At 70.1% G+C, this 112357-nt stretch carries 102 protein-coding genes and 1 pseudogene (1 of these 103 cut by a window edge); 67 read left to right on the forward strand and 36 right to left on the reverse strand.

From position 1 onward, the window contains the following. The first annotated feature begins 43 nt into the window (after positions 1 to 43). The 14 genes and pseudogenes from RSP_RS19815 (at position 44) to RSP_RS19880 (ending at position 16588) form a co-directional block, all read left to right on the forward strand. A pseudogene (locus RSP_RS19815) lies at positions 44 to 1421 on the forward strand (ISNCY family transposase). 311 nt (positions 1422 to 1732) lie between these two features. After that, positions 1733 to 2095: a bactofilin family protein gene (locus RSP_RS19820; protein WP_002725005.1), complete on the forward strand. Its 363-nt coding sequence runs from the start codon at positions 1733 to 1735 to the stop codon at positions 2093 to 2095. Between the two features lie 563 nt (positions 2096 to 2658). Beyond that, a complete protein-coding gene (locus RSP_RS19825) occupies positions 2659 to 3468 on the forward strand; it encodes a DeoR/GlpR family DNA-binding transcription regulator (protein ID WP_023003416.1) in 810 nt (269 codons plus the stop codon). A gap of 173 nt (positions 3469 to 3641) precedes the next feature. Beyond that, positions 3642 to 4931, forward strand: a complete 1290-nt coding sequence (locus RSP_RS19830; RefSeq protein WP_011331252.1) for an ABC transporter substrate-binding protein — start codon at positions 3642 to 3644, stop codon at positions 4929 to 4931. A 144-nt stretch (positions 4932 to 5075) separates the two neighbouring features. Further along, the gene (locus RSP_RS19835) at positions 5076 to 5912 is read left to right on the forward strand and encodes a carbohydrate ABC transporter permease (protein ID WP_009565823.1); all 837 of its coding nucleotides are present in this window, start codon (positions 5076 to 5078) and stop codon (positions 5910 to 5912) included. Then, the gene (locus RSP_RS19840) at positions 5912 to 6724 is read left to right on the forward strand and encodes a carbohydrate ABC transporter permease (protein ID WP_009565824.1); all 813 of its coding nucleotides are present in this window, start codon (positions 5912 to 5914) and stop codon (positions 6722 to 6724) included. Before RSP_RS19835 ends, RSP_RS19840 begins: the two co-directional genes overlap by 1 nt. Before the next feature lie 32 nt (positions 6725 to 6756). Then, positions 6757 to 7815, forward strand: a complete 1059-nt coding sequence (locus tag RSP_RS19845; protein WP_011331253.1) for an ABC transporter ATP-binding protein — start codon at positions 6757 to 6759, stop codon at positions 7813 to 7815. 27 nt (positions 7816 to 7842) lie between these two features. After that, positions 7843 to 8856: a zinc-dependent alcohol dehydrogenase family protein gene (locus RSP_RS19850; RefSeq protein ID WP_011331254.1), complete on the forward strand. Its 1014-nt coding sequence runs from the start codon at positions 7843 to 7845 to the stop codon at positions 8854 to 8856. A gap of 78 nt (positions 8857 to 8934) precedes the next feature. Then, positions 8935 to 10380 carry an NAD-dependent succinate-semialdehyde dehydrogenase gene (locus tag RSP_RS19855; RefSeq protein WP_011331255.1) on the forward strand — a complete coding sequence of 482 codons (1446 nt, stop codon included), beginning with the start codon at positions 8935 to 8937 and terminating at the stop codon, positions 10378 to 10380. Then, complete coding sequence (locus RSP_RS19860) at positions 10377 to 11432, forward strand: tartrate dehydrogenase (protein ID WP_011331256.1); 1056 nt, start codon at positions 10377 to 10379, stop codon at positions 11430 to 11432. The genes RSP_RS19855 and RSP_RS19860 overlap by 4 nt, the downstream gene beginning before the upstream one ends. 29 nt (positions 11433 to 11461) lie before the next feature. Beyond that, the gene (locus tag RSP_RS19865; RefSeq protein ID WP_002724996.1) at positions 11462 to 12331 is read left to right on the forward strand and encodes an aldolase; all 870 of its coding nucleotides are present in this window, start codon (positions 11462 to 11464) and stop codon (positions 12329 to 12331) included. A gap of 25 nt (positions 12332 to 12356) precedes the next feature. After that, positions 12357 to 13256: a sugar kinase gene (locus RSP_RS19870; protein ID WP_011331257.1), complete on the forward strand. Its 900-nt coding sequence runs from the start codon at positions 12357 to 12359 to the stop codon at positions 13254 to 13256. Positions 13257 to 13572: 316 nt separating this feature from the next. After that, on the forward strand, positions 13573 to 14637 hold the full coding sequence (locus RSP_RS19875) for an acyltransferase family protein (RefSeq protein WP_011331258.1): 1065 nt from the start codon (positions 13573 to 13575) through the stop codon (positions 14635 to 14637). A 16-nt stretch (positions 14638 to 14653) separates the two neighbouring features. After that, positions 14654 to 16588, forward strand: a complete 1935-nt coding sequence (locus RSP_RS19880) for a right-handed parallel beta-helix repeat-containing protein (protein ID WP_011331259.1) — start codon at positions 14654 to 14656, stop codon at positions 16586 to 16588. Positions 16589 to 16620: 32 nt separating this feature from the next. On the opposite strand, the gene RSP_RS19885 is transcribed toward RSP_RS19880, so the two are convergent. After that, positions 16621 to 17685 (reverse strand): AbrB family transcriptional regulator, encoded by a 1065-nt coding sequence (locus RSP_RS19885; protein ID WP_011331260.1) that lies wholly within the window; start codon positions 17683 to 17685, stop codon positions 16621 to 16623. 287 nt (positions 17686 to 17972) lie between these two features. Further along, a complete protein-coding gene (locus RSP_RS19890) occupies positions 17973 to 19178 on the reverse strand; it encodes an MFS transporter (RefSeq protein WP_011331261.1) in 1206 nt (401 codons plus the stop codon). Between the two features lie 440 nt (positions 19179 to 19618). On the opposite strand from RSP_RS19890, the gene RSP_RS19895 reads away from it, so the two are divergent. The 7 genes from RSP_RS19895 (at position 19619) to RSP_RS19925 (ending at position 28645) form a co-directional block, all read left to right on the forward strand. After that, complete coding sequence (locus tag RSP_RS19895; protein ID WP_017140459.1) at positions 19619 to 20317, forward strand: seryl-tRNA synthetase; 699 nt, start codon at positions 19619 to 19621, stop codon at positions 20315 to 20317. Positions 20318 to 20486: 169 nt separating this feature from the next. After that, complete coding sequence (repA, locus tag RSP_RS19900; protein WP_011331263.1) at positions 20487 to 21665, forward strand: plasmid partitioning protein RepA; 1179 nt, start codon at positions 20487 to 20489, stop codon at positions 21663 to 21665. After that, complete coding sequence (gene repB, locus RSP_RS19905; RefSeq protein ID WP_011331264.1) at positions 21662 to 22612, forward strand: plasmid partitioning protein RepB; 951 nt, start codon at positions 21662 to 21664, stop codon at positions 22610 to 22612. The genes repA and repB overlap by 4 nt, the downstream gene beginning before the upstream one ends. Positions 22613 to 22786: 174 nt before the next feature. Further along, complete coding sequence (gene repC / locus RSP_RS19910) at positions 22787 to 24070, forward strand: plasmid replication protein RepC (protein ID WP_023003418.1); 1284 nt, start codon at positions 22787 to 22789, stop codon at positions 24068 to 24070. 1679 nt (positions 24071 to 25749) lie between these two features. Further along, positions 25750 to 25962, forward strand: coding sequence for a lyase family protein (locus RSP_RS19915; RefSeq protein WP_017140458.1), 213 nt, complete (start codon positions 25750 to 25752; stop codon positions 25960 to 25962). Between the two features lie 336 nt (positions 25963 to 26298). Next, complete coding sequence (locus tag RSP_RS19920) at positions 26299 to 27303, forward strand: LysR family transcriptional regulator (RefSeq protein ID WP_011331266.1); 1005 nt, start codon at positions 26299 to 26301, stop codon at positions 27301 to 27303. A gap of 406 nt (positions 27304 to 27709) precedes the next feature. Then, complete coding sequence (locus tag RSP_RS19925; protein ID WP_011331267.1) at positions 27710 to 28645, forward strand: GGDEF domain-containing protein; 936 nt, start codon at positions 27710 to 27712, stop codon at positions 28643 to 28645. An 85-nt stretch (positions 28646 to 28730) separates the two neighbouring features. On the opposite strand, the gene pdxR is transcribed toward RSP_RS19925, so the two are convergent. Beyond that, positions 28731 to 30200 (reverse strand): MocR-like pyridoxine biosynthesis transcription factor PdxR, encoded by a 1470-nt coding sequence (gene pdxR, locus RSP_RS19930; protein ID WP_011331268.1) that lies wholly within the window; start codon positions 30198 to 30200, stop codon positions 28731 to 28733. A gap of 109 nt (positions 30201 to 30309) precedes the next feature. On the opposite strand from pdxR, the gene RSP_RS19935 reads away from it, so the two are divergent. The 12 genes from RSP_RS19935 to RSP_RS19990 all read left to right on the forward strand — a co-directional run bounded on the left by RSP_RS19935 (position 30310) and on the right by RSP_RS19990 (position 43509). After that, on the forward strand, positions 30310 to 31311 hold the full coding sequence (locus RSP_RS19935) for a TRAP transporter substrate-binding protein (RefSeq protein ID WP_009565859.1): 1002 nt from the start codon (positions 30310 to 30312) through the stop codon (positions 31309 to 31311). Positions 31312 to 31363: 52 nt separating this feature from the next. Further along, positions 31364 to 31924, forward strand: a complete 561-nt coding sequence (locus tag RSP_RS19940) for a TRAP transporter small permease (RefSeq protein ID WP_002724859.1) — start codon at positions 31364 to 31366, stop codon at positions 31922 to 31924. Then, the gene (locus RSP_RS19945) at positions 31924 to 33264 is read left to right on the forward strand and encodes a TRAP transporter large permease (protein ID WP_011331270.1); all 1341 of its coding nucleotides are present in this window, start codon (positions 31924 to 31926) and stop codon (positions 33262 to 33264) included. The genes RSP_RS19940 and RSP_RS19945 overlap by 1 nt, the downstream gene beginning before the upstream one ends. A gap of 17 nt (positions 33265 to 33281) precedes the next feature. Next, positions 33282 to 33677, forward strand: coding sequence for a nuclear transport factor 2 family protein (locus RSP_RS19950; protein WP_011331271.1), 396 nt, complete (start codon positions 33282 to 33284; stop codon positions 33675 to 33677). 6 nt (positions 33678 to 33683) lie between these two features. Continuing rightward, positions 33684 to 35072 (forward strand): NAD(P)/FAD-dependent oxidoreductase, encoded by a 1389-nt coding sequence (locus RSP_RS19955; protein ID WP_011331272.1) that lies wholly within the window; start codon positions 33684 to 33686, stop codon positions 35070 to 35072. 12 nt (positions 35073 to 35084) lie between these two features. Beyond that, positions 35085 to 36866: a sulfoacetaldehyde acetyltransferase gene (gene xsc, locus RSP_RS19960; protein ID WP_011331273.1), complete on the forward strand. Its 1782-nt coding sequence runs from the start codon at positions 35085 to 35087 to the stop codon at positions 36864 to 36866. 279 nt (positions 36867 to 37145) lie between these two features. After that, complete coding sequence (locus tag RSP_RS19965) at positions 37146 to 38165, forward strand: YeiH family protein (protein ID WP_011331274.1); 1020 nt, start codon at positions 37146 to 37148, stop codon at positions 38163 to 38165. 9 nt (positions 38166 to 38174) lie between these two features. After that, on the forward strand, positions 38175 to 39173 hold the full coding sequence (gene pta / locus RSP_RS19970) for a phosphate acetyltransferase (RefSeq protein WP_011331275.1): 999 nt from the start codon (positions 38175 to 38177) through the stop codon (positions 39171 to 39173). 102 nt (positions 39174 to 39275) lie between these two features. Continuing rightward, positions 39276 to 40829, forward strand: a complete 1554-nt coding sequence (locus tag RSP_RS19975) for a trimethylamine methyltransferase family protein (RefSeq protein ID WP_011331276.1) — start codon at positions 39276 to 39278, stop codon at positions 40827 to 40829. A gap of 54 nt (positions 40830 to 40883) precedes the next feature. Beyond that, positions 40884 to 41990 carry a mandelate racemase/muconate lactonizing enzyme family protein gene (locus RSP_RS19980; protein WP_011331277.1) on the forward strand — a complete coding sequence of 369 codons (1107 nt, stop codon included), beginning with the start codon at positions 40884 to 40886 and terminating at the stop codon, positions 41988 to 41990. Positions 41991 to 41998: 8 nt separating this feature from the next. Next, the gene (locus RSP_RS19985) at positions 41999 to 42733 is read left to right on the forward strand and encodes an SDR family NAD(P)-dependent oxidoreductase (protein ID WP_011331278.1); all 735 of its coding nucleotides are present in this window, start codon (positions 41999 to 42001) and stop codon (positions 42731 to 42733) included. Further along, complete coding sequence (locus tag RSP_RS19990; protein ID WP_011331279.1) at positions 42730 to 43509, forward strand: SDR family NAD(P)-dependent oxidoreductase; 780 nt, start codon at positions 42730 to 42732, stop codon at positions 43507 to 43509. Before RSP_RS19985 ends, RSP_RS19990 begins: the two co-directional genes overlap by 4 nt. Here RSP_RS19990 and RSP_RS19995 read toward each other — a convergent pair. The 4 genes from RSP_RS19995 to RSP_RS20010 are packed head-to-tail and all read right to left on the reverse strand — an operon-like array spanning position 43470 to position 47929. Further along, complete coding sequence (locus RSP_RS19995) at positions 43470 to 44810, reverse strand: NAD(P)/FAD-dependent oxidoreductase (protein WP_011331280.1); 1341 nt, start codon at positions 44808 to 44810, stop codon at positions 43470 to 43472. The two genes, RSP_RS19990 and RSP_RS19995, sit on opposite strands and share 40 nt — an antisense overlap. Next, positions 44807 to 46303, reverse strand: coding sequence for an aldehyde dehydrogenase (locus tag RSP_RS20000; RefSeq protein WP_011331281.1), 1497 nt, complete (start codon positions 46301 to 46303; stop codon positions 44807 to 44809). The genes RSP_RS19995 and RSP_RS20000 overlap by 4 nt, the downstream gene beginning before the upstream one ends. Before the next feature lies 1 nt (position 46304). Next, complete coding sequence (locus RSP_RS20005; protein WP_011331282.1) at positions 46305 to 47210, reverse strand: dihydrodipicolinate synthase family protein; 906 nt, start codon at positions 47208 to 47210, stop codon at positions 46305 to 46307. A gap of 17 nt (positions 47211 to 47227) precedes the next feature. After that, positions 47228 to 47929, reverse strand: coding sequence for a GntR family transcriptional regulator (locus RSP_RS20010; protein ID WP_017140454.1), 702 nt, complete (start codon positions 47927 to 47929; stop codon positions 47228 to 47230). 150 nt (positions 47930 to 48079) lie between these two features. Here RSP_RS20010 and RSP_RS20015 point away from each other — a divergent pair, with 150 nt between their 5' ends. From RSP_RS20015 to RSP_RS20035, 5 genes are all read left to right on the forward strand, one after another. Further along, entirely contained in the window at positions 48080 to 49168 is a 1089-nt protein-coding gene (locus RSP_RS20015) for a quaternary amine ABC transporter ATP-binding protein (protein WP_011331284.1), read from the forward strand. Continuing rightward, a complete protein-coding gene (locus tag RSP_RS20020) occupies positions 49168 to 50109 on the forward strand; it encodes an ABC transporter permease (RefSeq protein WP_011331285.1) in 942 nt (313 codons plus the stop codon). The genes RSP_RS20015 and RSP_RS20020 overlap by 1 nt, the downstream gene beginning before the upstream one ends. 35 nt (positions 50110 to 50144) lie before the next feature. Next, entirely contained in the window at positions 50145 to 51131 is a 987-nt protein-coding gene (gene proX / locus RSP_RS20025; protein ID WP_011331286.1) for a glycine betaine/L-proline ABC transporter substrate-binding protein ProX, read from the forward strand. Positions 51132 to 51180: 49 nt separating this feature from the next. Further along, positions 51181 to 52131 carry a GlxA family transcriptional regulator gene (locus RSP_RS20030; RefSeq protein WP_011331287.1) on the forward strand — a complete coding sequence of 317 codons (951 nt, stop codon included), beginning with the start codon at positions 51181 to 51183 and terminating at the stop codon, positions 52129 to 52131. Positions 52132 to 52323: 192 nt separating this feature from the next. Beyond that, positions 52324 to 52887 carry a Tll0287-like domain-containing protein gene (locus RSP_RS20035; RefSeq protein WP_011331288.1) on the forward strand — a complete coding sequence of 188 codons (564 nt, stop codon included), beginning with the start codon at positions 52324 to 52326 and terminating at the stop codon, positions 52885 to 52887. Between the two features lie 190 nt (positions 52888 to 53077). Here RSP_RS20035 and RSP_RS20040 read toward each other — a convergent pair whose 3' ends face one another. Then, the gene (locus tag RSP_RS20040; RefSeq protein ID WP_011331289.1) at positions 53078 to 53413 is read right to left on the reverse strand and encodes a hypothetical protein; all 336 of its coding nucleotides are present in this window, start codon (positions 53411 to 53413) and stop codon (positions 53078 to 53080) included. Between the two features lie 87 nt (positions 53414 to 53500). Continuing rightward, a complete protein-coding gene (locus tag RSP_RS20045) occupies positions 53501 to 56839 on the reverse strand; it encodes a M10 family metallopeptidase C-terminal domain-containing protein (protein ID WP_011331290.1) in 3339 nt (1112 codons plus the stop codon). Between the two features lie 416 nt (positions 56840 to 57255). On the opposite strand from RSP_RS20045, the gene RSP_RS20050 reads away from it, so the two are divergent. Then, positions 57256 to 57738, forward strand: a complete 483-nt coding sequence (locus RSP_RS20050) for a DUF421 domain-containing protein (RefSeq protein ID WP_017140452.1) — start codon at positions 57256 to 57258, stop codon at positions 57736 to 57738. Positions 57739 to 57878: 140 nt separating this feature from the next. Next, positions 57879 to 58898 carry a nucleotidyltransferase family protein gene (locus tag RSP_RS20055; protein WP_011331292.1) on the forward strand — a complete coding sequence of 340 codons (1020 nt, stop codon included), beginning with the start codon at positions 57879 to 57881 and terminating at the stop codon, positions 58896 to 58898. A 231-nt stretch (positions 58899 to 59129) separates the two neighbouring features. On the opposite strand, the gene RSP_RS20060 is transcribed toward RSP_RS20055, so the two are convergent. The 3 genes from RSP_RS20060 to RSP_RS20070 all read right to left on the reverse strand — a co-directional run bounded on the left by RSP_RS20060 (position 59130) and on the right by RSP_RS20070 (position 62156). Further along, the gene (locus RSP_RS20060; RefSeq protein WP_011331293.1) at positions 59130 to 60320 is read right to left on the reverse strand and encodes an extracellular catalytic domain type 1 short-chain-length polyhydroxyalkanoate depolymerase; all 1191 of its coding nucleotides are present in this window, start codon (positions 60318 to 60320) and stop codon (positions 59130 to 59132) included. Positions 60321 to 60353: 33 nt separating this feature from the next. After that, positions 60354 to 60761, reverse strand: coding sequence for a CopG family transcriptional regulator (locus RSP_RS20065; protein WP_011331294.1), 408 nt, complete (start codon positions 60759 to 60761; stop codon positions 60354 to 60356). A gap of 396 nt (positions 60762 to 61157) precedes the next feature. After that, on the reverse strand, positions 61158 to 62156 hold the full coding sequence (locus RSP_RS20070) for an NAD-dependent epimerase/dehydratase family protein (protein WP_011331295.1): 999 nt from the start codon (positions 62154 to 62156) through the stop codon (positions 61158 to 61160). Positions 62157 to 62337: 181 nt separating this feature from the next. On the opposite strand from RSP_RS20070, the gene RSP_RS20075 reads away from it, so the two are divergent. The 7 genes from RSP_RS20075 to RSP_RS20105 all read left to right on the forward strand — a co-directional run bounded on the left by RSP_RS20075 (position 62338) and on the right by RSP_RS20105 (position 71738). Next, the gene (locus tag RSP_RS20075) at positions 62338 to 62826 is read left to right on the forward strand and encodes a hypothetical protein (RefSeq protein ID WP_017140451.1); all 489 of its coding nucleotides are present in this window, start codon (positions 62338 to 62340) and stop codon (positions 62824 to 62826) included. Further along, positions 62823 to 65288 carry a rhamnan synthesis F family protein gene (locus RSP_RS20080; RefSeq protein WP_017140450.1) on the forward strand — a complete coding sequence of 822 codons (2466 nt, stop codon included), beginning with the start codon at positions 62823 to 62825 and terminating at the stop codon, positions 65286 to 65288. The genes RSP_RS20075 and RSP_RS20080 overlap by 4 nt, the downstream gene beginning before the upstream one ends. Before the next feature lie 5 nt (positions 65289 to 65293). Next, positions 65294 to 66295: a sulfotransferase family protein gene (locus tag RSP_RS20085; protein ID WP_011331298.1), complete on the forward strand. Its 1002-nt coding sequence runs from the start codon at positions 65294 to 65296 to the stop codon at positions 66293 to 66295. A 270-nt stretch (positions 66296 to 66565) separates the two neighbouring features. Then, entirely contained in the window at positions 66566 to 68032 is a 1467-nt protein-coding gene (locus RSP_RS20090; protein WP_011331299.1) for a sulfotransferase family protein, read from the forward strand. Positions 68033 to 68311: 279 nt separating this feature from the next. After that, entirely contained in the window at positions 68312 to 70024 is a 1713-nt protein-coding gene (gene kaiC / locus RSP_RS20095) for a circadian clock protein KaiC (RefSeq protein WP_011331300.1), read from the forward strand. Positions 70025 to 70026: 2 nt separating this feature from the next. After that, entirely contained in the window at positions 70027 to 70296 is a 270-nt protein-coding gene (locus RSP_RS20100) for a circadian clock KaiB family protein (protein WP_002725098.1), read from the forward strand. 5 nt (positions 70297 to 70301) lie between these two features. Further along, the gene (locus tag RSP_RS20105) at positions 70302 to 71738 is read left to right on the forward strand and encodes a sensor histidine kinase (protein ID WP_011331301.1); all 1437 of its coding nucleotides are present in this window, start codon (positions 70302 to 70304) and stop codon (positions 71736 to 71738) included. 7 nt (positions 71739 to 71745) lie between these two features. Here RSP_RS20105 and RSP_RS20110 read toward each other — a convergent pair whose 3' ends face one another. From RSP_RS20110 to RSP_RS20125, 4 genes are all read right to left on the reverse strand, one after another. Further along, positions 71746 to 72012, reverse strand: coding sequence for a hypothetical protein (locus RSP_RS20110; RefSeq protein WP_009564096.1), 267 nt, complete (start codon positions 72010 to 72012; stop codon positions 71746 to 71748). A gap of 47 nt (positions 72013 to 72059) precedes the next feature. Next, entirely contained in the window at positions 72060 to 72509 is a 450-nt protein-coding gene (locus RSP_RS20115) for a universal stress protein (protein ID WP_002725092.1), read from the reverse strand. A gap of 240 nt (positions 72510 to 72749) precedes the next feature. Continuing rightward, positions 72750 to 73811, reverse strand: coding sequence for a hybrid-cluster NAD(P)-dependent oxidoreductase (locus tag RSP_RS20120; RefSeq protein WP_011331302.1), 1062 nt, complete (start codon positions 73809 to 73811; stop codon positions 72750 to 72752). A gap of 3 nt (positions 73812 to 73814) precedes the next feature. After that, positions 73815 to 75047 (reverse strand): aromatic ring-hydroxylating oxygenase subunit alpha, encoded by a 1233-nt coding sequence (locus RSP_RS20125; RefSeq protein ID WP_011331303.1) that lies wholly within the window; start codon positions 75045 to 75047, stop codon positions 73815 to 73817. 166 nt (positions 75048 to 75213) lie between these two features. On the opposite strand from RSP_RS20125, the gene RSP_RS20130 reads away from it, so the two are divergent. Further along, positions 75214 to 76137: a LysR substrate-binding domain-containing protein gene (locus RSP_RS20130; RefSeq protein WP_011331304.1), complete on the forward strand. Its 924-nt coding sequence runs from the start codon at positions 75214 to 75216 to the stop codon at positions 76135 to 76137. A 65-nt stretch (positions 76138 to 76202) separates the two neighbouring features. Beyond that, positions 76203 to 76379 carry a hypothetical protein gene (locus tag RSP_RS22300; RefSeq protein WP_017140448.1) on the forward strand — a complete coding sequence of 59 codons (177 nt, stop codon included), beginning with the start codon at positions 76203 to 76205 and terminating at the stop codon, positions 76377 to 76379. A 37-nt stretch (positions 76380 to 76416) separates the two neighbouring features. Here the strand turns inward: RSP_RS22300 and RSP_RS20135 are convergent, their stop codons facing one another. Beyond that, on the reverse strand, positions 76417 to 76713 hold the full coding sequence (locus RSP_RS20135) for a PepSY domain-containing protein (RefSeq protein WP_011331305.1): 297 nt from the start codon (positions 76711 to 76713) through the stop codon (positions 76417 to 76419). 135 nt (positions 76714 to 76848) lie between these two features. Here RSP_RS20135 and RSP_RS20140 point away from each other — a divergent pair, with 135 nt between their 5' ends. From RSP_RS20140 to RSP_RS20150, 3 genes are all read left to right on the forward strand, one after another. Continuing rightward, positions 76849 to 77508, forward strand: a complete 660-nt coding sequence (locus tag RSP_RS20140; RefSeq protein WP_011331306.1) for a response regulator transcription factor — start codon at positions 76849 to 76851, stop codon at positions 77506 to 77508. Further along, positions 77505 to 78827: a sensor histidine kinase gene (locus tag RSP_RS20145; RefSeq protein WP_017140446.1), complete on the forward strand. Its 1323-nt coding sequence runs from the start codon at positions 77505 to 77507 to the stop codon at positions 78825 to 78827. Before RSP_RS20140 ends, RSP_RS20145 begins: the two co-directional genes overlap by 4 nt. Before the next feature lie 174 nt (positions 78828 to 79001). Beyond that, the gene (locus tag RSP_RS20150) at positions 79002 to 81368 is read left to right on the forward strand and encodes a transketolase (protein ID WP_002725056.1); all 2367 of its coding nucleotides are present in this window, start codon (positions 79002 to 79004) and stop codon (positions 81366 to 81368) included. Positions 81369 to 81382: 14 nt separating this feature from the next. Here the strand turns inward: RSP_RS20150 and RSP_RS20155 are convergent, their stop codons facing one another. The 3 genes from RSP_RS20155 to RSP_RS20165 are packed head-to-tail and all read right to left on the reverse strand — an operon-like array spanning position 81383 to position 83402. Further along, positions 81383 to 81847 (reverse strand): Lrp/AsnC family transcriptional regulator, encoded by a 465-nt coding sequence (locus tag RSP_RS20155; RefSeq protein ID WP_002725054.1) that lies wholly within the window; start codon positions 81845 to 81847, stop codon positions 81383 to 81385. Positions 81848 to 81860: 13 nt separating this feature from the next. Then, positions 81861 to 82652 (reverse strand): SDR family oxidoreductase, encoded by a 792-nt coding sequence (locus RSP_RS20160; RefSeq protein ID WP_009564075.1) that lies wholly within the window; start codon positions 82650 to 82652, stop codon positions 81861 to 81863. A gap of 3 nt (positions 82653 to 82655) precedes the next feature. Next, positions 82656 to 83402 carry a GntR family transcriptional regulator gene (locus RSP_RS20165; protein ID WP_002725050.1) on the reverse strand — a complete coding sequence of 249 codons (747 nt, stop codon included), beginning with the start codon at positions 83400 to 83402 and terminating at the stop codon, positions 82656 to 82658. A gap of 172 nt (positions 83403 to 83574) precedes the next feature. On the opposite strand from RSP_RS20165, the gene RSP_RS20170 reads away from it, so the two are divergent. The 9 genes from RSP_RS20170 to RSP_RS20210 all read left to right on the forward strand — a co-directional run bounded on the left by RSP_RS20170 (position 83575) and on the right by RSP_RS20210 (position 91721). Further along, positions 83575 to 84510 (forward strand): 3-hydroxyacyl-CoA dehydrogenase, encoded by a 936-nt coding sequence (locus tag RSP_RS20170; RefSeq protein WP_011331308.1) that lies wholly within the window; start codon positions 83575 to 83577, stop codon positions 84508 to 84510. A 9-nt stretch (positions 84511 to 84519) separates the two neighbouring features. Next, on the forward strand, positions 84520 to 85452 hold the full coding sequence (locus tag RSP_RS20175; RefSeq protein WP_011331309.1) for a BKACE family enzyme: 933 nt from the start codon (positions 84520 to 84522) through the stop codon (positions 85450 to 85452). A 62-nt stretch (positions 85453 to 85514) separates the two neighbouring features. Beyond that, complete coding sequence (locus RSP_RS20180) at positions 85515 to 86768, forward strand: ABC transporter substrate-binding protein (protein WP_011331310.1); 1254 nt, start codon at positions 85515 to 85517, stop codon at positions 86766 to 86768. Continuing rightward, positions 86765 to 87646, forward strand: coding sequence for a branched-chain amino acid ABC transporter permease (locus tag RSP_RS20185; RefSeq protein WP_002725043.1), 882 nt, complete (start codon positions 86765 to 86767; stop codon positions 87644 to 87646). The genes RSP_RS20180 and RSP_RS20185 overlap by 4 nt, the downstream gene beginning before the upstream one ends. Further along, complete coding sequence (locus RSP_RS20190; protein ID WP_009564065.1) at positions 87646 to 88659, forward strand: branched-chain amino acid ABC transporter permease; 1014 nt, start codon at positions 87646 to 87648, stop codon at positions 88657 to 88659. The genes RSP_RS20185 and RSP_RS20190 overlap by 1 nt, the downstream gene beginning before the upstream one ends. Continuing rightward, entirely contained in the window at positions 88656 to 89438 is a 783-nt protein-coding gene (locus RSP_RS20195) for an ABC transporter ATP-binding protein (protein WP_011331311.1), read from the forward strand. Before RSP_RS20190 ends, RSP_RS20195 begins: the two co-directional genes overlap by 4 nt. Further along, complete coding sequence (locus RSP_RS20200; RefSeq protein ID WP_011331312.1) at positions 89425 to 90132, forward strand: ABC transporter ATP-binding protein; 708 nt, start codon at positions 89425 to 89427, stop codon at positions 90130 to 90132. The genes RSP_RS20195 and RSP_RS20200 overlap by 14 nt, the downstream gene beginning before the upstream one ends. A 22-nt stretch (positions 90133 to 90154) precedes the next feature. Continuing rightward, the gene (locus tag RSP_RS20205; RefSeq protein WP_009564059.1) at positions 90155 to 90910 is read left to right on the forward strand and encodes an SDR family NAD(P)-dependent oxidoreductase; all 756 of its coding nucleotides are present in this window, start codon (positions 90155 to 90157) and stop codon (positions 90908 to 90910) included. Positions 90911 to 90920: 10 nt separating this feature from the next. Continuing rightward, a complete protein-coding gene (locus RSP_RS20210; protein ID WP_011331313.1) occupies positions 90921 to 91721 on the forward strand; it encodes an alpha/beta fold hydrolase in 801 nt (266 codons plus the stop codon). Between the two features lie 49 nt (positions 91722 to 91770). Here the strand turns inward: RSP_RS20210 and RSP_RS20215 are convergent, their stop codons facing one another. Next, entirely contained in the window at positions 91771 to 92514 is a 744-nt protein-coding gene (locus tag RSP_RS20215; RefSeq protein ID WP_011331314.1) for an SDR family NAD(P)-dependent oxidoreductase, read from the reverse strand. Between the two features lie 111 nt (positions 92515 to 92625). On the opposite strand from RSP_RS20215, the gene RSP_RS20220 reads away from it, so the two are divergent. The 4 genes from RSP_RS20220 (at position 92626) to RSP_RS20235 (ending at position 96160) form a co-directional block, all read left to right on the forward strand. Further along, positions 92626 to 93528 (forward strand): LysR substrate-binding domain-containing protein, encoded by a 903-nt coding sequence (locus RSP_RS20220; RefSeq protein ID WP_017140445.1) that lies wholly within the window; start codon positions 92626 to 92628, stop codon positions 93526 to 93528. A gap of 140 nt (positions 93529 to 93668) precedes the next feature. Continuing rightward, on the forward strand, positions 93669 to 94862 hold the full coding sequence (locus RSP_RS20225; protein WP_002725028.1) for an acyl-CoA dehydrogenase family protein: 1194 nt from the start codon (positions 93669 to 93671) through the stop codon (positions 94860 to 94862). Beyond that, positions 94859 to 95623 carry a glucose 1-dehydrogenase gene (locus tag RSP_RS20230; RefSeq protein ID WP_011331316.1) on the forward strand — a complete coding sequence of 255 codons (765 nt, stop codon included), beginning with the start codon at positions 94859 to 94861 and terminating at the stop codon, positions 95621 to 95623. The genes RSP_RS20225 and RSP_RS20230 overlap by 4 nt, the downstream gene beginning before the upstream one ends. 9 nt (positions 95624 to 95632) lie before the next feature. Then, positions 95633 to 96160, forward strand: a complete 528-nt coding sequence (locus RSP_RS20235) for a flavin reductase family protein (RefSeq protein ID WP_011331317.1) — start codon at positions 95633 to 95635, stop codon at positions 96158 to 96160. A 159-nt stretch (positions 96161 to 96319) separates the two neighbouring features. Here RSP_RS20235 and RSP_RS20240 read toward each other — a convergent pair whose 3' ends face one another. The 7 genes from RSP_RS20240 to RSP_RS20270 all read right to left on the reverse strand — a co-directional run bounded on the left by RSP_RS20240 (position 96320) and on the right by RSP_RS20270 (position 102280). Further along, on the reverse strand, positions 96320 to 97333 hold the full coding sequence (locus tag RSP_RS20240) for an SIS domain-containing protein (protein ID WP_011331318.1): 1014 nt from the start codon (positions 97331 to 97333) through the stop codon (positions 96320 to 96322). 92 nt (positions 97334 to 97425) lie between these two features. Beyond that, positions 97426 to 98925, reverse strand: coding sequence for an argininosuccinate lyase (gene argH / locus RSP_RS20245; protein ID WP_011331319.1), 1500 nt, complete (start codon positions 98923 to 98925; stop codon positions 97426 to 97428). Continuing rightward, on the reverse strand, positions 98922 to 99152 hold the full coding sequence (locus RSP_RS20250; protein ID WP_011331320.1) for a hypothetical protein: 231 nt from the start codon (positions 99150 to 99152) through the stop codon (positions 98922 to 98924). The genes argH and RSP_RS20250 overlap by 4 nt, the downstream gene beginning before the upstream one ends. Positions 99153 to 99154: 2 nt before the next feature. Continuing rightward, a complete protein-coding gene (locus RSP_RS20255; RefSeq protein ID WP_011331321.1) occupies positions 99155 to 99886 on the reverse strand; it encodes an amino acid ABC transporter permease in 732 nt (243 codons plus the stop codon). A gap of 4 nt (positions 99887 to 99890) precedes the next feature. After that, positions 99891 to 100559, reverse strand: a complete 669-nt coding sequence (locus tag RSP_RS20260; protein WP_002725021.1) for an amino acid ABC transporter permease — start codon at positions 100557 to 100559, stop codon at positions 99891 to 99893. 60 nt (positions 100560 to 100619) lie between these two features. Next, entirely contained in the window at positions 100620 to 101462 is an 843-nt protein-coding gene (locus RSP_RS20265) for a transporter substrate-binding domain-containing protein (RefSeq protein ID WP_002725020.1), read from the reverse strand. Positions 101463 to 101527: 65 nt separating this feature from the next. After that, positions 101528 to 102280 carry an amino acid ABC transporter ATP-binding protein gene (locus RSP_RS20270; RefSeq protein ID WP_002725019.1) on the reverse strand — a complete coding sequence of 251 codons (753 nt, stop codon included), beginning with the start codon at positions 102278 to 102280 and terminating at the stop codon, positions 101528 to 101530. Positions 102281 to 102498: 218 nt separating this feature from the next. Between RSP_RS20270 and RSP_RS20275 the strand changes: the two genes are divergently transcribed. Both RSP_RS20275 and RSP_RS20280 read left to right on the forward strand, forming a co-directional pair. Next, complete coding sequence (locus RSP_RS20275; protein ID WP_011331322.1) at positions 102499 to 103497, forward strand: asparaginase; 999 nt, start codon at positions 102499 to 102501, stop codon at positions 103495 to 103497. Between the two features lie 21 nt (positions 103498 to 103518). Next, positions 103519 to 104244, forward strand: a complete 726-nt coding sequence (locus RSP_RS20280) for a GntR family transcriptional regulator (protein ID WP_011331323.1) — start codon at positions 103519 to 103521, stop codon at positions 104242 to 104244. On the opposite strand, the gene RSP_RS20285 is transcribed toward RSP_RS20280, so the two are convergent. The 8 genes in view from RSP_RS20285 to RSP_RS20320 are tightly spaced (at most 58 nt apart) and all read right to left on the reverse strand, a layout consistent with a single transcriptional unit that may run on beyond the window. Further along, positions 104225 to 105346, reverse strand: a complete 1122-nt coding sequence (locus RSP_RS20285) for an ABC transporter ATP-binding protein (RefSeq protein ID WP_011331324.1) — start codon at positions 105344 to 105346, stop codon at positions 104225 to 104227. The genes RSP_RS20280 and RSP_RS20285 overlap by 20 nt on opposite strands. 58 nt (positions 105347 to 105404) lie before the next feature. Beyond that, on the reverse strand, positions 105405 to 106817 hold the full coding sequence (locus tag RSP_RS20290; protein WP_011331325.1) for an NAD(P)/FAD-dependent oxidoreductase: 1413 nt from the start codon (positions 106815 to 106817) through the stop codon (positions 105405 to 105407). Position 106818: 1 nt separating this feature from the next. Next, the gene (locus RSP_RS20295; RefSeq protein ID WP_011331326.1) at positions 106819 to 107676 is read right to left on the reverse strand and encodes a fructoselysine 6-kinase; all 858 of its coding nucleotides are present in this window, start codon (positions 107674 to 107676) and stop codon (positions 106819 to 106821) included. Further along, entirely contained in the window at positions 107673 to 108530 is an 858-nt protein-coding gene (locus tag RSP_RS20300; RefSeq protein WP_011331327.1) for a sugar phosphate isomerase/epimerase family protein, read from the reverse strand. Before RSP_RS20300 ends, RSP_RS20295 begins: the two co-directional genes overlap by 4 nt. After that, a complete protein-coding gene (locus tag RSP_RS20305) occupies positions 108527 to 109372 on the reverse strand; it encodes a carbohydrate ABC transporter permease (RefSeq protein WP_011331328.1) in 846 nt (281 codons plus the stop codon). Before RSP_RS20305 ends, RSP_RS20300 begins: the two co-directional genes overlap by 4 nt. Then, a complete protein-coding gene (locus RSP_RS20310; protein WP_011331329.1) occupies positions 109369 to 110334 on the reverse strand; it encodes a carbohydrate ABC transporter permease in 966 nt (321 codons plus the stop codon). The genes RSP_RS20305 and RSP_RS20310 overlap by 4 nt, the downstream gene beginning before the upstream one ends. Further along, entirely contained in the window at positions 110334 to 111644 is a 1311-nt protein-coding gene (locus RSP_RS20315; protein WP_011331330.1) for an ABC transporter substrate-binding protein, read from the reverse strand. Before RSP_RS20315 ends, RSP_RS20310 begins: the two co-directional genes overlap by 1 nt. Before the next feature lie 45 nt (positions 111645 to 111689). After that, positions 111690 to 112357 carry the 3' portion of a hypothetical protein gene (locus RSP_RS20320; RefSeq protein WP_011331331.1) on the reverse strand. 271 nt of this gene lie beyond the right edge of the window, so 668 of the gene's 939 nt are visible here — the last part of the coding sequence; the start codon falls outside the window, past its right edge — the gene reads right to left on this strand; it ends in the stop codon at positions 111690 to 111692.

Raw genomic sequence — 112357 nt, forward strand, 5'->3', positions numbered from 1 at the left:
GAACTGTCGCCTCTTCCTGTCGGGACAATGGAGGATCGGCGGCATGGGATGGGTGCTGATGAGCGAGCGCGAACTGAACCGCATCGAGATCCTGTCGAAGGTGCTCGATCGGAGGATGACGACGACGGAAGCCTCGGTTCTGCTGGCGATCGGCCCGCGTCAGGTGCAGCGTCTGCTGCGACGGTTGCGCGAGGACGGCGCGGCGGCAACGCGGCACGGGTTGCGCGGGCGACCGTCGAACCACCGCCTCTCGCCGGGATTGCGGGACCTTGCGCTGGCCCTCGTGCGGGAGACCTACGTCGATTTCGGCCCCACGCTCGCGGCCGAGAAGCTGGCCGAGCGCGACGGCCTGCATGTGTCGCGGGAGACGCTGCGGAAGTGGATGGTCGAGGATGGGCTCTGGCTGTCGCGTCCTCAGCGCCGGAGGTTTCACCAGCCGCGGCTGCGGCGCGAGCACCTGGGCGAACTGGTTCAGATAGACGGGTCCGATCATCATTGGTTCGAGGATCGCGCACCAGCCTGCACGCTGCTCGTCTTCATCGACGACGCGACGAGCCGGCTGATGGAGATGCGCTTCGTGCCCTCCGAGAGCACCTTTCGCGCTAATTCGCGGCGCTGGATTGCTACTGGACGCGGGACGGCAGGGCAAGGGTTTCTACTCCGACAAGCATTCGGTCTTCCGCGTGGCGAGGCAGGACGCGCGGACCGGCCATGGCATGACGCAGTTCGGCCGGGCGCTGGCCGAGTTGAACATCGAGATCCTCTGCGCCAACTCCTCGCAGGCCAAGGGCCGGGTCGAGCGGGCGAACCGCACCTTGCAGGACCGGCTGGTCAAGGAGATGCGGCTTGCAGGCATCAGCGACATGGAGGCCGGGAACGCCTTCCTGCCCGGCTTCATCGAGCGGCACAACGCGCAGTTCGCCAGGGTGCCTGCCCGGCCGGACGACCGGCACCGGCCGCTGAACCTGCCCCCGGACCGGCTGGCCGACATCCTGTGCTGGCGCGACCAGCGCTACGTCGGGAACCAGCTCACCTTCACCTACGAGCACCGGCGGATCCTGCTGGAGGAAAGCGACCTCACGCGCGGCATCGTGGGGAAATACGTCGACACCTACGCCTTCCCGGACGGACGTTTTGAAGCTCGATGGAAAGGCATCTCGCTCCCCTACCGCAGCTTCGATCCCGAGCAGCAGCATGTCACCCACGCGGCCATCACCGCGAACAAGCGGCTCAGCGACGTCCTGGCGCTGGCGAGGAGCCTGCAGGAAAGCCAACCCCCGCGCGTGAGCCGCGTCGGCCGGCAGCGCACAGTCTACGAGCCGACGGGTCGGCGGAACGACGGCTGGAATTCGAAACTGGCCCGCCGCGCCAGGCAGCGGGCGGACGGGACGGCGAAGCCTCCCGACATCGCGGCGGAATGACCGTGCGGACCCGGAGCGTTCCGCCCCCGCCGGCCCCGTCCCTACGGCCCTTCCTGACGAGAGCGGGCCGGGGCCGGCTCAGCCCTGCGACACCGGGACGACATTTCTACTTTGCACGCCAGGCGACACTTTAACTTGGTGACAACAGTCGGAGCCCGTGCCTTCGGGTCCGGCCGGCGGCCCCGCTCCCGCCCCGAACGCGGCGGCCGTCCGCGCTTCTTCGCCGATGGCGCGAAGGCGGATTGCCCTCGCCGCCCGCATCTGGTCCAGTCGCGGCCAAGCGCAGCAACGGCAGAAGAAGCAGATCCGGCATGAAGACTCCGAACGGCCAAACCGCCTCCTGGCCCGCGCCTGCGGCGCCCGACATGCGCCGCAGCGTGGTGGCGCCCGATCTCGTCGTCGAGGGCGAGATGTCCTCGGCCGGGCCGGTCGACGTGCAGGGAACCGTCGTGGGCGGCGTGGAGGCGCCCGAAGTGGTGGTCGCGGAGGCGGGCCGCATCGAGGGCTCGGTCACCGCCCACGATCTCGCCGTTCTGGGCCGCATCTCCGGCTCGGTCTCGGCGCGGCAGGTGAGGCTCGGGCCGAGCGCCGTCGTTCAGGCCCATGTCCTGCACGAGCGCATCGCCATCGAGGCCGGTGCCGAACTGGACGGCCGGCTCCAGCGCAAGGCCTGATCCGTCTCACCTGATCCTTCGCAAGGATCCCGGCATTCGGGAATACCTCCCCCATGCGGCCGAAGGTCCCGTCAGGGGCCTCCCTCCCACGCGCAGCCTCTTCCAGCGGATCGGGAGTCCCCGATACGAGCACCGCCGCCACGCACGTCGGTGTCTCTCCCAAGCCCGGATGCCCCGCACCGGCTCGGCGCGCGCCCGTCATGATCCAGCCGCCCGATCTGCCGCGTCCCCTCCTCTCGTGATGAGGAGGCCCACCGGCACTCCGGTCACGTTTTCAGCCAAAGCCAAGCTGCCCGATGTGCCGCCCTCTCCTCCCTTGAGCCTTGAGGAGAAGGCCAACCGTCGACCCGGCCACGTTCCTGCCAGTGCCAAGCTGACCTGTTCGCCGCCCGCTCCTCCCGCGAGGAGAAGGCCCACCGGCGCCCCCGAGCCGCACCGCCGCCCCGCGAGACATCTTGCCCAAGGCAGCGGATCGTCCTTCGCAGGACCTGCGTCCTTGAAAGCCGCGCTCAGATCGACGAAAGTTCTTCCAGAAACGAAACCAAATGATCGGATGTCTGCCCATGATGCGGAGTCTTGAACGGCACGCCGTCATCCTCGGGCTCCTGCGCCAGCAGGAGCATGTCACCATCGAGGCCATGGCCGCGGCCTGCGACGCGTCGCTCCAGACCATCCGGCGCGACCTCAACCAGCTCGGCGAGGACGGGCGGGTGGTGCGCTATCACGGTGGGGCGCGGCTCGCCGACCATGCCCGCAGCGCCACCTACGAGGTGCGGAGCGCGAGCCATGTGCGCGAGAAGGTGGCGGCGGGCCAGCTGCTCGCCCGCTTCATCCCCGACGGCGCCACGCTCTTCATCGCCGGCGGCTCCACCCTCGCGCTTGCCGCGCAGGAGCTCCGCGCCTGCGAGGGGCTGACGATCGTCACGAACAACCTCCATGCCGCCGTAACCCTTTATGACAAGACGGGTTTCGACGTCTGCGTCCTGGGCGGCACCATGCGGCCCGCCAGCGGATCGATGATCGGCGAAGAGGCGGTGCGCATGATCGAGCGCTATTCGCTCGACTTCGCGGTGATCGGCACCTGCGGGATCTCGCCCGACGGCGCCCTTCTGGAATATGACCAGAGCCTCGTGCCGCCCCTCCTCGCCATGATCTCGAACGCACGCCGCACGGTGCTGGTGGCCGACGGATCGAAGTTCGGCGCCAAGGGAATCGTGCGCGCCGCCCCCCTCTCGGCGGTGAACCATTTCGTGACCGACCGCGCCCCCGAAGGCCGCGCCGCCGACCTGCTCGCCCGCACCGGGGTGAAGGTGCATCACCCCGCCAATCCCAACCTGAGCTCGCAGGACGCGGCGGCAGATGGCCGTGAATGACCAGAATAGTCCAGAACCGAAGAAAATATCTGACTCATATTGACAATAATTCACAACAACGATCATATCGGCCCATCCGGTCCCCGTAGCGCGAGGAGGCGCGACCGGATCCAGCGGCCCGTGGAGCGGGCCGGCCATCGGCCCGGTCAGGACCGGGTCCTCAGGGAGGGAACATGAGACAGTTCATCATCGGCGCCGCCGTGGCGCTCGTTGCCGTGCCGGCCGCAGCGCAGGAGTTCGACTGGCGCAAGCACGAGGGCGAGACGATCAACGTCATGCTGAACAACCTCGCCTGGACGCAGCTGATGCGCGACCGGATCGAGGCCTTCACCGAGGCCACCGGCATCAGGGTGCGCGCCGAGACCTTCAGCGAAGAGCAGTACCGCACCCGCCTGACCACGCTTCTTCAGGGCGGCTCGAGCGAGCTCGACGTCTTCATGACCCTGCCCTCGCGCGAGGCGCCGCTCTTCGCCTCGAACGGCTGGTATGCCGATCTCGCGCCGCTCCTGAAGGGCGAGGCGACCGATCCGGCCTACGATTACGACGATTTCAGCGCGGCCCTGCGCCAGAGCGGCGTGGTGGGCGAGACCATCACCAGCGTGCCGATCAACGTCGAGGGCCCGCTCTTCTACTGGCGCCGCGACATCTTCGAGAAATGCAACGTCGAGAAGCCCGAATATCTCGAGGATCTGCCCGCCGCGGCCGAGAAGATCCGCGCCTGCGACAGCGCGATCACGCCCTGGGCCGCCCGCGGCCTGCGCGGCACCGTGGGCTACCCGCTCGGCGCCTTCGTCTACAACATGGGCGGCGACTTCATGGATGCGGACGGCAAGGCCTCGCTCTGCCTGCCGGGCACGATCAAGGGCCTCGACCTCTACGGCTCGATGCTGCGCGACTACGGCCCGCCGGGCGCCACCAACCACACCTTCACGCAGGTGATGGACCTGCTGGGTCAGGGCCGCGTCGCCATGACCAACGAATCCTCGAACGAATTCTCGACCCTGATGAAGCATGAGGGCCGGGCCGAGGACATCGGCGTGGATGTGCTGCCCGGCGGGCGCGAGTCCGGCACCTCGAAACCCGTGGTCATCAACTGGAGCCTCGCCGTCTCGGGCCTCTCCGAGAACAAGGAAGCCGCCTGGTATTTCGTCCAGTGGGCCACCGGCGCCGAGAACCAGGAGGCGCTCGCCACGCAGGGCATCGCCCCCTCGCGCGTCTCGGTCTTCAACGGCGAAGGCTTCCGCAACTGGGCCAGCGAAAGCCGCCCGCGCGGCGAATGGCTCGAGGCGCTGCTCGAGATCTCGCAGACCGGCTCCTCGCTCTACCAGACCCCCTCGCTGACCCGGACGCCCGAGGCGCGCGAGATCCTGTCGAACGTGGTGCAGCAGATCGTGCTGGGCCAGACCGACGCCGAAACCGCCGCCTGCGCCGTGACCGACGAGGTCCAGGCCCTGCAGAACTGATCGCGGCGGGCCTTCGGGCCCGCAGCCCCCGGACCTTCGGGTCCGGGTCCCTTCTCTGCCGCAGGCCCGTGCCGGCCGCAGCCCTCCCCTCCCGTTTCAGCCAGGAGAGCCCCATGCCCCCCCCGGTCCCCCGGCCAGCAGGCCATGTCGGCCCGCTGGATGATCCTGCCCGCCGTCGTCATGACGCTGGCCATGGTCATCTTCCCCTTGGGCTTCGCCATCTATCTGAGCCTCGGCGGCAACGGCACGCTGCCGGCCCTGGGCCTCGGCCATTACAGCCGCCTCGTGGCCGACCCCGCCTTCTGGAGCGCGCTGCGCGTGACGCTCGTGCTCTTCGTGGTGGCGCTCGTGCTGCAGCTGGTGCTGGGCACCGCGCTCGCGCTGGCGCTCAACCGCTACAATGTGGTGCGCGGGCTGGTGCGGACGGCGATCCTGTCGCCCTTCATGCTGCCCCCCGTCGTGGTGGGCATGATCGCCATCGTCGTGCTCGATCCGGGCCTCGGCGCCGCCAACTGGATCCTCGAGAGCCTGGGCCTGCCGCATTTCCTCTGGCTCGCCTCGCCGCGCTGGTCGCTGCTGGTGGTGGCGCTGATCGACACCTGGCAATGGACGCCCTTCGTGGCCCTGATCGTGCTGGGCGGCCTGCAGGCCCTGCCCGCCCGGGTCTACGAGGCGGCCGAGATCGACGGCGCCAGAGGCTGGAGCCTCTTCTGGCACGTCACGCTGCCGCTCCTCGGGCCGACGCTCCTGACCGCCGCCGTGCTGCGCTCGGTCGATCTGCTGCGCTTCTTCGACATCATCTACATCACCACGCAAGGGGGGCCCGGCAACGCGACCACGACCCTCAACATCCAGGCCTACAAGCTGGGCTTCGACTTCATGGATGTGGGCTACGCCTCGTCGGTGATGATCGTGCTCGCCCTCATCGTCCTCGGCTCGGTGGTCTTCTTCGCCAGCCTGCGCAAGAAGGTGTCCTGGTAATGTCCGACACGCCCCGCTCCCGCTGGTCCACCCCCGTCTTCACGATCGGCGCGCTGCTGTTCATGTCGCCGATCCTCTGGATGGCGCTCTCGAGCCTGAAGAGCCCGCAGGAGGTGACCGCCTATCCGCCGAAGCTCCTCTTCACCCCCACGGCCGGCAACTATGCCGAGCTGTTCGGGCGGACGGACTTCCTGCACAACACCTTCAATTCCTTCGTGGTGGCCGGCGCCTCGACCCTCCTCGGGCTCGTCATCGCGATCCCTGCGGCCTTCGCGATCTCGTGGCACCGGATGGTCTGGCCCGCGACGGTCAGCCTCTTCGCCCGGATGGCGCCCGGCACGCTGTTCCTGCTGCCCTGGTTCATCATGTTCTCGAAGCTCGGCATGGCGGGCGGCTACACCGCGCTCATCCTCGCCCATGCGGTCATCACCATGCCGCTCGCGCTCTGGATCCTGCTGCCCTATCTCGACGCCACCCCGCGCGAGATCGTGGAAAGCGGCCAGATCGACGGCTGCCGCAGCGGCACGATCCTGATCCGCCTCGTGCTGCCGATGATCTATCCCGGCATCGTGGTGGCGACGATCATGAGCTTCGTCTTCTCCTGGAACTACTTCCTGTTCGCTCTGGCGCTCTCGGGCTTCGACACCAAGACCGCCATCGTCGCCTCCTTCAACTTCATCGGCGAGGGCACGACCAACTGGGGCGCGCTCATGGCCGCGGCCACCGTCATCGCGCTTCCGCCGCTGGTCCTGACCTTCACCGTGCAGCGCTGGCTCGTCTCGGGCCTCTCCTTCGGCGCCGTCAAGGGCTGACCGGCCCCGCCCCCCACGCAAGGTTTCCTGATATGAGCACCGTCCACGTCCGCAACGTCAAAAAGAGCTACTCCGACCTGACCGTGATCGAGGATCTGTCCTTCGACATCCACGACGGCGAGTTCATGGTCTTCGTCGGCCCCTCCGGCTGCGGCAAGTCCACCCTCCTGCGCATGATCGCCGGGCTCGAATCCTTTCAGGGCGGCGAGGTGGCCATCGGCGCGCGCGTCGTGAACGGCGTGCCCGCGCGCGACCGCAACATCGCCATGGTGTTTCAGGATTACGCGCTCTATCCGCACATGACGATCCGGGACAACATGTCCTTCGGCCTCAAGATGCGGAAGACGCCCAAGGCCGAGATCGAGCGGCGGGTGGCGGCGGCGGCCGAGATCCTCCAGATCGGCCACCTGCTCGACCGCAAGCCCCGCGCGCTTTCGGGCGGCCAGCGCCAGCGCGTGGCCATGGGCCGCGCCATCGTGCGCGAGCCCGACGTGTTCCTGTTCGACGAGCCGCTCTCGAACCTCGATGCCAAGCTCCGCGTCGAGGTCCGCACCGAGATCAAGCGGCTTCATGCCCGCCTCGGCGCCACGATGATCTATGTGACCCACGATCAGGTCGAGGCCATGACCATGGCCGACCGGATCGTGGTGCTGAAGGGCGGCGCGGTCGAGCAGATCGGCACCCCGCAGGAGCTCTATCGCGAGCCGCGCACCCGGTTCGTCGCGGGCTTCATCGGCTCGCCGGGGATGAACTTCGCCCCCGCCCGGATCGAGGGCGACGTGGCCACGCTCGTGACCGGCGACCGGGTGGCCGTGCGCCGCGTCACCCCCGGCACGGGCGCGGTGCAGGGCGAGATCGGCATCCGCCCCGAACATGTGCAGCTGGCCGACCCGCACGGCCCGGGCGTCGAGACACTGGTCGATGTGGTCGAACCGCTCGGCGCCGACACGCTGGTCGCGGTCCGGCTCGACGAGGCGCAGCTCATGGTGCGCCTGCCCGGCGAGATCATCCCCGCCGAGGGCGACCGCCTGCGGCTTTCCTTCACCCCCGGCGCGACGATGGCCTTCGACGCGCAGGGACTGCGGATCTGATCCGCGCCGGACGACAGAGGTAGACCCATGAAGGCAGCGATTTTCGACGGCAGCCCGACGCTCCGGCTGACCGACCTTCCGATTCAGGAACCCGGCCCCGACGAGGTGCTGATCCGCATCGATTCCGCCACGATCTGCGGCACCGATCAGCATATCCTCGAGGGCAAGTTCTGGGCGAAGCCCCCGGTGGTGCTGGGCCATGAATTCGCGGGCTACGTCGAGCGCGTGGGCGAGCGGGTGCAGAACTGCAGGCCGGGCGATCTCGTCTCGGTCGAGCCGCATGTCTATTGCGGCTGCTGCAAGCCCTGCCGGCTCGGCAAGCCGCATCTCTGCCTCGACCGTCTGGCTTGGGGGATCAACCTCAACGGCGGGTTCGAGCAATATGCCACCGTGCGGATGGACACCGTCTATCAGGTGCCGGAAGGCATCGGCCCCGAAGAGGCGGCTCTGGGCGAGATCACCGGCTGCTGCATGCACGGGATCGACCGCGTGGGGGTCGAGCTCGGCGATCTCGTCGTGATCCTCGGCGGCGGCGCGGCGGGCCTGATCCTCGCCCGGCTGGCCGAGCTGCGCGGGGCCGCGCGCATCGTCATCTCCGAGCCGAACGCCGCCCGGCGCGAGCAGATCCGCGCCTTCGGCTACCCGGACGTGGTCGACCCGCTGAACGAGGATCTGGCCGCCCGCATCGGCGCCCTGACCGACGGGCTCGGCGCCGACGTGGTGATCGAGGCCGCGGGCCGCGCCGAGACGGCCGCGCAGGCGGTGGAGCTCGTCTGCCACGGCGGGCGCGTCCTCTTCTTCGGCGTGGCCGCCCCCGGCACCATGGCCGCCATCGAGCCGAACCGGATCTTCGCGCGCGAGATCACGGTCGTGGGCTCGATCCGCAACCCCTATACCCACCACCGCGTGATGGAGATCCTGCCCCGGCTCCGGCTGAAGGACATCGTCACCCACCGCTTCCCGCTGGAGAATATCGCCGAGGCCTTCGACGCCGCCCACCGCGGCGAGGGCCTCAAGATCTGCATCAAGCCGAACGGCTGACCCACCCCACCCCGGCCGTGCGCCCCCCCGCGGACCCTCTTCCGCGGCCGGCGGAGCCATGCCCCTGAAGGAAAGACCATGACCGATTTCAGACGCGAGAAGATCCTCGTCGGCGGCGACTGGATCCAGGCCGACGCGGGCGGCCGGATCGAGGTGACGAACCCGGCCACCGGCGCCGTGATCGGCACCGTCCCCGATGCGGGCGCGGCCGAGACGGCGCGCGCGGTGGCCGCCGCCGAAGCGGCCTTCGGGCCGTGGCGCGCCCTTACCGCGGCCGAGCGCGCGACCCATCTGCGGAGGCTCGCTCAGGCGATCCTCGATCACCGCGAGGCGCTGGCCGAGCTTCTGACCGAGGAACAGGGCAAGCCCCTGGCCGAAGCCCGCGGCGAGGTCGGCATGAGCGCAGCCTACATCCAGTGGTTCGCCGAAGAGGCCCGCCGCGTCTATGGCGAGGTGATCCCCTCGCCCTGGCCCGACCGGCGGCTCCTCGTCACCCGGCAGCCGGTGGGCGTGGTGGCGGCGATCACGCCCTGGAACTTCCCCTCCTCGATGCTCGCCCGCAAGATCGGCCCCGCGCTGGCCGCGGGCTGCACCGTCGTGGCCAAGCCCGCCAGCCAGACGCCCTTCTCGGGCCTGGCCTGGGGGGTGCTGGGCGAGATGGCGGGCCTGCCCGCGGGCGTGCTGAACATCGTCACGGGCTCGGCCCGCGCCATCGGGGGCGAGCTCACCGCCAACCCATCGGTGCGCAAGATCACCTTCACCGGCTCCACCCCCGTGGGCAAGGTGCTGCTCGCGCAGGCCGCGGGCACGGTGAAGAAGATGTCGATGGAGCTCGGCGGCAACGCGCCGTTCCTCGTCTTCGACGATGCCGATCTCGACCGCGCCGTCGAGGGCGCCATCGCGGCCAAGTTCCGCAACGCGGGCCAGACCTGCGTCTGCACCAACCGCTTCTACGCGCAGGCCGGCATCCACGATGAGTTCGTGAAGCGGCTGGCCGCGGCCACCGCCGCGCTGAAGGTGGGCCCGGGCGCACAGGACGGATCCGAGATCGGCCCGCTGATCGACGCGGCCGCGGTGGCCAAGACCGAGGAGATGGTGGCCGACGCCACCGCCAAAGGCGGGCGCATCGTCACCGGCGGGCGGCGGCACACGGCCGGCGCGGGCTTCTACGAGCCCACCGTCATCGCCGACGCGACCGACGCCATGACCTTCGCCCGCGAGGAGATCTTCGGCCCCGTGGCCCCGGTCTTCCGCTTCGAGACCGAGGAGGAAGCGATCCGGCGCGCCAACGCCACCGAGTACGGCCTCGCCTGCTACTTCTACACAAGCGATCTCGGCCGCGCCTTCCGCGTCTCCGAGGCGCTCGATTACGGCATCGTCGGCGTGAACGAGGGGCTGGTCACCACCGAGGTCGCCCCCTTCGGCGGGGTGAAGGAGTCGGGCTTCGGCTCCGAAGGCTCGCACCACGGGATGCAGGATTACCTGACGCTGAAATATACCGCGATGGGAGGGCTCGGCCGATGACCCGCCGCCACGCCGTAGCCCTCATCCCCGGCGACGGGATCGGCCCCGAGGTGATCGACGCGAGCCTCGAGGTGCTGGAGAAGGTGGCGCGCCTCCACGGCTTCGCGCTCGACATGACCCGCTTCGACTGGTCCTGCGACCGCTACCTCGCCACCGGCCGCATGATGCCCGAGGACGGGATCGACCAGCTCCGCCCCCATGCGGCGATCCTTCTCGGCGCCGTGGGCTGGCCCGCGCGCGTGCCGGATGCGGTCTCGCTGCACGGGCTTCTGCTGCCGATCCGCAAATCCTTCGACCAGTTCGCCAACATGCGCCCGCACAGGCTTTTGCCCGGCGCCACCGGGCCGCTGAAGTCCGAGGCCTTCGACATCCTCTGCATCCGCGAGAACACCGAGGGCGAATATTCCGGCGCGGGCGGGCGGATCCATGTCGGCACCCCGGCCGAGGTGGCGGTCGAGACCTCGATCTTCACCCGCCGCGGCGTCGAGCGCATCCTGCGCTTCGGTTTCGAACAGGCGCGGCGGCGCTCGGGGCGGCTCGCCTCGGTCACCAAGTCGAACGCGCAGAAATATTCCATGGTCTTCTGGGACGAGGTGACGGAAGAGGTCGCGGCCGATTATCCCGACGTGACCGTCTCCCGCTACCATATCGACGCCATCGCGGCGCGGATGGTGATGGCGCCCGAGACGCTCGACGTGGTGGTGGCCTCGAACCTTTTCGGCGACATCCTGACCGACCTCGGCGCGGCCATTCAGGGCGGCCTCGGCTTCGCGCCCTCGGCCAACATCAACCCCGACCGCAGCCAGCCCTCGATGTTCGAGCCGGTCCACGGCTCGGCCCCCGACATCGCGGGGCGCGGCATCGCGAACCCGGTGGCCACGCTCTGGTCCGCGGCCCTCATGCTCGACCATCTGGGCGAGGAGGCGGCCGGCCGGTCGCTTCTCGCCGCGCTCTCGGCCGTCACCGCCGAGGGCCGCCTCCGCACACCCGATCAGGGCGGCCGGGCCTGCACGACCGATGTCGCGCGCGCCGTGGCCGACCGCCTGTCCTGACCCCCCTTCCCCTCGAAAGGATTTCTCCCATGGCCTCCACCCCGGATCTCTCGGCCCTCCAGCGTCCCTCGGGCGCCTTCGCCATGCTCGCCATCGACCAGCGCGAGTCGATGCGCGCCATGTTCGCCGACACTCAGGCCGAGCCGGTCAGCGACCGCCAGCTCGTCGATTTCAAGCTCGAGGCGCTGCGCCACCTGACGCCCCACGCCTCGGCGGTGCTGATCGACCGGCCCTTCGGCTGGCAGCCCGCGCTCGAGGCGGGCGTCGTGGCGCAGGGCTGCGGCCTCATCGCCGCCGCCGACGAATTCCACGCCAGCGCCGACGAGATCGTGGCCGATGCGGGGCTCGACGATCTGGTGGTGCCCGAGGCGGTGAAGGCGCAGGGCGCGCAGGCGCTGAAGCTGCTCGTGGTCTGGCGCCCGGACGGCAACCCCGAAAAGCGGATCGCGCTGGTCGACGAATTCGTGGCCCGCTGCCGCCGCGCCGGGCTCATCTCGCTGATCGAGCCCGTGTCGCGCAAGCCGCTCGACGGGCGGCCGCACGATCTGCACGACGGCATCCTCGCCGCCGCGCGCGAGCTCGGCAACCGCGGCCAGGACATCTACAAGGCCGAAGTGCCGCTCCATGCCGCGGGCGACGAGGCCGAGGTGCGCCGCCGCTGCGCCGAACTCACGGAAGCCATCGCCTCGCCGTGGGTGGTGCTCTCCTCGGGCGTGGCGCCGGACCGGTTCCCGACCGCGGTGGAATGGGCCTGCCGCGAGGGCGCGCAGGGCTTCCTCGCCGGACGCGCGGTCTGGAAAGAGACCATCGGCGCCCCCGACATGGCCGAGGCGCTGCGCACCACCGCGGTGGACCGGCTGAAGCGGCTGTGCGAGACGGTGGACCGGGCGGTCGGCTGACGGCCCGCGGCGGAAGGAGAGCGCGATGAACGTTCGGGTGGCCTGCGTCGGCGGGGCGGTGCTGGATCGGGTCTACGAGGTCGCGGCGCTGCCCGGCACCGACGGCAAGTCCCGCGCCTCCTCCTACCGCGAGTTCGGCGGCGGGATGGCGGGCAATGCCGCGGTGGCGATCGCCCGTCTGGGCGGGCAGGCCCGCTGGTGGGGCCGCGTGGGCGACGATGCCATCGGCGCGGGCGTGCTGGCGGGGCTCGCGGCCGAGGGCGTGGCCACCGCCGAGGCGCGCGTGGTGGAGGGGGCGGTCTCGTCCCACTCGCTCGTCCTCTCGGATGCCGAGGGGCGGCGCGCCATCGTACTCTACCGCTCGGACGGGCTCGACCCCGATGCCTCGTGGCTGCCGCTCGCGGCGGTGGGCGGGCTCGATGCGGTCCTGGCCGACAACCGCTGGATCGACGGGGCGGTGGCCGCCCTCACCGCCGCGCGCGCGGCGGGCCTGCCGGCGGTGCTCGATGCCGATGCGGGCGCCGACCCCCGCAGCCGCGAGGCGGTGCAGGCGGCCTCGCATGCGATCTTCTCCGAGCCGGGGCTGGCCGAGATCTACGGCACCTCCGACCCCGACGAGGGCCTCCGCCACGCCGCGGCCGACGCGCCCTTCGTGGCGGTGACGCTGGGCGAGGCGGGCCTGCGCTGGCGCGACGCCCGAGGCGGCCTCGCCTCGCTGCCCGCCTTCCCCGTCCGGGCGGTCGAGACGGTGGGCGCAGGCGACGTCTTCCACGGCGCCTTCGCCCTCGCGCTGGCCGAGGGCCAGCCGCCCGAGGACGCGCTCCGCTTCGCCGCCGCCACTGCCGCGCTGAAATGCCGGGGCTCGGGCGGCCGCGCGAGCTATCCCGGCCGCACCGCCGTCGAGGACCTGCTGCGGCAGGGCTGACGGCGCCCCTTCACATCAGAAAGAGAAATACCCTTCAGCCGGGGGGAGCATCGGCCTGCCCCTTTCCTCCGAAAGCAGAGGCAGGGGGAAGGGGCTTCGGCCCAATGCCCGCCCTGGCCGCCCATTCACCGAGCGATGTCGCCCCTTTCAGCCGAAAGCTCGGCGAATTGCGGAGGGCAGGCCGGGCTTTTGCCGGTTCGATTTCAATCCCCACGCTGCTAGGCTCTGCCGCGGACAGGGCGCCTGCGCAAAATGGCCGCGTCATCGCGCCTTTTGCGGCCCGTCCGGTTCAGTTCATAGTATCGGGATTGGTTCAATGCCTCCTTCTCGCGAGGTCCAATGGCACAGGCAGCGGCATTCGCAGCGTCTGGAAGCGCTTCAGGCCTGCCGGATGATTGCAGCGGTCGCCGTCGTGCTGTTTCACGCGAACAATTTCGTCCTGCCGATGCGGCTCTACGAGGGCGAAACCCTCTGGCGCGGTTTCGGCATGGGCTATGCCGGCGTCGAATTCTTCTTCGTCCTTTCGGGCTTCATCATCGCCCATATCCATGCCGCCGATATAGGGCGGCCGGAACGGGCAGGCCGCTTCCTGCAAAAGCGATTCCTGCGGATCTATCCGCCCTACTGGATCGTGCTGAGCGCGCTCGTGCTGATCTATGTCGCGCTCGAGGGAATCGTCTCACCCTCGCGTCTGGCTCCCGCGGCGCTTCTGCGCGATTATCTGCTGATCCCCGCGCCGCAGAGGCCGCTCCTGTCGGTCGCCTGGACGCTGAAACACGAGATCCTGTTCTATCTCCTGTTCGTCCTCTTCATCCTCAGGCGCGAGATAGGCGTCGTCGTCTGCGCGCTCTGGCTCGCGGGCACGCTCTCCCAGATCCCCGCAGCGTCCGAGACGCCGCTCTTCGCCACCCTCTTCTCGCCCTACAACATTCTCTTCGGGATGGGCGTGGCGGTCGCGCGCCTTCACCGCCACCTGCCCGAAAGCCTCGTCTGGCCGCTCCTGACGGCGGGCGGCGCGGGCTTCCTTCTGGTCGGGCTGAGCGAGCAGTTCCTCGTCGCCTGGCCGCTGCCTCTCCGCTGCCTCGCCTATGGCCTCGCCGCCGCCGCGGTGATCGCGGCGCTGGCCCGGGCACAGACGGGGGCGCCCGGCTGGTGCGTGTTTCTGGGCGATGCCTCCTATGCCATCTACCTGATCCACCTGCCCGTGATGAACATGGTAGCGGTGCCGCTCGCCCGGACGGGCCTGCAGGAGGTCCTGCCTCCCGCGGTCCTGTTCGTCTTCCTCGTGGGCCTGTCGATCCTCGCGGGCGCGCTCTTCCACCGGGGCGTCGAGCGCGGGTTGCTCGCCGCGCTCCGGCCCCGGCGGCGGGCCACGCTCTGACGGCGCGGGGGGCCTGATGCGCGCCGCCCTCCTGCCGCTCCTCTGCGCCCTCTGCGGCGCGGCCACCGCCGGGGACTGCCCGGCCCCGCCCGACACCGCCGCAGCCCTGCAGGGCTGCGAGGTGATCTATCTCGCCCCCGACGGGCGCGACGACTGGAGCGGCCGCCGCGCCGCGCCCCTGCCCGACGGCAGCGACGGGCCGATGGCGAGCCTTGAGGCCGCACGCGACGCGGCCCGCGCGCGCGGCGGGCCCGCCACCCTCGCGCTGCGCGGCGGCGACTACCGCCTCCTCGATCCGGTCGCCTTCGACGCGCGCGACAGCGGCCTCCGCATCGTGGCGGTTCCGGGCGAGCGGCCGGTGCTGCACGGCGGCCCCGCGCTGGAAGACTGGCAGGAGGAGCCGGGCGGCCTCTGGTCGGCATACTTCGATCCCGCCCGCGCCGCCCTCGGCCTTTTCCTCGACGGGACGCGCCAGATCCCCGCGCGCTTCCCGAACCTGCCGCCCGACGCCACCCCCCGCGACGGCTGGCTCTTCGCCGACCGCCCCCTGCCCGAGATGGAGCCGAACCACCAGATCCGCATCCGCCCGGCCGACCTGCCCGCCTTCGCCCGTCCCGAGGGCCTCTCGGTCCACATCGTCGGCGGCTTCGTGCCGGGGATGCAGTGGGGCAGCGACATCCTCCCCGTCCTGTCGGTCGATCCCGGCACCCGGATCGTCGGCACCGGCGGCACCGGCTATTTCTTCACCGGCGAGGGCAGCCGCTATTTCCTCGAAGGCCGGCGCGAGTTTCTCGATGCGCCGGGCGAATGGTGGCAGGACGCGGCCGCAGGGCGCCTCCTCTACCGCCCTCCCGTCGCGGATCCGTCCCGCCACAGGCTCGGCGCGGCCACCCTCGCCACCTTCCTCGAGATCTCGGGCGCAGAGGATCTGCAGGTCACGGGCCTCGAATTCCGCGACGCGGCGATCCTCGGCACGGGCAAGTTCGGCACCGACATGCGCAGCTACGGCGCGATCCGGCTCACCCACGCCGACCGCGCCCGGATCGACGGCAACCGGTTCGAGAATGTGGGCGTGGCGATCCATGTCACCGAAAGCCGCGACGTCCTCCTCTCGGGCAATGACATCGCCCATGCGGCCGGCAACGGCATCTATGTCGGCACCAGCTGGGGCTCGTTCGGCCGCTCGGACGGGGTGAGGATCGCCGGCAACCGCATCCGCGACGTGGGCGAGGTCTTCTTCGAAAGCGCCGGCATCTGGCTGCAGGCCAGCGACGGATTCCGCATCGAGGGCAACCTGATCGCCGGCGCCGCGCAGTTCGGCATCAGCGCGGGCTCGCTCTGGGGGGCCGAGGACGCGAGCCACGACGGGCTCATCCACGGCAACATCCTGCGCGACAGCAACCGGCAGACCGCCGACGGCGGCGCGATCAAGCTGATGGGCGCGCAGATGGACCGCCAGCGGATCGCCGTCGAGGGCAATCTCGTCACCGGCACCGACGCGCTGACGAACCGCCCGGACGGCAGCTTCTGGCCGCCGCGCCACGAGGATCCGGCGGACTGGCCCGGCCCGATCAGCTGGGCCATCTATCTCGACGAGCGGGCGAGCGGCAACCGCATCGCGGGCAACCTGCTGATCGGCAACGTCACCGGCATCGGCATCAACGGCGGCTGGGCGAACGAGGTGCGCGGCAACGTGATCCGCGACGGCACGGCCAGCGCCTTCCGCATCGACGACGCGACCGGCCGGTCCTGGCACCCCGACTGGGCGGCACCGAACCGGATCGAGGAGAATACGGTGGTGACCGACCGCCCCGGGACGCCGATGGCCCATGTCCATGCGCCCGCGCATGGCGCGGCCTTCGTGGAAATCGGCCCGAACCGCCTCCTCGCCGAGCCCGCGCCGCCCCTGCCCCCGGGCCTCGCAGATCCCGGCGACTGCCCGCCCGGCTGAGGCCTCCGCGCCTCCCCGGAAACGACCCCGCCCTAGTCCGCCGGAGGGCGCGGCCGCAGCAGCCGCAGGAACAGCATCGCGGCCATCGGCCCCAGCAGCGCCACGGCAAAGAGCCGGATCGTCTGCAGCGTCATCACGAAGGCCACGTCCGCCTCGGCCCCGATGGCGATGATCGCGATGGAATCGATGCTGCCCGGCACGGTCGCGAGCAGCGCGCTTAAGGGATCCACATCCGCGATCCACGACAGAAGCAGCCCCGAGCCCGCGCAGAAGAGGATGAGGAGAAGGCTCGCCGCCACCAGCGCCGGCAGGGCGCGCAGGCCCGTGCGCATCAGCTCGGGCGTGAAGCGCAGCCCGATCTGCAGCCCGAGCCACAGGAAGGCCGCCGCCACCAGCCAGCCCGGCATGGCGATATTCACCCCCGCCACGCTCAGCCCCGCGGCGAGCGTCAGCGGCACCAGCGAGGCGCCCGCCGGAAGCGCGGGCAGCCAGCGCGCCGCGGCGACGCCGAGGGCCGCGATCCCCCCGGCCCTCAGGGTCGAGAGAAGACCCGGCGCGGCGGTCCCGCTCAGCGGATGGGCGCCCGTCCCCGCCAGCAGCATCGCCACCCCCACCATCGACGAGATCACCATCATCAGCCGCAGGATCTGGATGAAGGCCACCATCCGGCTGTCGAGCCCGCGCTCGTGCGAGATGGCGATGACGGTGCCGGCCATGCCGGGCAGGAAGCCCCAGATCGCCACCTCGCGGTCGATGCCGGTCCAGGCCGCGGCGATGAGCCCGGTGGCGCAGGCGGCAAGGAAGGTCAGCACGACGAAGATGCCCAGAACCGGCCCGAGCTCGACCGCGCGGGCGAGGATGCCCGGATCGATGTGCAGCGCGATCAGGCAGCCCGCGATGCCCTGCGCCGCCTGATAGGCGGGCCGCGGCATCCGCACCTGCGCGCCCCGCAGGCCGAAGATCGCGCCGAGGATCAGCGGCCCCACCATCAGCCCCGCCGGCAGGCCCAGAGCCTGCAGCCCCTGCCCCGCCGCGAGGCCCCCCACGGCGAGAACCGCCCATTGCAGCCAGGCCGGCCAGGCGGCGATCCGCTTCATGCTCTCTGTCTCATGTCCCGTTCCCGCAGGCGCGCCCGACGGCCTCCTCTTAAGCCGTGCCCCCGGCAGAGGAAAGGCGAAGCCGCCTCTGCCGGCCGTTCTCAGCGCAGGTTGCGGCAGCCGCCGCGCGACATCCGCGTGGGCAACGCGGGGAAGGACGATCCCGCAGGGGTCGCCCGCGCGGGCCACGGGGCGATGATCGAGACCCGCGCGCAGGCGACAGGAGCAGAGCACCGCGGCCGCGCCCCAACCCGCGGGAGCCGGAGGACGGCTGAAAGAGGGGGCGGTCAGCCCCCCTGATGCGGCTCGAGACGGGGCAGGAACCAGGCCAGAAGCCCGATCAGCGGCAGGAAGGCGCAGATCCGGTAGACGGTCTCGACGCCGTAGCTTTCCGCGAGCACCCCGAGGAGCGCGGCCGCGATCCCGCCCAGACCGAAGTTCAGCCCGTAGAACAGCCCGCCGATCAGCCCGATCCGGTTCGGCAGCAGGTCCATCGCATAGATCAGGATCGAGGCGAAGGCGCTCGCCATGATGAGGTTGATCGCCACCGTCAGCACGCCCGTCCAGAACAGGTCCGCATAGGGCAGCATCAGCGTGAGCGGCAGCGGCCCCAGCACCGAGATCCAGATCACCCGCTGCCGGCCGATCCGGTCGCCCACGATGCCGCCGATCAGCACGCCCACCGCGGCTGCCACGAGGAACAGGAACAGCATCACCTGCGCCGAGGGGATCGACAGGCCGAACCGCTCCATCAGATAGAAGGTGTAGAACGACCGGAAGCTCTCGCCGTAGGCGTTCTTGGCGAACATGAGCAGCGTCAGCACCACGAGGCCCACAGCGATGGTGGCGGGCGCATGGCGCGGTGCCGCGCCCCCCTGCCCCGCCTTGGCCCGGCGCGCGGCGAATTCCGCGCTGATCGCGCGCTGGCGGCTGCCGATCCACGACAGGAGCAGCATGGCCAGCAGGGCGATGACGGCAAAGCCCGCGAGGCTCGGCTGGCCGCACGGCACGATGATGAGCGCGGCCGCGATCGGCCCGAGCGCGCCGCCCGCCTGCCCGCCCACCTGAAAGATCCCCTGCGCGAGGCCCTGCCGCCCGCCCGCCGCATAGCGGGCCATGCGCGTGGCCTCGGGGTGGAAGATCGACGAGCCGATCCCGATCAGCGCGACCGAGACGAGGATGGTCCCGTAGCTCTGGGCATAGGCGAGGCTCACCAGCCCCGAGAGCGTGAACATCATCCCCACCACCGGCGAGTAGGGCATGGGCCTGCGGTCGGTCAGCGTTCCCACCACCGGCTGCAGAAGCGAGCCTGCGATCTGGAAGGTCATGGTGATCATGCCGATCTGCACGAAGTCGAGCCCGGCGGACTCCTTCAGGATCGGATAGGCGGCGGGGATCAGCGACTGCATCAGGTCGTTGAGCAGATGGGTCAGCCCCAGAACCACCAGCACGGCGAGGTGGGTTCCGGAACGGGTCACGGTCGCGGTTGTCATGTCGGTAACTTCGGCTTTGGATGGGCCCCCGTGGGGCAACCGGCCCAGTTGCACATAGACGCCCGCCCGTCGCAAGAGCGCAGGCCCCCCGCCCGCGCCTTTCTCCGCAGGCCTGTCCCCGCGGCAACACCGAAATAAAAGCGTTTTTCATCCGTTTCTTGCCGGGCATCCCACGCGTGAACGGGCCGATGGCCCGGGCCCGCTCCTCCTGCAGGCCGTCTTCCACCTCATCCGCGCGGGGGCCGGAAAAGCTGCCCTGACCATGGCAGGTCGGCGATGCCACCCCTCCTCCGGGCGCCTTCGGGCCGGAACGCAGAGCCCCCCTCTCCCGCCGCTCCGCAGTCGGGCAGCCCCGCTGCCGGATGCGCGCCTGCGGCACTGCGCCCATGGTCCTTTGCCCCGCCGCCGCTAGCTTGGCAGTCAGCAACGACGAGAGACCGATGACCCGCCTCCTGCCCCTCCTCACCCTTCTGGCCGCTCTGGCCTTCGCCGCCTCGCCGCTCACCACGCAGGGCTTCAACGGCTTCACCGCCGACCAATTCCCGATCCCGCAGGTCGATCCGCCGGTGCAGCCCGCGGGCTACGCCTTCGCAATCTGGGGCGTGATCTATCTCTGGCTGATCCTCGGCGCGGGCTTCGGCCTCTGGAAGCGCGCCCGCGACCCGGACTGGCAGCGGATGCGGCCGCCGCTGCTGGCGAGCCTCGCCATCGGCGCGGCCTGGATCCCGGTCGCCAATGCCGCCCCCGTCGCCGCCACCGCCATGATCTGGGCCATGCTCGCCGGCGCCGTGGCCGCGCTTGTCCGCAGCGGTCCCCGCGATCCCTGGTGGCAGCGCGCGCCCGTGGCCCTCTATGCAGGCTGGCTCACCGCCGCGGCCTCTGTGGCGCTGGGGCTGGTCGCGGCCGGACACGGCCTCCTGTCCGCAGAGGCGGCAGCGCTTGCGGCCCTCGCCCTCGCGCTGGCCTGTGCCCTCGCCGTGATCCTCCGCGGACCCCGCGCCCCCGCCTACGGCACCGCCGTGGCCTGGGCGCTCGGCGGCGTGGTCGTCTCGAACCTCGCGCCGCTCAACCTGCCCGTCCTCACCCTCGCCGGAGCGGGCCTCCTCCTCACAGGCGTCCTCACGCTCCGCCGCAGCTGACAGGGGTGCCCGACGCCCGGGCACCACCCCCCGCACCGCCTTGTGGCACCCCTTCCCCGCACCACAAGATACGGAAGATTCTCCTTGCCCGAATCCCGGATCTCGCGCATTCATTTACGCCAAGAGGCGAAGATAACAGAAAATGCCGTAACAAACGGCGGAGAGCGGGATGCAAGTGAAGGAACGGATCGACCGCCTTGTGGGCGATCATGCGGCGCGCCTGTCGGAGCGGCTGATGGCCCACCGGGCGCAGCTCTTCCCCCCGAACGCCCGCAAGGAGCTCCGGCGCTTCACCTCGGGCGAGGTGGCGGCCCTGCTCGGCGTCAAGGATGCCTATCTGCGCAAGCTCAGCCTCGAGGGCCGCGGCCCGCAGCCCGAAACGGGGCCCGGCGGACGCCGCCTCTACCGCTCCGACGACATCATGGAGCTGCGCACGCTGCTCGAGAAGCGCGCCAAGGCGCCCGGCACCTACCTGCCGGGCCGGCGCGAGGGCGACCATCTTCAGGTCATCACCGTGATCAATTTCAAGGGCGGCTCGGGCAAGACCACGACCGCCGCCCACCTCGCGCAGAAACTGGCGCTCGACGGCTACCGGGTGCTGGCCATCGATCTCGATCCCCAGGCCTCGCTGTCGGCACTGCACGGATTCCAGCCGGAATTCGACCTGCTCGATGGCGGCACCCTCTACGATGCCATCCGCTACGAAGATCCGCTGCCGCTCTCGTCGGTGGTGCAGAAAACATATTTCACCGGGCTCGACATCGTGCCGGGAAATCTCGAACTGATGGAATTCGAGCATGACACGCCCCGCGCCCTCTCCGTGCGCGGCGGCAACCTTTTCTTCACCAGGATTTCGGATGCCTTGGCGGAGATCGAATCCGACTACGACCTTGTGGTGATCGACTGCCCGCCGCAGCTGGGGTTCCTCACCATGTCCGCCCTCTCCGCGGCGACGGCCGTGCTCGTCACCGTCCACCCCCAGATGCTCGATGTCATGTCCATGTGCCAGTTCCTGCTCATGACCTCCAACCTGCTCGGCGTGGTCGCCGACGCGGGCGGCGACATGAGCTACGACTGGATGCGTTATCTCGTTACCCGCTACGAGCCGGGCGACGGGCCGCAGAACCAGATGGTGAGCTTCATGCGCTCGCTGTTCGGCGACCATGTGCTGAACCATCCGGTGCTGAAATCGACCGGCATCTCGGACGCGGGCCTGACCAAGCAGACGCTCTACGAGGTGGAGAAAAGCGATTTCACCCGCTCGACCTACGAACGCGCGATGGAGAGCCTGAACGCGGTGAACAAGGAGATCGAGGGGCTGATCCAGACCGCCTGGGGGCGCACATGAGCCGCAAGAACATCCTTCAGGGCCTGATGGCCGGCACCCCCTCCCCTGCCCCGGCGGCCGCCGAGCGTCCGCGGGCCACCAAGGGGGCCATCGGCGCCGTCTCGCGCTCCATCGCCGATCTGAAGGCGCGCGCGGTGATCGAGGTCGATCCGTTCCTGATCGACGCGGGCGGCCTGCAGGACCGGCTCGAGAGCGACGCGGCCGAGGATGCCGAGCTTGCCCGCTCCATCGCCACCTACGGCCAGCAGGTTCCGGTGCTGGTGCGGCCGCATCCCACCGATGAAAATCGTTTTCAGATTGTCTATGGCCGCCGCCGCGTGCTGGCACTGCGCGATCTCGGCCAGCCGGTCAAGGCGCTGGTGCGCGATCTCGACGACCGCGAGGCGGTGCTGGCTCAGGGTCAGGAAAACACCGCCCGGCGCGATCTCTCCTTCATCGAGAAGGTGAATTTCGCCCGCCAGATGGCGGATGCGGGCTATGACCGCAAGGCGATCTGCGACGCCCTGTCGGTCGACAAGACCTTGATTTCGCGTATGGTTTCGGTTTCCGAACGGGTGCCCGTCGCCCTGATCGAGGCGATCGGCGCGGCCTCCGGCATCGGGCGCGACCGCTGGCTGGCCTTGGCCGAGCTGATGGAGAAGACCGACGACGATCTCGATACGCTGATCTCCACCATGTCGCTCACCGCCGAGGGACAGGGGTCGGACCAGAGGTTCGAGGCGCTCTTTTCCTATCTGTCGGGCCAGAGGCGGCGCGAGCCCCCTGCCCCGCTGCGCACCGAGCCGATCACGGGCCACGACGGCCGCCCCTTGGGCGACGTGAGCCGCGGTGCGGCCTCGGTCGTGCTGCGGCTGCGCCGAAGCCATGCGAAAGGGTTCGAGGAGTGGTTGCTCCAGAACCTGCCCGATCTTCACCGTTCCTGGCAAAGCGATCGGAACGGGAAGTAACGACGCCCCGCAACCCACAGAGAAAGGAGCACGACCGGCAGAACGAAAAAGCCCCCCAGGACATGACATCCCGAGAGGCCCATTCTTGATCTAGCACCTCGAGAATAGCTGCGGGACTGCACGGCTGTCAACACCTCCCGGGTGGCCGGATCTCTTTTGCTGCGTGACATCGCCATGCACCACATTTCCCTGACGCCCTTCGGGCGCCAGCCGGTGACGGCTGGGATCCTCGCGAGCCAGCGGCTCGCCGAGGCGCGGTCCCCCCTGCCCGAGATCGACAAATGGGCGCTGTTTGCCGACCTCCGCACCGCGCGCGCTCGCTTCGGCGTCTCGGACCGGGATCTGGCCGTCCTCTATGCGCTGCTGAGCTTCCTGCCCGGCCGGGTTCTGACCGACGCGGCGCCGCTCGTGGTTTTTCCGTCGAATGCGACGCTTTCGGACCGGGCGCATGGCATGGCCGAGAGCACGCTGCGCCGTCATCTCGCGGCGCTGGTCGAGGCAGGGCTCGTGGCGCGGCGCGACAGTGCGAACGGCAAGCGCTACGCCCACCGCAACCGCGCGGGCGAGCTGGTGACGGCCTATGGCTTCGACCTGCGCCCCCTGCTCGTCCGGGCGGCGGAGATCGCCGAGACGGCGGCGGCTCTCGAGGCTGAAGCCGAAGCGATGGCGCGGGCCCGGACGGCCTTGGTGCTGAAGCTCCGGGATGCGACCAAGCTCGCCGCCTACGCCGATCCGGAGGGCCGCGCTGCGGGGATCGAGCCGCGGCTGATGCCGATCCGGCGTGCCCTGCGCCGGCGACTGACGCTGGCCGATCTGGCCGAGATGGCGCGGACGCTCGACCTGGTGCTCGGGGACATCCGGAGGACGCTGGCCCTTCGCGCAGCGGAAATGGACGGCACAGTCGGCCGGATCGAGCGGCACCATACAGAATCAAAGACAGAATCTTCTGATCTTGAAGGCGGGCATGCCTGTGGAAAGACCAGCGGCGAGGCTGAGAAAGATTGCCGAAACATCGGCGGTGAGAGCCCGGACGAAAAGGCTAACAGACCCTCACCCAACCGGGCGGAACCTGACGAAGCGCGCCCCGAGGAACTCGCCTCGCTGGAGATTAACGACAATCAGCGGCCTGCCCCGACACTTCCGCTGGGACTTGTCCTGAAAGCCTGCCCGGATCTGGAACCCTATGCGCCCGAGATCCGCAACTGGCGCGACCTGACCGCCGCTGCGAGCCGGCTGCGGGGCATGATGGGCATCACACCCTCCGCCTGGGAAGAGGCAAAGGCGGAAATGGGCGCCGAGACGGCGTCCGTTGCGCTCGCCGCCATCCTGCAGCGCTTCGCCTCGATCCGGAATCCGGGCGGCTATCTCCGGGCCCTCACCCGTCGTGCCAGCGAGGGTGCCTTCTCGCCCACGCCGATGATCATGGCGCTGCTCGCCGAGACACGTGAGGCCGCTTGAGACGCACCTGAGGGAGTGTGTCCGGTCCGAACGATTGCCGGGTGCGAGCGGTGGAAATGCGCAGCTATGGACAGAGAGCTGTGCTTCTGCCCGTAAGGTGAGAGGAGGAGCTTGCTTCTTTGTGTTTGGGTGGCGAGACGGTTTGTGAGCGGCTCGACGGCACCGACGCCGTGGACGTTGAAAGTTGACAGCTGTCAACTCGCAGGGCGGGTTCACAGCGACCTGCGTGGGGGACGACGATTTCGGCCGGATGCCTTCGGCATGGGACGGACCATTTCTCGAGTGTGAAGTGTGCGGGCGCCCATTGGCGGACCCTCGGCGACCGACGGGCGGGTGAAAAGTTGACAGCTGTCAACTTTCGAAACGGTATCCTCGCACCGAGACCTCCAGGTCACGCGGTCGCCCCGCAGCACCCGTAAAATGCGGAAAATTGACTTGAATTGGGACGCTGCTTGAGCGCAGCAGAGTCTCGATGCGCCGAAGGTGAAGTTTCTGCTGCCCGCTCGATCGCGACGAAGGCGCCTCAAGGCTGGCCGAAAGACAGGCGCATCAGGCGGACAAAGGGTAAGAGACCTCGTGATCCGCCGCCGACTCTGCCGCGATGCGCGCGTCGTCGGGTCTCATTCTTCTTTCGGCAACAGCCGGTCTGGCATGCGTCTGGCAGACGGCGCGCCGTGGAGGAACCGCAATGGCAGAGCCGCGCGACCCGGATTGCACGCTCGGACAGGTCTGGCGGGCGTGTCGACAGAGCGTGGAATTGAAGCCCACAAGTTCTTCGGGAGAGGGCGGTGTCCGATGGTCTGAAGGCGAAGAGAGACAGATGGCGCGGGCGTGTCGGGCGGGTGCGGTCTGATAAACGCGCGGCAGGCGGGAGCAGGCAACGAGGCTAAGGGTGCGACTGCGAGAGCTCCCGGCGCTACAAGGTCCGCACGGGTCAGAGTCCGAAATGGATCACGGGGGAGCGGACGGTCGACAGCGCGGCGAAGAGGAGGCTGCCGCGAGGTGCGTCGGTCGCCGGTTGCAGAAGCCAGCGCGCACGGCACTCCGGCTTGGCCGGGGCTTTGCGGCAAGGCCGGACCGGCTTCCGGGGGCAATGCCTGTGGCCTCCGTAAAGGAGCGGGAGCCGGGTTGCCGGCACCGGCGCACAGGGAGTGCGGCTTGCATCGCCATGTTGCGGCGAACAGAGGCAGGTCGGCACTGGCGGCGGAATCCTCCGGTCACTGCGGAGCAGCGCAGACTCGGCCGACGGGGCCGGCGGACAGACGCCCATCCCGCAGTGTTGTGCGTGGGAGCGGAGGCGAGCTGGCGCTGCGGGGCAGGGTCCTCGGGCGACGCAGCGCCAGCATGCTCACGCCGCGTGGCGGGGCGTGCCCCTGTCACGCGGCTCCGCCCGCAGGCTTCGGTGAGGCGCGGCCGGAGCGTTTCAGGGACATGCTGTCTTCGAACCGGTCGCCGGGTGCTGGCGGACGCCGATGGAAACGGGGCGGGCGACGGAGAGGTGGCGGCGCACGATCTCGCGTGCGGGCGCGCCGGCTTCCGCTGAGGTGACGCGGGCGACCGGGGACGTGGGCGGCGGCTCTCGACCGGACTGTCGGCGGGGGCGAACCTCGCGCTCGGGGCGCTCGATGCCGAGCGGGCGGGGCAGGGTCCTCGACGCCTGCGCGCGACTGGGGGCAGGGGTGACAGACGGTCATTTCCCGCTGGCGGTCCGGCAGACCGACAGCGGCATCCAGACCGACATGAATGCGAAGGAGGTGCTGGCCCATGCGGCCGACATGGCGGCGGGGCAGGGGCCGGGGACGCGCGCGCCGGTCCATCCGAACGATCGCGTCAACCGCAGCCCGTCCTCGAACGGCCGTCTCCCGACCGTGATGCAGATGGGTCGTGGATGAGGCGCGCGGATCGCGGCCGCGCCCGAGGAGCGGGCGGGCCTTCGGAGGCATCCCCCGGCTCGGGCGGGCTCATCCAGACGAGAGGGCGCCGGTGTCGCTGTCGCAGAGGGTCGCGGCCGCGGCGGCAGGGTGTTGGAGGTATTTCGGCGGGGCCGATCCTTTGCGGGGGGATCGGGGAACCTGTTGGTGGGAGCGGTCGGTAAGGAGGGGCGCACGGCGGTAGTTAATTAAAACATTCATTCGTTTCGTATCGAGTTGACTCATTAGTGAAGTCACGCGCAGATGGTGCCGTTGCGCGGGCCGGGCGAGGCGGCTCGGCGCCTGAGGGAGGACAGCATGACAAGATCCAGCACCGGCGCTGCGGCGATCCCATCCGCAGCGCCGCCTGCCTCCGCTGGCGCGAGATCGGCTGAGGCGGCTCCGGCGCGGGGCCGCGGGGGGCTCGCCTATGCCGAGATGAACCCGCGGCAGCTGTGGCATTTCGAGACGCTGGCGCAGATGGGCTCGGGGACGGCGGCCGCGCGCTATCTCGGCATCTCGCCCTCGGCGCTGGCCCAGAGCATCGCGCGGCTCGAAGGCGAGCTCGGGCTCGATGTCTTCGACCGCAGCACGCGGCCCGCGCGGCTGACCGAGGCGGGGCAGCTGTTGCTGGACTATGTGGCGCGTTTCGCGGCCGAGACCGAGGCGCTGCGGGAGCGGTTCGCGCAGGAGCGCGGCGAGCAGAGCGGCATCCTGCGGATCGGCTGCGGGCCGCGCTGGATGGTCGACATCATCCCGCGCGCGGTCGAGGCCTTCCTGCGGCTCTATCCCGCGATGCGGGTCGCCATCGTGGCCGACCAGATGACGCGGCTCGCCCAGCGGCTCGAGGACCGGCAGATCGCGCTGATGTTCGGCACGATCGACATGGTGCGCCACTACACGCACCACGAGGTGATCGAGATGAAGGCGGACCGCTTCACCATCGTGGCGCGCTCGTCGCATCCGCTGCACGGGAAGGGCGCCCTGTCGCTGGCCGAGCTCGCGCGGGAGCGGTGGATCTTCAGCGATCCCTCCTCCTCCTCGTCGGTGGCGCTGCGCGAACTGCTGCGGCGCACGGGTCTCGCGCCCATCGTGCCGACGGTCGAGCTGTCGGACACGCTGGCGGTGGCGGCGATGCTGCGGCGGACGGATCTTCTGGCCATCGTCAGCGCCTCGACGGTGCGCACCCTCGACGAGATCGAGGCGCTGCCCATCGACTTCCAGCTGCCCGAGAGCCGCTCGGGCGTGATCCGGCTGCGCGACCGCAGCCTGAGCGCGGCCGAAAGCGCCTTCATCGACGAGGTTCAGCGCACGTTCCTGTGATCGAGCTGCCGATGCGGTGAGGGCCGCAGCGGGATCCGCCGCGCCGCGGAGGCGATGACGCGCGGGCCCTCCGGGGAGCGCATCGGCGCGCGCGCGGGGCCGCCGGCCGCCTGCGCCGGGCGGAAATCGGCCCGGATCGCGCCTGTCGCCGGGCCCGGGGTCGATCGCGGCCGATCCTGCGGCATCGGCGAGGCGGCCGGGACCGGGGCGGCGCATCTTCTTCTTCCTCTTCTTCTGGCGAAAGCCGCATCTTTTGGGGTGGGGCCAGCCGTGCTACTGCGGCGACGGCCTTCGGATCCGGCGCGGTCGCGCCGGAGGGGGCCGGCGACCCGGCGCGGCAGGTCTGGGACGATCCGGGGCCGTGCGGCCCGAGGGCCGCCCGCGGAGGATCGAGGGGAAGAGGCGGATGAGCGAGGCTATACGAAGGGCGGAGGCCATCGACTTCGGACCCGACGCGCAGGATCTGCTCTGGCTGTCGCAGGATCCGGTCGCGGTCTTCGATGCCGAAGACCGGCTCCGCGCCGCCAATCCGGCCTATTGCGCGACCTTCGGCTGCGATCCGGCCGAGGCGCCCTCGTGGCGCCAGATCATGCGGCGCAATCACGCGATGCGGCAGGGCGCGCTGATCGTCACCGAGGATTTCGAGGGCTGGCTTGCGGCGGCGGCCGCGAGTCGCGGCCGGGTGCCCTTCCGCGCCTACGAGGCCGCGCTCCACGACGGGCGCTGGATCTGGATCACCGAGACCACGGCGCCCGACGGGCGGATGCTCGTCCATGCGACCGATGTGACGCGGCTGCGCTCGGAGAGCCTTGCGCTGCGCAGCGAGCGGGATGCGGCGCAGCGGGCCTCCTGGACCGATCCGCTGACCGGGGTGCCGAACCGGCGCTTCGTGATGGATCATCTGGAACGCTGGCTGGATCAGCAGCCCCGCCACGGCACCTTCGGCACCCATGCGCTGGCGGTGATGGACCTCGACCGGTTCAAGCAGGTGAACGACCTCTATGGCCATACGGCGGGCGATGCGGTGCTGGTCTCCTTCTGCCGCATCACGACGGACAGCATCCGCTCCGTCGACCTGTTCGGCCGGTTCGGCGGCGAGGAATTCGTGCTGTTCATGCCGAACTGTCCGCTGGAGACCGCGCAGGCGCGGCTCGAGCGGCTGCAGGAGGCGCTGGCTGTGGCGGTGGTCTCGCCCGATCTGCCCGCGCTGCGCTGCACCTTCTCGGCCGGGCTCGTCGCGATGCGGCGCGACAAGGACGTGCATCACGCGATCCGCCGCGCCGACCGGCTGCTCTACCGCGCCAAGGCCGACGGACGGGCCTGCGTGCGGGCGGAGATATGAGGCAGGGGAGCGCCCGGAGGCGGGCCGTCCCGGGGGGCGGGGCCGGGTGGACGACGCGCGGTGCCTGCGGCCGGAGCGCGGCGGATCAGGCGCGCTCGCGGGCGGCGCGGTCGATCAGGGCGATCCCCTCGGGGATCCGTTCGGCCGAGATCGTGGCATAGCCCAGCCGGAAGACCGGGCAGCGCGCGGGGGGTGTCTCGAAGAAGACCGAGCCCGGCTCGATCAGCACGCTGTCGGCATGGAGCCGCGCGGCCAGCGCCTCGCTGTCGGTGCCCTCGGCGCTGACCCAGACGCTGGAGCCGCCCTGCACCGCCGCCCCCTCGATCCTGAGGCTCGAGGCCGCCAGCGCCTCCTCGAGCACGCGGCGGCGGGCCTTCAGCGTCTGGCGCAGCCGCACGATATGGGCGTCGTAATGGCCGAGCGCGAGGAAATAGGCGGTGATGCGCTGCAGATGGCTCGGCGGATGGCGCAGGATCATGGCGCGCAGCGCCCGCGCCCGGGCGATGAAGGGGGCAGGGGCCACCATGTAGCCGATGCGCAGGCCCGGAAAGAGCGATTTCGAGAAGCTGCCGATGTAGATCACCCGCCCCGATCCGTCGAGCGACTTCAACGCCGGGGCGGGCGGCGCGAGATAGGACATCTCGAAATCGTAATCGTCCTCGATGATGAGCGCGTCGAGCTCTTCCGCGCGGCGCAGAAGCTCCTGCCGGCGGGCCAGCGGCATGGTGGCGCCGGTGGGGATGTGATGGCTCGGCGTGGCGATCACGAGGCGCGTGGCCTCGGGCAGCCGCGCCGGATCGAGGCCCATCGCATCGACCGGCAGGAAGTGGATCGGGCTGCTGGCGCGGCGCAGCGTCTCGGCGAAGTCGGGATAGCCCGGCTCTTCGGTCACGGCGAGCCGGTCGATCCGGGCCAGCAGCTCGACCGCCAGATAGAGCGCGTTCTGCGCGCCGAGCGTGACCAGCACCTCGTCGGGCTCGGCCTGAAAGCCGCGGCGGGGCAGGGTGTTCGAGCAGATGTAATCGACGAGCAGCGGATCGTCGGCGCCGTAGCGGTCGGCCGCGAGATCCGAGAAGTCGCGCGTGCCGAGCGCGCGGCGCGCGCAGTCGCGCCAGGCGTGATGGTCGAAGAGGGCGGGATCGACCTGCCCGAAGATGAACGGATAGCGGAAGGCGCGCCAGTTCGAGGGCTTGCGGATCACGCGGCGCGGCTGGTCGTGCTCGGCCCACCAGTCCTCCCAGCGCACGAGGCCTGCCCGCGTGCGGGCGCCCGCCACCGGCTCCATCCGGCGATGCGGCACGGTGGCCGCGACCGCGATGCCGGAGCGGGGCAGGGCCTCGAGATAGCCCTGGCTGATGAGATCCTGATAGACGAGCGTCACCGTCATCCGCGACACGCCCAGACCTTGGGCGAGGCGGCGGCTCGAGGGCAGGCGCGCGCCGGGGCGGGCGCGGGATTCGAGGATGGCGCGCACCACCGCCGCCGCGAGACGCCCCTGCAGCGTCGGCGCATCGTCGCGCAGGAAGATCGCCTCGATCGGGATCCGGCTCTGCATCTGGACCTACATTCGCTCTGAACTGGACATATCCGAGCGGGATCGCTGCGGCAATATGTCGTCATGGATTCGCCACAAGAGCGAGCCGCCAACAGAGAGAGAGACCGAGATGACCCAAGCGCAGACATTCCTCGCCGGAACCGCCCTGGCCCTGCTGGCCGCCCTGCCGGCCTGGGCCGAAGAGTTCCGCATCGCCGTGGGCGATGGCGCGGGCGGCACGCAGGAGGCGCTCGGCAAGGCCTTCGTCGCGGCGCTCGAGAAGGAGTCGGGCGGCGAGATGACGGGCAAGCTGTTCCTGAACGGCCAGCTCGGCGACGAGCAGGACACGGTGACGGCCGCGGCTACCGGCACGCTCGACTTCTCGATCCTCGCGATCAACAACATCACGCCCTTCTCGCCCTCGGTGGGCACGCTGACGCTGCCCTATGTCATCCTGAGCCAGGAGGATGCCGAGACGGTCACGCAGGGCGAGGTCGGCCGGCAGATGATCGAGAAGACGGTCGAGGATGCGGGCGTGCGCATCATCGGCTGGGGCTATTCGGGCTTCCGGGTGCTGACCAATTCGAAGAAGCCCGTGGCCTCGGTCGAGGACATGCAGGGGCTGATCGTGCGCGTGCCCAAGAACGAGATCATGATCGAGACCTACAAGAGCTGGGGCATCAACCCCACGCCGATGGCTTGGGGCGAGACCTTCGCGGCGCTTCAGCAGAAGGTCGTGGACGGGCAGGACAATCCCTACATGACCGTCTATGCGATGAAGTTCGACGAGGTGCAGAAATATGTCACCGAGCTGCGCTACATCTTCTCGATCGAGCCGCTGATCGTGAGCGAGGCCCTGTTCGAGGGGCTGAGCGAGGAGAAGCAGGCGCAGATCCTCGCCGCGGGCGAGGCGGCGACGCAGGCCTCCTCGGCCTTCCTGCGCGAGCAGGAGAGCCGGATCCGCGACGAGCTGGTGGCGCGCGGCATGGAGATCACGCCGCCCGCGGACGGCGAGAAGGGCTTCATCGAGCTGGCGACCGCGCAGGTCTGGCCCAAGTTCGCCGACCAGATCGGCGGCATCGAGGTGCTGAACGGCGTCTTGACCTCGCTCGGCCGGCCCACCGTCCAGTAACCGCCCGTCCCGTCCCGCGACGCATCTTCCAGCCCTCTGTCGGAGGTCTTCCATGCCTGCTGTCTGGTCGTTCCTGGACAGGTTCGAAAGCCATGTCTGCCGGGTGATCCTCGCCCTTTTCGTCACGCTGCTCTTCGTGCAGATCGTCGCCCGGCAGGCCTTCGGCTTCTCGATCACCTGGATCGAGGAACTGTCGGTCATCCTGTTCGTGTGGTTCGCCTATTTCGGGGCCGCCTATGCGGCCCGGATCGCGGCCCACAACCGGGTGTCGTTCCATCTGAACGCGCTGCCCCGCGCCAAGGCGCGCCTCGTCGAGGCGGTGGGCGACCTGTTCTGGATCGGCTTCAACCTCGTCTTCATCTGGCAGTCGGTCCAGTTCATCGACCGGCTGAAGCCCTTCGTGAAGGCGCAGACGCTGGGCTGGCAGATGCGCTACGTCTATCTCGTGCTGCCCATCGCCTTCGCGCTGATGACGCTGCGCATCCTGCAGGTCAATTACATGAAGCTCGTGCAGGGCGTCGATCCGCGCGACCCCGACCGCGCCGAGGTCGAGGACATGATGGAACTGGCCGAGGACGAGATCCGCCACTTCGACGCGCGGGGTCGCAAGTGATGGACGGCCTTTTGATCGAAATCCTGTTCGGGGCCTTCTTCGCCCTCATGCTTCTCGGCGCGCCGATCACCGTGGCGCTCGGCGTCTCGGCGCTGGCCGCCATGGTCTATCTGGGCGACAACCCGATCAAGATGGTGCAGATGGCCTGGTCCTCGGTGGGGTCCTTCCCGCTGATGGCGCTGCCCTCCTTCATCCTCGCCGGCGCGCTGATGGAGGCCGCGGGCCTGTCGCGGCGGCTCATTGCGGTGGCCGAAAGCCTCGCCGGTCCCTTCACGGGGGGCCTGTCGGCCGCGACGATCATGGCCTGCCTCTTCTTCGGCGCGATCTCGGGCTCGGGTCCGGCCACCACGGCGGCGGTGGGGATGCTGATGATCCCGGCCATGTCGCGGCAGGGCTACGGGCCGGGCTATGCGGCCTCGGTCACGGCGGCGGCGGGCGGGCTCGGGATCATCATCCCGCCCTCGATCCCGATGGTGATCTTCGGCATCTCGGCCATGGGGCTCGCCCCGCCGCCCGAGGCCATCGCGGCGCACGGTCCCTTCCAGTCGGTCTCGATCTCGAAGCTCTTCATCGCGGGCTTCGTGCCGGGGGTCATCATGGCGGGCGGGCTCCTTGTGATGAACTACATCCGCTGCCGGATGCGGGGTTTCCGCGGCTCGGCCGCGCCGCTCTCGGCCCGCAACGTGGCCCGCGCCTGCTATCAGGGCTTCTGGGCGCTGCTCGCCCCGGTCGTGATCCTCGGCGGCATCTATTCGGGCTTCTTCACCCCCACCGAGGCCGCCATCGTCGCGATCTTCTACACGCTCTTCGTCGGGATCTTCATCTACCGCGAGCTGGATCTGGCCGAGGTCATCAAGGCGCTCGACACGACCACCTGGCTGGCGGGGCGGGTGCTGCTCGTGCTCTTCGCGGCCACGATCTTCGGCCGGGTGCTGGTCGAGAACAACATTCCGGGCATCATCGCGGGCGGCGTTCTGGGGCTTACCACCAACATCCATGCGATCTGGGCCATGGTGATCGGGATGCTGCTCATCGTCGGCATGTTCATGGAGACGCTGGCCGCCATCATGATCCTCGTGCCGGTGATGCTGCCCGTGGCCTACATGGTGGGCATCGACCCGATCCACTTCGGGATCGTGATGATCTGCACGCTCTCTGTCGGCTTCCAGACCCCGCCGCTCGGCGAGAACCTCTTCATCGCCTCGGGCATCTCGGGCGTCTCGATCGAGCGGATCAGCCTGCGCGCGCTGCCCTTCGCGGCCGCGTCGGTCACCGCAATCTTCATCATCGCCAGCTTCCCCGAGCTTGCCCTCTGGCTGCCCCGGGCGATGGGCTACTAGTTCCAAGGAGACGTTCCATGTCGACCCCTCTCACCGCCAGCGATCTGGCGGCCCTCTTCGACGCCTTCAACCGCCACGACATCGACGCCGTCATGGCCCCCTTCGCCGAGGATTGCGTGTTCTACACGGTGGCGGGCGAGGCCGAGCACGGCACCCGGATCGAGGGCCGCGAGGCCATCGCCCGCGCCTTCACCGGGGTCTGGACCGCGATGCCGGACGTGCAATGGGCCGACCACAGCCACTTCCTGTCCGAGGACGGCACCCGCGGCGTGAGCCAGTGGACCTTCCGCGCCACCAACCCCGACGGCACGCGGATCGAGGTGCAGGGCGCGGACCTGTTCCGCATCGCGGACGGCCGGATCGTCGAGAAGCAGGCGCTCCGCAAGCAGCGCCCGTCGATCCCCGCCCGGTGATCCGCCATGAACGCCCTCGACAGACACCGGCCGGTGCCGTTCGATCCCCTCTACGATCCGATGACGGCGCGCAGCCTCGGGCCCGGCAGCGCCTATGCGCCGACCTACTGGATCGGCACGGCGGGGCCCGCCCCCGCCGATGACGGTCCCGTGACGCGGGACATGGATGTGGATGTGGCGGTGATCGGCTCGGGCTACACCGGCCTTTCGACCGCGCTCCATCTGGCGCGAGAGCACGGGATCCGCGCCACGGTGCTCGAGGCCAACGGCGTGGCCTACGGCTGCTCGACCCGCAACGGCGGTCAGGCCCAGATCAGTGCGGGCCGGCTGAAGCGCAGCCAGTGGATCGAGCGTTGGGGCCTCGATGTGGCGCGCGGGATGCATGGCGAGATGGTCGAGGCCTTCGCCCTGTTCCGCGGCCTGCTGCGCGATCCCGCCATCGACTGCGAGCCGCAGGACGGCGGCCATTACTACATCGCCCACAAGGCGGGCGTGCTGCCCGCGCTGGAGAAGGAGGCGGCGCTTCTGCGCGAGCGGTTCGGCTATGACGCACGGATGCTCTCGCGCGAGGAGCTGTTCCGCACCGCAGTGCGCGATGCCGAGGCGCATGGCGCGCTGTGGGAGGCCGACGGAGTGGCGATCCACGCGGCGAAGCTCGCCTTCGGCTACCTCCGCGCCGCGCGCGGGCTGGGCGCCACGGTCCATCCCGACAGCCCGGTGCAGGGCTGGGAGCTGAAGGGGGGCGTGCATCACCTGCGCACGCCCGGCGGCACGGTGCGCGCCCGGCGCGTGGCGGTGGCCACGGCGGCCTATGCTACGCGGTCGCTGCACGGGCGGCTGCGCGACCGGCTGATGCCGATCCTGTCGAACAGCGTGGTCACGCGGGTTCTGACCCCGGCCGAACTCGAGGCCGTGGGCATCCGCACCGGCTCGCCCCTGACCGACACCCGCACGCTGCGCCACTATTACCGGCTGCTGCCCGACAACCGGCTTCAGATCGGCTCGCGGGCGGCGATCACCGGGCGCGATGCGGCCAACCCTGCGCATCTCGATGCGCTGCGCGCCGCGATCGGCCGCAAGTTCCCGACGCTGCGCGGCGTCGAGCTCGACTACAGCTGGTGGGGCTGGGTCGATGTGAGCCACGACATGATGCCCCGCATCACCGCCGTGCCGGACGTGCCGGGCATGTTCTACGCGCTCGGCTACGGCGGCAACGGCGTGATGTATTCCGCCATGGCCGGGCGGAGGCTCGCACAGCTGGTGGCTGGCGAGGCCGTGCCGCGCCTGCCGATCTTTCAGACCGAACTGCCCCACGAGGGCTGGAAGACGCCGTTCCGGCGTCTCGGCCAGTGGGGTCTCTATCACCTCTATCACTATCGCGACGAGCGCGGATAAGGAGCCAACGCCATGAGAATGACCACCGAAGAGGCCTTCGTGAAGGTCCTGCAGATGCACGGCATCGAACATGCGTTCGGGATCATCGGCTCGGCCATGATGCCGGTGTCGGATCTGTTCCCGAAGGCCGGGATCACCTTCTGGGATTGCGCCCACGAGACGAACGCGGGCCTGATGGCCGATGGCTTCACCCGCTCGACGGGCAAGATGTCGATGGCCATCGCCCAGAACGGCCCCGGCGTCACCGGCTTCGTGACGCCGGTCAAGACCGCCTACTGGAACCATACGCCGCTTCTGCTGGTGACGCCGCAGGCGGCCAACAAGACCATCGGGCAGGGCGGCTTCCAGGAGATGGAGCAGATGCGGCTCTTTGCCGATTGCGTCTGCTATCAGGAGGAGGTGCGCGACGCCTCGCGCATCCCCGAGGTGCTGAACCGGGTGATCCTGCAGGCCTGGCGCAACAGCGCGCCGGCGCAGATCAACATTCCCCGGGACATGTGGACCCAGGTCATCGATGTCGAGCTGCCGCAGATCGTGGCCTTCGAGCGGCCCGCGGGCGGCGAGGAGGCGGTGGCCGAGGCGGCGCGGCTTCTGTCGGGGGCGCGCTTCCCGGTGATCCTCTCCGGGGCGGGCGTGGTGCTCTCGGGCGCGATCCCGGATCTCGCGCGGCTGGCCGAGCGGCTCGACGCGCCGGTGGCCTCGAACTACCAGCACAACGACAGCTTCCCCGGCAGCCATCCGCTCGCCGTGGGCCCTCTGGGCTACAACGGCTCGAAGGCCGCGATGGAGCTGATCGCCCGCGCCGACGTGGTGCTGGCGCTCGGCACGCGGCTCAATCCCTTCTCGACGCTGCCGGGCTACGGCATCGACTACTGGCCGCGCGAGGCCAGGATCATTCAGGTCGACATCAATGCCGACCGGATCGGGCTGACGAAGAAGGTCACCGTGGGCATTCAGGGCGATGCGGCCAAGGTGGCGCGCGCGATCCTGGCCCAGCTGGGCGAGGGCGCGGGCGATGCGGGCCGCGAGGAGCGGCGGCATCTCGTGGCGCAGACCAAGTCGCGGTGGGCGCAGGAGCTGTCGAGCCTCGACCATGAAGAGGACGATCCGGGCACCGAATGGAACGCGGGCGCGCGCACGCGCGATGCCGATCTGATGAGCCCGCGGCAGGCCTGGCGCGCGATCATGCAGGCGGTGCCGGCCGAGGCCATCGTCTCGTCCGACATCGGCAACAACTGCGCCATCGGCAACGCCTATCCGAGCTTCGAGGCCGGGCGGAAATATCTGGCGCCGGGTCTCTTCGGCCCTTGCGGTTACGGCTTCCCGGCGATCCTCGGCGCCAAGATCGGCAATCCCGACACGCCGGTGATCGGCTTTGCGGGCGACGGCGCCTTCGGCATCTCGATGAACGAGATGACCGCCTGCGGCCGCGAGGACTGGCCCGCCATCACCATGGTGATCTTCCGCAACTACCAGTGGGGCGCGGAAAAGCGCAACACGACGCTGTGGTACGACAACAACTTCGTGGGCACCGAGCTCGACCGCGACACGAGCTATGCGGCCATCGCCCGGGCCTGCGGCGCGCATGGGGTGCAGGTGCGCAGCCAGTCCGAACTGACGGCGGCCTTGCACGAGGCGGTCGAGCGGCAGATGAAGGCGCGAGAGACCACCTTCATCGAGGTGCTGCTCAATCAGGAGCTGGGCGAGCCCTTCCGCCGCGACGCGATGAAGAAGCCGGTGGTGGTGGCGGGGATCGACCCGGCCGACATGCGCCCGCAGAAGGGCGCGGCCTGAGCTCTTGCCGGGGGCCGGCCCGGTCCGGCCCCTCTGCGACCCGCCCGACTGTCCGGCGCTGCCTGCCGGGCGGGCTTCTCCGGGCCTTCCGGCCTGCTGTTCCGGGGCGGGGCCGTCGCTCGATTGTCCGGCACTGCCTGCCGGGCAGGCTTCCTCGGGCCCCTGCGGCCTGCTCTTCCTGGCCTCGCCCGCCCGGGCGCGGCCGTTGCCCGCCTGTCCGGCTGCCGCCGGGCAGGCTTCTCCGGCCCCTGCCTTCGGGGCCCGCCTATCTGGAATGACATGATGACCCTGACCCTTGGCGCGGCGCGCCGGACGATTGCCGAAGCCTTTCCGGGCGTCGCCGTCTCGGCGCTGGTGGCGGCGACGGCGCAGTTCCTGTCGGAACATTACGGGGCGCCCGCGATGCTCATGGCGCTGCTTCTGGGCCTCGCGCTGAACTTCCTGTCCGAGGAGGGCACCCGCACCGCCCCGGGCGTGGCCTTCACCGCCCGCACCGTGCTGCGCCTCGGCGTGGCGCTTCTGGGGGCGCGGATCTCGGTCGAGATGCTGGCGGGCCTCGGGCCTGCGGCCATCGGGCTCGTGGTGGCGGGCGTGGTGCTGACCATCGGTTTCGGCCTCGCCGCCGCCCGGCTCGTGGGGCGCGACTGGAGCTTCGCGCTGCTCACCGGCGGGTCGGTCGCGATCTGCGGCGCCTCGGCGGCCATGGCAATCGCGGCGGTGCTGCCGCGCCATGCCCGCTCCGAGCGCGATCTGGCCTTCACGGTGCTGTCGGTCACGGTGCTCTCCACGGTGGCGATGGTGCTCTATCCGATGCTGTCGGGCCTCTTCGGCTTCACCCCGCGCGACAGCGGCGTCTTCCTCGGCGGCACGATCCACGATGTGGCGCAGGTGGTGGGGGCGGGCTTCTCCATCGGCCCCGAGACCGGCGAGACGGCGACGCTCGTCAAGCTCATCCGCGTGTCGATGCTGGCCCCCGTCGTGCTCTGCTTCTCGCTCGTGATCCGCGCCCGGGGGCTGGCCGAGCGCGAGGGCGGCAAGCGCCCGCCGCTGCTGCCCGGGTTCGTGCTGGGCTTTCTCGTGCTGGCGGCGCTGAATTCCGCCGGCCTCGTGCCGCCGGTTCTGGCCGACTGGGCGGGCGTGCTGAGCCGCTGGGCGCTGCTCATCGCCATCGCCGCGGTGGGCATCAAGACCTCGCTCGCGCGGATGCTCGACGTGGGCGGCGTGGCCATCGGCCTGATCGTGGCCGAAACGATCTTCCTCGGCGTCTTCGTCGTCGCCGGCCTGCATTTCCTGAGCTGAGGTTCCCCCATGAAGCCGCTCGAGCGCATCCTTGCCACGGCCCGCGCCCACCCGCGCCATATCCTGCTGCCCGAGGGTGAGGATCCGCGCGTGGCCCAAGCCGCGCGGCGCCTGACCGAGGAGGGGCTCGCGCGCGTGAGCCTGATGAACGGGCCCGAGATCGCGGGCGTGACCCGGATCTGCCCGGCCGAGGCGTCGGATCTGCCCGAGCTCGCCGACCGCTGGCACCTGATGCGGGCGGCCAAGGGCATGACCGGCGCGCAGGCGCTGATCGAGATGCGCGACCCGATCCGACAGGCCGCGATGCGGGTGCGGATGGGGCTGGCCGACGGGACGGTGGCGGGGGCTGTCGCCACCACCGCCGACACGGTGCGGGCCGCGCTGCAGATCATCGGCCGGGCCGAGGGCGCGCCGCTCGTCTCGAGCTTCTTTCTCATGCTCGCCTGCGAGGGCGGGGCGCCGATCCGGGGCGGGATGATCTTCGCCGACTGCGGGCTGGTGGTCGATCCCGACGCAGAAGGGCTCGCCGCCATCGCCCGCGCCTCGGCCGAGAGCTCCCGGACGCTTCTGGGCGAGGAGCCGCGGGTGGCGCTTCTGTCCTTCTCGACCGCCGGGTCGGCCGATCATCCGAGCCTCGGCAAGATCCGCGAGGCTTTGCGCCTGATCCGCGCGACCGATCCGACGCTGGAGGTGGATGGCGAGATCCAGTTCGACGCGGCGCTGGACGAGGCGATCCGCGCGCGGAAGGCGCCGGGCAGCCGGCTGACGGGGCGGCCCAACGTCTTCATCTTCCCCGATCTCGCCTCGGGCAACATCGGCTACAAGATCGCGCAGCGTCTGGGCGGGCTCGGCGCCGTGGGCCCGATCCTGCAGGGGCTCGCGCGGCCGGCGAACGACCTGTCGCGCGGCTGCACGGTCGAGGACATCGTCCATGCCGCGGCCATCACCGCGGTGCAGGCGGCCCCGGACCCCGCCGCCGCGCCCGAGGGGCTGGCCGCGGCGCGCTAGGCAGGCCGCGTCGTTTTTGATGCGGATCGCTTCGAATCCTCGACTGTGAGGAGGGGCGTTTCGCCTCCTACTCGGCGGGTGGCCGAGGGATGGAGGCGGGGCATGGGCGATCTTCCGGTGAGACAGGCGCGGGCCGGAGGGCGGGGCGCGCGCCGGGCGCTGCGGGCGGCGCCCGATCTGGCGATGCTGCCCGCGCTGAAGCGCGGCCTGCCCGACTGCGCGCCGATGTCGCCCGAGGAGGTCGAGCGCCTCGACGCGGCCTCGATGGCGATCCTCGAAGAGGTGGGCGTCGTCTTCCGCGATCCCATAGCCCTGGCCGACTGGAAGCGCGCGGGCGCCGACGTGCGGGGCGAGCGGGTGCATCTCGACCGCGGCCTCGTGCGGGCGCTGATCGCCACCATCCCCTCGGGCTGGACCTACCGGGCCCGGAACCCGGAGCGGAGCCTGCCTTTCGGCGGCCGGCACTCGATCTTCGTGCCGATGACCGGCGCGCCCTTCCTGCGCGATCTGGAGGACGTGCGCCGCTGGCCTACGCTCGCCGACCTCAACATGTTCCACAAGCTCGCGCACATGTCGCCCGCGCTGCATTCGACCGCGCACCATATCGTCGAGCCGATGGACAGGAAGGTGAGCCACCGCCACCTGCACATCACCTATTCCTCGATGAAATATTCGGACAAGACCTTCATGGGCATGACCACCAGCGGCAGGAATGCCGAGGATGTCCTGCAGATGTGCGAGATCCTGTTCGGGCGCGACGCGATGGAGGAGACGCCCGTCACCACCGGCAACTGCAACGGCAACTCGCCGCTCGTGTGGGACGAGACCATGCTGTCGGCGATGCGCGCCTTCTGCCGCCGGAACCAGCCGGTGCTCTGCTCGCCCTTCGTGCTGGGCGGGGCGAACACGCCCGCGTCCGTCGCGCCCGCCGTGGCGCAGCTCAATGCCGAGGCTCTGTCGGCGCTCGCCTATACGCAGGTGATCCGCAGGGGCTGCCCCGCGATCTACGGCCATTATCTCTCGACCGTCTCGATGAAATCCGGCGCGCCGATGGCGGGGACGCCCGAGATCAGCCTCATGAATTTCATGATCGGCCAGATGGCGCGCTTCTACGACGTGCCGTGGCGGACCTCGAACCTCTTGGGCGGAGCCAAGACCTTCGACGCGCAGGCGGGCTACGAGAGCGCCATGACGATGAATGCGGTTCTCCATGCGGGTGCCAACTACATCTGGCATTCGGCGGGCTGGAACGAGGCGGGGATGCATTGCTCGGTGGCGAAATTCGTGGTGGATGCCGAGATGTGCGCCATGGGCTACCGCATGGCCGAAGGGATCCGCTGGGACGATTTCGAGGCGGGCCTCGCCGCGGTGCGCGACGTGGGGCCGGGCGGGCATTACCTCGGCCACCCGCACACGCTGGAGAATTTCGAGCGCGCCTTCTTCCTGCCCAAGCTCTTCGACAACAGCTCGATCGAGCAATGGCAGGCCGAGGGCGCGGTCGAGATCACCGAGCGGGCGCTGGCCCATGCGCACAAGCTGCTCGCGGACTACGAGGAGCCGAAGCTCGATCCCGGCATCGACGAGGCGCTGCGGGATTACATCGCGCGGCGCGAGGCGGAGATCCCCGCCGAGGATGCGCTGAACACCGAATACTGATCTCCCCCCTGGCCGCCGATCCGGCGGCCCTTTTTCCTTCGCGAGACGCTCTCCATGAAGATCACCGAACTGCATCTCTACGCCCACCCGCTGCCGGTGCGCGACGGCCCCTACCGCATGGCCAGCACCGAGGTCTGGTCGCTCGACACGACGCTGGTGAAGCTCGTGACGGACAGCGGCCTGATCGGTTGGGGCGAGACCTGCCCCGTGGGGCCGGTCTACCAGCCGCAGCATGCGGCGGGCGCCCGGGCCGCGCTGGCCGAGATGGCGCCGGGCCTGATCGGGGCCGATCCGCTGCAGCCCCTGCGGCTGCAACGGCGGATGGACGGGCTCCTGAACGGGCACCGCTATGCCAAAGCCGCCATCGACATCGCGGCGCACGACCTGATGGGCAAGGCCTGGGGCGTGCGGGTGGCCGATCTTCTGGGCGGCGCGGTGACCGAGCGGGTGCCCTCCTACTATGCCTCGGGCGTGGGCGAGCCCGACGAGATCGCCCGCATCGCGGCCGAGCGCGCGGACGAGGGCTATCCGCGGATGCAGGTCAAGATCGGCGGCCGCCCGGTCGAGATCGATATCGAGACGATCCGCAAGGTCTGGGAACGGGTGGGCACCCGGATGCGGCTGGCAGTGGACGGCAACCGCGGCCTCACCACGCGCGATGCGCTGCGCCTGAGCCGCGAGTGCCCGGAGATCCCCTTCATCCTCGAGCAGCCCTGCAACAGCATCGAGGAGATCGCCGCGATCCGCGGCCAGCTGCATCACGCGGTCTATCTCGACGAGACGGCCGAGGATGTGGCGACCGTGCTGCGCGCGGTGGGGCAGGGGGTCTGCGACGGCTTCGGCATGAAGGTCACGCGGATCGGCGGCCTCCGCCCGATGGCGGTCTTCCGCGACATCTGCGAGGTCCGCTCGATGCCCCACACCTGCGACGACGCCTGGGGCGGCGACATCATCGCGGCCGCCTGCACCCATATCGGCGCCACCGTCCAGCCGCGGCTGATGGAGGGGGTCTGGCTGGCCCAGCCCTATATCGAGGGCCATTTCGACCCCGAGAACGGCCTGCGGATCGAGGGCGGCCACATCCGCCTGCCCGAGGGGCCGGGCCTCGGGATCGTGCCGGACGAGAGCCTCTTCGGCGCGCCGGTCGCGTCTTTCGGGTAGGGGGAGCGATGCAGGGGTTCGAGGGGAAGGTGGCGCTGGTGACCGGTGCCGCGGGTGGTATCGGCGGCGCGGTGGTGACGGCGCTCCGTGCCGCGGGTGCGCGCGTGGCGGTGGCCGACCGCGCGGTGGCGGGGATCGCGGCCGATCTGCATCTGCCGGGCGACCTGCGCGAGGCGGCTTACGCGGACGGGCTGCCGGGCGCGGTGGCGGCGGGGCTGGGCCGGCTCGACATCGTGGTGAACAATGCGGGCGTCATCTCCCGCGGCAGGATCACCGAGACGACGGATGCCGACTGGTCGCTCTCGCTCGGCGTCAATGTCGAGGCCCCGTTCCGCATCTGCCGCGCGGCGATCCCGCTGATGGCGGCGGCGGGCGGCGGCGCCATCGTCAATGTGGCCTCCTGCTGGGGGCTGCGGCCGGGGCCGGGCCATGCGCTCTACTGCCTGACGAAGGCCGCGCTCGCCTCGCTCACGCAATGCATGGGGATGGACCATGCGCCTCAGGGCATCCGCATCAACGCGGTCTGCCCGAACGAGGTGAACACGCCGATGCTGCGCACGGGCTTCGCGAAGCGCGGCTTCGACCCGGATCGGGCGGTGGCGGAGCTGGGCCGCACCGTGCCTCTGGGCCGCATCGCCGAGCCCGAGGACATTGCCGATGTGGTGCTGTTCCTCGCCTCGGATGCCGCGCGCTACCTCTGCGGCTCTCTCGTCGAGGTCAATGGCGGGAAGGCCGTCGCATGAGCCGGTTCGAGGGGCGGGTCGCGCTCGTCACCGGCGGGGGCCGCGGCATCGGGCAGGCCATCGCCCGGCGCCTCGCCTCGGACGGGGCGCGGGTCTTCACGGCGCAGCGCGGCGCGGACGCCGGGTTCGAGGCCATCGCGGCCGACTTCGCCGATGCGGACGCGCCCGCCCGCGCTGTGGCCGAGGCGGTGGATCGGGCGGGGCGGCTCGACGTCTTGGTGAACAATGCGGGCGTGATGCAGGAGGCGCGGGTCGAGGAGATGGCGCTGGCCGACTGGGAGCGCACGATCCGCGTGAACCTGACCGCGCCGTTCCTTGCGATCCGGGCGGCGCTGCCGCATCTGCGGGCCGTGCGGGGCGCCATCGTCAATGTGGGCTCCATCGAGGGGCTGGGGGCGAACCCGCGCCATGCCGCCTATTGCGCCTCGAAGGCGGGGCTGCACGGGCTGACGCGGGCGGTGGCCGTCGATCATGGCGCGGAGGGCATCCGCTGCAACGCGGTCGCGCCGGGCTGGATCGAGACGGAGCTGAACGAGGCCTTCGTGGAAGCGATGCCCGACCCCGAGGCCTTCCGGCGCGGGATCGGCCGCATCCATCCCGTGGGCCGCACGGGCCAGCCCGAGGAGGTCGCGGCGCTGGTGGCCTGGCTCGCCTCGGACGAGGCGGCCTTCGTGACCGGGCAGGTCTGGACCGTCGACGGAGGGCGGATGGCGCAGCTGAGCCTGCCGCATGAGGACTACTCGGCCGCAGCGCGCCATTCCTTCCAGCGCAGATAGGCCGAGGCCCCGAGGGTTGCCAGCGGCTCGGGCGGCAGGGGCGTGGGATCCGCCTCGGCGACGAAATGGCGCGTGACCGCGCTCTCGACGCCCGAGGCGAGTTCCGCCGCGCCGATCCCCGTCAGGGTGCCGCGCGTGGTGCCGAGGCCGTTCTGCACGCAGGCCGCAAAGAGCCCGGGCTCGAGCTCGCGCATCAGGGCCACGCCGTTGCGGCTGAGGCAGAGGTGGCCCGCCCAGCTGAACTCCATCCGCACGGACCCGAGGGCCGGGAAACGTTCGGCGAACTTGCAGCGGTGGACGGCGGCGGTGCGGCGGAGCGCGGCCTCGCTCGCCTCCATGCCGGGCTCGAAGCTGGCGCAGGTGCGCGTGACGATGCGGTTGCCGCCCTGCGGCCCGTCGATCCGGCGCATGGTGGTGCCCATCGGGTCCGAGGGCGTGATCCCCCAGCGCGGCGCACCGCCCAGCGTGCGCAGCGCCTCGGGGCCGAGATCCGCCGTCATCGAGGCATAGAGGAAGAGATGCATGAGCCGGCCGCGGGCGAAGCCGAAGCTCTCGATCTGGCCGTTGTTGGCGAGGATCACCTTGCCCGCGGCGATCCGGCCGTGCGGCGTGACAAGCTGCCAGCCCGCGCCCTGCCGCGCGAGCCGGAGGACGGGGCTCGTCTCGGCGATGCGCACGCCCGCGGCCCTGAGGCCCTCGGCCAGCGCGCGGATGTAACCCGCGGGCTGCAGCATCACCGTGCCCGGCGTGAAGAGCCCCGACAGGTAGTGGCGCGAGCCGGTGAGCTCGGCCATGGCCTGCGCGTCGAGCCGCTCGCTCGGCTCGCCCAGCGTGGCCAGATGGCGGGCATAGGCCGCGTTCAGCCGGTCGGCCGCGGGGCTTGCCGCGCCATTGACCTTGCCCGCGGGGTCGAAGAAGGCGGCCGGGATGGCATGCTCCTCGACCGCCTGCCGCGCGAAGGCGATGGCCTGCCGGTTCAGCCCGATCATGGCCGCGTCGCTGCCGTGGCCGGTATAGTCGTCGGAGGCGATGTCGTGCGGCAGGTCGATCATGAAGCCCGAGTTGCGCCCCGAGGCCCCCTCGGCGATGCGGCCGGCCTCGAGCACCACGACCCGGGCGCGGGGATCGAGCTGCAGGAGCCGCCGCGCGGCCGAGAGCCCGGCAAAGCCCGCCCCCACCACCGCCACGTCCGCGGTGGCGTCGCCCTCGAGCGGCTGCGGTGCGGGCTGGCCGGGCAGGATGGCGGACCAGGCCGCCGGGCCGCGGTGGACCGGGGTCCGCCGCGCCTCGAAGCTGGTCATGACACGGCCTCGGCCGCGTCGTCGGCCAGATCGATCCAGATGGTCTTCAGCTGGGTATATTGATCGTGGGCGTGGATGCCGTTGTCGCGCCCGCCGAAGCCCGACTGGCGGAAGCCGCCGAAGGGGGTGGTGATGTCGCCCTCGCCGAAGCTGTTCACCGTCACCGTGCCCGCCCGGAGCGCCCGCGCGCCGCGCAGGGCCTTCTTCACGTTCGCGGTGAAGATCGAGGCCGCGAGCCCGTAGGGCGTGTCGTTGGCCAGCGCGATGGCCTCGTCGAAGCTCTCGACCGTCAGGACCGAGAGCACCGGGCCGAAGATCTCCTCGCGCGCGGGCGCGGCCTCGCGGTCGGTGATCTCGAGGATCGTGGGCTCGACGAAGGCGCCATGGGCCTTGCCCCCCAGCAGCACCGTCGGCCCCTCGGCGAGATAGGAGCGGACCTTGTCCAGATGCGCGGGCGAGACCAGCGCCCCCACCCGGTTCGCGGGGTCGAGCGGATCGCCCATCGGCCATTCGCGGGCATGGGCGAGGATCCGCGCGATCAGCGCCTCCTTCACCCCGCTCTGCACGATCAGCCGCGAGGCGGCCGAGCAGTTCTCGCCCATGTTCCAGAAGGCGCCGGTCACGACATGCGCGGCCACCCGGTCGAGGTTCTCGGCATCGTCGAGCACCACCGCCGGATTCTTGCCGCCCATCTCGAGCGTGACCTCCTTGAGGTTCGACTCGGCGGCATAGCGCAGGAAGCGCCGGCCCGTTTCGGTCGAGCCGGTGAAGGAGACGGCGTCGATGTCCATGTGCCGGCCGATGGGCTCGCCCACTTCGGGGCCGTGGCCGGGCAGGACGTTGAAGACGCCCGGCGGCACGCCCGCCTCCGTCGCCAGCTCGGCCACCCGGAGCGCGGTGAGCGGCGTCTCCTCGGCCGGCTTCACGATCACCGAGCAGCCCGCGGCCAGCGCCGGGCCGATCTTCCAGGCGAGCATCAGCAGCGGGAAGTTCCACGGCAGCACGAGGCCCACCACCCCCACCGGCTCGCGCAGCACGAGGGCCAGATGGTCGTCCGAGGCGGGTGCGGTCTGGTCGTAGATCTTGTCGATCAGCTCGGCATGCCAGGTGAGACAGTGGATCGTCTCGGGCAGGTCCACCGTCTCGCAGTCGTAGATGGTCTTGCCGCTGTCGAGGCTCTCCATCACCGCAAGCTCGCGGGCATGGCGCTTGAGGAGCTTGGCCAGGCGGATCAGCACCTCCTTGCGCGCGCGGGGCGGCAGCCGCGACCAGCGGCCGTCCTCGAAGGCGTCGCGGGCCTTCTGCACGGCCAGATCGACGTCGGCCGGGCCGCAGGCCGCGACCTCGGCCAGCAGCTGCCCGGTGGCGGGGTTGCGCGTCTCGAAGGTGGCGCCCGACTGCGCGGGCCGGAAGCGGCCGTCGATGAAGGCGCCGGTGGGCAGCGTGAGGCCCGCCGCGATGGCCTTGTAATCCTCGGTGGTCAGAAGGGTCATCTCAGGCCTCCGCGGCGATCTGGGCAATGGTCCGTTTCAGCACGCGCACGACCTGCTCCAGCTCGCGCTTGTCCTCCTTGGTCAGGGGCTTCAGCGGCGGGCGCGGGGGGCCTGCGCGCAGGCCCGCCATCTCGCAGCCGTGCTTGATGCACTGCACGAACTTGCCGCCCTGCTCGAGCACCCGCATCAGCGGCAGCAGCGCCGACATGATCCGGCGGCCCTTGGCGAAATCGCCCTCGACGGCGCAGGCCTGCCAGAGCGCCAGATGCTCGGCGGGCAGGAAGTTCGAGCCGCCGCAGACCCACGAGCGCGCGCCCCAGGCGAAGAATTCGAGCGCCTGATCGTCCATGCCGCAGGACATCTGGATGTGGGGATAATCGCGCGCCAGAAGATGGACGCGGTTGATGTCTCCCGAGCTCTCCTTGATGGCGCAGAAGTTGCGCGACCGGCCGACGCGGTCGAGGAATTCCGCACCCATCGTCACGCCCATGCGCCCGGGGTAGTTGTAGAGCATCACCGGCAGATCGGCCGCGCGGTCGATGGCCAGCGCGTTCAGCGCATTCTCGCGCTCGGTCGGCACCGCATAGGGGGGCGAGCCCACGAGGATCGCCGCCGCGCCGATCTTTGCCGCATGTTCGGCCATGCGCAGGGAATCCTCGAGCCGGATCGCCACCGTGCCCACGATCAGCGGCACGCGGTCGCCGATCACCTCGCGGGCGAGGCTGGCCATTCCGGCGCGCTCCTCCATCGACTGGGCGTAATATTCGCCCGTCGATCCGCCATTGATGAGGCCGTGGACGCCTGCGGCGATCAGTTGCTCGATCGCCGCGGCGAAGGCGTCGCGGTCGATGGCGCCATCCTCGCGGTGCGGCGTGATGACGGGCGTGTAGATTCCCTCGAACTTCATGAAGCTCCTCTGGATCCTCAGGCCCCCGGCGCGCGGCCGAGCGGGCGCCGGATGCTCTCCGGTGTGACGAAACTCTCGATCTGGGCCCGCGACAGCTCCCAGTGGGCGACGGCGAGGTCGGCCGCGCCGTCGGCGTCGCCGGCCTCGATCCGCTCGATGAAGAGGTCGTGCTGGTCGGCCGCCACCGACTGGACGTCGGTCATGCCGGGGAAGCGCGGGCTGTAGAAGGTCATGCCGATCCGCGTGTGGTCGATCAGCAGCCGCCGGAGGCTCGGCGTCAGATATTCGTTGTCCGCCATCTCGCCGATGATCGAATGGAAGCGCTCGTTCATCAGCGCCCGGTCGGCGGGATTGCCGCGGCGGATCGCATCGCGGAAGGCGGCCTGCGTCTCCTTCAGCAGCGCGATCTGGTCGGGCCGGGCGTTCTCGGCGGCGAGGCGCGAGACGGCGGCATAGATCATCGGCGCGGCGAGGAAGAAATTGCGCATGGTCTTGTAGGTCATGGGCGCCACCTGCGCGCCCCGGTTCTCGTGCAGCACGAGATATCCCTCGCCCGCCATCTGGCGCAGGATCTCGCGCAGCGGCGGGCGCGAGATGCCGTAGCTCTCGGCCAGATCCGTCTCGTCGAGATAGCTTCCCGGCTCGAGCGCCTGGGTCAGGATGCGCTGGCGCAGATCCTCGATGCAGAGCGTCTTGCGGCTTTTCGTCGGGCTGTCCACGGCTGTCTCCTGCTGGGTCCGAGGCCGCTTCCTACTGCGAACTCCGTCCACCGCCCATCCCTCTCGGAATACAATGTGTCTACAGTATCGAAATACATGTTGTCTACATAGAAATTTTCTGTTTGTAGTTTCAGGACAGGGGGAGTCCGCATGACCAAATCCGCAAGAGAGGACGTCATCCGCTGCGAGGGGATCTGGAAGATCTTCGGCCGCAGGTCGCGTCAGGCGATGGAGGCCGTCCGCAGCGGGGGCCTGTCGAAGACCGAGATCCGGGAACGGTTCGACTGCGTGGTGGGGGTGCAGGACGCCTCCTTCAGCGTGAAGCGCGGCGAGATCTTCTGCATCATGGGCCTGTCCGGCTCGGGCAAGTCGACGCTGATCCGGCACATCAACCGGCTGATCGAGCCCACTTCCGGCTCGGTCTTCATCGAGGGGCAGAACGTCAATGCGATGAACGCCCGCGACCTGCGCGCGCTGCGGGCCCAGCGGATCGGCATGGTGTTCCAGAGCATGGCGTTGATGCCGCACCGGACGGTGCGCGACAATGTCGTCTTCTCGCTCGAGGTGCGGGGCCGGCCCGAGGAGGAGCGCGCACGGGTTGCGGCGCAGGCCATCGAGGCGGTGGACCTGACGGGATGGGAAACGAAATATCCCGACGAGCTGTCGGGGGGAATGCAGCAGCGCGTGGGCTTGGCCCGTGCCATCGCTGCCGACCCGACCATCCTGCTGATGGACGAGCCCTTCTCGGCGCTCGACCCGCTGATCCGCAAGCAGCTTCAGACCACCTTCATGGCCCTCTCGGCCGAGCTGCACAAGACCACGGTCTTCATCACCCACGACCTCGACGAGGCCATCCGCATCGGTGACCGGATCGCGATCATGAAGGACGGGGTGCTGGTGCAGATCGGCACGCCCGAAGAGATCGTGACCGAGCCGGCCGACGAGTATGTGGCCGATTTCGTGGCCGGGATCTCGAAGCTCGACCTCGTGTCGGCGGCGCGCATCATGCAGCCCTTCGAGCAGTATCGCCGGACGCGGCCCACGGACGGGATCGAGGCCTGGCCGGTGGCGCGCCCCGACGACAAGCTGAACCGGCTCGTCGATCTGGCGGTCGGCACCGATCATCCGATCCTCATCAAGGATGCGGACGCCGTGGTGGGTGTCGTGGGAAAGCGTGCGCTCCTGCGCGGCATCCAGGGCCGCGAGGACGCGGCCGCTTGCCAGGCGGAGGCCGTCTGATGGCCGAGGAGCGCACCTTCAGCCTGCTCGATCCGTTCCGCAGCATCGATCTCGACATCGACGGGCGCACCGACGGCATCAAGCAATGGGCCATCGCCAACCGCACGGCGCTGCAGCCGATCAAGTCCTTCTTCGACGGGCTGATCGGCTGGATCGAGAACCTGATGCAGTCGATCCCGCCCACCGTCATGCTGCTGCTGATCGTGCTGGTGGCCTGGCAGGCGGCGGGGGGACGGGTGGCCCTCGTCGTGGCCGCGGCGCTGGTGGCGCTGGGGCTTCTGTCGCCCGACGCCTGGTCGCTCGCCATGACCACGCTCGCCATCGTCAATGCGGCCGTGGCGCTCTGCGTCATCATCGGCCTGCCGCTCGGCGTGCTCGCGGGCAAGAGCGACCGGTTCGAGGCGGCGGTCCGGCCGTTCCTCGACACGATGCAGACCATCCCGGCCTTCGTCTATCTGGTGCCCGTGGTGATGCTGCTCGGGATCGGCAATGTCTCGGGCGTGATCGTCACCATCATCTTCGCGCTGCCGCCCTTGGTGCGCCTCACCTCGCTCGGCATCCGCAGCGTGAATCCCGGCGTCGTCGAGGCCGCGCGCGCCTTCGGCGCCACGCCGCGCCAGATCCTGTTCAAGGTCGAGCTGCCGCTCGCCACGCCCACGATCCTCGCGGGGCTGAACCAGACGATCATGCTGTCGCTGTCCATGGTGGTGATCGCCTCGATGATCTCGGTCAAGGGCCTCGGAAACGAGGTGCTGCGCGCCATGGGCCGGCTCGATGCGGGCAAGGCCATCGTGGGCGGTCTCGGCATCGTCATCCTCGCCATCGTTCTCGACCGCGTGACGCAGGGTCTCGGCCGCTCGGGCCGCGCCCGCAACCACCGCCACTGGTGGCAGGAGGGGCCGGTGGGCCTCGTCATGCGCCTGTTTCACAAGAGCGTCTGAAGGCGCCGTTCCAGCCAGCCCAACAAGGAGACACCATGAAACCGTTCAAGATTGCCCTGTCCCTGATGCTGTCGGTCGCGGCCACCCCGCTTCTGGCGAACGACACCCCGGGCGAGGGCGTGACCGTCCGCCCGATCATGGCCACGCAGATCGAGGAGTTCTTCCAGCACCGCATCCTGTTCCGGGCGCTGGAGGATCTGGGCTATTCCATCGCCGAGCCGCAGGAGGTGGAATATCAGACCCTGCACATGGCGCTCGGCGCGGGCGACGGCGACTTCAGTGCCGTGAACTGGCGCTCGCTGCACGAGACCTTCTATCAGGAGGCTGGCGGCGACGAGGTGCTGGCCAAGGTGGGCACCCTGATCGAGGGCGCGCTGCAGGGCTATCTCGTCGACAAGAAGACCTACGACGCGGGCATCACCGACATCGGCCAGCTGAAGGACGCCGAGGTGGCGAAGAAGTTCGACGCCGACGGCGACGGCAAGGCCGACCTCGCCGGCTGCGTCCCCGGCTGGGGCTGCGAGCGGGTGATCGAGCATCAGCTCGACGAATACGGTCTGCGCGACACCGTCACCCACAATCAGGGCGCCTATCAGGCGATGATCGCCGATGTGATGGCGCGCTACCAGAACGGCGAGTCGGTGCTCTACTACACCTGGACGCCCTACTGGGTGTCGGGGGCGCTGGTGCCCGGCACGGATGTCGAATGGCTGAGCGTGCCCCACACCTCGCTGCCGGACGGGGCGACCGGCGAAACCACCTTTAACGGCAAGAACCTCGGCTTTGCGGTGGATTCGATCGGCGTCGTGGCGCGGAAGGACTTCCTTCAGGCCAATCCCGCCGCGGAAAAGCTCTTCGAGGTCGCCAAGATCGACATCAAGGACATCTCGACCGAGAACAAGCAGATCACCGACGGCGAGGCCAATTCGTCGGACATCGACCGGCATGTCGATGCCTGGATCGCCGCGCATCGGGACGAGTACGACGGCTGGCTGGCCGAGGCGCGCAAGGCGGCCGAGTGATCCTTCCGGGTGCCCGCTTCCGGGCACCCGTCCTCGCCGGTGAACCGCCATGTCCGGGACCTCCCCTTTCGTCTTCCTTCTCGTCGAGAACTTTTCCCATATCGCCTTCTCCTGCGCGCTCGAGCCCCTGCGCATCGCCAACCTGCTGGCGGGGCGCGAGCTCTACCGCTGGTCTCTGGCCAGCGAGGACGGCGCCACCGCCACCTGCTCGAACCGCTGCGTGACGCTCGTCCACCGCGGGCTCGAGCCGCTCGCGCGCGGCGACCGGCTGTTCCTGATCTCGGGCCTCCGCGTCCAGCATCACACGACGCCGGCCGTGCTCTCCTTCCTGCGGCGCGAGCGGGCAGCGGGCACGCCCATCGGCGCTATCTGTTCGGGCGCCTATGTGCTCGCGCGGGCCGGGTTCCTCACCGGGGTGCGGACCGCGGTCCACTGGGAGTTTCACGATCTCTTCGCCGAGGACTTCCCCGAGGTGGCCCTCGTGCGCAACGTCTTCGTGCCCGACGAGCGGTTCGTGACCGCCTCGGGGGGGACGGCCGCGGCCGATCTCATGCTGCATCTGATCGCGCGCGAGCACGGTCGGGATCTGTCCACGGCGGTGGCCGACCAGATGGTCTACACGGCGGTGCGCGAGGGCACGGCCGCGCAGCGGGTGTCGCTCCAGTCGCGCCACGGGATGCGGAACGCGCATCTTTCGCGGGCCATCGCGCTGATGGAAGCCCATGTCGAGGAGCCGCTCAGCCCCTTCGCCCTCGCCGACCGCCTCGGCATCTCGACCCGCCAGCTCGAGCGGCTGTTCGGCAGGTTCCTCAACACATCGCCCAAGCGCTACATGATGGAGGTGCGGCTGACGCGGGCGCGCCACCTGATCGTGCAGACCGAGCAGTCGATCTCCGAGATCGCGATGGCCTGCGGCTTCACCTCCACCTCGCATTTCTCGAAGGTGTTTCGCAGCCGCTACGGGGTCGCGCCGGTCGCGCACCGCACGACCCTTGGCTAGGCGGGCGCCCTTCCTCTGCATGACAGGCCTTGACCCGCCTGCGGGCGCGCAAGGCCCGATCCTTTCCTCAAGCCCGTGTGACCAGATCACCGTTCCGCCGGGCCCGTCGCGCTATGGCGGGGCGGGGGCCTCGCCCCGTCCCCACCCGCAGCGCGCCCGAGGCACCGGCGGCTGCCAGAGACGGAGGATGCGATGGATGCGATGAGAAGGGCCCTTGCCGGCTGCGTGCTGGCCCTGTGCCTCGGGACGACCGGCGCCGAGGCCGCCGATCCCGCCGCCCTGGCCGAGGCGCGCGGGGCGACCCTGCGCCTGCAGCAGGAGCTTCAGGGCGCGCTCAAGGCTGCCATGGCGGAGGGCGGCCCCGCCGGTGCCGTCGAGGCCTGCCATCTTCAGGCGCTGCCACTGACCGAGAGCCTGTCCGAGGAGCTGGGCGCCGAGATCGGACGCACCGCGCTCCGGCTGCGCAATCCCGCCAATGCGCCGGACGCGTGGGAGGCGGCACAATTGCACCGGTTCGAGGAACGGCTCGCGGCGGGAGAGCCCGCGGCGGATCTCGAGGCGATGGCGGAGGGTCCGGGCGGGCTGCGCTACATGAAGGCCATCCCGATGCAGGAGGCCTGCGCCGCCTGTCACGGCCCCGACGTGGCGCCGGGGCTCCGCGCGAAGATCGAGGCGCTCTACCCGCAGGACCGCGCCACGGGCTTTTCTCCCGGCACCCTGCGCGGCGCCTTCACCCTCACGCTCCACCGGCCCTGAGGAGCTCCGGACGAAGGCGAACGGGCCCGCGAAACTCCCCGCGACCCTGCCTCCGGGCCCGCGCAAAAGCCTCTTTCACTCTGCGCAAATATCCTCGGGGGTGCGGGGGCAGACAGCCCCCGCCGACGCCGGCCCCTGCGCGGCGGAGCGGGGCTCGCGCCGGGCCAGCTCCCCGGGACCCTGCACCCGCTCAGTAGAGCGCGGTATAGAGCGTGATGCGGAGCGGCGTGCCGGGCTCCAGCCGGGCGCTGCCGCGGGCGAGGAGCCAGCCGTCGGCCCGCAGCAGGCGGGCCTCGACCTCGGTGCCTGCGGCGGCCTCGGGGAGGGCGAAGGCCATGGTCCGGGCCGACCCGTCGCTCTCGAGGCGCAGGGGGTCGGCCCCGCCCGCGGAAATCTCGATCACGCCCTTCGGCAGCGCCGTCCCGCCCTCATGGTCGAGCGTGCCGGAGAGGCCGCCCGCCTGGGCGGTGCCCGCGGCGAAGGCGGCGGCGAGAAGAAGGCTGCGGGGCTTGCCCGGAAGGGTCATGCGAAGGTCCTGAGCCGGAGGGGGGCCGCGGCGCCGGCCGGGGGAGGCAGGCCGGGGCGCGATGGGACGCGCGCCCCGGCCCCCGTCTTACACGAGGTAGAAGTCGTCCGCCGTGAGCGAGAGCCCCGCGCTCACCTGCGCAAAGCGCACCGCGGCCGTCTCGCCCGATCCGTCGGCGTCGTAGGACAGGAAGCCGCTGTCGGTGTCGTAGAGGATCCGGTCGGACGCATCCTGCGCGGCGCCCGAGGGGCTGCGGTGGAAGGCGCCGAACGAGAGGGTGCCCGCGCCGCCCGCTTCGGCGAAGATCGCGCGGTCGAGCAGGATGAGATCCTCGCCCACCTCGAAATCGAGGATCCGGTCGACATTGCCCGCGCCGAGCGCGGTCGAGAAGCGGAAGCTGTCCTCGCCCGCGCCGCCGAGAAGCACATCGGCCGCGAGCCCGCCGTCGAGCAGGTCGCCGCCCGCGCCGCCGACCAGCCGGTCGCGCCCCGCCTCGCCGGGCCGGACCGGCTCGGGCGGGAATTCCACCGACACGTTCAGCTTGTAGTCGGACCCTTCCGGAACCGCGTCGCTCCAGCCGTCGCCGGGCGCATCCTCGGACCAGCTGCCTTCCACGATATAGTAGGTGCCGGTTTCCTCGACGGTGAAGACGGTGCTGGAATCGCGGCTGCTGGTCGAGCCCGGATCCCCGCCGCCGTCGTCGTTCTCGGCCACGATGCGGCCCTCGCTGTCGAGCACGCGCACCCAGCTGTCATGGACATTGGGATCGGCGATCCCGTCGATATCCACCGTCACCACCGTGCCCGCGGCGAGATCGAGGCTGTAATAGCCCCCCTGGCCGTTGCCGGTCGCCGTGACCGTCGTGTGCAGCACGCTGGTCGAGTCGAAGATGTCGGGATCCTCGGTCAGCGAGAAGTTCTCCGACAGGTCGAAGGCCGTCTCGATCGAGTTGTTGGCGGCCTCCGGCCCGAGGGTGGCATAGCCCGTGCCCAGCCCCGGCCGCGGCACCGGCGTGCCCTCGGGGGCGAAATCGCCGAGCAGGACGTCGTCGCCGCCCCGCCCGAAGAGCGTGTCGTTGCCGCCCTGACCGGTCAGCACGTTGGCCGCCGTGTCGCCGATCATCACGTCGGCGTGGCCCGAGCCCGCGAGATTCTCGATCGAGCGGTAGCTGTCGCCGTCCGACGAGCCCAGCGTCAGCGACAGGGCCACGCCGCGCGCCGCGGTGCTGTAGTCGGCCGTGTCGCGGCCTGCGCCGCCGTTCAGCCGGTCGGCGCCGCCGCCGCCGGTCAGGATGTCGTCGCCCCGTCCGCCGGAGAGGACGTTCGACTTCCCGTCGCCGATCAGCCGGTCGTCGTGGAACGAGCCCACCACATTCTCGAACCCTGCGAGAATGTCGTGGCGGATCACCGAGCCGCGGCCCACGATCTGCACCGGCCCGTCGGCGTCGCCGCCGCGTGCGGTGCCCTGCGACAGATCGACCGTCACCGCGGCCGAGCTTCCGGCATAGACCACCGTGTCGATGCCCGCGCCGCCGTTCATGTAATCCTGACCCGCGCCGCCGATGATCGTGTCGTTGCCGCCCTCGCCATAGAGGATGTCGCCGTCCGCTCCGCCGTCGAGGATGTCGTCGCCGCCGCGGCCGTTGAAATAGTCGCCGCCGCCCCGGCCCCAGAAGTGGTTGGCGTCCGACGTGCCGATGAAGCGGTCGATCCGGTCGTCCGAGCCGATCAGATTCTCGATGCTGTAGAAGGTATCGCCCGAGGCGGTGCCGCCGCTCGCCACGTTGGTCTCGAGATTGACCAGAAGCTGGAACGGGCTTTCCATCCCGTAATCGACGGTGTCGATGCCCGCACCGCCGCGGAACACGTCGACGCCGTCCTGACCGCGCAAGAGGTCGTTGCCCGCGCCGCCGTCGAGCGTGTCGTCGCCCGCACCGCCCATGATCGTGTCGTTGCCGGCCCCGCCATAGAGCGCGTCGTTGCCGTCGTCGCTTTCGGTCTGGTCCTCGAGGTCCGCGATGGCGATCGTGTTGTTGATGTCGCGGCTGGCGAGGCTGTCGCGCCCGCCGATCAGCAGGTCGTCGCCGGCGAGGCCGAAGATCGTGTTGCCGCCCGCGCCGCCGTTCAGCGTGTCCGTGCCCTCGGTGCCCATGAGGATGCTGCCGAGCGTGCCGCCCGCGCCCGCGACCGGGGCTGGCGTCCCCTCGTCGGGAGCGGGGGCCGAGCCGCCGGCGTAGATGATCGTCTCGACATTGGCGACCTCGCCCAGATCGAGCCCCTCGGTCAGCACGATGATCGTGTCGTTCCCGCCGTCGGCGAATTCGCGCACGATATCGTCGGCGGAATCGACGAAATAGGTGTCGTCGCCGCCGAAGCCCGCCATCCGGTCGCCGCCGCCGCGCCCGTCGAGCACGTTGTCGCCGTCATTGCCGATGAGCGTATCGGCGAAGCGGCTGCCGATGCCCGCCTCGATGTAATAGTCGCTGGCGTCCTCGTTGTGGCCCGCGAAGATCGAGACGTTGTTGCTGTGGCCGTTCACGCTCGAGAACCGGCCTGCGCGCAGATCGAGGATCGTGCCCGCCGTCGAGCCCGAGAAGTCGATCGTGTCCATGCCGCCGGTGTCGTGGATCACGAAGCCGATGTCGTGCTGCAGCCCCTCGGACATCAGCTCGTAGCCGAAGACGCTGCTGTTGAAGCCGTAGATGTCGTCGCCCGTGTTGAGGTCGATGGTCTGGTAGGTCCGCACCCCGTCCTCGTCCACCGTCGAGAAGAAGCGGCGGATCACGGCCTCGATATCGGCCATGAGCGGCGTGGTGGCGGACCAGCGGCTCGTCTCGCCCACGTCGATGCCGTCGAAATAGGACATGACGCTGTATTGCTGCCGGTCGTAGGTCCAGGTCGCGTTGTTCAGATAGTTGATCTGCACGCCGCCGGGACCGCTGTAATTGTAGAGGCCGGGGTGGTTCAGGCCGAATTCATGGCCGAATTCATGGACGAACGAGTCGAACACATAGCCGCCGAGAGCGGTCTTGTCGGGCTCGGTGTCGTGAAAGCGCTGGCCGATGCTGACATAGCGGTTGCTCGAGAAGGCGCTGCCGTCGCTCGGTTCGCCGATCTCGGGGCTCACCACCTCCATCCAGTCCGTCGCGCGGTCGAAGGGCGCGTCGTCCACGATCTCGAACTGGAGCGGCGTGACCGTGGCCCAGGTCTGCAGCGCGCCGATGGCGGCCGCCTTGTAATCCGGGTGGTCGTTCAGGCCGGTCACGTTGATCCGGAGCGGCTCGGCCGCGATGGCCGGGGTGAGGCTGCGGTTCAGCGCCCCCAGATAATCGAGGAAGGCATCGTAGTCCTCGCTCTTGCCATAAGGATTATCGGGCGTCTGATCGTTCACCCACCATGTGTCCGCGACTTGTCTGGCAGACGGCATCTTCGGCTCTCCCTGACTGAAGGCTGGCTAGGCCCATGCTTCGGTGCTGCCGAACAGCGTTGCCCCGTTCCTGTTCCCGTTCAAGGAAAGTCAAACCGGCGTGATCTTGCCTATGGGTTGAAAAACCGCCCCGTGACGTGCCCGGAATTTCATGAAGAATGAAAGCTCAAGCCCTGAGTGCTTCCCCGCCGGCGAGCTTCATCAGCAGCAGGATGACGTTGCGTAGCCACGGTTTCCCGCTTTCGTCTCACGCTGGCGCGACGGCGGGACGGCGGGTCTTCCGGCCGCGGACGCGCCGGTTCGGGCCGCCGACCAGACGGACCCTCCGCCGCTTCGACTGTATGGGCCGCAGCGTCGGAACAGAGGCGGCGGGGCAGGGTTGCCCGGGCACGACGCCGCATTCGAAAGGAGGACCGATGAGCGACCCCCTGATCTTCGACAGCTGGACCGGCCTCGGGCGGATCCTGCTGGCCGGCACCCTCGCCTACGGCGCGTTGGTGGCGATGCTGCGCGTCTCGGGCAAGCGCACGCTGAGCAAGATGAACGCCTTCGACCTGATCGTGACCGTGGCCCTCGGCTCGACGCTGGCCACCGTGATCCTGAACCGGAGCGTGCCGCTGGCCGAGGGCGTGCTGGCGCTGGCCCTGCTGATCTGCCTGCAATATGCGATCACCTGGACATCGGTGCGCTGGCCTCTGGCCGAGAGCATCGTCAAGAGCGAGCCCACGCTGCTCCTGCACGAAGGCTGCTTCCTCGACGATGCCATGCGCCGTCAGCGCGTCACGCAGGCCGAGATCCTCGCGGCCCTGCGCGAGAGCGGCCTCGACAGCCCCGGCGCCGCCCGCTCCGTGGTGCTCGAGACGGACGGCAGCCTCTCGGTCGTGTCGCGCACGGACTGACGCGGCGTGGAGGCGGGCTCTGGGCCGTGTCCGCCGTGTGCATCAAGAAAATTCCCGCTGCACACTTGCTCGATGTGCAGCGGAAAGATATTTGATGCACACACTGGCCCTGAGGCGCAGACGGTCGGAGGAGACCCGCCATGACGATCCGCTCGCATTCCCGCGCCGCGCAGGTCGCCTATCAGGACCTGCTCCGGCTTCATCTCGACGAGAGCGCCTCGGCGCTGATCGGCAGCATCGAGCAGCGCACCCGCAACGGGCGGATCTATCTCTACGACAAGTTCCGCATCGGCACCGAGATGAAGAGCCGCTACCTCGGCGAGGGCACGCCCGAGCTTGTCGCGCGGCTCGAGCGGGCGGCGGCGCTGAAGGCCGGGGCCGAGGAGCGCCGGGCGACCATGGCGCGCTTGGCCCGGGTGCTGCGCGCGGAGGGCTTCACCGGCACCGACCGCGAGACGGGCTCGCTGCTTCTGGCCTTCGCGCGGGCGGGCGTGTTCCGGCTGGGCGGGACGCTGGTGGGCACGGCCGCCTATGCGCTCTATCAGGGCGAGCTCGGCGTGCGGTTCGATGCCGAGGAACTGGCCCAGACCGGGGACATCGACTTCGCGAGTTTCGAGCGGCTGTCGGTCGCGCTCGGCGACCGCGTCGAGGAGGAGCCGGGCGACATCCTGCAGGCGCTGAAGTTCGATCCGGTGCCGGGGTTGGCCGACCGGCAGGTCTGGAAATGGCGCCAGAGCCGCGGGCAGGCGATGGTCGAGTTCCTGACGCCCGCCTTCGGCGACGAACGGGTGAAGCCGCTGCCCGCGCTCGGCATCAGTGCGCAGGCGCTGAACTATCTCAACTTCCTGATCGCGGAGCCCATTCCCGCCGTGGCGCTCTACCGCTCCGGCGTGCTGGTGCAGATCCCGCGGCCCGAGCGGTTCGCGATCCACAAGCTGATCGTGGCCGACCGCCGCCGCGACGGCCCGGACCGGGCCAAGGCGCGGAAGGATCGCGGGCAGGCGGCCTTCCTGACCGAGCTGCTGGCCGCCGACCGGCCCGACGATCTGGCCGACGCCTACCGCGACGCCCTCGGACGCGGCCCGCGCTGGCGCCAGCGGATCGAGGCGAGCCTTTCGCGGATGCCCGCCACGGCGGAGATCCTGCGCGACCTCGGCTGAGAGAGACCGCTCCCGCGCCGGGCCTATGCCTGCCGCGGGGTCTCGTGCGGGAGGAGGGGGCCTTGGCGCGGGACGCCGCCGCTGCCGGCAGGCGAGGCGGCACCCCGCGGAGAGGCGGAGGTCCTTGCCGATCCCGCCGGGGCAGGGAGGCGGCTGGCGGCGGGCAAGAGGGCATCCCCCCGGGAGAGGCGGATGCCCTGCCGATCCGGGCAGGGCGCCGCCCCGGGTCCGCTAGGCCCCGGCGAGGAAGAAGCGCACCATCTCGGCCGAGGCATCGGGACCGGCCGGATCGGTGTAGGAGCCGGCGGCCCGTCCGCCCGACCAGGCATGGCCCGATCCCTCGATGCGCCAGAGTTCGGCCAGTGCGGTTCCGTCGGCAGCCGCATGGGTCTCGCGTCGCCATGTCCGCCCGCCGGGGCTGCGCCCCTGCTCGGTGCGCGCCGCCGACTGCCGCCCGCCGACCGCCGCGTCGATCAGCCGCTGCGCATTGTCGGGATGCACCGTGGCATCCGCCGTGCCGTGGAAGACGATGGTGCGCGGCGCCCCGCCTGCCGCGGGCCGTGCCGCCTGCCCGTCGCCCCGCATGGCCGCGAAGGCCGAGATGACATCGTGCGCCGCCCGGTGCGGCAGGCCGGAATGGACCCCCACGGCCGAGAAGAGCTCGGGGTGCGTGGCCCCGAGCGTCGCGGCCATCGCCCCGCCCGCCGAGAGGCCCGCGACGAAGATCCGCCCCGCATCCACGTCATGCCGGGCGGCCACCGCCCGCACGAGGTCGGCCAGAAGCGCGGGCTCGCCGCGGTGGGCCTCCTGATCGCCGGGCCGGAACCAGTTCCAGCAGCCCTGCGCATTGTGGCTGCGGTCCTGATGCGGATAGAGGACGATCAGCCCGTGCCGCTCGGCCGCCGCGTTCATCCCGGTGCCTGCCGCGAAATCCTCGGGCGTCTGGGTGCAGCCGTGCAGCATCAGGACGAGCCCCGGCCGACCCTCCGGCTGCGCCGCGGGTATATAGAGCCGGTAGTCGCGGGCACCGGCGGTGCCTGCGTGATGGAGCCGCTCGAACCGGGCGCCCGTGGGAAGGGCAGGCTCGGCCCCCCGTCCGGCGTCGGCGGACGCGAGGCCCGTGGGGCGCAGCCGGCGGAGGGCATCGACCGCGGCCCCCATCCGGCGACGCGGGGGGGCGGCGGAGGCCTCCGGCGCGGCCTGCGCCCGCGGTGCGCGGCCGCCGAGCACTTCGGCCTCCTCGATCCCGTCGAAGGAGGCTGCGGGCGCCGGCCGCGTGGCCTCCTGCGCTGCGGGTTCGCCGCTCGCCCCGGTCTCGCGGCCCCGCAGCAGATCCTGGATCGCCCGCGTGGCCCCCGCCGGATCGCCGGCGCGCACCTGATCGAGCGCCCGGCCCATGGCCGTCGCAAACTCCGTCTTCATCTCGGTCTTCCTTGCCAGAGGGGCGCTGTGCGCCTAGCGGATGCGGTCCCGGAGGGCCGCCTTGATCTCGGCGGACGCCTGAAGCGCCCCGAGCACGGTGAGAGAGCCGATGGTGGCGCGCGCCAGATCGGCAGAGACGTCCGACGCGATCCGGGCCAGTCCCACGACGCGCACATGCAGCAGCTCACCCGCCGCCTGTGCGGCCTCGAGCTCGGCCCGGCCGATGTCGCGCAGGCCGAGCTCGAGCGTGTGGCGCTCGATCGAGCGCGTCACGGCGTCGGCCTCGGTTCCCAGCTGGTTGCGGATGGCGGTGCGGATGAAGTCGCTCCGGTTGGCGTAGAAGCCTTCCTGCACCAGAAGGTCGATCCGCCCGAGGTCCACCGGCCCGAGGTTGATCGTGATCTTCTCGCTGTCGCTGGTCTTCGGAGCCGGGGGCTGCATCGTGTGTCTCCATCCGTGTGGATGGTATATGGATGTTGAAGCGGCCGATGCAAGGGGCGACGAGCGCGCCCGCGCCTGACGTCGCGGCGCCCTCGGCGGGCGGTGCCACCCTGGCCGCAAGGGCCGGACGACGTCCACGGGCAGTCCCGAGGACCGTGGTCAGTTATGCGGGCACGGAGCGGGAGAGGGATCGAAGGCCGGGCGCGCCGGGGCGTCAGAAGAGCGCGCCGGATCGGGCAGCTTCGGAGGGGGCCGCGCCGGAGGACGGGGGGCCGGGGTCGTCACAGGAGCGCACTGGATCAGACAGCTCGTGCGGAGGCAACGTCGGACGGGCAGGCCACGGGAGGCGCAGGAAGAGAACGGCAGACGCCGGAGGGACGTTCTCCGTCCGAAGCGTCAGAAGCGCGCGCTGCGGCGCGAGCGGGCGAGCTTCGCGCGGGGTGGGGGGGCTTCGGCGGCGGTTTCATGGGCGAGGGTCGTGCAGACCCAGCGCCAGGTCTCGGCCAGCCCCTCCTCGAGGCCGATGCGCGGGGCCCAGTCGAAGGCTGCGCGCGCGCGGGAGATGTCGAGCACCACACGGGGCACGTCGTAGCCGCGGCCGGGCTGGCGGAGCGCGCGGACGGGCGGGCCGCCCGAAGCCTGGACGGTGCGGTCGATCCCGGCCACGATCTCGGCCACCGAGGTGCCGGTGCCGCTGCCCGCGTTGAAGAAGCCGCAGGTGTCCGAGCGCAGGGTCGCAACGCAGAGCGCCGCCAGATCGCGGACATGGATGAAGTCGCGCGTCACCTGCCCGTCGCCCCAGATCTCGACCGGCTCGCCGCGCGCGGCGCGCCACAGGTGGGTGCCGATGATCCCCTGCACGCCGGTGTGGCCCTGTCGCGGCCCGTAGGGGTTCGAGGCGCGCAGCACCACGGGCGCCAGCCCGTAGAGCGCCTGCTCCATGCGGATGTAGCTCTCGATCGCGACCTTCACGATGCCGTAGGATCCGATGGGGCGCAGCGGATGCTCCTCGGGCACCGGATCGGCCTGCGGCACGCCATAGACCGTGCCGCCGGACGAGAGGAACACGAGCCGCCGCTTGCCCGTCGCGCGCATCACGTCGAGAAGCCGCACCGTCGCCAGAAGATTGGCTTCGATGTCGAGCCCCGGGTTGAGGTTCGCGGTCGCGGGCACCGTCGCGCTCGCCAGATGGAGCACCGCCTCGACGTCGTGCAGCGCCCGGAACACCAGAGCCGGGTCGCTGTAGTCGCCCATGACATAATCGACGCCGGCAAGCGGCGGACGGAAGGCCTCGGGCCGTCGGCCGAAGACCCGCACCCGACAGCCCTCCTGCAACAGAAGGTCGACGACATGTGACCCGATAAAACCGCAGCCGCCTATTACCAGAACTTTCATCACATGTTCCTCGCCAAGCCCTGCGCGGCTTAAACTACTTCCGATTGTATTGAGTCAGATCCGATGTCAAGCCTCATTGTTCCTCAAGGCGAGAAAGACACAGCCTGAGGTAGAAATTGCTGTGGACGCGGCAGACGATGATCGCTATCAACCACCGGCATGGACCTGCCGTTGTGAGATCATGCTGGCTGTGACGAGCAATGCCTTTCTGGGCGATTCGAATAAAGATTTCCTTGCCAACTGGCAGGAAACCTTCGTTCTCTTTGCCCTTCCGGGCAGCGGTCTCGGCCTGAAGGGGCTTCTCGAGCGCAACCGGAGCGCGATCCTCATCGAACATCTGCGGCCGCCCTCGGGCCCGTTCGCCCTGCTCGCGGACCTGCCGAAGTGGCTGGGCCACCATCTCCTCGATCCGACGCGGCCGCTCCTGTTCCTCGACCGGGCGTTCGAGACGGGCGAGCTGACCGAGGAAGAGCGCGCGGGCCGGGCCAGTCCCCGCGGGCTGCGGGCCGAGCTCGACGAGGCGGGGCGGCTGCGGCTGCTGCGGCTGGGCGGCATGATCGCCACGAGCCCGGTGCTGCCGCCCTTCCTGCGCATCCTCGCCCGGCAGGAGGTGGCGGTGGCCACGGCGCTCGACCTTCTGCGCACGGCCTTCCCGGACAGCGGCACATGAGCGACCTCGACGACCTCTGGCGCAGCCTCGCACCCGGGCAGGTGCTTGCCGAAAGGCCGGATTTCCGCCGCCCGCCGGTCGGAGAAGCCAGCGTCTACGACGAGCTGAAGGCGCAGATTTCCGGGCTCGACAAGGTGCTGGAGGACCTGACGACCCTGCCCGCCCTGTCGGAGGCCATTGCCCTCGGCGAACCCGACGCCTGCCATCTGGCCTGCGAACTGATCCGTCTGGGCGATCCGGTCGACCGGGCCGTGTCGGATTTCTCGCACGAGGCCTACCGGGCCTGGTATCCCGACATCGCGAAGGCGAAGATCGATCCCTTCCTCCACTATCTCGAACACGGCTGGAAGGAGGGGCGGCGCACGCTGGCGAGTCTGCGCGACAAGCACCACGCCGGGCGGCGGACCTACAACCCAAACGTGCAGACCTGCCTCATCGCCGTGCACGAGCTGTCGCGGACCGGCGCCCCTGTGGTGGGGCTCGATCTGGCGCGCGAGGCGGCCGAGACTTGCAATGTGGTTGTCGTCGCAGTGCGGGGCGGCGCCCTGCTGGAGGATTTTATCGATCATGTCTGCGATCTTGTGATTTCGGAAAATCCTTTTGGGGATATTCTTTTTCTCTCTCAAGAAAGTTTCACCAGGATAGATTTCGCGATCCTCAATTCGGTGGAGGCCGTTCCGCTCGTTCGCTATGCCGTCGCGCGGGACATTCCCTTCGCGACCTATATTCACGAATATACCGATTACACCTATCCGAATTACAAGGTGACATTGACCTCGCTCTTTTCCGATCTGCTGATCTTTTCCTCGGATCACGTCCGGCAAAGCTGGACCGGTTGGCTACGCGACGTGGAGTGCGACATCGACCGCGACACGCGGATCCTGCCGCAGCGCCCGGTCCGGATGGGAGGCTGCACCGAGGACCGCATCCGCGAGGCGCGGGAGCGGATCTCGGCGCTGATCGGGCGCGACTGCGCGCATGTGCGCCTCGTCTGCGGCGCGGGGCATCTCCAGTGGCGCAAGGGCCCCGACATCTTCGCCATGGCGGCCCAGATCTGCGCGGCGCGCGATCCCGACACGCTGTTCCTCTGGATCGGCGACGGGCTCAATCCCGAGGACATGGAGTTCGGGGTATGGATGAGCTACCACCTGCGCCAGATCGGCGCGGGGCGGCCCGAGGGCAATCTCTTCCTGCTGCCGGCGGGGCCGGCCTATCCGGATGTGCTCGCGGCCGCGGATGCGATGTTCGTCTCGTCGCGGCTCGATCCGCTGCCGAACGTCGTGTTCGACGCGCTGGCGGCCGGGTGCCGGATCGTGCTCTTCGAGGGGGCGAGCGGCTTCGGCGATGCGGTCTACCGCCGATCGGGCCGGATCCGCACCGTCGAATATGGCAATCCCGCCGCCGCGGCCGAGGCGCTGCTCGACCTGCCGCGGAAGACCCCCGGGCCCGCGCGCGAGGCTGCGCCCGAGGCGGACGGGCTCTTCGCCCGCATCCGCCGCGCGCTCCTCGACCGGCTCGCCACGCAGCGCTACTTCGTGCGCGGCGCGAGCGAGATCGACGCGCCGATGCTCTTCCACGAGCCGGAGCAGGCCGAGTTCCGCATCCTCGAGCGCGAGAAGATGATGCGCTACGGCCGCCGCCGCATGTGGCGCGATCTGGCCGAGGTCGAGGAGAGGCTGGCGGACGCCGACAACTGGGTCCACCGCAAGCTGCGGATCGCCCCCTACGGCACCGCAGAAGCCACGGAGCTGCCGCGCTTTTCGCTGCATGTCCATGCCTTCTACACCGACGATCTGGCGCAGGACGTGCGCCGGCACGCGGCCTACCGCTGTGCCAGCCGGATCGTCGTCACCACCGACAGCGACCGGAAGGCGGACGAGATCCGCACGCTGATGGCGGCGGTGGGGCTTGCGCCCGAGGTGCTGGTCCGGCCCAACCGCGGGCGCGACATCCTGCCCTTCCTGCAGCTCTTCCTGCCCGGGGGCGCGGCGGGCGAGGACGAGATCTGGTGCCACCTGCATCAGAAGAAGTCGCTCGCCACCACGGACAGCGGCGACATCTGGCGCGCCTTCCTCCTGCGCATCCTCCTCGGGGATGAGGCGTCCCTGTCGGATGCGGCGACGAATCTGCGCAACCCAGGCGTGGGCCTCGTGGCGCCGTTCGATCCCTATTTCATCCCGTGGGACGCCTCGCGCGCGCTGCTGCCGCGGGTCGCGCCGCGCCTGCCGGGCCCGCTGCCCGACAATCCGCTGCTCTTCCCGGTGGGCAACATGTTCTTTGTCCGCAGCGCGGTGGTGCGGGCGATGAACGACCTGTTCGGCGCGGGCTACCCCTGGCCCAACGAACCCATTCCCAACGACGGGACCGAGTTTCATCTGATCGAGCGGCTCTGGCCCGCGCTGGCCGCGCAGTGCGGCCTGTCCTCGGTCTTCGTGCACAAGCTGGATCAGCAGAGGGTTTAGGGCGCATGGAAGTCATTCTGCACATCGGCATGGGCAAGACGGGGACCTCCTCGATCCAGACGGCGCTGGAGCAGAACGCGGACGCGCTGCGCAGGCAGGGCGTCGACTATCTCGGCATGTGGTTCGACATGCTCGATCCCGCCTTCCACGGCCTCTCCGGGCAGCCCGCCTTCTTCCGCTCGGAGCCGCCGGAGATGCAGGCCCATGCCCGCCGCTTCGCGGACGTGCTGGCCGAGCGGGAGCGCGCCGCGGGCTGCAGCCGCTTCATCCTGTCGAACGAGGGGATCTACGGGCAGGTGCTCACCATGCTGCCCTTCGTCGAGGAACTGCGGCGCCATGTGCGGCTGCGGCTTCTGGCCTATGTGCGCGACCCGCACGAATGGCTGCCCTCGGCCTACAGCCAATGGTCGATCTTCCACAAGAATTACGAAGGCCCCGTGCGACCCTTCGCCGAGATGGCGCGCCAGCAGGTGAAGGTCTATTCCGGCTTCCAGGTCTGGGGCGAGGCGGTGCCCGACCTGCTGACGGTGCGGCCCTACCTGAGGCAGAAGAACGTGGTCGAGGATGTCGCGGAGGTGCTGGGCGTCGCGCTCGCCCCGCCGGCGAAGCGGCGGCAGGCGCGCGTCACGGCCGACGAGGCGGCGCTGCGCATCTTCTACAACACCCGCCTGCCCGGCAACACGCTGCCCGGGATCTTCGACGGGGCGTTCGAGGGCCTGAACCTGCGCGCCGCTCCGGTGCTCGCGGATGTCGCGGCCCGGATGCTCGACTATCGCGGGACCGACCGGATCGTCGACGAGGCCCGCCCGCTCTTCGACTATCTGCGCACCCGCTTCGGGATCGACTTCCCGTCCGAACATGCCGAGATCGAGCCGCCTCCGGATCCCGAGGCGCTGCGGCGCCGGCTGACCGAGCATCTGCTGCAGATCGTCATGCATCAGGCCGACCGCATCACGGCCCTCGAGAAAGCCGTGGCGGCGCTTCAGGCCGCGCCCGGCGAGCGTTGAGCGGGGGGCGCGATGGAGGCTCCGGCAGAGGCAGGGACGGGCAGGAGGCGGAGGCGCCGGTCGCGGCACGCCGTCGCTTCGCGCGCCGCGGCCCGCGCGCGCGGCAACCGGCGGCCCGCCTGCCGCGGGAATGCGAGCAGGGCCGGGGCGCCTCCGCGTCCCGAGGATCGCGTCGCACCTCTCCCTCCATGCACCGCCCTCCACAGGACGGGCGCCCGGCCTGCCGCCGCCGCGCGCCCGGACCGTCTCTGACAGGGGTTATCGATCGTCATGTCACTCGTCCAAGCCTCCCCACCGCGGATCGCCCTCATCGTCCTCGGGATGCACCGCTCCGGCACCTCCGCCCTCGCGGGCGTCCTCGCGCAGATGGGCTGCGACCTGCCGCAGGATCTGATGCCCTCCACCGCGTTCAATCCCCGTGGCCATTTCGAGTCGCTTCAGGTCTATCACCTGAACGATGCGATCCTCGCCTCGGGGGGGTCCGCGTGGGATGACTGGGCGCCCTTCAACCCCGAGTGGTATCGCTCGCCGCGGCTGGGCGAGTTCCGGCAGCGCGCGGCCGAGGTGATGGCGCAGGAATTCGGCCGGTCGAGCCTGATCGTGCTGAAGGACCCGCGCATCTGCCGCCTGCTGCCCTTCTGGAAGGAGGTGCTGGCCGAGGCGGGCTTCCGGCCGCTCTTCGTCTGCACCCATCGCGCCCCGGACGAGGTGGCGGCCTCGCTCTCGCGGCGCGAGGGCTGGCCTCCGGGGTGGGGGCAGCTTCTCTGGCTGCGCCATGTGCTCGAGGCCGAGGCCGAGACCCGGCAGGAGCCGCGCCTCTTCGTGTCCTACGAGGCGCTCCTGTCGGACTGGCGCGCCACGGTGGCGCGGATCGGCGAGGGGCTCGGGCTGCGCTTCCCCCGCACGGCGGATGCGGCCGCCCCGGCCATCCGCGATTTCCTCGCCGACGAGCTGCGCCACTTCCGCTCTGCCAGCGCGCGCGAGGGCGTGCTGCCGCCGGACTGGATCCGCCGCCCGCAGGAGATCTTCGGCCGCTGGGCCGCTACGGGCGAGACGGCCGAGGACTGGGCCGAGCTCGACGGGATCCGGGCGGAGGTCGACCGCGCCACGCCGATGCTGGGGATGGTCGCGCGCGACGCGGCCAGGGCGAGCGCGCAGGGCCGGGACGGAGAGGAGGCCGAAAAGGCGGAGCAGGCGATGCGCGAGGAGGAACTCGCGCTCCTGCGGCGCGCGCAGGCCGACACCGAGGCCCGCCTGCGCCATGCCACGGTGCATCTGGAGGCCATGACCCGCCAGCTCTCGGCCGAGATCGAGGCGACGGCCCCGGCCGAGCTTCAGGCGCGGGAGCGTCTGCCGGCGGTGGAGGCGGCCCGCGCCGCGCTCGAGCGCGAGGTGGACGATCTGCGCCAGAACCTGCGGCACCGCGCGGCTCATGTGGTCGAGCTCGAACGCCACGCGGGCGCGCTGGCCGAGCGCGCGGCGGCGCTCGAGCAGTGCGTGGCGGCGCTCGAGCAGCGCGTGGCCGAGCTCGAGCAGTGCGTGGCAGAGCTTGAGGGGCAGGGCGAGGCGCTCGAGCGCCAGCGGAAGGACGCCACCGGGAAACTGGCCGCGGCCCGTCTTCAGATCGCAGAGATGGAGGCGCGCCACGCCGCGATCCTTTCCAGCACCTCCTGGAAGGTGACGCGGCCGATCCGGTCGGCGGTGGAGAGGCTGCACCGCGCGAAGCAGCCGTCGTGAGTCCGCGTCCGCGGCGCCCGCTCCGGGGACGGGCCTCCGCTCCGGCCGCGGCCGGAGGAGCCTGACCCGGCACCCCAAGGGCTGGGGCGACAGGGTGGAAGCGGCCCGCTGCCATACAACCTGCGGCCTGTGCGCCGCTGCGGCGGATCCCGCGGCAGCGGCGCACAGGCCTGAAAATAGTGCTCAAGGACAGTTGAGAATCCGCAGCACGGGATATACTTCTCGCAACCCGGCGGCCTCGAACGGCCGCGGGTCTTGTTAAGCCGAGGTGATGGACCGATGACGTCTCAGTTGGGGATCGGCAAGTCGCCGACCGGCATCCAGGGGTTCGACGAGCTGACACTCGGCGGACTGCCCACCGGACGCCCGAGCCTCGTCTGCGGGTCCGCGGGCTGCGGCAAGACCCTGTTCGCCTCCACCTTCCTCATCAACGGCGTGCGCGACCACGGCGAGCCGGGCGTCTTCGTGACCTTCGAGGAGCGCCCCGAGGACATCGTGAACAACGTGGCCTCGCTGGGCTTCGAGCTCGACAAGCTGATCGAGGAAGAGAAGATCGCGATCGAACATATCGCGGTCGATCCCTCCGAAGTGGCCGAGATCGGCGACTACGACCTCGAGGGGCTGTTCCTGCGACTGGAGCTGGCCATCGACACGGTGGGCGCCAAGCGCGTGGTTCTCGACACGATCGAAAGCCTGTTCTCGGCCTTCTCGAACCCCGCGATCCTGCGGGCCGAGATCCGGCGGCTGTTCGACTGGCTGAAGGAGCGCGGGCTCACCACCGTCATCACCGCCGAGCGGGGCGACGGCGCGCTGACGCGGCAGGGGCTCGAGGAATATGTCTCGGACTGCGTGATCCTGCTCGACCACCGGGTCGAGAACCAGATCTCGACCCGCCGCCTGCGCATCGTGAAATACCGCGGCACGGCGCACGGGACCAACGAATATCCGTTCCTGATCGACACCGACGGCTTCTCGGTGCTGCCCGTCAGCGCGCTGGGGCTGCTGCATCAGGTCCATGAGGAGCGCATCGCCTCGGGCGTGCCCGATCTCGATGCGATGATGGCGGGCGGCGGCTTCTTCCGCGGCTCCTCGATCCTCGTCTCGGGCGTGGCCGGCGCGGGCAAATCCTCGCTCGCCGCCCATTTCGCCGCCGCCGCCTGCGCGCGGGGCGAGCGGGCCATGTATTTCTCCTTCGAGGAGGCGGCCGATCAGGCGGTGCGCAACATGCGCTCGCTGGGCCTCGATCTCGGGCGCTGGCGCGACGCGGGCCTGCTGCGCTTCATGGCGACGCGGCCCACCTTCTACAGCCTCGAGATGCATCTGGCGGTGATCCTGCGCGAGGTGATGCGCTTCGAGCCCTCCGTCGTGGTGCTCGACCCGATCTCGGCCTTCACCGAGAGCGGCGACCGGCTCGAGGTGCAGTCGATGCTGCTGCGGATCGTCGATTTCCTCAAGAACCGCGGCATCACCGGCATCTTCACCCATCTCGCCCACAGCCAGAACGAGGCCACGACCGATGCGGGCCTGTCGTCGCTGATGGATGGCTGGGTGCTGATGCTGAACCGCGAGGTGAATGGCGAGTTCAACCGCGAGCTCTATCTGCTCAAGGCCCGCGGCATGGCCCATTCGAACCAGGTGCGCGAGTTCCTGATGAGCGATCGCGGCATCTCGCTCCTGCCGCCGCATCTGGGCGAGGGCGGGGCGCTCACCGGCACCGCCCGCAAGGCCGAGGAGGCGCGGCTGCGCCGGGCCGAGATCGAGCGGCAGACCGAGCTCGGCCGGCTCCAGCAGCAGATCGAGCAGCGCCGCCGCCGGGCGCGCGCGCAGATCGAGGCGCTCGAGGCGGAGCTGCAGGCCGAGGAGATCGCGCTCAAGGCGCTGGTGGAGAGCGAGAGCGCGCACGAGCGACAACGGCTGGCCGATGCCGATACCCTGGCCCGAAGCCGCGGAAACGAGCGTTTCGCGGACCTCTTGATGAATAAGGGAGAGTGAGCATGCGTCGCCTCGTCCTCTATGTCGCGGGTCAGACCCCCAAATCTCTGGCCGCCATCAGCAACCTCCGCCGCATCTGCGAGGAAAACCTGCCCGGCCAGTATGAGGTCGAGGTCATCGACCTGAAGCAGAATCCGCGGCTCGCCAAGGAACACAGCATCGTGGCGATCCCCACCCTCGTGCGCGAGCTGCCGGTGCCGATCCGCAAGATCATCGGCGACCTGTCCGACAAGGAGCAGGTGCTGGTGAACCTCAAGATGGACATGGAGTAGGGCCCGTGACCCCGGCCGAGATCGACGAGCTCCGCCGACGGCTCCACGAGGCCGAAGAGACGCTGAAGGCCATCCGTCAGGGCGATGTCGATGCCCTTGTGGTGGGCGCGTCCGACGACACCGACGTCTATGTGATCGGCGGCGATCCCGACATCTGCCGCAGCTTCCTCGACATGATGGAGATCGGGGCGGCCGCGCTCGACAACACCGGGCGCGTCCTCTACGCGAATGCCGTGCTGGCCGATCTTGTGGGCCGGCCGCTGCCCGAACTCGAGGGGATGCGGCTGTCCGAGCTGACCGGCGATCCGGCGCTCGAGAGCGAGATCCTCGAGGGCAGGCTCCGCCGCCGCCGGATCCCGCTCGGCGTGGCCGGCGCAGAGCGGCAGGTGATGCTCTCCTGCGGGAAGCTGCGGCTCGGCACCGTGTCGGGCCATGCCGTCACCTTCACCGATTTCACCGAGCAGCTCGCGGCCGAACGGTCGCGCCAGAACGAGAAGGCGGCGCTGGCCATCATCGCCTGCGCGAACGAGCCCGTCTTCGTCTGCGACACTTTGGGCCTCATCACGCATCTGAGCGGCGCCGCGGCGGTGCTCGCGGGCAGCGGGGCCATCGGCCGGCCCTTGTCGGAGGTCATGGATCTGAGCGTGGGCGACGGCACCGGGCTCCTCACGCTGGGCGAGATCGTGGCGCAGGCCACCGAGGGCATTCCGGTGCAGGGGATCGAGGCGGTCGCGGCCGAGGGCACGCCCTTCTATCTCATCAGCGCGGCGCCGCTTCAGGTGCCGGGCGAGGCCGTCAGCGGCTGCGTCATCACCATGGTGGACCTGTCGCAGCGCAAGGCGGCCGAGCGCCACCAGCAGCTTCTGCTGCGCGAGCTCGATCACCGGGTCAAGAACACGCTCGCGCTGGTCATGTCGATCAGCCGCCGCACGATGCACAGCGAGGAGACGCTGGAGGGCTATCAGAAGGCCTTCACCGCCCGCATTCAGGCGCTGGCCGCGACGCACAACCTGCTTGCCGACAAGTCCTGGAGCGACATCTCGATCCGCGACGTGCTGGTGCGCGAACTGGCGCCCTACAACGAGGGCTTCTCGCAGCGCATCCTCGTCGAGGTGCCCGATGTCGAGATCGAGCCGCGCTCGGCCATCGCGCTCGGCCTCGTGATCCACGAGCTCGCGACCAACGCCACAAAATACGGCTCGCTCTCGACGCCTGAGGGGCAGGTCAGGGTCCGTGGCCTTCCGGGCGCGGACGAGCCTGCGGACGTGGTCTGCCTCGAATGGCTCGAGCGCGGCGGCCCGCCGGTGTCCGAGCCCACCCGGTCGGGCTTCGGCCAGACCGTGATCCGCCACGCCTTCGCCTATGCCGAGGGCGGCGGCGCCGAGGTCAGCTTCGAGCCCGACGGGGTGCGCTGCCGGGTTTCGGTGCCGACCGGCGTCTGAGCCGCCTTCAGCTCCCGCCCCGGCCGAAGAGACGGCCGAGCCAGCCCGCCCCGGATCCCGGCCTGGCCGGGCTGCGGGCCAGCGCCCGGCGCCCCGCCTCGGTCAGCCGGTAGCGCCGCGCCGTGACGATGCGGAAGAGGCCCAGATCCGTCAGCCGCTCGGCCCTCCGCACGATCTCCTCCTCGGCCTCGGTGAGCGACAAAAGCTCTTCGGGCTGCCGCGCCGCGAGGGCGAGCAGGTCCAGAAGCGGAGGGGGAAGCGGATCGTCGGACATCTGGCCTGCGGGGCGGCGGGGGCCGCCCCTCCCTCATTCGCGCCCTGTCAGCGCACCACGAGAACCGGCACCGGACTGTGGGCCAGCACTTCGGCCGTCTGGCTGCCGAGGAGGAGCCGGCCCAGCCCGCGCCGCCCGTGCGAGGACATGCAGATCAGGCTGCAGTCGCGGCTGCGGGCGGCTTCGACGATGGCTTCGGCCGGCAGCGAGCCCGGCACATGCAGCACCTCGGCCGAGACGCCCATCCGGTCGGCGGCCTCGCGGGCGTCCTTGAGGATGCCCTCGGCCCGCTCCTTCTGCCGCGCCTCATATTCGGTATCGAGCTCCACCGGGGCGACCCAGGCCTCGCCGGCCGAGGCGGCATAGAGCGGAAAGGCCTCGGTCACCGTGATGATCGTCACCTTCGCGCCGAGCGCCCGCGCGAGGGTGAGGCCGTGGTCGAGCCCCTTGCCGGCGGTTTCGGACCCGTCGGTGGCAATGAGAATATGTTGGTACATGACCGCTCCTGTCTCTGGATGAGAGGATCCGGCGCCGCGAGGACCCGTTTCCCCTTTCGCACAGAGGACCCGCAATGTCCGGGAAAATCAAGGAGAAGCCGCGCGGCCCGCGGCCTTTGCCCCGCCGTGCGGGGCTGGTGTGCGGCGCGCGCGGGACGAAATCCGGCGCATCGCGTGGGTGAGGCCCCGCAAGGGCAGTCCGCGCCGTCGTCCGGAGCCTTGCGCGCCCCCGAAGGTGCGTCAGAGGTCCAGCGTCACGCGCCCCTGCGGCCGGGCGCAGCAGGCGAGGATCGTACCCGCCGCGATCTCCTCGTCCGAGATGCCGCCGTTGTGGACCATCGCCACCTCGCCCTCGATCTTCTGCACCTTGCAGGTGCCGCAGAGGCCGAAGTTGCAGCCCGAGGGGATGTTCAGCCCCGCGCGCCGGGCCACCGCCAGCACCGTCTCGGTGCCGTCGCAGGCGACCCGCACCCCCGAGGCCGCGAAACAGAGCTCGGAAACGGCGGCGGGTTCGGGGATGTCGACCGGCAGCTCCTCGAGCGCGGGGGCCGCGAAGCTCTCCTCGTGATAGCGGTCCATGTCGTAGCCCAGCGAGACCAGCATCTCGCGCACCGCCTGCATGAAGGGCTCCGGCCCGCAGCAGAACACCTCACGCTCGAGATAGTCGGGCGCCATCAGCCCCAGCATGATCTGCGAGAGCCGGCCGCGATAGCCCGTCCAGACCGAGAACGGATCCTCCTCCTTGACGGTGAAGCGCAACTGCAGGCCCGGCACGCGGCGGGCGAACTGCTCGAGCCTGCGGCGGAAGATGATCTCGGCCGGGCTGCGGGCCGCGTGGACGAAGACGATGTCGGGCATCTCGCCCGAATCCCAGGCCCAGGTGGTCATCGACATCATGGGCGTGATGCCGGAGCCCGCCGAGATGAACAGGTATTTCGGGCTTCGGTGCCGCAGCGAGGTGAACTGCCCCGCCGGCCCGTAGGCCTTGATCCGCATGCCGGGCTTCAGCTTGTCGAGCATCCAGCGCCCGCCGATCGAGCCCGGCTGCGCCTTGACCGTGACCGAGAGCGACAGCGGCCGCGAGGGCGAGGAGGAGATCGTGTAGGTCCGCTGCACCCGCCCGCCGGGCACCGGCAGGTCGAGCGTCAGGAACTGACCCGGCTGATAGTCGAACCAGGCGCCCGAGGGCGCCCGGAAGGCGAAGGTGGCGCAGGTCTCGGTCTCGGGAATGACCATCGCGCATTCCAGCTCTTCGCTGTCGCTCCAGGGCTCGGCGGCCCAGTTCAGGCGCGGGCGGACCATGGCCTATTCCGCGGCCATGGCGGAGGGACCGGCGAGGCCCGCCGTCATGGTGCGCACATACCAGTCGACGAACTGGATCACGCCGCTCTCCTGCCGGACGGAATAGGGGCCGGGCTCGTAGGCGGGCGAGGAGACGCCGATCTGGTTCTCCTCGACCACGCGACGGTCCTCGTCGTTGGTGGCGGTCCAGACTTCGGTCAGCCGGGCGAGATCGTAGTCGCGCCCCTCGACCGCGTCCTTGTGGACGAGCCAGGTCGTGGTGACCTCCGTCTCGGTCGGGCTGACCGGCAGCATGCGGAAGTTCAGCACATGGTCCGAGAGGAAGTGGTTCCAGGTGTTGGGATAATGGAAGAAGAGCAGAGAGCCCGCATTGTCGAAGGGAACGCCGGGGATCCGCGGCGCGGCGGCCCTGCCGTCCATCGTGTAGCTCACCGCCTCGCCCACGAAGGGGATCCGCACCAGCCGCCATTGCGCGTCGCCGCCGATCAGATAGCGCGAGGGCAACCCCGCCGCCTCGCAGCGTGCCACATGGGCGGCGCCCGCGGGCGAGGACAGGCTGTCGTCCGATCCCACGAGGTCGGGATCGTCGTTGAAGGTGCGGCAGAGCGCGGGATGCGACCCGGCGCAGTGATAGCACTCGCGGTTGTTCTCCATCACCAGCTTCCAGTTCGCCTTCTCGAGGATCGAGGAGCGGTGCGCGACCTTCAGCTCGTCAAGCCGGTGCGGCGCGGCATAGCGGTCGGCGGCGGCCTTCACCTCCGAGAAATCGGGCGGATCCGCGGCGAGGCAGAGGAAGACCATGCCCGCGGCGATCTCGCAGGCGACGGGCTTCAGCCCGTGGCGGGCGGGCTCGAATTCCGGGCCCATGTCGCGGGCCCAGAGCAGCCGCCCGTCCGTCTCGTAGGTCCATTGATGATAGGGGCAGACCAGCTTCGCCGCCTGGCCCGAGGGTTTCGAGCAGATGCGGCTGCCGCGGTGGCGGCAGGAATTGTGGAAGGCCCGCACCGCCCCGTCCGATCCCCGCACGATCACCAGCGGATAGCGCCCGAGCTGCAGCGTGACATAGCTGCCCGCGCGCGGCAGTTCGGCCGCCGAGGCCGCGAAGATCCAGCTGCGATACCAGATCGTCTCGAGATCGGCCTGATGCACCGAGGCGTCGGCATAGAAGGGCCGGGCGAGCGAGAAGCCCGACCGCTGGCTGTGAAGGAGGGGGAGCAGATCTGACGGATGGGCCATGGACGGAGGATCCTTGCGGGGCCGGAGGCGCGGCGGGGCTGGCCGGCGGATGGCTCGGGGGATCCGCCGGTGTCGCGCAGGATCCGGGCTGCGACACTCTTGCTCAACTGCAGAAATCCGTGCAGGTTGGATAACCACCGGTTATGGATGCAGCCCGGGCCGCCCTATGCTTCCGCTTCGCCGCAGCATTCCCTCCCTCGGCGCGCTCGCCACCTTCGAGGCGGCGGCGCGGCTCGAGAGCTTCACGCTCGCCGCGAATGAGCTCGGGGTGACGCAGGCCGCGGTCAGCCGCCAGATCAAGCTCCTTGAGACCGACCTGAACACGCCCCTCTTCCTGCGCGCTCACCGCCGGGTGGTGCTGACGCCCGAGGGCGCGGCGCTGGCCGCCACCGTCACCGGGGCCTTCGGGCGCATGGCCGAGATGATCGAGACCATCCGCCAGCCGCTCGCGCCGGACACGGTGACGGTGCGCGCCTCGCTGGCCTTCAGCCACTTCTGGCTGCTGCCGCGGCTGGCCGATTTCCGGTCCCTGCACCCCGAGGTCAAGCTGAAGCTGGTGGCCGAGGATGCGACCGGGGATCTGCGCAAGGAGAGGGTCGATCTGGCCATCCGCTACAGCCGTCCGCCCTTCGAGGACGGGCGATCGGTGGCCGATCACCGCGACGAGGTCTTCCCGGTCTGCAGCCCCGCGCTGCTCGAGCGGCTGGGGCTCGAGGCCGCGACCGCCGATCCGCGCAGCCTGCCCCTGATCGCCTCGGACAGCGTGAACCCGGCCTGGCTCACCTGGAAGTCCTGGGCGCGCAGCCTCGGGCTCGATCCGGCGCTGGCGCGGGCCTCGGATGCAAGCCGGCTGCGGTTCAACCATCACACCGACTCGATTCAGGCCGCGATCAACGGCGAGGGGGTGGCACTCGGCTGGGCGCTGCTCCTCTCGCGGCTCCTGGCCGAGGGGCGGCTCGTGCGCGTGGGCCGGACCTCGCTCGTGCCCGAGGACCGCTACCATGTGCTCGTGCCCTTCGGCCGCGAGCCCTCGCCGGCCTGCCGGGCGCTGCTCGACTGGATCAAAGAATGTCTTGAGAGTGATGCATAAGCGTGCATCATGCGTAGGAATGCGACGCCCCTTGATGCAGAGGCGACGTGAGCGGGGGAGGGGCCATGCGGATCGGGATCATCGGCGGCACCGGCCCGAGAACGACCCGCGGCCTCGGGGACCACGGCCGGCGTGGGCGGAGCAGCGGCGGGCGGCATGGCGCGCGCGAACCCGTCCCCTCTGCCGCCGCCAAGGCGGCGCTGGCCGCGCTGCCGGGCCTGCGTCCGGTCGATCTGGTCTGACCCGCGGAGGCGGTTGCGGGCCCCACGCGAAGGCCGGTCACTTCCGTCTGTCCTTCGGGCGCCGCCGCTCTTCCCGCTCGATCTCGACCACGGCGAGGCTGCCCGGATCGAGCATCACCTCGACCTCGAAGCCCTCGCGGTCCCAGCCGTCGATCTCGTAGCAGCCGTCGTCGACATGGAGCCGCCGGATCGTCCAGCCTTCGCGGGCCGCCAGCGCCTCGACGGCCGCGCGGGGCTGCCAGTCGGCCATGGCCACGCTGCACTCGTCATCCGCCGCGGCGGGCGCCGCCAGCACCGCGGCGACCAGCGCCATCGTCCGCATCCCTGGCCTCATGCCTCTGCCTCCACCGGATCGCCTCCTGTCTGCCGGGCGCGCCTTACGGTCACCTGACAGGTGGCGCGAAAGGCTGTCAGCCTGGTGTCAGGCGAAGTGCGGAGAATGAGCGGAAACCGTCTGGTGGTGAGTGACATGCGTATCCTGCTGATCGAGGACGACGAGGTGCTGGGCAATGCGGTGGCCGACCATGTGGCCGAGGCCGGTCACACGGTCGATCGGGCGAAATGCCTCTCCGAGGCCGACGACTCCCTCGCCGTCGCGACCTACGATCTGGCGCTGCTCGACCTGATGCTGCCCGACGGGCTGGGCATCCCCTTCCTGCGCAAGCGCCGGGCGCGGGGGGACAGCACGCCGGTCATCATCCTGACCGCGCTCGACCAGATCACCGAGCGGATCGACGGGCTGAATGCGGGGGCGGACGACTATCTCGTGAAGCCCTTCGATCTGGCCGAACTTTCCGCGCGGATCGGATCGGTGGCCCGGCGCTACGGCGGCAATCCCAACCCGGTCGTCCGGCTCGGCGCCTTCGAGGTCGATCTCGCCGCCCGCACCATCCGCCGCGAGGGCCGCCCGGTGCCGCTCACGGCGCGCGAATGGGTGCTGCTCGAGGCCTTCCTTGCGCGGCCCAATCAAGTGCTGTCCAAGGCGCAGCTCGAGGAGCGGCTCTGGTCCTTCGAGGCCGAGATCGAGAGCAACGCCATCGAGGTCTATGTGAGCCGCCTCCGGCGCAAGCTCGACCACTCGGTGATCGAGACGGTGCGGGGCCTGGGCTACAGGCTCGGCTGCCCGTGAGGGTGCGCTCGCTGCAGGCCCGCCTCGCGCTGATGCTGGGCGCGGGCGTCACGTTGCTCTGGCTCGCCAGCGCCAGCTTCACCGCGCATCTGCTGCATGGCGAGCTGGACGAAGTGTTCGATTCCGCGCTGGAAGAGACGGCGCAGCGCCTGTTGCCGCTTGCGGTGATGGAGATCCTCGGCCGCGAGGAGCCGGGCGTCAGCCAGCGCATCGCCGCGCTGCGCGCCCACGAGGAATTCTATACCTACCTCGTGCGCGATCCGGCGGGCGCGGTCCTGATCGCCTCGCACCGGGCCGAGCCTGCGGACTTCCCGCCCTGCACGGCCCCGGGCTTCACGCAGACGGCGACGCACAGGCTCTATTGCGACGCGGCGCTGAAGGGGACGTTCACCATCGCCGTGGCCGAACCGCTGGCCCACCGGGCCCGGATCGCGCAGGAGCTGGTCATGGCGCTGGGACTGCCGCTCGTGGTGCTGATCCCGCTGGCGCTGGCGGGGATCGTGGCGGTGGTGCGCTGGAGCTTCCGCCCCGTGCGCGCGCTCCGCGATGCGCTGACCCGGCGCGGCGCGGGCGATCTCGCGCCGGTGGGGGGCGCCGACCTTCCGGCCGAGATCGCGCCGGTGGCGGCGGCGGCCGACCAGCTCCTCGAGCGGCTGCGCCGCGCCTTCGAGGCCGAACGCTCCTTCGCCGCCCATGCCGCGCACGAGCTGCGCACGCCGGTGGCGGGCGCCACCGCGCAGGCGCAGCGCATCCGGATCGAGACGACGGATCCCAAGGCCGCGATGCGCGCGGGCGAGATCGAGGCCACCCTGAAGCGCCTTTCGCGGCTGGCCGACAAGCTGATGCAGCTGGCCCGCGCCGAGGGCGGCCGCCCGCTGGCCGACACGCCCGCCGACCTCCGGCCGATCCTGTCGCTGGTGGCGAGCGACTTCACCCGCGCGGGCGCCGGCGCGCGGTTCGCGCTGACGCTGCCCGGGACGCCGGTGCCGAGCCGGATCGACCCCGACGCCTTCGCCATCCTCTGCCGCAACCTGATCGAGAATGCGCTGCGCCATGGCGGGCCCGACGAGCCCGTCGAGGTCGCCCTGACCGAGGACGGCCTGCTCAGGGTGCAGAACGGCGGCCCGCCCGTGCCGGCGGACGTGCTGCCCCGCCTGACCCGGCGGTTCGAGCGGGCGGCCGGCGCGGGCGAGGGCTCGGGCCTCGGCCTCTCGATCGTGCGCACCATCGTCGAGCGGGTGGGCGCCACGCTCGATCTCGCCTCGCCGCGCCCGGGCCGGAGCGACGGCTTCGCCGCGACCGTGCGCCTTCCCGCCTGACCGACGGGATCCGGCAGCAGGAGGCGCGGCCTTCGCTCTGCCTCTTGAAGGCTTCCGCCAACCTGCGGCGCGCTTCTGGCGCAAGGCTCCAATCTTTCCCGCCGCCGCGACGATTTTGGTGAGAAGCGGCGCCCGGCTTCTCCTATCCTCGGGCGAGGGACGGAGGAGAAGACCATGCAGGCTGAGTTGAAGGCGATCGAGCAGCGGCTCTTGTGGCTGTCGCACTGGATGATCCACCATGCGAACCACATCCGGCCGAAGGTCGACGGGATCAAGGTGGGCGGCCATCAGGCCTCGTCCGCCTCGATGGTCTCGATCCTGACCGCGCTCTATTTCTCGGCCCTGCGCCCCGAGGACCGGGTGGCGGTCAAGCCGCATGCCGGGCCACTCTTCCATGCCATGCAGTATCTGATGGGCAATCTCGACCGCGCGAAGATGGAGAATTTCCGCGGCTACGGCGGGGTGCAATCCTATCCGAGCCGCACCAAGGACACGGACGACGTGGATTTCTCGACCGGCTCGGTCGGTCTCGGGGTGGCCATCACCGCCTTCGCCTCGCTGATCCAGGATTATGTCCGCGCGAAGCCCTGGGGCGCCGATGTGGCGCCGGGGCGGATGATCGCGCTGATGGGCGACGCCGAGCTCGACGAGGGCAACATCCACGAATGCCTGCAGGAGGGCTGGAAACACGGGCTGCGCAACTGCTGGTGGATCGTCGATTACAACCGCCAGTCGCTCGACGGGGTGGTGCAGGAAGGGCTCTGGAGCCGGATCGAGGGTCTCTTCACCGCCTTCGGCTGGGAGGTGGTGCGGCTCAAGCACGGCGTCCTGCAGCGCGCGGCCTTCGCCGAGCCGGGGGGCGAGCGGCTGCGCGCCTGGATCGACAGCTGCCCGAACGACCTTTATTCCGCGCTGACCTACGAGGGCGGTGCAGTCTGGCGCGCGCAGCTGATGGAGGATCTGGGCGATCAGGGCGAGGTCAATGCGCTGATCGGCCGCCGCAGCGACGAAGAGCTGGCGCTGCTGATGGAGAACCTCGGCGGCAATTGCGTGGACACGATGGCCGAGGCCTTCGCCGCAGTGGATCACGACCGGCCGACCTGCTTTCTCGCCTATACGGTCAAGGGCTGGGGCACGCCCATCGCCGGGCACAAGGACAACCACGGCGGGCTGATGACCAAGGCGCAGATGGCCGACTGGCAGCGCCGCATGGGGGTGCCCGAGGGGCAGGAATGGGAGCCCTTCGCAGGCGTGGCGGACCCCGAGGCGCTGCGGCGCTTCCTGCGCTCGGTGCCCTTCTTCGCGGCGGGCCCGCGGCGGATGACCGACGCGCCGCTCGCCGTGCCGCCGATCGCGCTCACCTCCGAGCGCGAGATCTCGACCCAGGCGGCCTTCGGCAAGATCCTCGACGAGCTCGCCCGCGGCGACAGCCCGCTGGCCGCGCGGATCGTCACCACCTCGCCCGATGTCACCGGCACCACGGGCCTCGGCCCCTGGGTGAACCGCCGCGGCCTCTTCGCCCGCGCCGCCCGCGCCGACCGGTTCCGCGAGCGGCGCATCGCCTCGACCGCGAAATGGGATGCCGGGCCCGAGGGCCAGCATATCGAGCTCGGCATCGCCGAGATGAACCTCTTCCTGACGCTCGGCGCGGCGGGCCTTTCGCATGCGCTCTTCGGGCGGCGGCTCATTCCGGTGGGCACGGTCTACGATCCGTTCGTCTGCCGCGGCCTCGATGCGCTGAACTATGCCTGCTATCAGGATGCGCGTTTCCTGATCGCGGGCACGCCCTCGGGCGTGACGCTGGCCCCCGAGGGCGGCGCGCACCAGTCGATCTCGACGCCGCTGATCGGCATGGCGCAGGACGGGCTCGCGGCCTTCGAGCCCGCCTTCGTGGACGAGCTTTCCGTCATCATGGAATGGGCCTTCGATTATCTCCAGCGCGACGGCCACGAGGGGCGCGATCCCCGCACATGGCTCCGGGACGCGACCGGCGGCTCGGTCTATCTGCGGCTGACGACGAACCCGCTCGAGCAGCCGGGGCGGCGGCACGACGATGCCTTCCGGCAGGGCGCGGTGGATGGCGGCTACTGGCTGCGCCCGCCGGGCAGCAACTGCGAGGTGGTGATCGCCTATCAGGGGGCGGTCGCGCCCGAGGCGATCCGCGCCGCGGGCCAGATGGCCGAGGCGCGCCGCGACGTGGGCGTGCTGGCCGTGACTTCGGCCGACCGGCTGAACGCGGGCTGGACCGCGGCGCAGCGGGCGCGCGCTCTGGGCGAGACCGGCGCCAGCGCCCTCGTCGAGCGGCTGCTGGCCGACGTGCCGCGCGACTGCCTGATCGTGACCGTGATCGACGGCCATCCCGCGACGCTGGCCTGGCTCGGCGGGGTGCGCGGGCACCGCACGCTCTCGCTCGGGGTCGAGCATTTCGGCCAGACCGGCACCATCGGCGATCTCTACCGCCATTTCGGCATCGACGCCCGCAGCATCGTCGAGCGGGTCTCGGGGCTGACGGAGGGCCGCCGGATCCCCGCGCGGGCCTGAGGGGGGCGGGGCGGTCAGACCAGACGGGACTGGCGCCCCTTCACCCGGCGGATCGGGATCGAGGATTCGAGCGAGGCCACGCCCGGGATCTTCGTCAGCCGCCCGGTCAGGAACCGCTCGTACTCCGCGAGATCCGCCACCGCGATCCGCAGGAGATAGTCGCGGTTGCCGGTCATCAGCCAGCAGTCGACCACCTCGGGGCAGAGCGCGATGGCCTTCTCGAAGGTGGCCAGCTGATCGCCGATCTGCCGGTCGAGCTTGACCGAGACGAAGACCGAGAAGCCGAAGCCCAGCCGCGCCTCATCCAGAAGCGCGGTGAAGCCGGTGATGTAGCCTGCTTCCTCGAGCATCCGCACCCGGCGGGCGCAGGGCGTGGGCGACAGACCCACCCGGTCGGCCAGCTCGCGGTGCGTGAGCCGCCCGTCCTCCTGCAGCTGCGCGAGGATGCGGCGGTCGAGCGGGTCGAGCACCTTGCCCATGCGGTTCCTCCGGTCAGGCGGGCACGGTCAGCGGTGCGCGGTAGCTCTCGAAATTGCCGCAGACGCCGATCATCTGGCCCGAGACATGCGGCGCGAGATCCGAAGCGAGGAAGGCCGCCATGTCGGCCACCTCTTCCATCTGCACCATCGAATGCATCGAGATATTGTGCAGGAAGAGACGGGTGTAGTCCTCGGGCGAGAGGCCGCGCTCCCGCGCCTGCTCGGCGATGATGCGCCGGCCGCGCGGGCCGTCGACCAGCCCCGGCAGGATCGCATTGACCCGCACGCCGATCTCGCCCAGCTCGATGGCGAGCGTCTCGGTCAGGCCGCGCACGGCATATTTCGACACCGAATAGGGCAGGCGCAGCGGCATCCCCACGCGGCCCGCGACCGAGCCCATGTTGATGACCGCGCCCCCGCCCGCCGCACGGAAGAGCGGCACGGCGGCCCGCACCATGTAGAACATCGCCGTGATGTTGACGGCGAGCGTGTCGTTCCATTCGGCGTCGGTGATCTCGTCCACGGGCCGGGTGGGCCCCGAGACGCCGGCATTGTTGACGAGGATGTCGAGCCCGCCGAACCGCTCGACCAGACGGTCCACCACCTCCTGCACATCGGCCGAGCGCGCGACGTCGGCCCGCAGGATCAGCGCCTCGGGCAACAGCGCCTGCGCCTCGGCGATGGCCGTCTCGGAGATGTCGCAGAGGCAGAGCTGCGCGCCCAGATCCGCGAAGCGGCGGGCGATGGCGAGGCCGATGCCTCCTGCGCCCGCGGTGATGAGGGCGGTCTTTCCGGTCAGGTCCATGGCTCAGCTCTCGCTCGGTTCGGCCCGGCGCCGGCCGCGCCGCGGCGTGGCGGCGGCCGGAGGCGTGGCCTCGTTGATGACATCCACGTTCCGGCGGAAGTAGCGGGCCGAATGCCAGATGTCGCCGGCGATGGCGCGGGCCGCCGCCGTGGGGGTGCCGCGCTCGCAGGCGGCGATGATCCGTTCGTGAAAGAGGGTGCCCGCGCGCAGGAAGGGCGTCGGATTGTCGAGCTTGCGGTGGGCGTTCATCAGATAGGGCCCGGCGCGGAGCCACAGCCCGTTGATGATGTCGAGAAGCTGCGGCATCTCGGCGCTCTCGTAGAGCGTGAAATGGAAGGCGCGGTTGGCGGTCATCACCGCAGTGGGCACGCCCTCCTCGACGCCCGCCTTCATCTCGAGATTGATCTCGCGCAGGCGGGCGATGGTCTCGGGCGTGATGCGCCGCACCGCCTGATTGGCGGCCAGCCCCTCGACCGCCATCCGCACCCGCATCAGCTCGCGGAACATGGCGGCGGTGAAGGGGGTCACGCAGAAGGTGCGGTTCGGCAGCTGCGTCAGCGCATGCTCCGCCACGAGCCGCTGCAGCGCCTCGCGCACGGGCATCGGGCTCGTGCCCAGCATGGCGGCCAGATTGCGGATCGTGAGGCTCTCGCCCGGCAGCAGCTTGCCCGTGAACAGCGCCTCGCGGAGGCGGTTGTAGACCTGAAGCTGGATCGTCACCGATTCGATCTGACCGAGATCTGCCGTCATGCTTCCCCACCCCTCACGCCGGGTCCCGGTGCCCGCTCCGACTCATCGATAGCACAAAGTTCCCGTGTCGCAAATTGAGATCACAGATCACGATTTTGGTTGACCCACGCCCGGGAAGCGGGAAGGGTGGCAGCGGGAGACGACGGTAAGCGGCTTGGGAGGGCCTCACTTCATGTCGGTGGGAGTGATTGGAACCGGCTTCGTCGGCCGGGGCTGGGCGATCTGCCTTGCCCGGGCCGGCCACGAGGTCCGGCTGTGGGATCCGGCGCCCGACGCCGCCGAGGCCGCCCGCACCTATATCGCCGAGATGCTGCCGGATCTGGCGGCCGCGGACCTGCTGGGCGGCCGCGCCCCGGACGCGGTGCTGGAGCGGATCCGCGTCGCCCCGGACATGGCCACCGCCGTCCGCGGCGCCCGCCACATTCAGGAAAGCGCCCCCGAGGATCTGCTTCTGAAGACCGCGCTCTTCGCCGAGCTCGACGCTCTGGCCGATCCCGGCGCGGTGATCGCAAGCTCCTCCTCGGCGCTTCTGCCTTCGGCCTTCACCGAGGGGCTGGCAGGGGCGGGCCGCTGCCTCGTCGCCCATCCGGTCAATCCGCCGCACCTCATTCCGCTGGTCGAGCTGGTGCCGGCGCCGTGGACCGACGAGGAGACGCTGGCCCGGACCGAGACGCTCATGCGCGAGATCGGCCAGAGCCCGGTGCGGCTCGAGCGCGAGGTGGACGGCTTCCTGCTGAACCGGATCCAGGCCGCGGTGCTCGACGAGGCCTTCCGGCTGGTCGATGCGGGCCTCGCCTCGGCCGATGCGGTGGATGCCTGCCTCCGCGACGGTCTGGCGCTGCGCTGGGTCTTCATGGGGCCGTTCGAGACCATCGACCTCAACGCGCCCGAGGGCGTGCGCGACTATGTCGCCCGCTACCAGCCGATGTTCCGCAGGCTCACCGACACGATGCGGGAAAGCGCCGACTGGTCCGGCCCGGTGCTCGACCGGATCGAGGCCGACCGCCGCGCGCGCCTGCCGCAGGAGGCGCTGCGCGCCCGGCAGATGTGGCGCGACCGCCGGCTGATGGCGCTCGCCGCCTTCCGCCGCCAATCCCTGCAATCCTAGGAGCCCCGCATGGCCAAGCCCGATCCGGTCATCATCACCTGCGCCGTGACAGGCGGCATCCATACGCCGTCCATGTCGCCGCACCTGCCTATCACGCCCGACGAGATCGTGGCCGACGCGCTCGGCGCGGCCGAAGCCGGCGCCTCGATCCTGCATCTGCATGCCCGCAACCCCGAGGACGGCCGCCCCGACCAGACGGTCGAGGGCTTCATGCGCTTCCTGCCGCGGCTGAAGCAGGCCACGAACGCCGTCATCAACCTGACCTCGGGCGGCTCGCCGCACATGAAGCTCGAGGAGCGGGTGAAGCCCGCGGCCCAGCTGAAGCCCGAGGTGGCCTCGCTCAACATGGGCTCGATGAACTTCGGCCTCTTCCCGCTGATCGAGCGCTACCCGGACCTGAAATACGACTGGGAGCGCACGCATTTCGAGGCGACGCGGGATGTGGTGTTCCGCAACACCTTCAAGGATATCGAATATATCCTCACCTCCTGCTCGGCCAACGGCACGCGCTTCGAGTTCGAGTGCTACGACATCTCGCATCTCTACAATCTCGCGCATTTCGTGGACCGCGGCCTCGTGAAGCCGCCGTTCTTCGTCCAGTCGGTCTTCGGGATCCTCGGCGGCATCGGCACCCATCCCGAGGATGTGGCGCACATGAAGCGGACGGCCGACCGGCTGTTCGGGTCCGATTACCGCTGGTCGGTGCTGGGCGCGGGCTCGGCGCAGCTGCGCATCGTGGCGCAGGCCGCGGCCATGGGCGGCAACGTGCGGGTGGGGCTCGAGGATTCGCTCTGGGCCGGCCGCGGACGGCTCGCCACCTCGAGCGCCGAGCAGGTGCGCCTTGCGCGCAAGATCATCGAGGGTCTGGGGCTCGAAGTGGCCAGCCCCGACGAGGCGCGCCGGATGCTCGCGCTGAAGGGCGGAGCCGACGTCGGCTTCTGAAAGCACGTCATCGCATGTGAGGCCGGCCCTGCCGCCTCACCGTCAAGGGGGAGGAAACGCTCATGAAAAGAAGAACCGTTCTGAAGAGCTTCGCCGGAGCCGCCGCGCTTCTGGGGATGAACGCCACCTACCTGCGCGCCCAGTCGGGGCCGATCCGCGTCGGCGCGGCCTTCGCGCTGAGCGGGGTGGGGGCGCCCGTGGGCAAGCAGATGCTGGCCGGGACCGAAGTGGCGGCCATGCAGATCAACAAGGCCGGAGGCCTCCTCGGCCGCGAGGTCGAGCTCGTGATCCGCGACGACAAATACAACAGCTCGGAATCGGTCGCCGTGGCGCGCGAGCTGGCGGGCGACGGGATCAACCTCCTGCTCGGCGGCTCGCAGACGGTGACGGCGCTCGGCCTCGCCCCGCTCGCGCCCGAGCTGAACATGGCGGTCATGATCGTCGCGGCCGCGGGGATGCCCGTCACGCACGAGCTCTTCAACCCCAACATCTTCCGGGCCACGGCCAACAACTACACGCAATACAGCTCGCTCGGCCGGGTGCTGATCGAGCAGAACCCCGACGTCCGCACCTGGGTGTCGCTCGCCCCCGACGGCGACTTCGGGCGCGACTCGGCGCTCTTCTTCGGCAAGGCCGTCGAGAAATATGCGCCGGGCGAGAAGCCCACCGTGCTCGACACGATCTATACCCAGGCCACCGCCACCGACTTCCGCACCCAGATCAACCAGCTCATGAGCTCGGACGCCGAGGGGCTCTATATCGGCATCGCGGCCTCGGCGCAGATCAGCTTCTTCCAGCAGGCGCGCAGCGTCGGCCTCTACGACAAGTTCAAGGCCATCGGCGAGGTGGGCAACGGCGACATCACCGGCAAGGCGATGGGGCGCAACACGCACCCGAACCTCTGGTCGGTCTGCCACTGGATCTACAATGCCGAGCCCTTCGCGAGCAATCCGGTCAGCAAGCAGCTCTACGAGGATTATGTGACGCTGAAGGGCGACGAGATGCCCTCGGCGCAGGTGGCGGCGGGCCATCGCGCGGCCATGGCGATCTTCGAGGGCATCCGCGCCGCGGGCTCGACCGAGACCGAGGCGGTTCTCGCGGCCATCGAGGATGTGGAATTCGAGACGGTGGGCGGCCCGGTCAGCTTCCGCAAGGAAGACCACCAGCTGGTGAACACCAACTACTATTCCCAGATGGGGCCGTCGCGCGAAGAGCCCTTCTTCGCCTTCAACAAGGTGGTGAGCATCGACGCGGCCGAGATGATCGAGCCCGCCACGCCCGGCAAGGCGTTCGACATCTCCGAGCTGCCGCAATGAGCTCGCAGGCCGTCTTCGTCCTGTTCAACGGCATGGCGCAGGGGATGGCCTTCTTCCTCGTCGCGGCGGGCCTGACCTGGGTGTTCGGGATCCTCAAGATCCTGAACCTTGCCCACGGCGCCTTCTTCATGCTGGGCGCCTATATCGCCTACAGCGTGGGCGGCGCCTGGCCTGCCTCGATCTGGACCTTCCTCGCCGTGGCGCTCGTCGCCGCGGCGGCGGTGGGGGTGCTCGGCTATCTGACCGATGTGCTGGTGCTGCGCCGGCTGCGCAACGTCGACTACCATTATGCGCTGATCGCGACCTTCGGGCTCATGCTCTTCTGCGAGGGGGTGGCGAAGGCCATCTGGGGCACCGACTATTTCGCCGTCATGCCCCCGCCCGAGGTCGACCGCGCCATCGTCGTCGGCGGCTCCTACATCTCGGTCTATACGCTCTTCGTGATCGGCACGGGGCTCGTGCTCTATGCCGCGCTCGAGATCGTCATGCACCGCACCTGGGCCGGAAAGATCATGCGCGCGGTCTCGAACGATCCCTGGATGGCCGGAACGGTGGGCATCAACGTGCCGCTCGTCCTGATGCTGTCGGTGGTGGCGAGCTTCGTGCTGGCGGGCTTTGCGGGCGGCGTCCTCGTGCCGAACCAGGCGCTGTCGCCGCATGTGGGTGCCTCGTTCGTGCTCTATGCCTTCATGGCGGTGGTGATCGGCGGGCTCGGCAGCATCCGCGGCACCTTCCTCGCCTGCATCCTCCTCGGCATCGTCGAGAGCGCCAACGCCACCTTCATGGCGCAGTATGGCGGGATCGCGATCTACATCCTCCTCGCCGTCGCGCTCGTGTGGAAACCGAACGGCCTCTTCCCCGCACAAGGAACGACCTGATGTCTGAAGCCTCCCTCGCCTCGGCAGAGGGCCGGCGGAGCGGCACCGAGACGCGTCTCGGGCTCCTGTGCCTGGCCGTGCTGGTGGTCCTGCTGTTTCTCGCGCCGGGCCTCGTGAACCCGGGCATCCTCTTCGTCATCGGCATGACGCTGATCCAGGCGGTCTTCGCTTTGTCCTGGAACCTGCTCTTCGGCTTCACCGGGCTTGCGAGCTTCGGCCATGCCGGCTTCTTCGCCATCGGCGCCTATTTCACCGGGGCGGCGCTGCGCTACGATTTCCACCTGCCGTTCCTCGCCGTGCTGGCGGTGGCGGGCCTTCTCGGCGCGCTGGTGGCGCTGGCCATCGGGGTCGTGGCGCTGAAGCGGCTGACGGGGATCTTCCTCGCGGTTCTGACCGTGGCGCTGACCGAGGCCATGGCCAAGATCATCGGCTTCTCGCCCGCGCTCGGAGAGCAGGACGGGCTGGGCAACATCCCCCGCCCGGTGATCGAGATGGGCCTGTTCCAGATCGACCTCACCCACGGCGACGACTATTACCGCTTCCTCGTCGTGGCCACCGTCCTCATCGTGGCGGCGCTCTGGTGGGTGGTCCATTCGCGCCTCGGCCGCACCTTCCGCGCGATCCGCGAGGATGCCGACCGCGCCCGCTTCGTGGGCATCGACGTGGCGCGCTACCGGGTGATCTCCTTCATGATCTCGGGCGGCACCGCGGCGCTCGCGGGCGCGCTCTCGGCGCCGCTGACCCGGATCGTGACGCTCGATCAGGTGAACTGGCTCGCCTCGACCCAGCCGATCCTGAACTCGCTTCTGGGCGGCTTCACCTCGTTCTGGGGGCCGATCGTGGGCTCGGCGGCCTTCAGCACGATCAACTACTTCACCCGCGGCTTCCCGGGCCTGTCCGAGATCATGGTGGGCGGCATCCTCGTCGTCGTGATCCTCGTGGCGCCCACGGGCATCCTCGGGCTTCTGGGCAAGCTGCGCCGGAGCGCGCTCGGCAAAGGAGGCCGCAAATGACCGGCACCCCCCTCCTGACCGCCACCGACCTGCGCGTGAGCTACGGCGCCTTCCATGTCATCAAGGGCGTGAGCCTCTCGGTGAATGCAGGCGACGCGCTGGCCATCATCGGCCCGAACGGGGCGGGCAAGTCCACGCTCTTCAAGGCGCTGACCGGTGAGATCTCCTGCCGGAGCGGCGAGGTGCGCTTCCGCGGCAAGGACGTGACCGCGCTGCCCGCCCATCTGCGCACCGCCGAAGGCATGGGCCGCACCTTCCAGGTCTCGCGGGTGTTCCTCGAACTGACCGCGCTCGCCAATGTGATCGTGGCGCTCGAATCCCGCCAGCGCTGCAAGAAGCGGGGGCAGGGGCGCTGGTGGCGCGCGGCCCCCGAGCCCGCGCTGGTGGAGGAGGCGGGGCATCTCTTGTCGCAGCTGGGCATCGCTCATCTGCGCCACGAGGTGGCCGCCACCATCTCGCACGGCGACCGCAAGCGGCTGGAGCTTGCCCTCGCGCTCGCGCTCGACCCGCTGATCCTCATGCTCGACGAGCCCACCGCCGGCATGGCCCCCGCCGACCGGATGCATATCGTCGATCTGATCCTCTCCATCCGCGCCGAGAAGGGCGTGGCCGTCATCATGACCGAGCACGACATGGACGTGATCTTCTCGATCTCCGAGCAGGTGATGGTGCTGAACTATGGCGAGGTGATCGCCGCCGGCACCGTGGACGAGGTGCGCAACAGCCAGACCGTGCGCGAGGTCTATCTGGGCAAGGACATGTATCATGCTGAAGGTTGAGCGGCTGGATGCCTTTTACGGCCAGAGCCACATCCTGCACGGGATCGACCTGTCGGTGGACGAGGGCCGGCGCACGACCGTGCTGGGCCGCAACGGGGCGGGCAAGTCCACGCTCCTGAAATCCATCACCAATTCCGGGCCGAAGGTCGAGGGCAGCGTCTCGCTTCAGGGCCGCCCGCTCGGCAGCCGCGCCTGGTTCCGCCGCGCCAAGGACGGCGTGGCCTTCGTGCCCGAGGACCGGCGCATCTTCACCCACATCACGGTGGAGGAGAATATCGAGCTCGGCCGGTTCGGCGCCACGGCCGCGCGCCCGGTGGTGCCGGCGGCCCAGATCTACGAGTGGTTCCCCATGCTCGGGCCGCTCCGCGCGCGCCTCGGCGGCCAGCTCAGCGGCGGGCAGCAGCAGATGCTGGCCGTGGCCCGCGCGGTGGCCGCGCGGCCGCGGCTCCTGCTCCTCGACGAGCCGACCGAGGGGCTCGCCCCCGTCATCGTCGAGGATCTGGCCAAGATCGTGGCCCGGATCTGCGACGAGCTGGGCATCACCCTGCTTCTCGTCGAGCAGAACATCTGGTTCGGCCGCCAGACGACCGACCGGGTCTATGTGCTCGACACCGGCTCCGTCGTCTTCTCGGGCTCCTGGGCCGAGTTCGACCGGGACGAAACCATCCGCAACCGCCATCTGGCGCTTGCCTGACACATCTCTGGGAGGAGACATCATGACCAGGTTCGAAGGACGGACCGCGCTCGTCACCGGCGGCGCGAACGGGATCGGCCGTGCCAGCGCGATCGCATTCGCCGAGCAGGGCGCCCGCGTGGGCATCCTCGACATCGAGGAGGGCCCGCTGGCCGAGACCGCCGAGGCGATCCGCGCCAAGGGCGGGCGCGTGGTGACCGTCGTCACCGACATGCGCGACCGCGCAGCCGTCAAGGCCGCCATCGGTCAGGTCGAGGCCGAACTCGGGCCGATCGACCTCCTCCTCAACAACGTGGGTCAGACCGCGCGCAAGAATGCCTCGGAATTCCTCGATTCCGTGCCCGAGACCTGGGACTTCGTGGTGGATCTGAACCTCATGGTGACCTTCTACGTCACCTGGACGGTCGCCAAGGGCATGAAGGAGCGCGGCTTCGGCCGCATCGTGAACATCTCGTCGGATTCGACCCTCGTGGGCGAGCGCAGCATCGTCGACTATGTCGCGGCGAAATCGGGCGTCTCGGGCTTCACCCGCGGGCTTGCGCGCGAACTCGCGCCCTTCGGCATCACCGTGAATGCGGTCGCCCCCGGCGTGACCAACACCCGCGGCCCGAAGCAGCTGCCGAAGGAAGTCTACGATGCGGCGCTGGCCGAGATCCCGCTCGGCCATCTGGCCGAGCCCGAGGATATCGCCAATGCGATCACCTTCCTCGCCAGCCAGGAGGCGCGCTGCATCACCGGACAGATGCTGACCGTCAACGGCGGCCGGATCTTCTACTGAGGGGCGCGAGATGCTGCACAATACCGGAAGCCACTGGATCTATTACGACCTGATCGGCGCGCCCGACGCGCCGGTCGTCTGCATGAGCCACTCGCTGACCTCGGACCACGGCATGTGGGCCGAGCAGGTGCCCGCCTTGCTCGAGGCCGGGTTCCAGGTGCTCAGGATCGACACCCGCGGCCACGGCGGCAGCAGCGCCCCGCCCGGCGACTACCGGATCGAGGAACTGGCCGGCGACGTGCTCTCGGTGCTCGACGCGCTCGGGTTCGAGAGCGGCGTCCACATGATCGGCCTGTCGATGGGCGGCATGATCGGGCAGGTGATCGCGGCCGACCATCCCGGCCGGCTCGCCTCGCTCATGGTCTGCTGCTCGGCCTCGAAATGGATGGGCGACACCGAGCTGATGAAGGGGCGCATCCGCGCGGTGAAGGAGTCCGGCACGCTCGAGAGCATCGTCGCGGCCAACATGGAACGCCGCTACGGCCCGGGCTTCCGCGAGCGGCGCCCGCTCCGGTGGGAGGCGCTGCGCCAGACCTTCCTCGGCACCAAGCTCGACGGCTATTTCGGCTGCATGAACGCCTGCCTCACCCACAATGTCGAGCCGCGCCTCGGGCAGATCGACATTCCGGTGCTGGTGGTGGCGGGCTCCGAGGATCCGACCACGCCGCCGGCCGACAACCGGCTGATCGCCTCCTGCATCCCCGGCGCGCGCTACGCGGAGATCGCGGGCGGCTATCACTTCCCGAACGTCGAATTCGACGGCGAATTCAACCGGATCATGCTGGACTGGCTGAAGGAACGGCGCGGCTGAGATCCTGCCGCGCAAGGGCCCGGACCCCGCGAGGGTCCGGGCCATTTCGTCAATGGAAGGTGCGGCCGTTGTCGATCGCCAGCGCGACGCCCGTGATGGCCGCGGCCTCGTCCGACATCAGGAACAGGATGCCCGCCGCGATCTCCTCGGGCTGGGCCAGACGGTTCATCGCATAGACCGCGGCCAGCGCCTTGCGGCCCGCCACATCGTCGGGCGCCACGCCCTGATCGGTCATCGGCGTCTCGGTGGCCCCCGGGCAGATGATGTTCACCCGCACCGCCGGGGCAAGTTCCTTGGCGATGCTCTTCGAGAACATCATCACCGCGGCCTTCGAGGCGGCATAGGCCGAGCCGGTCAGCGAGGGCAGCAGCGCCTGCGCCGAGGCGATGTTGACGATGGCGGCCTTCGGCTCCTTGCGCAGCCACGGCAGCGCCGCCTGACAGACGAGGAAGGTCCCCGTCAGGTTCACATCCACCACCCGGCGGAACTCCTCGACGCCGATATCGTCCACGGTCTTCATGGTCAGGATGCCCGCCGAATTGAGCAGCCCGTCGATGCCGCCGAGCGCCTCCGCCGCGCGGCCCACGACGGTTTCGACCGCCGCCTCGTCGGTCACGTCGAGCGCGAAGACATGGCCCCCCGTCTCGTCCGCCGTCACCTGCGCCGCCGCCTCGTCGCGGTCGATCAGCGCCAGCGTCGCCCCCTCGCGCGCGAACTGGCGCGCGGACTCGCGGCCGATGCCCGAGCCTGCTCCGGTGATGACGATCTTGCGGCCTGCCAGACGTCCGGTCATGATGAATCCTCCCTTTCTCCGCACCCTGCGGAGCCGGCCCGACTGTCGCGCGCAAGGCGGCCGGGATGCCAATACCTTCGGCTGGCCCGGCCGATGCCGCTGAGGTATTAGATGCTGCAGACTCGTCATTTCCGCTACTTTCTGGCCGTCGCGGAAGAGCTGAACTTCCACCGGGCGGCCGAGCGGCTGAACCTGTCGCAGCCCGCGCTCTGGCGGCAGATCCGCGATCTCGAGGCCGAGATGGGCACGCCGCTTCTCGAGCGCGAGCCGCGCGGCATCAGCCTCACCCGGGCGGGCGCGGCCTTCCTCGAAGACTGCCGCGACATTCTCGAGCGGGTCGAGAATGCCCGGCTCCGCGCGCGGCGCATTGCGCAAGGGGAGCTCGGCACGCTGCACATCGGCTTCAACGAGATCGCCGGCCGCCGCCCCGAGATGCCGCGCTTCCTGCAGGCCTTCCGCCGCGCCTTCCCCGAGGTGAGCCTCCAGCTCCATTTCCTCATGTCGCAGCTTCAGGTCGATGCGCTGCGCGGCGGCAGCCTCGATGCGGGCTTCCTCCTGCGCCCGCGGGGCGAGCGGACGGATTTCCAGACGCTGCGGATCGGCGAGGACGACTATGCCCTCGCCCTGCCGCGCGATCATCCGCTGACCCGGCGGGAGGGGATCCGGCTCACGGATCTGTCGGATCAGGCGCTGATCCTGCCCAACCCGCGCAACAATGCGGTGATCTACGACCGGCTGATGACGCGGCTGCGCGACGCGGGCGTGTCGGCGCGGATCGCGCAGTTCGCCGACAACGAGAACACGATCATGAATCTCGTCGATGCGGGCATGGGGCTGGCGTTCCTGAACCTGTCCTTCCGCCCGCCCGAGGCCAGCGGCGTGGTGCTCAGACCCTTGGCCGATCTGACCATGCCCGTCGATCTGGAGCTGGTCTGGCGCGGCGCGAATGCCAATCCCGCCCTGGCCCATCTGGTCGAGCTCGTCCGCGTGCAGGCCGAGGCGCCCGCCGCCTGAGCCGATGCCCGCAAGGTATCGTGGACGCGCCCAGACGGCATTTGCCGCAGCCCGCACTCCGGCGTCTCATGGGCTCGGAGGAGGTCCGCACGGGTTCGGGAGGAGCATCGGGGCGGGCTGCGCAACAGCAGAGAGAAGCCATGAACCAGCAGAACACGATTTCCGCAGCTCCTGCGGACACGATGGCCGAACGGGCCCGGGCCATCGCCCCCCTCGTGCGGGCCGAGGCGCAGGCCTCGGAAGAGCTCGGGACGATGACGCCCAAGGTGGTGCAGGCCATCAAGGAGGCGGGCCTCTTCTGGATGCTCCTCGAGCGCAAGGTGGGCGGCGCCCAGGCCGACATGGCCGATTGCATGCGCGCCTGGGAAGAGATCGCCGCCGCCGACGCCTCGGCCGGCTGGTCGCTGATGGCCAACTCGACAGGCACCGCCGTTCCTTACGCCTATTGCAGCGAGGAGGCGGTGGCCGAGATCTACGGCGGCCCCGAACTGCCGATCATGGCCGGGATGCTCGGGCCGGGCGGCTCGGCGAAGGAGACCGAGGGCGCGCTCCACGGCAGCGGCAAATATCGCTTCGGCAGCGGCTCGCTGCATGCGACCTGGATCGGCGCGGGCATGTTCGTGATGGACGAGGGCGGCATGCGCAAGCTGCCTGACGGCAGCCCCGTCGTGCGCGTCTGCTGGCGGCCGGCCTCGGAGGTCACGTTCGACAATGAATGGAACGTGCTCGGCCTGCGCGGCACGGGCAGCGTCGATTACACGCTGGAGGAAGCCACGATCCCCGCGGGCTTCCACCACGAGCGCGCGGTCCAGCGCGGCCTGCGCGACTGGCGGCTCTACGACATCGGCATCCCGGGCCTCGCCTGTGCGGGCCACACCGGGGTGGCGCTCGGCCTGATGCGCCGCGCGCTGGAAGAGATCACCCGCATCGCCTTCGGCAAGAAGCGCCCGGCCTATCAGACCGTGCTGGGCGACCAGCAGGTCTTCCGCCACGATTTCGCCTATCACGAGGCGAGCTATCACGCGGCGCGCGACTTCACCCTGCGCTTCTACGCCGAGATCCAGGAGTATCTGGAGGCGGGCGGCGAGCTCACGCCCGCCATGCGCGCGCGCTTCCGGCAGAACTGCATCTATGTCCACAAGGTCGCGGCCGAGGTTGTGCGCTTCTGCTACACGATGGGCGGCTCCGAGGCGCTGCGCGAGCCGAGCGATCTCGGGCGCTGCATGCGCGACATGTATGCCGCGACCCAGCATATCTTCGTCGATACGATCGCCATGCAGGACATCGCGGTGCCGATCCTCGCCGAATGGAGAGAGCAGGCCGCCGCGCAATGAGCGGCCCCTTCGACCTGACGGGTCGGGTCGCCGTCGTCACCGGGGCCGGTCGCGGCCTCGGCGCGGCGATGGCCGAGGCGCTGGCCGCCGCGGGCGCCACGGTCGTGCTCTCGGGGCGCGATCCGGGCCCGCTCGAACGCACCGCCGCGGCCATCCGCGCGGCGGGCGGCGCGGCCTCGGTCACGCTCTGCGACATAACGAAGCGCGCCGAGGTCGAGGCTCTGGTGGCGGAGACCGAAGCGCGTCACGGCCGCCTCGACGTGCTCGTGAACAATGCGGGCATCACCGGGCGCTCGGCGCTGACCGAGGTCGAGGATGCCGACTGGGATCTGATGCTCCGCACCCACATGACCGGCCCCTTCATGGCCTGCCGCGCGGCGCTGCCCGGCATGATGCGGCGCGGCGCGGGCAAGATCGTCAACACCGTCTCGGTGCTGGGAGAGCTCGGCCGGCCCTGGGTGGTGCCCTATGCGGCGGCCAAGGGCGGGCTGCGGATGCTGACGCGGGCCCTTGCCACCGAGGTGGCGGGCGCCAACATTCAGGTCAACGGCATCGGCCCGGGCTATTTCGAGACCGAGATGAATGCGGCCATCGTCCAGAACGAGGCGCTCCATGCCGAGCGCGTGGCCCGCGTGCCCGCCCGGCGCTGGGGCCGCCCTGTCGAACTCGGCGGAACCGCGGTCTATCTCGCCTCGGCGGCGTCCGATTACGTCAACGGGCAGATCATCTATGTCGACGGCGGCCTGACCGCCTCATTCTAGGAGAGACGCATGTCCGCGCCCGATCAGGCCCAGGAATTCCGCGAGGCGATGAGCCGGCTCGCCAGCGGCGTGAGCCTCGTCACCACCCGCAGCCTCGCAGGCGTGCCGCACGGGATGCTGGCCACCGCCGTGACCTCGGTCTCGGCTGCCCCGCCGATGCTTCTGGTCTGCATCAACCGCTCGGCCACGCTGCTGGCCGACCTGCTCGAGCGCGAGGCCTTCTGCGTGAACTTCCTCGGCGCGCATCATCAGGACCTCGCGGGGCGGTTTTTCTCGGCCGAGGGCCGCGCGCAGCGGTTTCAGACCGGGCCCTGGACGGAGCTTGCGACCGGCGTGCCGGTGCTCGGCGACAGTCTCGCCGCGCTCGACTGCCGGCTGGATCGCGCGGTCGAGGCTGGCACCCACAGCGTGCTCTTCGGCCGGGTCGAGGCGATCCGCCTGTCGCCCCCCGGCGAGGTGCAGCCGATGATCCACTACCTGCGCCAGTATCGCCGGCTGGAAAGCCCCGAGGCACAGCCCAGCGAAGCCGCCTCCTGATCCCTGTCCGCGCCGGCGAGGGCCAGAGCGCCGCGAAGCCCCACCCGGGCTTTCGCGGCCTCTGTCATCTGCTGATCCTGCCGCCTCGCCGAAGGCCCGCGGAGATCCGGCCCCGACTGCGGGATCCGGCGGCCCATCGGGCCGCCGGAGGCGCTTGGCTCAGTAGGCCACGCGCTTGTAGTAGCGCCGCGTGACCAGCGGGTGGTCGCGCATCACTTCGAGATGGGCGCTCAGACGCTCCATCAGCGTGGCCATCACGGCGGGCGAGATCATCGCGCGCAGCTCGGGCGAGAGCGTCTGCGGGCAGTAGTCGGCGGTCGAGATCACCGTCAGCCGGTCGGTATATTGCCGCGCGAACTGCGCCACGCGCTCGGCCAGCGGGTCGTAGGCATCCTCGCCGCGGAACAGCACGAGGCTCACCCCCGGCTCGATCAGTTCGAGCGGGCCGTGGAAGAAGTCCGACGCATGGACGGGCCGGGTGCGGATCCACTGCATCTCCTCGAGGATGCAGGTCGCGTAATAGAGCGCCTCGGGCCACATGTTCCCCGCGCCGGTGAACATGTGATAGTCGGCGCCCGCGATGAGGCGCGCATGATCCTCGGCCTTGGGTTCGAAGGCCTTCTTGGCCGCGACCAGCGCCGCGGGCACGGTCTGAAGCTCGGCCACCAGCGCATCGTAAGTGTCGATCTCGCCGCGGGCCTTCATGACCGACAGGGCGATGAGCAGCGACTGGAGGTAGAAGCTCTCGGACGAGGTGTCATCCTCGGCGAAGTTCACCAGCGCCGGGTTGCCGCCGAGGCCGAGCGGCGTGTCGGCATGGCCCACCAGCGTGATGATCTTGGCGCCCACTTCCTTCAGCTTCTCGAGCATGGCCACGCTCTCCTTCGTGGCGCCCGAGAGCGAGGGCATCACCACGATGGACTTGTCGGTGAGATTGGCCGAACCGGTCAGGATCAGCTCCGCCGGATAGTCCTTGAAGGTCGGGAAGCCCGAACGGCGGTGCAGCAGCTGGACGGCGGGCTCCATCAGATAGGCCACGCCCCCGGTCCCGAGGAAATAGAGGTTGGTCGCGCCCGCCGCGATGGCCGCGCCGATCTCGGCGTCGATCCGGGGCGCGAGCGCCACGGCGCCCGACTGGATGCGGAGGAAGCGGTCCTCGTTGAAATTCAGCATGTCTGATCCTCTTGGTTTCGCCCCGGAGGGCAGGTGTTCGGGGCCCGGCCGCGGGCTGCGGCAGGGGACAGGAAAGGGAAGGGGCGGCGCGGTCAGGCGGTGAGCTCTGCCACGCGGGAGGCCAGCCGCTCGGAGGCCGCCTCGAGCGCTGCCGACCGCCGGGTCCTCAGCCCGGCATCCGCGGCAAGGCGGGCCTCCATCTCGGCGAGAAGGGCCGAGACCACCTCGGGCGCGGTGCCGCCCGGCACGGTGCGCGCCCGCACCGCCTCGACCGGATCCATCCAGCGCCTGAGCCGCTCTTCGGGCAGATCGAAGCTGCGGCCGATCTCGGCTTCGGCCGCCTCGTTCAGCACCGCGACCGTCAGCTCCTCGGCGCCGCCGCCCGCGGCCAGCACCATCTGCACCGCGCGCCCCACCACATGATGGGCGTCGCGGAACGAGATGCCGAAATCGCGCACGAGCCCGTCGGCGAGATCCGTCGCGGTCGAGAAATTGGCCTTGCAGCGCGCCAGCAGCTTTTCGGCATCCGGCGTGGCCGTCTCGAAGATCAGCCGCAGCAGCGAGAGGCCCGCCTCGAACCGGGCGAAGGCGGGCCAGGCGTCGGCCACCCCCTCGCGCACGCTGTCGAGCCCGATGGAATAGTTCGACCCCTTCACCGCCGCGAGAGCGCCCGCCAGCGCCCCGATGCTGCGCCCGGCCTCGGCCCGAAAATATTCGAGCGGCAGCATGTTCTTCTTCTGCGGCATGATCGAGGACGTGCCCGCCACCCGGTCGGGGAAGGTCAGCGCGCCGAACTCCCAGGTGGTGAAGACATAGAGATCCTGCGCCACGCGCGAGAACAGCACCTGCGCGCTGGTGACGGCCCAGAGAAGCTCGGTCACGAAATCGCGCGAGGCCACGGCATCGAGCCCCGGTGCGGCCGGTCCGGCAAAGCCCAGAAGGTCCGCCGTCTCGTCGCGGTTGATGGCAAAGGAGGTGCCGGCCAGCGCCGCCGACCCGAGCGGGCAGGCGTCGAGCCGGTCGAGCACCGCCGCGAGCCGCTCATGCTCGCGCTCCATCCCGCGGGCGACGTTGGCGAGATAATAGCCGAAGGTGATGGGCTGCGCGGGCTGGAGGTGGGTGTAGCCCGGCATCACGGTCAGCACATGGCGCCCGGCCGCCGCGAGACAGGCGCGGCGGGCCTCTTCCATCGCGGCCAGAAGCGCAAGGCAGGTCTCGCGCGCGGCCATCCGGTCGAGGGTCGAGCCGATGTCGTTGCGGCTGCGCCCGACATGGAGCCAGCCCGCCACCGCCTTGCCCGCCACCTGCCCGAGCCGGTTCTCGAAGGCGAAATAGCTGTCCTCGAACTGCGGATCGAGGTCGATGGCGGCGGGGCCCTCGGCGCGGATCTGCGCGATGCCGCGCAGGATGTCGCGCGCGCAATCGGCCGGGATCAGCCCGCGGGCGGCCAGCATCGCGGCATGGGCCTCGTTCAGCGCGCACATCCGCTCCAGCGCCGGGGCGTCGAAGCCCTGCATCGGCGGCTCGTAGATGGTGCGGGCCACCTCGGCCGCGGTGCGTTCCGTCAGGCGGGAGCTCACGGAGTTCTTCATCTGGGATCTTTCCGGTCGGTGAGGGCCAGGGGCAGGGCATCGCGCAAGGCCCCGGCGGAGGGGAAATCGGTGGGCGAGAGGCGCCGCGGCCCGAGCGCGCGGGCCTCGGCGGGCGTGACGCGGACGCGGGCCATCAGGGCGCGGATCTCCGGATCGCGCGGGCGGCCCGCATCGAAGGGCGCGGCGCAGAGCGCCGGAAGGGCCGAGAGAGAGGCGGGCGCCTCCATCCTCAGGTCCTCACCGAGAGGGCGGCGTCGATCTCATGCGCCCGGTCCTCGGCCTGCGCCCCGCTCGCGGCGGAATAGGGCTTCAGGAAATGGCGCTCGATGCGCCCGCCCACCAGCGAGATCAGGGTGCAGAGGGTGAAATAGACCACGAGGATCGAACCGTAGACGAGATAGGCCGGGCTGCCGCCCTGCATGATGGTCGTCTGCTCGATCAGCACCTGGCCCGTGCGCAGCAGTTCCTGCGCCCCCACCACCGCGCCGAGCGACGTGGCCTGCACGAGCGCGGTCAGAAGCCCCACATAGGGCGGCACGATCACCGGCATCGCCTGCGGCAGCGTCACGAGGAGGAGCGTCTTCACCGGGCCGAAGCCGAAGGCCGCCGCCGTCTCGCGCTGGCCCCGGCCCACGGAGGCGAGCCCCGCGCGCAGGATCTGCGCCCCGTTGGCGCCGCCCCAGACCGAGATCGCGAGGCAGCAGGACCAGAACGGATTGAGCCCGAGCCCCGTCATGGGCAGCATGAAATAGACGAGCAGCACCGTCACCATCAGCGGCAGGTCGCGCAGCAGCTCGACCAGCGCATAGCTCGCGCGGTTCAGAAGCCGCGGTTTGGCCGTGATGCCCATGGTGAGGAGGATGGCGCAGAAGGTGCCGCCCATCGCCACGACCGCCGACATCTTCAGCGTCTCGATCAGTCCGCCGAGCAGGAAGACGCGATATTCGTAAAGCAGGTCCATGGGATCACCGTGACCCGTAGGGCCGGTTGAGGCGCCGTTCCAGCCGGTGCCCCAGCGCCGAGACGCCGAGGATGACGACGAGGTAGATGACGCAGATCGAGAGGAACATCTCGGTCGAGCGGAAGTCCTGCGCGATCCGGTCGACCGCGACGAAGGTCAGCTCCACGAGGCCGATGGCCTGCAGATAGGCCGAGTTCTTGATCGTGCCGACCACCGTGTTCAGCGTGGAGGGCAGGGCCGACCGCAGCGCGATGGGCGCCACCACGAGGAGCGCGTGCGGCAGCCGGCGCAGGCCCAGCGAGGCCGAGGCGTCGTGCATCTCGCGCCCGACCGAGGCCAGACCTGCGCGGAAGCTCTCGATATGGAAGGCGCTGGCCCAGATCGTGAGGGCGAGCACCCCCGACCAGAAGATCGAGAGCGTGAGCCCGAGGCTCGGCAGGCCGTAGAAGACGAAGAAGATCTGCACGAGATAGGGCGTGCCGCGGATGAACTCGACATAGCCGCGCACGGCATAGGAGAGCGGGCGGATGCCCGAGACGCGCAGCGCGCAGCCGGCCAGCCCCAGAAGGAGCGAGAAGAGGATCGCGAGCAGGCTGACCATGAGGGTCATGCCGAGGCCGCGCATGAGGTCGGGGAAGGCCGCGAGGATATAGCCCCAGTCGATGACGGTCATGGTCGGTCCGGTCCGGCGGGAGGGAAGGGCCGGGAGGCGCGGACGCCTCCCGGAGCGGGCTCAGATCTGCGGCGGCTCTTCGAGGAAGCCGCGCTTCATCACATCGACCACGGCCGGTTCCTCGACGAACTGCGGGATCACCGTCTCGTAGAAATCGCCCTTGCGCAGCTCGTCGAGCACCGCGTTGACGAAGGTCTGAAGCTCGGTCTCGCCCTTGCGCATCCCCACGCCGTTCACGCCGAGGTCGAGCCCTTCCTCGATCACGCGGAGCTTGGGATAGTTGCCGCCGAGCGTGTAGATCAGCCCGCCGTCGCCCACGAACCCGTCGGCCCGGCCCTGCATCAGCGCCTGCACCCCGTCGGCGGTGGTGTTGAGCTGCACGATCGAGATGTCGGGGATGTTGGCTTCGAGCCACTTGATCTGCGTGGCGCCCTTGACCACCAGCACCGAGCGGCCCTGAAGGTCCGAGAGCTTCTGCACCGGGCTGTCGGCCGGCACCAGCACGTTCGAGGTGCCCCAGAAATAGATGTTGGAATAGTCGATCACCTCCTGCCGCGCGGCCGTCCGGCCCAGCGTGGCGATGATCAGATCGAGCTTGCCGGCATTCAGCGACGAGATGCGCGCCTCGCTGGTGACGCAGGAAAGCTCCGCGCCCTCCTCCGAGCCGAAGGCATAGTCGCCGATCTTCCTGGCCATCTCGACCTCGATGCCGCGCGGCTTGCCGTCGGGGCCGGAGGCGCCGAAGGGCGGGCTGTCGCATTTCACGCCGATGCGGATCTTGCCCGCCTTCTGGATCGCCTCGGGCAGGGGCGGCATGTCCTGCGCCACGGCGGCGGAGGCGGCCGAGAGCACGAGCGCCCCCGACAGAAGGAGGGAGGCGAGGCGGGTGCCGATCTTGGGCATGGGTCGACCTTTCTGCTGGAAGAGTGAGGGGACTGGCCCCGGGTGGGCCCGATCCTTCTGCGGGATCAGTGCAGGATCTGACTGAGGAACAGCCGCGAGCGTTCCTCCTGAGGGTTCGAGAAGAAGTCTTCGGGCGCCGCGCTCTCGACGATGCGGCCGCGGTCCATGAAGATCACGCGGTCGGCCACCTGACGGGCGAAGCCCATCTCGTGGGTCACGCAGATCATGGTCATGCCCTCCTCGGCGAGCGAGACCATCGTGTCGAGCACCTCGCGCACCAGTTCGGGATCGAGCGCCGAGGTCGGCTCGTCGAACAGCATGATCTCGGGCTCCATGCAGAGCGAGCGCGCGATGGCCACCCGCTGCTGCTGGCCGCCCGAGAGCTGGCCCGGATATTTCCGCGCCTGATCGGGGATGCGCACCCGCTCGAGATAGCGCATGGCCCGCGCCTCGGCCTCGGCCCGCGGCGTGCCCCGCACCCAGCGCTGCGCGAGGGTGCAGTTCTCGAGGATCGTCAGATGCGGGTAGAGGTTGAAGTTCTGGAACACCATGCCCACGCGGCGGCGAACCTGCTCGATGTTGCGGCGCTGGTCGTTCACCTCGACCCCGCCCACGCGGATGGTGCCCGCCTGATGTTCCTCGAGCCGGTTGATGCAGCGGATCATGGTGGATTTGCCCGAACCCGAAGGCCCGCAGACCACGATCTTCTCGCCGGGCGCGACGGAGAAGGTCACATCCTGCAGCACATGCATCTGGCCGTACCACTTGTTGACACGGTCGAAGGCAATGCCCTGCTCCGCTGCGCCTGTCCCGTCCATCCGTCCCCCGTCGTTGCTGGCCTGGTCTGTCTCAACTTGTCTGACAAGTGAAACGTTTCTGGTGGGCGTCTGTCAATCTGGATTCTGATGCCCGACGTATTTTTCTGCAACAAACTGAAAAGGCGTGACTTATCGCGGCGGATTGGGCAATCATCTTGTCAGACATCATGAAGCAGCCTGACTCGCGCCCCCGTGGCGCCGGGCGGAAGGAGGAGGAGATGAGCCGGCAGGAAGCGCCCCGCCCGAAGGTGGCGGTGATCGCGGGAGGCGGGACGCTGACCGCCCTCGCCTCCGATCCGTTCGAGATCTGCGACTACGGGCAGGCGGGCAGCCTGACCGCGGCCGACCTCATCGACCGCTGCGCGGCGATGGCCGACCGGGTGGCGCTGGTGCCGCTCGCCTTCGAACCGCGGCCGAGCTTCGACATGGGCCCCGACCAGTGGGGCGCGATCTGCGGCCTCTGCGCGGCGGCGCTGGCCGAGGATCCGGGGCTTGCGGGCTTCGTGCTCACCCACGGGACCGGCTCGCTGGAGGAGGCGGCCTTCTTCCTCTCGCTCGTCTGGGACCTGCCGGTGCCGCTCGTGGTGACGGGCGCGCAGCGGCCCGCCTCCGCCCTCTCCAGCGACGGCTACATGAACCTCTTTCAGGCGGCGCTGGTCGCCGCCCACCCGCAGGCGCGGGCCGAGGGCGTGCTCGTCGTCGCGCATGGCGAGATCCATCTGCCCTTCGAGGTGACGAAGACGGCGACCTTCGGCCTCGACACGTTCCGCTCGCCCGATCTGGGGCCGGTGGGCCTCGTCATCGGCGGGCAGGTGCGCTTCCTGCGCCCCGCCGCTCCCCGCGCGCCGCGGGCGGACTGGCGCGTCCTCGGCGCGTTGCCGCGGGTCGATATCCTCTATTGCCACAGCGGCGGCGACGCCTGCGCCATCGAGGCCTTCATTGCCGCGGGGGCGCGGGGCCTCGTGGTGGCGGGCTTCGCGCCCGGCTATGCCACGGGCGCGCAGGCCCGGCGGCTCGAGACATGGGTGCGCGAGGAGGGCGGGGTGGTCGTCATGGCCTCGCGCGGCCACGGGCCCGTGGTGGCCAACAGCCGCAACGACGGCCACGGCTTCCTGCCCGCGGGCCGCGCCGCGCCGGTGAAGGCGCGGCTTCTGCTGCAACTCGCGCTGGCCGCCGGACGCGCGCCGGCGCAGATTGCACGGGATTTCGAGTTCTAGACCGGCAAGGAGTTCAGCCGCATGGAGAAACCGCGGGAAAGCAATGTCGAGCGATTGCGCACGGGCATCCTCGAGATGATCGAGGAGCTGGGCCTCGGCTTCGGAGACCGGCTGCCGACCGAGAAGGAGATGGTCGAGCGCTTCCAGATCTCGCGCCCCACGCTGCGCGAGGCGCTGAAGCTGCTGGAGCAGGAGGCGGTGATCGACAGCCATCAGGGCAAGGGCCGGTTCCTCGCCGCGGGCGCGCTCCTCAGCATCGCGCGGCCGATCACCAAGTTCGAGAGCGTCTCGCAGATGGTGAGCAGCCACGGCTACACGGCCGAGACGCGGCTTCTGGGCTTCTCGGCCGTGCCCGCCGATGCCGTCACGGCCGAGCGGCTGGCCGTGGCCGAGGGCACGCCCCTCGTCCGCGTCGAGCGGCTGCGCAGCTCGGGCGGCCAGCCGCTGGTCTATTCCGTGGACTGGCTGCCCCGCGCGCTCTTGGGCGACGGGCTCGAGGGCACGCCGGACTGGAGCGGCTCGCTCGTGGCGCTCCTCGACCGGGTGGGGCGGCGGCCCGTGGCCTCGACCGCGAACGTGCGCGCCGTCCTTCTGCCCGACGAGGTGAGCGGGCTGCACGGGCTCGAGGAGTTCGGCCCGGCGCTGCTCATCGAGGAGGTCTGCTACGCGGCCTGCGGCACGCGCGTGATCTATGCGATGGACTATCACCGGGGCTCGGCCTTCTCCTTCAGCTTCGTGCGGAAGTGACCTCCGGCAGGGCGGCCTCGGGGCGCAGGCTGCGCTCGTCCTCCCCGAAGAGGTGCAGGCTCTGGACATCGGCCGTGAGCGCGATGGGGGCGCCGGCCTGCAGGTCGAGAACGCCCGGCAGCTTCGCGATCAGCGGCTCGGCCAGCCCGCGCGCCTCGATATAGGTGAGCTGCACCTCGCCCAGCTGCTCGATGTAGGAGATCCGCCCTTCGAGGAGCGGCGCGCCCTCGGCCAGCCGCAGGTCCTCGGGGCGGATGCCCACCTGCACCGTCCGGCCCGCAAGGCCCGCGTCGAGCGGGAAGGGCGCCCGCAGCCCGCCGCCGGTGGCGAGGTCGAGCCGCGCGCCCTCGGGCCCGATCCGCACCGTGCCCGGGATCACGTTCATCGCAGGCGAGCCGATGAAGCGCGCGACGAAGAGGTTGGCAGGCCGCCGGTAGAGATCGAGCGGCGAGCCCACCTGCTCGATCCGCCCCGCCCGCAGCACCACGATCCGGTCGGCCAGCGTCATGGCCTCGACCTGATCGTGGGTCACATAGATCATCGTGGCCCCCGGCATCGCCTGCTTGAGCTTGGCGATCTCGATCCGCGTCGCCACCCGGAGCGCGGCATCGAGGTTCGAGAGCGGCTCGTCGAACAGGAACACCTTGGGGTCGCGCACGATGGCCCGCCCGATGGCCACCCGCTGGCGCTGCCCGCCCGAGAGCGCGCGGGGATAGCGGTCGAGATAGGGGGCGAGCTGCAGCACCTCGGCCGCGCGGGTGACGCGGCGGGCGATCTCGTCCTTCTTCAGGCCCGCGATCCGCATCCCGAAGGCCATGTTCTCGAACACCGTCATGTGCGGATAGAGCGCGTAGGACTGGAACACCATGGCGATGCCGCGGCGCGAGGGGGCCACCTCGTTCATCCGCTCGCCGTCGATGGCGAATTCGCCCGAGCTGATGTCCTCGAGCCCCGCGATGGCGCGCAGAAGCGTGGATTTCCCGCATCCCGAGGGGCCCACGAAGACGACGAACGAGCCCGAGGGGATGTCGAGGTCGATCCCGTGCAGGACTTCCATCGAGCCATAGGTCTTGCGCACCTGGCGCAGCGTCAGTTCGGCCATCGGCCTGCCCTTCCCTTGTCTGTCCGGCCCGAGGGCGCGGTGGCACCGTTCATGGCCGTCACCGGCCGGGCGTGAGCGACGAGAGCCAGCGCACCAGCGGGCCCGGGCTCCGGTTCTCGATCTCGAGGTCGTTGCGGATGCGGATGGCGCGGCGCACGAGGCGCGCGCCCAGCGTGCGCACCGGCTCCGGCGGCAGCGTCTGGCGGCGCGCAAGACCCACGAGGCCGCTCCGGCTCCAGCGGTCGTCCTGCCCGAGCACGAGGCTTGCGAGGATCCGGCCCGCGACCGGCGTCTGGGCGATGCCGGTGCCGTTGAAGCCCACGCCGAACAGGATGTCGGGCTCGCCCGTGAGCGAGCCGAAGACGGGCAGATGCGCGGCCGAACAGTCGATGGGGCCGGACCAGTCGGCCGCGATCTTCACGCCCCGCAGTTCGGGATAGACGCGGGAGAGCTCGCGCAGATTGTCGGCGCCGCCGTCCGGCCGGCGGTTGAAGGCCGCGCCGAAGCGGTTGCCGTAGGCCACATTCCCGCTGCCGCGCCCGAAGACCACGCGCCCGCCCCTGGTGCGCTGGTAATAGAGCACATGGGCCTGCGCGTCGCAGATCGACTCGCCGCCCGTCCAGCCCAGCCGGTCGAGCGTCTCGGCCACCGGCTCGGTCGCGACGATCTGGCTGTCCACCACATAGAGGTAGCGGGAGAGCTCGGGCAGCGCCGCGGCCCAGGCGTTCGAGGCGATCACCACCTTGCCCGCCTGAAGCGTGCCGCCCGGCGTCTGCAGCCGGCAGGGCCTGCCCGACACGATCTCGGACACGGGGCTCCGCTCGTGAATCGCGACGCCCCGCGACAGCGCCAGCGCCCGCAGCCCGAGGGCGAGCTTCGCGGGCTGCACCGTGCCCGCGCGCGGCTCGACCACGCCCATGTAGGAGGCGCCCGAGCCGGTGCGGCGGCGGATCTCCTCCGCGCCCACGGGCCGCAGCCGGTCGGCCTCGCCCGCCTTGCGGCAAAGATCGGCGGCGGGCTCCCACGCGCCTTCCTGCGCCCGCGCGCTGGCCGTCCAGAGCCAGCCGTCGAGCCGCAGGTCCATGTCGATCGTGCCCGAGGCCTGCAGCTCCGCCAGCTCCTCGATGGCCTCGGCGGTGGCATGGCAGAGCGCCAGCGCCTCCTCGGCGCCGACGAGGCGGGTCAGCAGGTCGAGCTCCGCGAACCAGCTGTGGACCTGCCCGCCGTTCCGCCCCGAGGCGCCCGAGCCGCAGAAATCGGCCTCGAGGATCGTCACGCGCAGCTCGGGCGCCTGCTCCTTCAGGCGCAGCGCCGTCCAGAGGCCGGTGTAACCGCCGCCGACGATGGCCACGTCGCAGGCGGCCTCGCCCGCGAAGGGCGGCGTCGCGGGGCCTGCGCCCAGATCGCGGAGCCAGAAGGAGCGGTCGCCCTCGGGCGCCGCGGCGGGAAGTGCCAGCCTGTAGGACGCCATCTCAGACCTCTCCCGCCGCGATCACCTCGGCATATTTGTCCAGGAGCCACGAGGGGATCGGCAGCAGCGGCTGCGGAAAGCCGCCCTCGTGCAGGCAGGTGTTGGTGGCCGCATCCGCCGCCCCGCGCAGGGCCTCGGCATCGGCGCGGCGCTCGATGGCCCAGAGCGCGATGAAGCGCGCGATGAAGCTGTCGCCCGCGCCGCAGGTGTCCACCACCTCGACCCGCCGCGCGCGAACGGGCGTGACGGTGCCGCCCGCCTCGAGGAAGGCACCGCGGCTGCCGCAGGTCACGACGGTGGCCTGCGCGCCGCGCTCGCGGAAGCGGGCGAGCAGCGGCTCGACCCGCTCGGACGGATCCTCGGGCCCCGAGGCGAAGACGAGCGGCACGCCCTCGAGATCGAGGAGATCGTGATGCGTCGAGACATCGACCGAAAAGCGCGCGCCGTCGCGGACGAGGGCGCGCACCAGTTCGGGTGCGCTGTGGGTGCCCAGATGCACCCAGTCGGCGGCCCGCAGCGCCGCGTAACGCGCGCCCTCGGGCACATAGCCCAGCCCCACGCCCAGATCCTCGAGCAGGAAGCGCCGGTCGCCGTCGCGTTCGAGGAGAAGCGTGACGGCGGTGCTGCCCGGGCGCACCTCGCAATCGTCGGGATCGAGCCCCGCGCGGCAGAGGGCGGTGCGGACCACATCGCCCTCGGGGTCGGGGCCGACAAGGCCGAAGTAGCGCGTCTTCAGGCCCGCGCGCATCCATTGCACCGCCACGTTGAGGGCATTGCCCCCCACCGCCATGCGGTCCTTCGACAGATAGACATCGAGACAATTGTCGCCCACGGCGATCAGGGTCGGGCTGCGGCTCATGGGCGGGCCTCCACGGGATCGAGATGCGGCGCGAGCGCCGTGAGATGGCGGGTCCAGGCCGCCACCGGATCGAGGGCATAGGAACCGTCGCCGAAGGGCTCGAAGGAGAGCGCGCCGCGATAGCCCGCCGCCGCGAGATCGGCGAGGATCCGGGCGAGCGGCAGCGTGCCCTCGCCCCAGACGAGATGGCCCGCCGGGCGGCCATCCACGAGATGCACATGGGCGAGCCTGTCGCCGAAGAGGCGCGCGTAATCGGCCACGCTGTCGCCCGCGCAGGCCATGGCGACCGTGTCGAGCACCACATCCACCGTGTCCGCGCCCACCATCTCCAGCAGGCGCGCCGTATCGGCGGCGCTGTGGGCGATGTTGCTCTCCACCCGCTGGAGCGGCTCGAGCAGGCAGCGGAGCCCGAGGCCCGCCGCATGGCCCGCGATCAGGCGCAGCGCCTCGGCCGAGCGGTCCCAGGCGCGCGCGGCGGGCTCGCTCTCGTAGCCGCGGCCGGGGGTCAGGAACAGGTGCCGCGCGCCCAGCTCGGCCGCGATGTCGGCCGCGCGGCGGAAGCGGTCGATGCTGGCCGCGCGGAAGGCATCGTCGCCCGAGGCGATGTTGATCGGATAGACCACCTGCTCGGGCGTGAGGCAGCGCACCGACAGGCCCTCGCCCGACAGCACGCATTTCACCTCCGCCACGTCGCGGTCGGTCGAGTGGAAGAGGTCGAGATGCGGCGCCACGCCCCAGAGCTCGATCTCGGTGAAGCCGAAGCCGCGCATCCGGCGCGCCACCTCGGCCAGCGGGAAGTGCTGGAAGGCGAAGTTCGCGCCGATCGACTGGCGGGCGGAGAGACGGGCGCTCATTTCGCCATCCCTTCGGTCAGGCCGCGGATGAAGTATCGCTGGGTCAGGAAGAAGATGATGACGATGGGCAGCGCCGAGAGCGTCATGGCGGCGAAGACCTGCGCGAAGTCGGTGCCCTGCTTCGACATCAGCGAGGTGAGGCCCACGGGCAGCGTCTGCACGCCGGGACTGTTGGTGAAGATCATGGCGAAGAGATATTCGTTCCAGGCAAAGAGGATATGGAGCACGACGCAGGAGACGACGATCGGCCGGCAGAGCGGCAGGATGATCCTGCGGTAGATCTGGCCGGGGCTTGCGCCGTCCATCATGGCGGCCTCGTCGAGGTCGCGCGGCAGGTCGAGCATGTAGGCGCGGATCAGGAAGGTGGTGAAGGGCACGCGGAAGGCGGTGTAGAGGATGATGAGCGCCCAGTGCGTGTCGTAGAGCCCGAGCGACTGGAGCATCCGCACCAGCGGCACGAGGGCGACGGTCGGGCTCAGCATCATGCCGCCGAGGACGAAGGCGGTGATGAGGGGCTTTGCCGGCATCGCCGTCCGCGTGAGCCCATAGGCCGCGCGCGCCGAGATCAGCACGGTCGCCACCGTCGAGACCAGCGTGACGAGGAGGCTCGAGACCATGTAGCCCTGCACCCCGCGCCAGGCCGAGAAGTAGTTCTCGAGCGACCAGTCCTGCGGCAGGGCGAAGGGCTGGTCGAAGATCTGGCTGTTCGACTTGAAGCCGCCGAGCCCCATCCAGAGCAGCGGATAAAGCACGACGACGCCCACGGCGAGGAGGAAGGCCCAGAGGAAGGCCTGCCCCATCACGGGCCAGAAGCCGCGGGCGGAGTGGGTCGCGCCGCTCATGCGAGGACCCTCCGCCGCCGGGTGTACCAGAGCTGCAGGATGCCCGTGAGCATCGTCACCGCGAAGACGACCGAACCGATGGCCGCGGCATAGCCCATGTCGTTCTGGTTGAAGCCCTGCTCGTAGAGCCATGTGCCCAGCACCTGGCTCGAATTGTTCGGCCCGCCGCCGGTCATGACCATGACCTCGTTGAAGACCTGAAAGGCGCCGGTCACGGTCACGATGATCATCATGCCGGTCATCTCGCGCGTGAGGGGGAAGGTGATGCTCCAGAGCTGGCGGAGCGGGCCCGCCCCGTCCATCCGCGCCGCGTCGTAAAGCTCCTGCGGGATCTTCTGGATCGCGATGGTGAAGAGGAGCGTCGAATAGCCGAAGCCCTGCCACTGGCTCATGGCGATGATGGCATAGATCGCCGTCCGCGGATCGCCGAGCCAGACATGCGACCATTCCTGCAGGTTCAGGGCCTTCAGCAGCCCGTCGAGGATGCCGATGTCGGGCTGATAGATGAAATAGAAGAGGAGCCCGGTGACGGTCGTCGAGATGGCCGAGGGCACGAAATAGAGCGCCCGCCAGAAGTTGCGCCAGCGTTCCGAGGACAGGCCCTCGACGATGGCGGCGAGGCAGAAGGCCGCGAAGACCTGGAAGAGGATGGAGAGCACCGCATAGGCGCCGTTGTTCCAGAGCGCGCGGCCCACCACCGGGTCCTGCGTGAGCCTGCGGTAATTGTCGAGCCCGACCTGCGTCACCTCGCCGGTGAAGATGTCCTGGTTCGTGGTGCTGACGAAGAAGTTGTTGACGATCGGGTAATAGACGAACCAGCCCACAAGGACGAGCGCCACGACGATCCAGCGCAGCGCCAGCAGCCGGGAGAGGAGGGGGCGCAGCCGCGGCCCCCTCCCTGCCCCGTGGGCGGGGCCGCTGAGGGCGACCCCGCTCTTTCCGATGTCCGCGGACAAGCTCATCACTTGGCCGCGGCGGCGGCCGCACGGACTTCGGCCACGACCTCCTCGGCCGTGAGGTTGCCGCCCGCGAAGGCCTGCAGGTTCGACAGCCACGCCGCGGCGACGCGCGGATGGTTCACCGTATCCAGCCACTGCATCAGGTAGGAGGCCTCGGCGATATCCTCGAGGCCGCCCACCACGGCCGGGCTCATCTGCGCCGGATCCGCGCCGCCCACCACGGCGCTCGGCTGGCCGTAGGGCGGGGCCGACAGCACCTTCGCATTGGCCTGACTCGTCACGAACTTCATGAAATCGAGCGCGAGCGGCACATTCTCGGAGGCCGAGGAGATCATGTAGCCCTCGGGCGCGCCTTCGAGCGCCTTCGGATCGCCCTTGGCATCCTTCGGCGCCGGCAGCGGGAAGAAGCCGAACTCCTCGGGCTTGAGCTTGGTCTTGTCCGAGGCCGAATTGTCGAACTCGATGATCTCCTGATAATACATCGCCGACTTGCCGTCGCTCAGCTCCTGGATCGCATTCTGATAGGAGATGCCGTTCATGCCCGCGCCGATGGTGCAGCGGTCGGCGATGGCCTTGAACTGCTCGAGCGAGGCGACATAGCCCGGGTCTTCATAGTCCGCGGTCGCCGGGTCGAAATCGCGCTCCAGCACGTCCTTCGGCACGTTGTAGGCCAGCAGCTGGCCGAGATAATGGACGGCGACCCAGGGCTCCTTGTTGCCGATCGAGATCGGCGTGATGCCCGCCTCCTTGATCGTGTCGCAGGCCGCCAGCATGTCCTCGAGCGTCTCGGGCTCCGACAGGCCCAGCTTCTCGAAGATGGGCTTGCTGTAGCCCATGAATTTCGCATCGAGATAGAGCGGGATGCCATAATGCTTGCCGTCGTAGACGAAGGCATCGACCGCGGCCGGGGCGAAGGTCTTGCCCCAGTCCGTGTCCGGTCCGATCACCGGCGTCAGATCCACCGCCCGCTTGCCGCGGATGAAGTTGCCGCCCCAGGTGCCGGTCCAGGAGAAGAAGACATCCGGGATCGAGTTCGAGGCGACCAGCGTCTTGGTCTTGCCCTTCACGCTGTCATCGTCTTCCTGGATGAGCTCGATTGTGACGCCGGGATGCTGCGCCTCGTATTCCTGCGCCAGCTCGGTGAAATAGGGCGCGAGGCGCTGCATCCCGAACTTGGTCAGCACCTTGATCGTGCCCTCGTATTCGACCGGGGCCGCGGGATCGGCGACCGCCGTCTGGGCCGCGGCGGCGCCCGCTCCCAGCGCCGACAGTGCGGCGACGATGGCTGTCATGGACTGCAAGGACCGTTTCATCTCTCTCTCCTGTTGTCGGGCTTCTTGTTGGTCTTGGGTTGGGCGTCAGTCGCCGGGGCGCGGGGCGGGCGGCCCCAGATGGGCCTCGACCCGCTCGAGCAGCGCCGCGAGGATCACCGGGGTCGCCAGCGCCCGCAGGCGGGGGCCAAGGCCCGGCAGCTCGGCCGCGGCCGCATCCACGATGCGCAGACGGTCGGTGTAGCGGCCCACGAACCGCTCGACGCGGAGGGTCAGCGGGCGCAGGGCATCCTCGCCCTTCACGAGAAGGAGGCTCACCCCCGGCTCGATCAGTTCGAGCGTGCCGTGGAAGAAATCGGCGGCATGGACCGGGCGCGCGGGCAGGCGCAGCCCGCGCTCCAGCGCCGACAGCGCGAAGCGGTGCGCCACGGGCCAGGCCCCGCCCGCGCCGGTGACGATCTGATAGGGCTCGGCCCGCAGGCGCGCGGCCAGCCGGGCGGCCTCGGGCTCGAAGGCCGCTTTCGCAGGCCCGAGATCGCGGGGCAGGGCGGCCAGCCCCTCGCGGACCGCGTCGGGCGCCGCGATCTCTCCCCGCGCCGCGAGCAGATGGACAGCCCAGGCCAGCGCCTGCAGGCAAAGGGCCTCGGGCGCCATCGGCGCGAGCGTCCAGACCGCGGCCCCCCGGGCGGCAAGCGTCTCCGCCAGATCCGGGTCGGGCGCCGAAAGCAGCACCAGCGTGCCGGGCGCGCGCTCCG

Origin of the sequence: Cereibacter sphaeroides 2.4.1, from assembly GCF_000012905.2 — a bacterium.
GTDB classification, from domain to species: Bacteria; Pseudomonadota; Alphaproteobacteria; order Rhodobacterales; family Rhodobacteraceae; genus Cereibacter_A; species Cereibacter_A sphaeroides.

What these genes read in the sequence shown, in the direction of transcription:
- RSP_RS19820 (WP_002725005.1), top strand. Translation starts at nt 1,733, where the DNA reads ATGAAGACTCCGAACGGCCAAACCGCCTCCTGGCCCGCGCCTGCGGCG.
- RSP_RS19825 (WP_023003416.1), top strand. Translation starts at nt 2,659, where the DNA reads ATGATGCGGAGTCTTGAACGGCACGCCGTCATCCTCGGGCTCCTGCGC.
- RSP_RS19830 (WP_011331252.1), top strand. Translation starts at nt 3,642, where the DNA reads ATGAGACAGTTCATCATCGGCGCCGCCGTGGCGCTCGTTGCCGTGCCG.
- RSP_RS19835 (WP_009565823.1), top strand. Translation starts at nt 5,076, where the DNA reads ATGTCGGCCCGCTGGATGATCCTGCCCGCCGTCGTCATGACGCTGGCC.
- RSP_RS19840 (WP_009565824.1), top strand. Translation starts at nt 5,912, where the DNA reads ATGTCCGACACGCCCCGCTCCCGCTGGTCCACCCCCGTCTTCACGATC.
- RSP_RS19845 (WP_011331253.1), top strand. Translation starts at nt 6,757, where the DNA reads ATGAGCACCGTCCACGTCCGCAACGTCAAAAAGAGCTACTCCGACCTG.
- RSP_RS19850 (WP_011331254.1), top strand. Translation starts at nt 7,843, where the DNA reads ATGAAGGCAGCGATTTTCGACGGCAGCCCGACGCTCCGGCTGACCGAC.
- RSP_RS19855 (WP_011331255.1), top strand. Translation starts at nt 8,935, where the DNA reads ATGACCGATTTCAGACGCGAGAAGATCCTCGTCGGCGGCGACTGGATC.
- RSP_RS19860 (WP_011331256.1), top strand. Translation starts at nt 10,377, where the DNA reads ATGACCCGCCGCCACGCCGTAGCCCTCATCCCCGGCGACGGGATCGGC.
- RSP_RS19865 (WP_002724996.1), top strand. Translation starts at nt 11,462, where the DNA reads ATGGCCTCCACCCCGGATCTCTCGGCCCTCCAGCGTCCCTCGGGCGCC.
- RSP_RS19870 (WP_011331257.1), top strand. Translation starts at nt 12,357, where the DNA reads ATGAACGTTCGGGTGGCCTGCGTCGGCGGGGCGGTGCTGGATCGGGTC.
- RSP_RS19875 (WP_011331258.1), top strand. Translation starts at nt 13,573, where the DNA reads ATGCCTCCTTCTCGCGAGGTCCAATGGCACAGGCAGCGGCATTCGCAG.
- RSP_RS19880 (WP_011331259.1), top strand. Translation starts at nt 14,654, where the DNA reads ATGCGCGCCGCCCTCCTGCCGCTCCTCTGCGCCCTCTGCGGCGCGGCC.
- RSP_RS19885 (WP_011331260.1), bottom strand. Translation starts at nt 17,685, where the DNA reads ATGAAGCGGATCGCCGCCTGGCCGGCCTGGCTGCAATGGGCGGTTCTC.
- RSP_RS19890 (WP_011331261.1), bottom strand. Translation starts at nt 19,178, where the DNA reads ATGACAACCGCGACCGTGACCCGTTCCGGAACCCACCTCGCCGTGCTG.
- RSP_RS19895 (WP_017140459.1), top strand. Translation starts at nt 19,619, where the DNA reads ATGACCCGCCTCCTGCCCCTCCTCACCCTTCTGGCCGCTCTGGCCTTC.
- repA (WP_011331263.1), top strand. Translation starts at nt 20,487, where the DNA reads ATGCAAGTGAAGGAACGGATCGACCGCCTTGTGGGCGATCATGCGGCG.
- repB (WP_011331264.1), top strand. Translation starts at nt 21,662, where the DNA reads ATGAGCCGCAAGAACATCCTTCAGGGCCTGATGGCCGGCACCCCCTCC.
- repC (WP_023003418.1), top strand. Translation starts at nt 22,787, where the DNA reads ATGCACCACATTTCCCTGACGCCCTTCGGGCGCCAGCCGGTGACGGCT.
- RSP_RS19920 (WP_011331266.1), top strand. Translation starts at nt 26,299, where the DNA reads ATGACAAGATCCAGCACCGGCGCTGCGGCGATCCCATCCGCAGCGCCG.
- RSP_RS19925 (WP_011331267.1), top strand. Translation starts at nt 27,710, where the DNA reads ATGAGCGAGGCTATACGAAGGGCGGAGGCCATCGACTTCGGACCCGAC.
- pdxR (WP_011331268.1), bottom strand. Translation starts at nt 30,200, where the DNA reads ATGCAGAGCCGGATCCCGATCGAGGCGATCTTCCTGCGCGACGATGCG.
- RSP_RS19935 (WP_009565859.1), top strand. Translation starts at nt 30,310, where the DNA reads ATGACCCAAGCGCAGACATTCCTCGCCGGAACCGCCCTGGCCCTGCTG.
- RSP_RS19940 (WP_002724859.1), top strand. Translation starts at nt 31,364, where the DNA reads ATGCCTGCTGTCTGGTCGTTCCTGGACAGGTTCGAAAGCCATGTCTGC.
- RSP_RS19945 (WP_011331270.1), top strand. Translation starts at nt 31,924, where the DNA reads ATGGACGGCCTTTTGATCGAAATCCTGTTCGGGGCCTTCTTCGCCCTC.
- RSP_RS19950 (WP_011331271.1), top strand. Translation starts at nt 33,282, where the DNA reads ATGTCGACCCCTCTCACCGCCAGCGATCTGGCGGCCCTCTTCGACGCC.
- RSP_RS19955 (WP_011331272.1), top strand. Translation starts at nt 33,684, where the DNA reads ATGAACGCCCTCGACAGACACCGGCCGGTGCCGTTCGATCCCCTCTAC.
- xsc (WP_011331273.1), top strand. Translation starts at nt 35,085, where the DNA reads ATGAGAATGACCACCGAAGAGGCCTTCGTGAAGGTCCTGCAGATGCAC.
- RSP_RS19965 (WP_011331274.1), top strand. Translation starts at nt 37,146, where the DNA reads ATGATGACCCTGACCCTTGGCGCGGCGCGCCGGACGATTGCCGAAGCC.
- pta (WP_011331275.1), top strand. Translation starts at nt 38,175, where the DNA reads ATGAAGCCGCTCGAGCGCATCCTTGCCACGGCCCGCGCCCACCCGCGC.
- RSP_RS19975 (WP_011331276.1), top strand. Translation starts at nt 39,276, where the DNA reads ATGGGCGATCTTCCGGTGAGACAGGCGCGGGCCGGAGGGCGGGGCGCG.
- RSP_RS19980 (WP_011331277.1), top strand. Translation starts at nt 40,884, where the DNA reads ATGAAGATCACCGAACTGCATCTCTACGCCCACCCGCTGCCGGTGCGC.
- RSP_RS19985 (WP_011331278.1), top strand. Translation starts at nt 41,999, where the DNA reads ATGCAGGGGTTCGAGGGGAAGGTGGCGCTGGTGACCGGTGCCGCGGGT.
- RSP_RS19990 (WP_011331279.1), top strand. Translation starts at nt 42,730, where the DNA reads ATGAGCCGGTTCGAGGGGCGGGTCGCGCTCGTCACCGGCGGGGGCCGC.
- RSP_RS19995 (WP_011331280.1), bottom strand. Translation starts at nt 44,810, where the DNA reads ATGACCAGCTTCGAGGCGCGGCGGACCCCGGTCCACCGCGGCCCGGCG.
- RSP_RS20000 (WP_011331281.1), bottom strand. Translation starts at nt 46,303, where the DNA reads ATGACCCTTCTGACCACCGAGGATTACAAGGCCATCGCGGCGGGCCTC.
- RSP_RS20005 (WP_011331282.1), bottom strand. Translation starts at nt 47,210, where the DNA reads ATGAAGTTCGAGGGAATCTACACGCCCGTCATCACGCCGCACCGCGAG.
- RSP_RS20015 (WP_011331284.1), top strand. Translation starts at nt 48,080, where the DNA reads ATGACCAAATCCGCAAGAGAGGACGTCATCCGCTGCGAGGGGATCTGG.
- RSP_RS20020 (WP_011331285.1), top strand. Translation starts at nt 49,168, where the DNA reads ATGGCCGAGGAGCGCACCTTCAGCCTGCTCGATCCGTTCCGCAGCATC.
- proX (WP_011331286.1), top strand. Translation starts at nt 50,145, where the DNA reads ATGAAACCGTTCAAGATTGCCCTGTCCCTGATGCTGTCGGTCGCGGCC.
- RSP_RS20030 (WP_011331287.1), top strand. Translation starts at nt 51,181, where the DNA reads ATGTCCGGGACCTCCCCTTTCGTCTTCCTTCTCGTCGAGAACTTTTCC.
- RSP_RS20035 (WP_011331288.1), top strand. Translation starts at nt 52,324, where the DNA reads ATGGATGCGATGAGAAGGGCCCTTGCCGGCTGCGTGCTGGCCCTGTGC.
- RSP_RS20040 (WP_011331289.1), bottom strand. Translation starts at nt 53,413, where the DNA reads ATGACCCTTCCGGGCAAGCCCCGCAGCCTTCTTCTCGCCGCCGCCTTC.
- RSP_RS20045 (WP_011331290.1), bottom strand. Translation starts at nt 56,839, where the DNA reads ATGCCGTCTGCCAGACAAGTCGCGGACACATGGTGGGTGAACGATCAG.
- RSP_RS20050 (WP_017140452.1), top strand. Translation starts at nt 57,256, where the DNA reads ATGAGCGACCCCCTGATCTTCGACAGCTGGACCGGCCTCGGGCGGATC.
- RSP_RS20055 (WP_011331292.1), top strand. Translation starts at nt 57,879, where the DNA reads ATGACGATCCGCTCGCATTCCCGCGCCGCGCAGGTCGCCTATCAGGAC.
- RSP_RS20060 (WP_011331293.1), bottom strand. Translation starts at nt 60,320, where the DNA reads ATGAAGACGGAGTTTGCGACGGCCATGGGCCGGGCGCTCGATCAGGTG.
- RSP_RS20065 (WP_011331294.1), bottom strand. Translation starts at nt 60,761, where the DNA reads ATGCAGCCCCCGGCTCCGAAGACCAGCGACAGCGAGAAGATCACGATC.
- RSP_RS20070 (WP_011331295.1), bottom strand. Translation starts at nt 62,156, where the DNA reads ATGAAAGTTCTGGTAATAGGCGGCTGCGGTTTTATCGGGTCACATGTC.
- RSP_RS20075 (WP_017140451.1), top strand. Translation starts at nt 62,338, where the DNA reads ATGCTGGCTGTGACGAGCAATGCCTTTCTGGGCGATTCGAATAAAGAT.
- RSP_RS20080 (WP_017140450.1), top strand. Translation starts at nt 62,823, where the DNA reads ATGAGCGACCTCGACGACCTCTGGCGCAGCCTCGCACCCGGGCAGGTG.
- RSP_RS20085 (WP_011331298.1), top strand. Translation starts at nt 65,294, where the DNA reads ATGGAAGTCATTCTGCACATCGGCATGGGCAAGACGGGGACCTCCTCG.
- RSP_RS20090 (WP_011331299.1), top strand. Translation starts at nt 66,566, where the DNA reads ATGTCACTCGTCCAAGCCTCCCCACCGCGGATCGCCCTCATCGTCCTC.
- kaiC (WP_011331300.1), top strand. Translation starts at nt 68,312, where the DNA reads ATGACGTCTCAGTTGGGGATCGGCAAGTCGCCGACCGGCATCCAGGGG.
- RSP_RS20100 (WP_002725098.1), top strand. Translation starts at nt 70,027, where the DNA reads ATGCGTCGCCTCGTCCTCTATGTCGCGGGTCAGACCCCCAAATCTCTG.
- RSP_RS20110 (WP_009564096.1), bottom strand. Translation starts at nt 72,012, where the DNA reads ATGTCCGACGATCCGCTTCCCCCTCCGCTTCTGGACCTGCTCGCCCTC.
- RSP_RS20115 (WP_002725092.1), bottom strand. Translation starts at nt 72,509, where the DNA reads ATGTACCAACATATTCTCATTGCCACCGACGGGTCCGAAACCGCCGGC.
- RSP_RS20120 (WP_011331302.1), bottom strand. Translation starts at nt 73,811, where the DNA reads ATGGTCCGCCCGCGCCTGAACTGGGCCGCCGAGCCCTGGAGCGACAGC.
- RSP_RS20125 (WP_011331303.1), bottom strand. Translation starts at nt 75,047, where the DNA reads ATGGCCCATCCGTCAGATCTGCTCCCCCTCCTTCACAGCCAGCGGTCG.
- RSP_RS20130 (WP_011331304.1), top strand. Translation starts at nt 75,214, where the DNA reads ATGCTTCCGCTTCGCCGCAGCATTCCCTCCCTCGGCGCGCTCGCCACC.
- RSP_RS22300 (WP_017140448.1), top strand. Translation starts at nt 76,203, where the DNA reads ATGCGGATCGGGATCATCGGCGGCACCGGCCCGAGAACGACCCGCGGC.
- RSP_RS20135 (WP_011331305.1), bottom strand. Translation starts at nt 76,713, where the DNA reads ATGAGGCCAGGGATGCGGACGATGGCGCTGGTCGCCGCGGTGCTGGCG.
- RSP_RS20140 (WP_011331306.1), top strand. Translation starts at nt 76,849, where the DNA reads ATGCGTATCCTGCTGATCGAGGACGACGAGGTGCTGGGCAATGCGGTG.
- RSP_RS20150 (WP_002725056.1), top strand. Translation starts at nt 79,002, where the DNA reads ATGCAGGCTGAGTTGAAGGCGATCGAGCAGCGGCTCTTGTGGCTGTCG.
- RSP_RS20155 (WP_002725054.1), bottom strand. Translation starts at nt 81,847, where the DNA reads ATGGGCAAGGTGCTCGACCCGCTCGACCGCCGCATCCTCGCGCAGCTG.
- RSP_RS20160 (WP_009564075.1), bottom strand. Translation starts at nt 82,652, where the DNA reads ATGGACCTGACCGGAAAGACCGCCCTCATCACCGCGGGCGCAGGAGGC.
- RSP_RS20165 (WP_002725050.1), bottom strand. Translation starts at nt 83,402, where the DNA reads ATGACGGCAGATCTCGGTCAGATCGAATCGGTGACGATCCAGCTTCAG.
- RSP_RS20170 (WP_011331308.1), top strand. Translation starts at nt 83,575, where the DNA reads ATGTCGGTGGGAGTGATTGGAACCGGCTTCGTCGGCCGGGGCTGGGCG.
- RSP_RS20175 (WP_011331309.1), top strand. Translation starts at nt 84,520, where the DNA reads ATGGCCAAGCCCGATCCGGTCATCATCACCTGCGCCGTGACAGGCGGC.
- RSP_RS20180 (WP_011331310.1), top strand. Translation starts at nt 85,515, where the DNA reads ATGAAAAGAAGAACCGTTCTGAAGAGCTTCGCCGGAGCCGCCGCGCTT.
- RSP_RS20185 (WP_002725043.1), top strand. Translation starts at nt 86,765, where the DNA reads ATGAGCTCGCAGGCCGTCTTCGTCCTGTTCAACGGCATGGCGCAGGGG.
- RSP_RS20190 (WP_009564065.1), top strand. Translation starts at nt 87,646, where the DNA reads ATGTCTGAAGCCTCCCTCGCCTCGGCAGAGGGCCGGCGGAGCGGCACC.
- RSP_RS20195 (WP_011331311.1), top strand. Translation starts at nt 88,656, where the DNA reads ATGACCGGCACCCCCCTCCTGACCGCCACCGACCTGCGCGTGAGCTAC.
- RSP_RS20200 (WP_011331312.1), top strand. Translation starts at nt 89,425, where the DNA reads ATGCTGAAGGTTGAGCGGCTGGATGCCTTTTACGGCCAGAGCCACATC.
- RSP_RS20205 (WP_009564059.1), top strand. Translation starts at nt 90,155, where the DNA reads ATGACCAGGTTCGAAGGACGGACCGCGCTCGTCACCGGCGGCGCGAAC.
- RSP_RS20210 (WP_011331313.1), top strand. Translation starts at nt 90,921, where the DNA reads ATGCTGCACAATACCGGAAGCCACTGGATCTATTACGACCTGATCGGC.
- RSP_RS20215 (WP_011331314.1), bottom strand. Translation starts at nt 92,514, where the DNA reads ATGACCGGACGTCTGGCAGGCCGCAAGATCGTCATCACCGGAGCAGGC.
- RSP_RS20220 (WP_017140445.1), top strand. Translation starts at nt 92,626, where the DNA reads ATGCTGCAGACTCGTCATTTCCGCTACTTTCTGGCCGTCGCGGAAGAG.
- RSP_RS20225 (WP_002725028.1), top strand. Translation starts at nt 93,669, where the DNA reads ATGAACCAGCAGAACACGATTTCCGCAGCTCCTGCGGACACGATGGCC.
- RSP_RS20230 (WP_011331316.1), top strand. Translation starts at nt 94,859, where the DNA reads ATGAGCGGCCCCTTCGACCTGACGGGTCGGGTCGCCGTCGTCACCGGG.
- RSP_RS20235 (WP_011331317.1), top strand. Translation starts at nt 95,633, where the DNA reads ATGTCCGCGCCCGATCAGGCCCAGGAATTCCGCGAGGCGATGAGCCGG.
- RSP_RS20240 (WP_011331318.1), bottom strand. Translation starts at nt 97,333, where the DNA reads ATGCTGAATTTCAACGAGGACCGCTTCCTCCGCATCCAGTCGGGCGCC.
- argH (WP_011331319.1), bottom strand. Translation starts at nt 98,925, where the DNA reads ATGAAGAACTCCGTGAGCTCCCGCCTGACGGAACGCACCGCGGCCGAG.
- RSP_RS20250 (WP_011331320.1), bottom strand. Translation starts at nt 99,152, where the DNA reads ATGGAGGCGCCCGCCTCTCTCTCGGCCCTTCCGGCGCTCTGCGCCGCG.
- RSP_RS20255 (WP_011331321.1), bottom strand. Translation starts at nt 99,886, where the DNA reads ATGGACCTGCTTTACGAATATCGCGTCTTCCTGCTCGGCGGACTGATC.
- RSP_RS20260 (WP_002725021.1), bottom strand. Translation starts at nt 100,559, where the DNA reads ATGACCGTCATCGACTGGGGCTATATCCTCGCGGCCTTCCCCGACCTC.
- RSP_RS20265 (WP_002725020.1), bottom strand. Translation starts at nt 101,462, where the DNA reads ATGCCCAAGATCGGCACCCGCCTCGCCTCCCTCCTTCTGTCGGGGGCG.
- RSP_RS20270 (WP_002725019.1), bottom strand. Translation starts at nt 102,280, where the DNA reads ATGGACGGGACAGGCGCAGCGGAGCAGGGCATTGCCTTCGACCGTGTC.
- RSP_RS20275 (WP_011331322.1), top strand. Translation starts at nt 102,499, where the DNA reads ATGAGCCGGCAGGAAGCGCCCCGCCCGAAGGTGGCGGTGATCGCGGGA.
- RSP_RS20280 (WP_011331323.1), top strand. Translation starts at nt 103,519, where the DNA reads ATGGAGAAACCGCGGGAAAGCAATGTCGAGCGATTGCGCACGGGCATC.
- RSP_RS20285 (WP_011331324.1), bottom strand. Translation starts at nt 105,346, where the DNA reads ATGGCCGAACTGACGCTGCGCCAGGTGCGCAAGACCTATGGCTCGATG.
- RSP_RS20290 (WP_011331325.1), bottom strand. Translation starts at nt 106,817, where the DNA reads ATGGCGTCCTACAGGCTGGCACTTCCCGCCGCGGCGCCCGAGGGCGAC.
- RSP_RS20295 (WP_011331326.1), bottom strand. Translation starts at nt 107,676, where the DNA reads ATGAGCCGCAGCCCGACCCTGATCGCCGTGGGCGACAATTGTCTCGAT.
- RSP_RS20300 (WP_011331327.1), bottom strand. Translation starts at nt 108,530, where the DNA reads ATGAGCGCCCGTCTCTCCGCCCGCCAGTCGATCGGCGCGAACTTCGCC.
- RSP_RS20305 (WP_011331328.1), bottom strand. Translation starts at nt 109,372, where the DNA reads ATGAGCGGCGCGACCCACTCCGCCCGCGGCTTCTGGCCCGTGATGGGG.
- RSP_RS20310 (WP_011331329.1), bottom strand. Translation starts at nt 110,334, where the DNA reads ATGAGCTTGTCCGCGGACATCGGAAAGAGCGGGGTCGCCCTCAGCGGC.
- RSP_RS20315 (WP_011331330.1), bottom strand. Translation starts at nt 111,644, where the DNA reads ATGAAACGGTCCTTGCAGTCCATGACAGCCATCGTCGCCGCACTGTCG.